This window comes from Bacillus sp. 3103sda1 (assembly GCF_024159135.1).
Classification (GTDB): Bacteria; Bacillota; Bacilli; order Bacillales; family Bacillaceae_G; genus Bacillus_A; species Bacillus_A rhizoplanae.
This window is the reverse complement of record NZ_JAMYWS010000001.1, coordinates 3451187-3566529: the sequence shown is the minus strand read 5'-3', so window position 1 is coordinate 3566529 and position 115343 is coordinate 3451187. Positions and strand designations below refer to the sequence as shown.

General features: G+C 37.0%; 133 protein-coding genes, 1 pseudogene, 2 riboswitches and 1 other annotated feature (2 of these 137 running past the window's edge). Of the genes and pseudogenes, 99 read left to right on the top strand and 35 right to left on the bottom strand.

The annotated features are described in order from the left end of the window. Positions 1-82, bottom strand: the start of a protein-coding gene (metC, locus tag NKR74_RS17905; protein ID WP_253630412.1) for a cystathionine beta-lyase. It extends 1082 nt beyond the left edge of the window; the window shows 82 of its 1164 coding nt (coding positions 1-82); the start codon lies at positions 80-82; its stop codon lies off the left edge, out of view. After that, positions 79-1191 (bottom strand): methionine biosynthesis PLP-dependent protein, encoded by a 1113-nt coding sequence (locus tag NKR74_RS17900; RefSeq protein WP_253630411.1) that lies wholly within the window; start codon positions 1189-1191, stop codon positions 79-81. Before NKR74_RS17900 ends, metC begins: the two co-directional genes overlap by 4 nt. A gap of 73 nt (positions 1192-1264) precedes the next feature. Then, positions 1265-1384: riboswitch (SAM riboswitch) on the bottom strand. Positions 1385-1585: 201 nt separating this feature from the next. Further along, positions 1586-1696, top strand: a riboswitch (SAM riboswitch). Between the two features lie 73 nt (positions 1697-1769). Between NKR74_RS17900 and NKR74_RS17895 the strand changes: the two genes are divergently transcribed. The 7 genes and pseudogenes from NKR74_RS17895 (at position 1770) to NKR74_RS17865 (ending at position 10334) form a co-directional block, all read left to right on the top strand. Next, positions 1770-3605 (top strand): bifunctional homocysteine S-methyltransferase/methylenetetrahydrofolate reductase, encoded by a 1836-nt coding sequence (locus NKR74_RS17895; RefSeq protein WP_253630410.1) that lies wholly within the window; start codon positions 1770-1772, stop codon positions 3603-3605. Continuing rightward, complete coding sequence (metH, locus tag NKR74_RS17890) at positions 3602-7003, top strand: methionine synthase (RefSeq protein ID WP_253630409.1); 3402 nt, start codon at positions 3602-3604, stop codon at positions 7001-7003. The genes NKR74_RS17895 and metH overlap by 4 nt, the downstream gene beginning before the upstream one ends. 34 nt (positions 7004-7037) lie before the next feature. Continuing rightward, complete coding sequence (locus tag NKR74_RS17885; protein WP_253630408.1) at positions 7038-8096, top strand: undecaprenyldiphospho-muramoylpentapeptide beta-N-acetylglucosaminyltransferase; 1059 nt, start codon at positions 7038-7040, stop codon at positions 8094-8096. A gap of 85 nt (positions 8097-8181) precedes the next feature. After that, positions 8182-8404 (top strand): annotated as a pseudogene (locus NKR74_RS17880) (DUF3966 domain-containing protein). A 74-nt stretch (positions 8405-8478) separates the two neighbouring features. Beyond that, positions 8479-8850 (top strand): group-specific protein, encoded by a 372-nt coding sequence (locus NKR74_RS17875; protein WP_253630407.1) that lies wholly within the window; start codon positions 8479-8481, stop codon positions 8848-8850. Beyond that, a complete protein-coding gene (locus tag NKR74_RS17870; protein WP_253631176.1) occupies positions 8850-9827 on the top strand; it encodes an HD domain-containing protein in 978 nt (325 codons plus the stop codon). The genes NKR74_RS17875 and NKR74_RS17870 overlap by 1 nt, the downstream gene beginning before the upstream one ends. Positions 9828-9842: 15 nt before the next feature. Continuing rightward, on the top strand, positions 9843-10334 hold the full coding sequence (locus tag NKR74_RS17865) for a hypothetical protein (protein WP_253630406.1): 492 nt from the start codon (positions 9843-9845) through the stop codon (positions 10332-10334). A 13-nt stretch (positions 10335-10347) separates the two neighbouring features. Here NKR74_RS17865 and NKR74_RS17860 read toward each other — a convergent pair whose 3' ends face one another. After that, positions 10348-10665, bottom strand: a complete 318-nt coding sequence (locus NKR74_RS17860) for a hypothetical protein (RefSeq protein ID WP_098307740.1) — start codon at positions 10663-10665, stop codon at positions 10348-10350. A 400-nt stretch (positions 10666-11065) separates the two neighbouring features. Between NKR74_RS17860 and NKR74_RS17855 the strand changes: the two genes are divergently transcribed. Further along, positions 11066-11281 carry a DUF3912 family protein gene (locus tag NKR74_RS17855; protein ID WP_230574934.1) on the top strand — a complete coding sequence of 72 codons (216 nt, stop codon included), beginning with the start codon at positions 11066-11068 and terminating at the stop codon, positions 11279-11281. Positions 11282-11332: 51 nt separating this feature from the next. On the opposite strand, the gene NKR74_RS17850 is transcribed toward NKR74_RS17855, so the two are convergent. From NKR74_RS17850 to NKR74_RS17840, 3 genes are all read right to left on the bottom strand, one after another. Then, a complete protein-coding gene (locus NKR74_RS17850; protein WP_098307738.1) occupies positions 11333-12727 on the bottom strand; it encodes an L-cystine transporter in 1395 nt (464 codons plus the stop codon). Between the two features lie 107 nt (positions 12728-12834). Then, positions 12835-13077: a DUF2626 domain-containing protein gene (locus NKR74_RS17845; RefSeq protein ID WP_098307736.1), complete on the bottom strand. Its 243-nt coding sequence runs from the start codon at positions 13075-13077 to the stop codon at positions 12835-12837. A 113-nt stretch (positions 13078-13190) separates the two neighbouring features. After that, the gene (locus NKR74_RS17840; RefSeq protein WP_098307734.1) at positions 13191-13889 is read right to left on the bottom strand and encodes a helix-turn-helix transcriptional regulator; all 699 of its coding nucleotides are present in this window, start codon (positions 13887-13889) and stop codon (positions 13191-13193) included. Positions 13890-14112: 223 nt separating this feature from the next. Between NKR74_RS17840 and comGA the strand changes: the two genes are divergently transcribed. The 9 genes from comGA to NKR74_RS17795 are packed head-to-tail and all read left to right on the top strand — an operon-like array spanning position 14113 to position 18782. Then, a complete protein-coding gene (comGA, locus tag NKR74_RS17835) occupies positions 14113-15156 on the top strand; it encodes a competence type IV pilus ATPase ComGA (RefSeq protein ID WP_253630405.1) in 1044 nt (347 codons plus the stop codon). Further along, on the top strand, positions 15149-16183 hold the full coding sequence (gene comGB / locus NKR74_RS17830) for a competence type IV pilus assembly protein ComGB (RefSeq protein WP_253630404.1): 1035 nt from the start codon (positions 15149-15151) through the stop codon (positions 16181-16183). The genes comGA and comGB overlap by 8 nt, the downstream gene beginning before the upstream one ends. Positions 16184-16195: 12 nt before the next feature. Beyond that, positions 16196-16501 (top strand): competence type IV pilus major pilin ComGC, encoded by a 306-nt coding sequence (gene comGC, locus NKR74_RS17825; RefSeq protein ID WP_098307728.1) that lies wholly within the window; start codon positions 16196-16198, stop codon positions 16499-16501. Next, a complete protein-coding gene (gene comGD, locus NKR74_RS17820) occupies positions 16498-16932 on the top strand; it encodes a competence type IV pilus minor pilin ComGD (RefSeq protein WP_098307726.1) in 435 nt (144 codons plus the stop codon). The genes comGC and comGD overlap by 4 nt, the downstream gene beginning before the upstream one ends. After that, the gene (comGE, locus tag NKR74_RS17815; RefSeq protein ID WP_098307724.1) at positions 16922-17239 is read left to right on the top strand and encodes a competence type IV pilus minor pilin ComGE; all 318 of its coding nucleotides are present in this window, start codon (positions 16922-16924) and stop codon (positions 17237-17239) included. Before comGD ends, comGE begins: the two co-directional genes overlap by 11 nt. Then, positions 17226-17672: a competence type IV pilus minor pilin ComGF gene (gene comGF / locus NKR74_RS17810; RefSeq protein WP_098307722.1), complete on the top strand. Its 447-nt coding sequence runs from the start codon at positions 17226-17228 to the stop codon at positions 17670-17672. Before comGE ends, comGF begins: the two co-directional genes overlap by 14 nt. Then, positions 17669-18046: a competence type IV pilus minor pilin ComGG gene (comGG, locus tag NKR74_RS17805; RefSeq protein ID WP_098307720.1), complete on the top strand. Its 378-nt coding sequence runs from the start codon at positions 17669-17671 to the stop codon at positions 18044-18046. Before comGF ends, comGG begins: the two co-directional genes overlap by 4 nt. A gap of 1 nt (position 18047) precedes the next feature. Continuing rightward, positions 18048-18545: a shikimate kinase gene (locus NKR74_RS17800; RefSeq protein ID WP_253630403.1), complete on the top strand. Its 498-nt coding sequence runs from the start codon at positions 18048-18050 to the stop codon at positions 18543-18545. A gap of 36 nt (positions 18546-18581) precedes the next feature. Beyond that, on the top strand, positions 18582-18782 hold the full coding sequence (locus tag NKR74_RS17795) for a YqzE family protein (RefSeq protein ID WP_098307716.1): 201 nt from the start codon (positions 18582-18584) through the stop codon (positions 18780-18782). A 459-nt stretch (positions 18783-19241) separates the two neighbouring features. Here NKR74_RS17795 and NKR74_RS23980 read toward each other — a convergent pair whose 3' ends face one another. Then, on the bottom strand, positions 19242-19367 hold the full coding sequence (locus NKR74_RS23980; RefSeq protein WP_268865312.1) for a hypothetical protein: 126 nt from the start codon (positions 19365-19367) through the stop codon (positions 19242-19244). A 598-nt stretch (positions 19368-19965) separates the two neighbouring features. Here NKR74_RS23980 and NKR74_RS17790 point away from each other — a divergent pair. From NKR74_RS17790 to NKR74_RS17775, 4 genes are all read left to right on the top strand, one after another. Further along, positions 19966-20508, top strand: coding sequence for a peroxiredoxin (locus NKR74_RS17790; protein WP_098307712.1), 543 nt, complete (start codon positions 19966-19968; stop codon positions 20506-20508). Between the two features lie 21 nt (positions 20509-20529). After that, positions 20530-20973, top strand: a complete 444-nt coding sequence (locus tag NKR74_RS17785) for a TlpA disulfide reductase family protein (protein WP_098307710.1) — start codon at positions 20530-20532, stop codon at positions 20971-20973. A 305-nt stretch (positions 20974-21278) separates the two neighbouring features. Next, positions 21279-21500, top strand: coding sequence for a hypothetical protein (locus NKR74_RS17780; RefSeq protein ID WP_098307708.1), 222 nt, complete (start codon positions 21279-21281; stop codon positions 21498-21500). Between the two features lie 44 nt (positions 21501-21544). Continuing rightward, complete coding sequence (locus NKR74_RS17775) at positions 21545-21739, top strand: hypothetical protein (protein ID WP_141524989.1); 195 nt, start codon at positions 21545-21547, stop codon at positions 21737-21739. Positions 21740-21915: 176 nt separating this feature from the next. On the opposite strand, the gene NKR74_RS17770 is transcribed toward NKR74_RS17775, so the two are convergent. Both NKR74_RS17770 and NKR74_RS17765 read right to left on the bottom strand, forming a co-directional pair. Continuing rightward, complete coding sequence (locus NKR74_RS17770) at positions 21916-22710, bottom strand: YqhG family protein (RefSeq protein WP_253630402.1); 795 nt, start codon at positions 22708-22710, stop codon at positions 21916-21918. Continuing rightward, on the bottom strand, positions 22697-24379 hold the full coding sequence (locus NKR74_RS17765; protein WP_098307704.1) for a DEAD/DEAH box helicase: 1683 nt from the start codon (positions 24377-24379) through the stop codon (positions 22697-22699). Before NKR74_RS17765 ends, NKR74_RS17770 begins: the two co-directional genes overlap by 14 nt. A 259-nt stretch (positions 24380-24638) precedes the next feature. Here NKR74_RS17765 and gcvT point away from each other — a divergent pair, with 259 nt between their 5' ends. The 5 genes from gcvT (at position 24639) to NKR74_RS17740 (ending at position 29322) form a co-directional block, all read left to right on the top strand. Then, entirely contained in the window at positions 24639-25739 is a 1101-nt protein-coding gene (gene gcvT, locus NKR74_RS17760) for a glycine cleavage system aminomethyltransferase GcvT (protein ID WP_098307702.1), read from the top strand. Positions 25740-25759: 20 nt separating this feature from the next. After that, positions 25760-27103 carry an aminomethyl-transferring glycine dehydrogenase subunit GcvPA gene (gcvPA, locus tag NKR74_RS17755; RefSeq protein WP_253630401.1) on the top strand — a complete coding sequence of 448 codons (1344 nt, stop codon included), beginning with the start codon at positions 25760-25762 and terminating at the stop codon, positions 27101-27103. Next, positions 27100-28575, top strand: coding sequence for an aminomethyl-transferring glycine dehydrogenase subunit 2 (gcvPB, locus tag NKR74_RS17750; RefSeq protein WP_253630400.1), 1476 nt, complete (start codon positions 27100-27102; stop codon positions 28573-28575). The genes gcvPA and gcvPB overlap by 4 nt, the downstream gene beginning before the upstream one ends. 271 nt (positions 28576-28846) lie before the next feature. Beyond that, on the top strand, positions 28847-29071 hold the full coding sequence (locus tag NKR74_RS17745) for a DUF3929 family protein (protein ID WP_098307696.1): 225 nt from the start codon (positions 28847-28849) through the stop codon (positions 29069-29071). Positions 29072-29130: 59 nt separating this feature from the next. Continuing rightward, positions 29131-29322 (top strand): hypothetical protein, encoded by a 192-nt coding sequence (locus NKR74_RS17740; protein ID WP_253630399.1) that lies wholly within the window; start codon positions 29131-29133, stop codon positions 29320-29322. 40 nt (positions 29323-29362) lie between these two features. On the opposite strand, the gene NKR74_RS17735 is transcribed toward NKR74_RS17740, so the two are convergent. From NKR74_RS17735 to NKR74_RS17710, 6 genes are all read right to left on the bottom strand, one after another. After that, positions 29363-29521, bottom strand: coding sequence for a hypothetical protein (locus NKR74_RS17735; protein ID WP_253630398.1), 159 nt, complete (start codon positions 29519-29521; stop codon positions 29363-29365). A gap of 59 nt (positions 29522-29580) precedes the next feature. Then, positions 29581-29838: a DUF3975 family protein gene (locus NKR74_RS17730; protein ID WP_098307690.1), complete on the bottom strand. Its 258-nt coding sequence runs from the start codon at positions 29836-29838 to the stop codon at positions 29581-29583. Between the two features lie 13 nt (positions 29839-29851). Beyond that, positions 29852-30166, bottom strand: coding sequence for a DMT family transporter (locus NKR74_RS17725; protein ID WP_098307688.1), 315 nt, complete (start codon positions 30164-30166; stop codon positions 29852-29854). Positions 30167-30168: 2 nt separating this feature from the next. Next, positions 30169-30501, bottom strand: a complete 333-nt coding sequence (locus NKR74_RS17720) for a DMT family transporter (RefSeq protein WP_253630397.1) — start codon at positions 30499-30501, stop codon at positions 30169-30171. A 68-nt stretch (positions 30502-30569) separates the two neighbouring features. Continuing rightward, positions 30570-31151, bottom strand: coding sequence for a TetR/AcrR family transcriptional regulator (locus NKR74_RS17715; RefSeq protein ID WP_253630396.1), 582 nt, complete (start codon positions 31149-31151; stop codon positions 30570-30572). Between the two features lie 105 nt (positions 31152-31256). Then, positions 31257-32234, bottom strand: coding sequence for a LacI family DNA-binding transcriptional regulator (locus NKR74_RS17710; protein WP_253630395.1), 978 nt, complete (start codon positions 32232-32234; stop codon positions 31257-31259). Positions 32235-32499: 265 nt separating this feature from the next. Between NKR74_RS17710 and NKR74_RS17705 the strand changes: the two genes are divergently transcribed. Then, positions 32500-33084 (top strand): DNA polymerase III subunit delta, encoded by a 585-nt coding sequence (locus NKR74_RS17705; protein ID WP_253631175.1) that lies wholly within the window; start codon positions 32500-32502, stop codon positions 33082-33084. A gap of 35 nt (positions 33085-33119) precedes the next feature. Here NKR74_RS17705 and NKR74_RS17700 read toward each other — a convergent pair whose 3' ends face one another. Then, positions 33120-33509: a rhodanese-like domain-containing protein gene (locus NKR74_RS17700; RefSeq protein WP_098307680.1), complete on the bottom strand. Its 390-nt coding sequence runs from the start codon at positions 33507-33509 to the stop codon at positions 33120-33122. A 168-nt stretch (positions 33510-33677) separates the two neighbouring features. On the opposite strand from NKR74_RS17700, the gene NKR74_RS17695 reads away from it, so the two are divergent. Then, positions 33678-34514 (top strand): lipoate--protein ligase family protein, encoded by an 837-nt coding sequence (locus NKR74_RS17695; protein WP_253630394.1) that lies wholly within the window; start codon positions 33678-33680, stop codon positions 34512-34514. 28 nt (positions 34515-34542) lie between these two features. Here the strand turns inward: NKR74_RS17695 and NKR74_RS17690 are convergent, their stop codons facing one another. Beyond that, positions 34543-35385, bottom strand: a complete 843-nt coding sequence (locus tag NKR74_RS17690) for a hypothetical protein (protein ID WP_253630393.1) — start codon at positions 35383-35385, stop codon at positions 34543-34545. 797 nt (positions 35386-36182) lie between these two features. On the opposite strand from NKR74_RS17690, the gene mntR reads away from it, so the two are divergent. Continuing rightward, a complete protein-coding gene (gene mntR, locus NKR74_RS17685) occupies positions 36183-36611 on the top strand; it encodes a transcriptional regulator MntR (RefSeq protein ID WP_098307673.1) in 429 nt (142 codons plus the stop codon). A 105-nt stretch (positions 36612-36716) separates the two neighbouring features. Further along, on the top strand, positions 36717-37373 hold the full coding sequence (locus tag NKR74_RS17680) for an HAD family hydrolase (RefSeq protein WP_098307671.1): 657 nt from the start codon (positions 36717-36719) through the stop codon (positions 37371-37373). 16 nt (positions 37374-37389) lie between these two features. Here NKR74_RS17680 and NKR74_RS17675 read toward each other — a convergent pair whose 3' ends face one another. Together NKR74_RS17675 and NKR74_RS17670 are read right to left on the bottom strand one after the other, a co-directional pair. After that, a complete protein-coding gene (locus NKR74_RS17675; protein ID WP_098307669.1) occupies positions 37390-37794 on the bottom strand; it encodes an SA1362 family protein in 405 nt (134 codons plus the stop codon). Between the two features lie 81 nt (positions 37795-37875). Beyond that, positions 37876-38799 (bottom strand): DUF1385 domain-containing protein, encoded by a 924-nt coding sequence (locus tag NKR74_RS17670; RefSeq protein WP_098307667.1) that lies wholly within the window; start codon positions 38797-38799, stop codon positions 37876-37878. Between the two features lie 239 nt (positions 38800-39038). Between NKR74_RS17670 and NKR74_RS17665 the strand changes: the two genes are divergently transcribed. Genes NKR74_RS17665 through efp form a run of 4 tightly spaced genes read left to right on the top strand, consistent with a single transcriptional unit; the run spans position 39039 to position 41660 of the window. After that, on the top strand, positions 39039-39524 hold the full coding sequence (locus tag NKR74_RS17665) for a YqhR family membrane protein (protein WP_253630392.1): 486 nt from the start codon (positions 39039-39041) through the stop codon (positions 39522-39524). Between the two features lie 52 nt (positions 39525-39576). After that, a complete protein-coding gene (aroQ, locus tag NKR74_RS17660) occupies positions 39577-40017 on the top strand; it encodes a type II 3-dehydroquinate dehydratase (RefSeq protein ID WP_098307663.1) in 441 nt (146 codons plus the stop codon). 3 nt (positions 40018-40020) lie between these two features. Then, positions 40021-41082, top strand: a complete 1062-nt coding sequence (gene pepQ / locus NKR74_RS17655; RefSeq protein ID WP_253630391.1) for a Xaa-Pro dipeptidase — start codon at positions 40021-40023, stop codon at positions 41080-41082. A gap of 20 nt (positions 41083-41102) precedes the next feature. After that, entirely contained in the window at positions 41103-41660 is a 558-nt protein-coding gene (gene efp, locus NKR74_RS17650; protein WP_253630390.1) for an elongation factor P, read from the top strand. A gap of 192 nt (positions 41661-41852) precedes the next feature. Here the strand turns inward: efp and NKR74_RS17645 are convergent, their stop codons facing one another. After that, a complete protein-coding gene (locus NKR74_RS17645) occupies positions 41853-42173 on the bottom strand; it encodes a hypothetical protein (protein ID WP_253630389.1) in 321 nt (106 codons plus the stop codon). 203 nt (positions 42174-42376) lie between these two features. Here NKR74_RS17645 and NKR74_RS17640 point away from each other — a divergent pair, with 203 nt between their 5' ends. The 9 genes from NKR74_RS17640 to NKR74_RS17600 are packed head-to-tail and all read left to right on the top strand — an operon-like array spanning position 42377 to position 47772. Continuing rightward, entirely contained in the window at positions 42377-42658 is a 282-nt protein-coding gene (locus tag NKR74_RS17640) for a YqhV family protein (RefSeq protein WP_141524987.1), read from the top strand. A 21-nt stretch (positions 42659-42679) separates the two neighbouring features. Next, a complete protein-coding gene (spoIIIAA, locus tag NKR74_RS17635; RefSeq protein WP_253630388.1) occupies positions 42680-43603 on the top strand; it encodes a stage III sporulation protein AA in 924 nt (307 codons plus the stop codon). Beyond that, the gene (gene spoIIIAB, locus NKR74_RS17630; RefSeq protein ID WP_098307651.1) at positions 43600-44115 is read left to right on the top strand and encodes a stage III sporulation protein SpoIIIAB; all 516 of its coding nucleotides are present in this window, start codon (positions 43600-43602) and stop codon (positions 44113-44115) included. Before spoIIIAA ends, spoIIIAB begins: the two co-directional genes overlap by 4 nt. 12 nt (positions 44116-44127) lie before the next feature. Further along, a complete protein-coding gene (spoIIIAC, locus tag NKR74_RS17625; protein ID WP_020061584.1) occupies positions 44128-44331 on the top strand; it encodes a stage III sporulation protein AC in 204 nt (67 codons plus the stop codon). Between the two features lie 9 nt (positions 44332-44340). After that, positions 44341-44739 (top strand): stage III sporulation protein AD, encoded by a 399-nt coding sequence (spoIIIAD, locus tag NKR74_RS17620; protein WP_253631174.1) that lies wholly within the window; start codon positions 44341-44343, stop codon positions 44737-44739. Positions 44740-44750: 11 nt separating this feature from the next. Next, on the top strand, positions 44751-45923 hold the full coding sequence (spoIIIAE, locus tag NKR74_RS17615; protein ID WP_098307647.1) for a stage III sporulation protein AE: 1173 nt from the start codon (positions 44751-44753) through the stop codon (positions 45921-45923). Positions 45924-45935: 12 nt separating this feature from the next. Next, positions 45936-46565, top strand: coding sequence for a stage III sporulation protein AF (gene spoIIIAF / locus NKR74_RS17610; protein WP_098307645.1), 630 nt, complete (start codon positions 45936-45938; stop codon positions 46563-46565). After that, on the top strand, positions 46558-47202 hold the full coding sequence (spoIIIAG, locus tag NKR74_RS17605; RefSeq protein ID WP_098307643.1) for a stage III sporulation protein AG: 645 nt from the start codon (positions 46558-46560) through the stop codon (positions 47200-47202). The genes spoIIIAF and spoIIIAG overlap by 8 nt, the downstream gene beginning before the upstream one ends. A 12-nt stretch (positions 47203-47214) precedes the next feature. Beyond that, complete coding sequence (locus NKR74_RS17600; protein ID WP_253630387.1) at positions 47215-47772, top strand: SpoIIIAH-like family protein; 558 nt, start codon at positions 47215-47217, stop codon at positions 47770-47772. Between the two features lie 42 nt (positions 47773-47814). Here the strand turns inward: NKR74_RS17600 and NKR74_RS17595 are convergent, their stop codons facing one another. Continuing rightward, positions 47815-47988, bottom strand: a complete 174-nt coding sequence (locus NKR74_RS17595) for a DNA recombination protein RecO (RefSeq protein ID WP_253630386.1) — start codon at positions 47986-47988, stop codon at positions 47815-47817. 462 nt (positions 47989-48450) lie between these two features. On the opposite strand from NKR74_RS17595, the gene accB reads away from it, so the two are divergent. From accB to spo0A, 14 genes are all read left to right on the top strand, one after another. Next, the gene (gene accB / locus NKR74_RS17590) at positions 48451-48933 is read left to right on the top strand and encodes an acetyl-CoA carboxylase biotin carboxyl carrier protein (RefSeq protein ID WP_098307637.1); all 483 of its coding nucleotides are present in this window, start codon (positions 48451-48453) and stop codon (positions 48931-48933) included. Between the two features lie 17 nt (positions 48934-48950). Next, positions 48951-50303 carry an acetyl-CoA carboxylase biotin carboxylase subunit gene (gene accC / locus NKR74_RS17585; RefSeq protein WP_098307635.1) on the top strand — a complete coding sequence of 451 codons (1353 nt, stop codon included), beginning with the start codon at positions 48951-48953 and terminating at the stop codon, positions 50301-50303. Between the two features lie 22 nt (positions 50304-50325). Then, positions 50326-50718, top strand: a complete 393-nt coding sequence (locus NKR74_RS17580; RefSeq protein ID WP_098307633.1) for an Asp23/Gls24 family envelope stress response protein — start codon at positions 50326-50328, stop codon at positions 50716-50718. Positions 50719-51065: 347 nt separating this feature from the next. Beyond that, positions 51066-51449 (top strand): transcription antitermination factor NusB, encoded by a 384-nt coding sequence (nusB, locus tag NKR74_RS17575; protein ID WP_098307631.1) that lies wholly within the window; start codon positions 51066-51068, stop codon positions 51447-51449. Between the two features lie 181 nt (positions 51450-51630). Next, positions 51631-52491, top strand: a complete 861-nt coding sequence (gene folD, locus NKR74_RS17570; protein ID WP_098307629.1) for a bifunctional methylenetetrahydrofolate dehydrogenase/methenyltetrahydrofolate cyclohydrolase FolD — start codon at positions 51631-51633, stop codon at positions 52489-52491. Positions 52492-52518: 27 nt separating this feature from the next. Further along, positions 52519-53877, top strand: a complete 1359-nt coding sequence (gene xseA, locus NKR74_RS17565) for an exodeoxyribonuclease VII large subunit (protein WP_253630385.1) — start codon at positions 52519-52521, stop codon at positions 53875-53877. After that, positions 53867-54097, top strand: coding sequence for an exodeoxyribonuclease VII small subunit (locus tag NKR74_RS17560; protein WP_098307625.1), 231 nt, complete (start codon positions 53867-53869; stop codon positions 54095-54097). Before xseA ends, NKR74_RS17560 begins: the two co-directional genes overlap by 11 nt. Beyond that, positions 54097-54990: a polyprenyl synthetase family protein gene (locus NKR74_RS17555; RefSeq protein WP_098307623.1), complete on the top strand. Its 894-nt coding sequence runs from the start codon at positions 54097-54099 to the stop codon at positions 54988-54990. Before NKR74_RS17560 ends, NKR74_RS17555 begins: the two co-directional genes overlap by 1 nt. A 262-nt stretch (positions 54991-55252) precedes the next feature. Further along, a complete protein-coding gene (gene dxs / locus NKR74_RS17550; RefSeq protein ID WP_253630384.1) occupies positions 55253-57145 on the top strand; it encodes a 1-deoxy-D-xylulose-5-phosphate synthase in 1893 nt (630 codons plus the stop codon). Positions 57146-57148: 3 nt separating this feature from the next. After that, the gene (locus tag NKR74_RS17545; RefSeq protein WP_253630383.1) at positions 57149-57988 is read left to right on the top strand and encodes a TlyA family RNA methyltransferase; all 840 of its coding nucleotides are present in this window, start codon (positions 57149-57151) and stop codon (positions 57986-57988) included. A gap of 156 nt (positions 57989-58144) precedes the next feature. After that, positions 58145-58594: an arginine repressor ArgR gene (gene argR, locus NKR74_RS17540; RefSeq protein ID WP_253630382.1), complete on the top strand. Its 450-nt coding sequence runs from the start codon at positions 58145-58147 to the stop codon at positions 58592-58594. 332 nt (positions 58595-58926) lie between these two features. Then, on the top strand, positions 58927-60666 hold the full coding sequence (gene recN, locus NKR74_RS17535) for a DNA repair protein RecN (protein WP_253630381.1): 1740 nt from the start codon (positions 58927-58929) through the stop codon (positions 60664-60666). 119 nt (positions 60667-60785) lie between these two features. After that, the gene (spoIVB, locus tag NKR74_RS17530) at positions 60786-62087 is read left to right on the top strand and encodes a SpoIVB peptidase (RefSeq protein WP_098307613.1); all 1302 of its coding nucleotides are present in this window, start codon (positions 60786-60788) and stop codon (positions 62085-62087) included. Positions 62088-62530: 443 nt separating this feature from the next. Further along, positions 62531-63325, top strand: a complete 795-nt coding sequence (gene spo0A / locus NKR74_RS17525) for a sporulation transcription factor Spo0A (protein WP_253630380.1) — start codon at positions 62531-62533, stop codon at positions 63323-63325. 532 nt (positions 63326-63857) lie between these two features. Here spo0A and NKR74_RS17520 read toward each other — a convergent pair. After that, positions 63858-64004: a YycC family protein gene (locus tag NKR74_RS17520; RefSeq protein ID WP_253630379.1), complete on the bottom strand. Its 147-nt coding sequence runs from the start codon at positions 64002-64004 to the stop codon at positions 63858-63860. 143 nt (positions 64005-64147) lie between these two features. Between NKR74_RS17520 and NKR74_RS17515 the strand changes: the two genes are divergently transcribed. Beyond that, positions 64148-64876, top strand: coding sequence for a glycerophosphodiester phosphodiesterase (locus NKR74_RS17515; protein WP_253630378.1), 729 nt, complete (start codon positions 64148-64150; stop codon positions 64874-64876). A 223-nt stretch (positions 64877-65099) separates the two neighbouring features. Here NKR74_RS17515 and NKR74_RS17510 read toward each other — a convergent pair whose 3' ends face one another. Beyond that, positions 65100-65333 carry a DUF2627 domain-containing protein gene (locus tag NKR74_RS17510; protein ID WP_253630377.1) on the bottom strand — a complete coding sequence of 78 codons (234 nt, stop codon included), beginning with the start codon at positions 65331-65333 and terminating at the stop codon, positions 65100-65102. Between the two features lie 138 nt (positions 65334-65471). Between NKR74_RS17510 and NKR74_RS17505 the strand changes: the two genes are divergently transcribed. The 17 genes from NKR74_RS17505 (at position 65472) to NKR74_RS17425 (ending at position 82174) form a co-directional block, all read left to right on the top strand. Continuing rightward, on the top strand, positions 65472-67544 hold the full coding sequence (locus NKR74_RS17505) for a sigma 54-interacting transcriptional regulator (RefSeq protein ID WP_253630376.1): 2073 nt from the start codon (positions 65472-65474) through the stop codon (positions 67542-67544). Between the two features lie 195 nt (positions 67545-67739). Continuing rightward, positions 67740-68639 carry a phosphate butyryltransferase gene (gene yqiS / locus NKR74_RS17500; RefSeq protein WP_253630375.1) on the top strand — a complete coding sequence of 300 codons (900 nt, stop codon included), beginning with the start codon at positions 67740-67742 and terminating at the stop codon, positions 68637-68639. A gap of 104 nt (positions 68640-68743) precedes the next feature. Continuing rightward, on the top strand, positions 68744-69844 hold the full coding sequence (locus NKR74_RS17495) for a leucine dehydrogenase (RefSeq protein ID WP_098310597.1): 1101 nt from the start codon (positions 68744-68746) through the stop codon (positions 69842-69844). Between the two features lie 87 nt (positions 69845-69931). Further along, positions 69932-71035 (top strand): butyrate kinase, encoded by a 1104-nt coding sequence (buk, locus tag NKR74_RS17490; RefSeq protein WP_253630374.1) that lies wholly within the window; start codon positions 69932-69934, stop codon positions 71033-71035. A gap of 5 nt (positions 71036-71040) precedes the next feature. Further along, entirely contained in the window at positions 71041-72462 is a 1422-nt protein-coding gene (lpdA, locus tag NKR74_RS17485; RefSeq protein ID WP_230575986.1) for a dihydrolipoyl dehydrogenase, read from the top strand. A gap of 81 nt (positions 72463-72543) precedes the next feature. Continuing rightward, positions 72544-73545, top strand: coding sequence for a 3-methyl-2-oxobutanoate dehydrogenase subunit alpha (bfmBAA, locus tag NKR74_RS17480; protein WP_098310600.1), 1002 nt, complete (start codon positions 72544-72546; stop codon positions 73543-73545). 13 nt (positions 73546-73558) lie between these two features. Beyond that, a complete protein-coding gene (gene bfmBAB, locus NKR74_RS17475) occupies positions 73559-74542 on the top strand; it encodes a 3-methyl-2-oxobutanoate dehydrogenase subunit beta (protein WP_098310601.1) in 984 nt (327 codons plus the stop codon). Between the two features lie 15 nt (positions 74543-74557). Continuing rightward, positions 74558-75874: a dihydrolipoamide acetyltransferase family protein gene (locus tag NKR74_RS17470; RefSeq protein ID WP_098310602.1), complete on the top strand. Its 1317-nt coding sequence runs from the start codon at positions 74558-74560 to the stop codon at positions 75872-75874. 178 nt (positions 75875-76052) lie between these two features. After that, positions 76053-76751, top strand: a complete 699-nt coding sequence (locus NKR74_RS17465; RefSeq protein WP_253630373.1) for a DUF421 domain-containing protein — start codon at positions 76053-76055, stop codon at positions 76749-76751. Positions 76752-76829: 78 nt separating this feature from the next. Next, on the top strand, positions 76830-77291 hold the full coding sequence (locus NKR74_RS17460; RefSeq protein WP_253630372.1) for an NUDIX hydrolase: 462 nt from the start codon (positions 76830-76832) through the stop codon (positions 77289-77291). A 69-nt stretch (positions 77292-77360) separates the two neighbouring features. Beyond that, positions 77361-77792: a BrxA/BrxB family bacilliredoxin gene (locus NKR74_RS17455; RefSeq protein ID WP_141525084.1), complete on the top strand. Its 432-nt coding sequence runs from the start codon at positions 77361-77363 to the stop codon at positions 77790-77792. 234 nt (positions 77793-78026) lie between these two features. After that, entirely contained in the window at positions 78027-78806 is a 780-nt protein-coding gene (locus NKR74_RS17450; RefSeq protein WP_098310607.1) for a transporter substrate-binding domain-containing protein, read from the top strand. 36 nt (positions 78807-78842) lie between these two features. Next, positions 78843-79502, top strand: coding sequence for an amino acid ABC transporter permease (locus tag NKR74_RS17445; protein ID WP_098310608.1), 660 nt, complete (start codon positions 78843-78845; stop codon positions 79500-79502). Continuing rightward, a complete protein-coding gene (locus NKR74_RS17440; protein ID WP_253630371.1) occupies positions 79495-80217 on the top strand; it encodes an amino acid ABC transporter ATP-binding protein in 723 nt (240 codons plus the stop codon). The genes NKR74_RS17445 and NKR74_RS17440 overlap by 8 nt, the downstream gene beginning before the upstream one ends. A gap of 103 nt (positions 80218-80320) precedes the next feature. After that, positions 80321-81289: an aromatic acid exporter family protein gene (locus NKR74_RS17435; RefSeq protein ID WP_253630370.1), complete on the top strand. Its 969-nt coding sequence runs from the start codon at positions 80321-80323 to the stop codon at positions 81287-81289. Between the two features lie 17 nt (positions 81290-81306). Then, complete coding sequence (locus tag NKR74_RS17430) at positions 81307-81894, top strand: L,D-transpeptidase (RefSeq protein WP_098310611.1); 588 nt, start codon at positions 81307-81309, stop codon at positions 81892-81894. A gap of 40 nt (positions 81895-81934) precedes the next feature. Further along, a complete protein-coding gene (locus NKR74_RS17425) occupies positions 81935-82174 on the top strand; it encodes a DUF3894 domain-containing protein (protein WP_253630369.1) in 240 nt (79 codons plus the stop codon). Positions 82175-82195: 21 nt separating this feature from the next. On the opposite strand, the gene prli42 is transcribed toward NKR74_RS17425, so the two are convergent. Then, positions 82196-82288 (bottom strand): stressosome-associated protein Prli42, encoded by a 93-nt coding sequence (prli42, locus tag NKR74_RS17420; protein WP_098310613.1) that lies wholly within the window; start codon positions 82286-82288, stop codon positions 82196-82198. 285 nt (positions 82289-82573) lie between these two features. Between prli42 and NKR74_RS17415 the strand changes: the two genes are divergently transcribed. After that, positions 82574-83692, top strand: coding sequence for a tripeptidase T (locus NKR74_RS17415; RefSeq protein WP_098310614.1), 1119 nt, complete (start codon positions 82574-82576; stop codon positions 83690-83692). Positions 83693-83776: 84 nt separating this feature from the next. Here NKR74_RS17415 and NKR74_RS17410 read toward each other — a convergent pair whose 3' ends face one another. Then, positions 83777-84697 (bottom strand): MBL fold metallo-hydrolase, encoded by a 921-nt coding sequence (locus NKR74_RS17410; RefSeq protein ID WP_253630368.1) that lies wholly within the window; start codon positions 84695-84697, stop codon positions 83777-83779. 358 nt (positions 84698-85055) lie between these two features. Here NKR74_RS17410 and NKR74_RS17405 point away from each other — a divergent pair, with 358 nt between their 5' ends. After that, positions 85056-86294: a DNA polymerase IV gene (locus NKR74_RS17405; RefSeq protein ID WP_098310617.1), complete on the top strand. Its 1239-nt coding sequence runs from the start codon at positions 85056-85058 to the stop codon at positions 86292-86294. A gap of 129 nt (positions 86295-86423) precedes the next feature. On the opposite strand, the gene NKR74_RS17400 is transcribed toward NKR74_RS17405, so the two are convergent. Continuing rightward, complete coding sequence (locus NKR74_RS17400) at positions 86424-86945, bottom strand: YhcN/YlaJ family sporulation lipoprotein (RefSeq protein WP_253630367.1); 522 nt, start codon at positions 86943-86945, stop codon at positions 86424-86426. Positions 86946-87265: 320 nt separating this feature from the next. Further along, positions 87266-87556 (bottom strand): hypothetical protein, encoded by a 291-nt coding sequence (locus NKR74_RS17395; protein WP_253630366.1) that lies wholly within the window; start codon positions 87554-87556, stop codon positions 87266-87268. Between the two features lie 180 nt (positions 87557-87736). Here NKR74_RS17395 and NKR74_RS17390 point away from each other — a divergent pair, with 180 nt between their 5' ends. Further along, positions 87737-88510 (top strand): alpha/beta fold hydrolase, encoded by a 774-nt coding sequence (locus tag NKR74_RS17390; protein WP_253630365.1) that lies wholly within the window; start codon positions 87737-87739, stop codon positions 88508-88510. Positions 88511-88881: 371 nt separating this feature from the next. On the opposite strand, the gene NKR74_RS17385 is transcribed toward NKR74_RS17390, so the two are convergent. After that, positions 88882-89133: a DUF3932 family protein gene (locus tag NKR74_RS17385; protein WP_098310621.1), complete on the bottom strand. Its 252-nt coding sequence runs from the start codon at positions 89131-89133 to the stop codon at positions 88882-88884. 190 nt (positions 89134-89323) lie between these two features. Here NKR74_RS17385 and rnz point away from each other — a divergent pair, with 190 nt between their 5' ends. From rnz to sdaAA, 3 genes are all read left to right on the top strand, one after another. Next, complete coding sequence (gene rnz / locus NKR74_RS17380) at positions 89324-90247, top strand: ribonuclease Z (protein ID WP_253630364.1); 924 nt, start codon at positions 89324-89326, stop codon at positions 90245-90247. A gap of 416 nt (positions 90248-90663) precedes the next feature. Continuing rightward, on the top strand, positions 90664-91323 hold the full coding sequence (gene sdaAB, locus NKR74_RS17375; protein WP_098310623.1) for an L-serine ammonia-lyase, iron-sulfur-dependent subunit beta: 660 nt from the start codon (positions 90664-90666) through the stop codon (positions 91321-91323). 18 nt (positions 91324-91341) lie between these two features. Further along, a complete protein-coding gene (gene sdaAA, locus NKR74_RS17370) occupies positions 91342-92220 on the top strand; it encodes an L-serine ammonia-lyase, iron-sulfur-dependent, subunit alpha (RefSeq protein ID WP_098310624.1) in 879 nt (292 codons plus the stop codon). 32 nt (positions 92221-92252) lie between these two features. On the opposite strand, the gene proI is transcribed toward sdaAA, so the two are convergent. Further along, a complete protein-coding gene (gene proI / locus NKR74_RS17365; RefSeq protein ID WP_098310625.1) occupies positions 92253-93092 on the bottom strand; it encodes a pyrroline-5-carboxylate reductase ProI in 840 nt (279 codons plus the stop codon). 173 nt (positions 93093-93265) lie between these two features. Between proI and NKR74_RS17360 the strand changes: the two genes are divergently transcribed. Continuing rightward, positions 93266-94216: an MBL fold metallo-hydrolase gene (locus tag NKR74_RS17360; protein ID WP_253630363.1), complete on the top strand. Its 951-nt coding sequence runs from the start codon at positions 93266-93268 to the stop codon at positions 94214-94216. Positions 94217-94225: 9 nt separating this feature from the next. After that, positions 94226-95020: an SDR family oxidoreductase gene (locus NKR74_RS17355; protein ID WP_253630362.1), complete on the top strand. Its 795-nt coding sequence runs from the start codon at positions 94226-94228 to the stop codon at positions 95018-95020. 94 nt (positions 95021-95114) lie between these two features. Here the strand turns inward: NKR74_RS17355 and NKR74_RS17350 are convergent, their stop codons facing one another. After that, positions 95115-95300 (bottom strand): YqzH family protein, encoded by a 186-nt coding sequence (locus NKR74_RS17350; protein WP_253630361.1) that lies wholly within the window; start codon positions 95298-95300, stop codon positions 95115-95117. Positions 95301-95531: 231 nt separating this feature from the next. Here NKR74_RS17350 and argC point away from each other — a divergent pair, with 231 nt between their 5' ends. The 7 genes from argC to NKR74_RS17315 all read left to right on the top strand — a co-directional run bounded on the left by argC (position 95532) and on the right by NKR74_RS17315 (position 101564). After that, complete coding sequence (gene argC, locus NKR74_RS17345; RefSeq protein WP_098310629.1) at positions 95532-96569, top strand: N-acetyl-gamma-glutamyl-phosphate reductase; 1038 nt, start codon at positions 95532-95534, stop codon at positions 96567-96569. 12 nt (positions 96570-96581) lie between these two features. After that, positions 96582-97805 carry a bifunctional glutamate N-acetyltransferase/amino-acid acetyltransferase ArgJ gene (gene argJ / locus NKR74_RS17340; RefSeq protein ID WP_253630360.1) on the top strand — a complete coding sequence of 408 codons (1224 nt, stop codon included), beginning with the start codon at positions 96582-96584 and terminating at the stop codon, positions 97803-97805. An 11-nt stretch (positions 97806-97816) separates the two neighbouring features. Further along, complete coding sequence (argB, locus tag NKR74_RS17335) at positions 97817-98611, top strand: acetylglutamate kinase (RefSeq protein WP_098310631.1); 795 nt, start codon at positions 97817-97819, stop codon at positions 98609-98611. Further along, the gene (locus tag NKR74_RS17330) at positions 98580-99734 is read left to right on the top strand and encodes an acetylornithine transaminase (RefSeq protein ID WP_098310632.1); all 1155 of its coding nucleotides are present in this window, start codon (positions 98580-98582) and stop codon (positions 99732-99734) included. The genes argB and NKR74_RS17330 overlap by 32 nt, the downstream gene beginning before the upstream one ends. A 13-nt stretch (positions 99735-99747) precedes the next feature. Next, positions 99748-100698, top strand: coding sequence for an ornithine carbamoyltransferase (gene argF / locus NKR74_RS17325; protein WP_098310633.1), 951 nt, complete (start codon positions 99748-99750; stop codon positions 100696-100698). A 104-nt stretch (positions 100699-100802) separates the two neighbouring features. Further along, positions 100803-101354: a DUF2062 domain-containing protein gene (locus NKR74_RS17320; protein WP_253630359.1), complete on the top strand. Its 552-nt coding sequence runs from the start codon at positions 100803-100805 to the stop codon at positions 101352-101354. Positions 101355-101408: 54 nt separating this feature from the next. Next, entirely contained in the window at positions 101409-101564 is a 156-nt protein-coding gene (locus NKR74_RS17315; protein ID WP_176524696.1) for a hypothetical protein, read from the top strand. 24 nt (positions 101565-101588) lie between these two features. On the opposite strand, the gene NKR74_RS17310 is transcribed toward NKR74_RS17315, so the two are convergent. Continuing rightward, entirely contained in the window at positions 101589-102035 is a 447-nt protein-coding gene (locus NKR74_RS17310) for a MarR family winged helix-turn-helix transcriptional regulator (RefSeq protein WP_098310635.1), read from the bottom strand. Between the two features lie 176 nt (positions 102036-102211). Next, complete coding sequence (locus tag NKR74_RS17305; protein WP_098310636.1) at positions 102212-102991, bottom strand: GDSL-type esterase/lipase family protein; 780 nt, start codon at positions 102989-102991, stop codon at positions 102212-102214. A gap of 305 nt (positions 102992-103296) precedes the next feature. Here NKR74_RS17305 and NKR74_RS17300 point away from each other — a divergent pair, with 305 nt between their 5' ends. Further along, on the top strand, positions 103297-105495 hold the full coding sequence (locus tag NKR74_RS17300) for a bifunctional 2',3'-cyclic-nucleotide 2'-phosphodiesterase/3'-nucleotidase (RefSeq protein ID WP_253630358.1): 2199 nt from the start codon (positions 103297-103299) through the stop codon (positions 105493-105495). Positions 105496-105512: 17 nt separating this feature from the next. On the opposite strand, the gene nhaC is transcribed toward NKR74_RS17300, so the two are convergent. Next, positions 105513-106889: a Na+/H+ antiporter NhaC gene (gene nhaC, locus NKR74_RS17295; protein WP_253630357.1), complete on the bottom strand. Its 1377-nt coding sequence runs from the start codon at positions 106887-106889 to the stop codon at positions 105513-105515. Positions 106890-107132: 243 nt separating this feature from the next. After that, positions 107133-107354 (bottom strand) — a binding site (T-box leader). 121 nt (positions 107355-107475) lie between these two features. Here nhaC and NKR74_RS17290 point away from each other — a divergent pair. The 8 genes from NKR74_RS17290 to NKR74_RS17255 all read left to right on the top strand — a co-directional run bounded on the left by NKR74_RS17290 (position 107476) and on the right by NKR74_RS17255 (position 114325). Continuing rightward, a complete protein-coding gene (locus NKR74_RS17290; RefSeq protein WP_253630356.1) occupies positions 107476-107868 on the top strand; it encodes a hypothetical protein in 393 nt (130 codons plus the stop codon). 79 nt (positions 107869-107947) lie between these two features. Beyond that, positions 107948-109372, top strand: coding sequence for an adenosylmethionine--8-amino-7-oxononanoate transaminase (gene bioA / locus NKR74_RS17285; RefSeq protein WP_253630355.1), 1425 nt, complete (start codon positions 107948-107950; stop codon positions 109370-109372). Further along, positions 109372-110100, top strand: coding sequence for a dethiobiotin synthase (gene bioD, locus NKR74_RS17280; RefSeq protein ID WP_098310641.1), 729 nt, complete (start codon positions 109372-109374; stop codon positions 110098-110100). The genes bioA and bioD overlap by 1 nt, the downstream gene beginning before the upstream one ends. Beyond that, the gene (gene bioF / locus NKR74_RS17275) at positions 110066-111253 is read left to right on the top strand and encodes an 8-amino-7-oxononanoate synthase (protein ID WP_253630354.1); all 1188 of its coding nucleotides are present in this window, start codon (positions 110066-110068) and stop codon (positions 111251-111253) included. The genes bioD and bioF overlap by 35 nt, the downstream gene beginning before the upstream one ends. Further along, entirely contained in the window at positions 111250-111999 is a 750-nt protein-coding gene (locus tag NKR74_RS17270; RefSeq protein WP_253630353.1) for an alpha/beta fold hydrolase, read from the top strand. The genes bioF and NKR74_RS17270 overlap by 4 nt, the downstream gene beginning before the upstream one ends. Beyond that, a complete protein-coding gene (gene bioC, locus NKR74_RS17265; protein WP_253630352.1) occupies positions 111965-112822 on the top strand; it encodes a malonyl-ACP O-methyltransferase BioC in 858 nt (285 codons plus the stop codon). Before NKR74_RS17270 ends, bioC begins: the two co-directional genes overlap by 35 nt. After that, the gene (bioB, locus tag NKR74_RS17260; protein WP_098310645.1) at positions 112776-113774 is read left to right on the top strand and encodes a biotin synthase BioB; all 999 of its coding nucleotides are present in this window, start codon (positions 112776-112778) and stop codon (positions 113772-113774) included. The genes bioC and bioB overlap by 47 nt, the downstream gene beginning before the upstream one ends. 269 nt (positions 113775-114043) lie before the next feature. Then, entirely contained in the window at positions 114044-114325 is a 282-nt protein-coding gene (locus tag NKR74_RS17255; protein ID WP_309247641.1) for a hypothetical protein, read from the top strand. Between the two features lie 194 nt (positions 114326-114519). On the opposite strand, the gene ribH is transcribed toward NKR74_RS17255, so the two are convergent. Both ribH and NKR74_RS17245 read right to left on the bottom strand, forming a co-directional pair. Further along, a complete protein-coding gene (ribH, locus tag NKR74_RS17250) occupies positions 114520-114981 on the bottom strand; it encodes a 6,7-dimethyl-8-ribityllumazine synthase (RefSeq protein WP_020059455.1) in 462 nt (153 codons plus the stop codon). A gap of 22 nt (positions 114982-115003) precedes the next feature. Then, positions 115004-115343 carry the end of a bifunctional 3,4-dihydroxy-2-butanone-4-phosphate synthase/GTP cyclohydrolase II gene (locus tag NKR74_RS17245; RefSeq protein WP_253630351.1) on the bottom strand. It continues 854 nt past the right edge of the window, so the window shows 340 of its 1194 coding nt (coding positions 855-1194); its start codon lies off the right edge, out of view — the gene reads right to left on this strand; the stop codon is at positions 115004-115006.

Here is a 115343-nt window from a genome sequence, read left to right as displayed (position 1 = left end):
AAACAGGAACATTGACAGCTCCAGTTTGTTTGTCATGCTTAAAACGATTATGGAGTAAAAGTGTATCTATGGAATAACTCATATTCTCACTCCTTCTTTTACTTGTTTGAGTGCTTGCTGTAAGTCTTGAATTAAATCATCTTGATTCTCAATTCCTACGGAAAAACGGAGAAGACGATTACAAACGCCGCGGGCAGTGCGAATATCTTCTGGTATATCAGCATGTGTTTGTGTTGCTGGGTATGTAATGAAGCTTTCTACGCCGCCAAGACTTTCTGCAAACGTAATAAGAGAAAGAGATTGTAAGAACGGATCAATCCATGCTTCTTTTTTCAGTTTAAAAGAGATCATACCGCCTTTTCCTGGATAAAACACATCGGTTATAGATTCTTCCCCTTGTAAATAGGCAACAATTGCTTTTGCGTTTTCTTCATGCTGCCTCATACGAAGCGCTAATGTTTTCATGCCGCGTATTAAAAGCCAAGAATCAAATGGGCTTAATACAGCTCCAGATGCATTATGATAGTGAGCGAGTTCCTGACATAACTTTGCACCTTTAGCAACGACAAGTCCGCTTAATACATCGTTATGACCACCTAAATATTTTGTAGCACTATGCAGGACAATGTCAGCTCCGGTTGTTAATGGTTGTTGTAAATACGGTGTGTAGAATGTGTTATCAACAATAAGTAGCAAGTTATGACGTTTTGCAACGGTAGCAACTGCTGCGATGTCCGTTACTTGCATAAGCGGGTTTGTTGGTGTTTCTATGAAAATTGCTTTTGTATTTGGTGAAATTGCTTTTTCAATTTCTTGTATATGCTGCGTATCTACGTATCTACATCGAACATCCCATTTTTGTTCGTGCTCTGTAAATAAACGATATGTTCCGCCGTATAAATCTTCAGATACAATAAGTTCGTCACCAGATCGGAATAGTGAAAGGACAAGAAGAACAGCAGCCATTCCTGAGCTACAGGCATAGCCTTGTTCTCCTTGCTCTAAGTCAGTGATTGCGCGCTCTAATAGAAGACGTGTTGGGTTTCCTGTTCGGGAATAATCAAACCCTGTTGACCTTCCAATTCCTTCGTGGCGGTACGCAGTGGAGAAGTAAACGGGTGGATTGACTGCTCCTGTTGTTGTTTCACTGCGATTTCCAATTTGGGCAAGCTTCGTTTCAATTGTAGACATAATAGAATTCCTCCTTATACAAAATAAAAAAGCCTTCTAAGAAGAAGGCTTATATATGACGAATATAGTCTTCTTCTTATCTATCAAATCATTTCTCAATTTGCTGGAATTAGCACCTTATTAACAAATAAAAAGCTTGTTAATGGTTGCTGAGGCGTCAATGGGCCAGTCCCTCGACCTCTCTCGATAAGAATTCGAAATATGAAGTTTTTTATTATGTTTTTTACTTTACAACAAATTTAGAAAGAAGTGCAACTATATTTTGAATAATTTTATTTTTCTTTATTTTCGTTGACTTTCTCACTTCAACATGCTAAATTAATGAAAAAATTAACAAAGATTGTTAATGAGTGAACGGATGATGTTTACTTTTAGCATTCACAATAGAATGAAACTCTTATCAAGAGTGGTGGAGGGAAAGGCCCTGTGAAACCCAGCAACCTTCAAACAACATGTTTGAGACGGTGCTAAGACCTGCAGAACAAATTGTTCTGAATGATAAGAGGAGGATGAAATACTGTCCCCCTCTTCATTGAGAAGAGGGGGGTTTTTATATTGAAAAGAAGAGAGGGAGATATGTGAAATTACTAGATTTATTGCAACGAGGAATTGTTATTGGGGACGGGGCAATGGGAACATTGTTACACTCTCATGGTTTACAAAGCTGCTTTGAAGAATTGAATTTATCTGAGCCGGATCGGATTATTTCGATTCATAAACAATATGTTGCAGCCGGAGCAGATGTTATTCAAACAAATACATACGGAGCAAATGAAGGAAAACTTCGCATGTATGGACTGGAGGATCGCGTAAGAAAAATTAATCGTGCCGCTGTAAGACATGCAAAAGCAGCTGTGACAGAAAAAAATGTAATTGTTGGAACAATCGGTGGTATGAAACACATTGGAGCAGTTACAACGACTGATATGGAACGAGAATTTATGCTCTTAGAGCAAGCAAATGCCTTACTAGAGGAAAATGTTGATGGGCTATTATTAGAAACCTTTTATGATGAATTTGAATTGCTTCATGCAGTGAAAGTATTACGAAAGCAAACAAACGTCCCTCTTATTGCACAGCTTGCTCTTCACGAAGCTGGTACAACTCAAAATGGAAATAGTGTAGATGGTGTATTGAAGCGGCTTATAGAGTATGGTGCAAATGTGGTCGGATTAAATTGTCAATTAGGGCCGCTTCATATGATCGAATCTTTTAAAACAATAGCAATTCCTGAATATGGTTATTTATCTGCATATCCAAATGCCGGTCTTCCTAAATATGTAGAAGGTCGTTATGTATATGAAGGAAGCCCTGCTTATTTTGAAGAGATGGCGCCAGAATTTATTAAGCAAGGAGTTAGGTTACTTGGTGGTTGTTGCGGTACAACCCCTGCTCATATCGAAGCAATGAAGCGGGCACTTAAAAATGAGCGTCCTGTAACAGCTAAAGAAGTTGTAAAGCGTGCAGAAGTAATAGCAACGAAGCGTGTAAATACAGTGAATCGAATTACATTAGCAGAAAAAGCGAAGAAAGAAACGACAGTGATTGTTGAGCTTGATCCGCCAAAAACTTTGGATACGCAACGGTTTTTCGAAGGAGCAAAAGCGTTGAAGCGTGCGGGAACAGATGCTATTACGTTAGCAGATAATTCCTTAGCATCACCACGTGTATCAAATATGGCGATGGGTGCGTTATTAACAAAGCATGATATTCCTGTATTGACCCATTTAACGTGCCGTGATCATAATGTGATCGGGCTGCAGTCTCATTTACTTGGATTAGCAGCGCTCGGTATGGAGGAAGTATTGGCATTAACAGGGGATCCAGCACGCGTTGGTGATTTTCCGGGTGCAACATCTGTATATGACCTTTCTTCTGTAGAGCTTATTAAAATGATTAAAGAAATGAACAATGGGCGTTCTATTTTAGGGAAATCAATTGGAGCAGCTACTCATTTTTCAGTGGGCGGAGCCTTTAATCCGAATGTAAGACATATAGAAGCAGCTGTAAAACGCATGGAGAAAAAAATTGCAGCTGGCGCTGAGTATTTTTTAACGCAGCCCATTTATGATGCGGCAGTCATTCGAAACGTATATGAAGCAACGAAGCATATCGAGCAGCCGATTTTTATTGGCATTATGCCACTTGTAAGTAAACGAAATGCAGATTTTCTACATTTTGAAGTACCAGGTATTACTCTTCCAGAAGAAGTGAGAAGGCGTATGGACGGGCATAGAACGTCAGAAGAAGCAGTGGCAGAAGGAATTCTTATATCTCAAGAGTTAATTGATGTCGCGATGGAATTATTTAACGGTATTTATTTAATTACACCATTTTTAAAGTACGAAGTGACAGAAGCACTTGTTAGGTATATTCAAGCAAAGAAAGAGCAGAAAGAAGGAATAAATGTATGAGACCAATCGAGGAAAGATTGCAGCAAGAAATTTTAATTTTAGACGGTGCAATGGGAACGATGATTCAACAAGAAGACCTTTCAGCTGCAGATTTTGGTGGTGAAGAGTATGAAGGCTGTAATGAATATTTAGTAAAAACACGCCCAGATGTTATTATACATATTCATAAAGAGTATATCGAAGCAGGAGCAGATATTATTGAAACGAATACATTTGGTGCAACGAACATTGTACTAAGTGATTATAATCTCTCTCACTTAGATGAGGAGTTAAATGAAAAAGCAGCTCAATTAGCGAAACGAGCTGTAATAGAGAGCGGCAAAGAAGTATATATAGCAGGTGCGATGGGGCCAACGACAAAAGCGATTAGTGTTACGGGTGGGGTGACGTTTGAAGGACTTATTGAAGCATATACAAGACAGGCGCGCGGGTTACTGCGTGGTGGAGTAGATTTGTTACTTGTAGAAACAAGTCAAGATATGAGAAATGTAAAAGCAGCCTGTTTAGGAATTGAAAAGGCATTTATCGAGACAGAGAAAAAAGTTCCTCTTATGATTTCCGGAACAATTGAACCGATGGGAACGACGTTAGCTGGGCAAACAATTGAGGCATTTTACTTATCGGTAGAGCATATGAATCCATTATCAGTAGGGCTAAACTGCGCAACAGGACCAGAGTTTATGAGAGAACATATTCGTTCACTTGCAGAGTTATCAGAGTGCTATATTTCTTGTTATCCAAATGCTGGGCTTCCGGATGAAGACGGTCATTATCATGAATCGCCGCATTCGCTTGCATATAAAGTGAAGCAGTTTGCAGAAGAAGGTTGGGTCAACATTGTTGGTGGGTGTTGCGGAACGACGCCAGCACATATTCGTGCGATGAAAGAGACGTTGCTATCATTTCAGCCACGTGTGAAGCAAGAAAGAAAAGGGCATGGAATTAGCGGGCTTGAAGCGTTGCAATATGAAGATGCAATGCGCCCGTTATTCGTTGGGGAGCGTACGAATGTAATTGGTTCACGGAAATTTAAACATCTTGTTGCAGAAGGGAATTTTGAAGAAGCAGCAGAAGTAGCAAGGGCACAAGTAAAGAAAAATGCCCATATTATCGATATTTGTATGGCAGATCCAGATCGTGATGAAATAGAAGATATGGAGAATTTCCTGCAAGCTGTGACGAAAGTATTAAAGGTGCCAATTATGATCGATTCGACAGACGAACAAGTTATGGCGAGAGCTCTTACTTATTTGCAAGGAAAAGGAGTGATTAACTCCATTAACTTAGAAAATGGAGAAGAGCGTTTTGAAAAGGTGATTCCGCTTATTAAACAGTACGGAGCCGCTATTGTTGTTGGAACAATTGATGAAATTGGTATGGCGGTAACGGCCAAGCGGAAGCTAGAAATTGCAAAAAGAAGTTATGAGTTATTAACAACAAAATACGGCATACGTCCATCTGATATTATTTTTGATGCACTTGTATTCCCTGTTGGAACAGGTGATGAAGAATATATCGGTTCAGCGGCGGCAACAATTGAAGGTATTCGGCTTATAAAAGAAGCGATGCCCGAGTGTTTAACGATATTAGGTGTAAGTAATATTTCGTTTGGTTTACCACCAGCAGGACGCGAAGTATTAAATTCAGTCTTTTTATATCATGCCACAAAGGCAGGCTTAGATTATGCAATTGTTAATACTGAAAAACTAGAGCGCTATGCCTCTATTTCTGAAGAAGAAAAAGCATTAGCAAACGCTCTTTTGTTTGAAACAACGAAAGAAACGTTAGAGAAGTTTACAAACTTTTATCGAAATGTGAAGCAGAAAGAAGTCGTAGCAGCTGAAACGTTAACGCTTGATGAGCGCTTATCTCATTATATTGTTGAAGGAACGAAGCAAGGATTACACGATGACTTGCAAGCTGCGCTTGATGAAGGAAGAAAGCCGCTTGACATTATTAACGGGCCGCTTATGGCAGGAATGGATGAAGTAGGACGCTTATTTAATAATAATGAGCTGATTGTTGCAGAAGTGTTGCAAAGTGCGGAAAGCATGAAAGCGGCGGTTGCTTATTTAGAGCCATATATGGAGACAAATGATAGTGCGAAGAAAGGGAAAGTATTACTTGCTACAGTAAAAGGGGATGTACATGATATCGGTAAAAATTTAGTGGAAATTATTTTATCGAATAATGGATATGATATTGTGAACCTCGGTATTAATGTACGATCTGACCGTATTATTCAAGAGGTAAAAGAACAAAATCCTGATATTATTGGATTATCAGGATTACTTGTTAAATCTGCGCAGCAGATGGTGACAACAGCGGAAGATTTAAAAGCAGCAAATATCGATGTTCCCATCGTTGTCGGCGGAGCTGCGCTGACGCGGAAATTCACAGAAACGCGCATTTCTCCTTCTTACCAAGGACTTGTCTTATACGCAAGCGATGCGATGACAGGGTTAGATCTTATCAATCGTCTGCAACACGAAGAGGAACGCGAAAAGATGCGTGAAGAAAAAGCGAAGCGCCACTTACATATTGTTGCAAAAGAAGAGAAAAAAGTAGTAGAGGTACCAGTTCAAATTGAAAAATTACCGCCAGTGCCAGTGATTGTACCAGATTCTACAAAACGTGTCGTTCTCCGCGATATTCCAGTAGCACATCTTGCTCCGTTTTTAAATCGACAAATGTTACTTGGTCATCACTTAGGTTTAAAAGGGAATGTAAAAAAGTTGCTGCAAGAAGGGGATAGAAGGGCTCATGAACTGAATGACTTAATAGATGAATTGCTTCGTGAAGGAGAATCGTGGTTGCGTCCGAGCGCTGTATATCAATTCTTTCCTGCACAAAGCGAAAACCAAGATATTTTAATTTATGACCCGAAAGACCCAACGCGTGTATTAGAGCGGTTTACATTCCCAAGACAAGGGAAGGCACCGCACCGGACGTTAGGTGATTATTTACGACCGGTTGGAGATGAAATGGATTATGTTGCTTTTTTAGCTGTAACAGTTGGAAAAGGCGTACGCGCCGTAGCAGAAAGGTGGAAAGAGCAAGGTGATTATTTGCGCAGCCATGCTATTCAATCGCTTGCCCTTGAACTTGCAGAAGGCTTAGCTGAAAAAACGCATATGCTCATACGTGATCGCTGGGGATTTCCAGATTCATCAAACATGACGATGGAAGAGCGGTTCCGCACAAAGTATCAAGGAATTCGCGTTTCTTTTGGCTACCCTGCATGTCCGGAACTTGCTGATCAAGAAAAATTATTCCGTCTCATTTATCCAGAAGAAATTGGGATTTCCTTAACTGAAGGGTTTATGATGGAACCAGAGGCTTCTGTTACAGCAATGGTGTTTGCTCATCCAGAAGCACGTTATTTCAGTGTGTTATAATCTAAAGTAAAACTTCTATAAAAGGAGACTTACTGTGAAGACGATTATATTTACAGGCGGAGGTTCTGCTGGTCATGTTACACCTAATTTAGCGCTTATACCGCATTTTCAAAAGAGTGGGTGGAACGTGTGCTATATTGGTTCGCATAATGGAATTGAAAAGACCATCATTGAAAAAGAAGGGATTCCTTATTATGGTGTAGCAAGTGGAAAACTTCGCCGTTATTTTGATTTAAAAAATATTAAAGATCCCTTTCTTGTGATGAAAGGGGTTATGGATGCGTATGTACGCATTCGGAAATTAAAACCAGATGTTATTTTTTCAAAAGGTGGTTTCGTATCTGTACCAGTTGTAATTGGCGCATGGTTAAACCGTGTTCCTGTTTTTTTACATGAATCTGATATGACACCGGGGCTTGCAAATAAAATTGCTCTTCGCTTTGCTTCAAAAATATTTGTTACGTTTGAAGAAGCGAAAAAACATCTACCAAAAGAAAAAACAGTCTATACTGGTTCACCTGTGCGAGAAGAGGTTTTGCAAGGGAGTCGTAATAAAGGACTGCAATTTTTACGGTTCACTGCATCAAAGCCAGTTATTACGGTTATGGGAGGCAGTTTAGGAGCACGACGCATTAATGAAGCAGTGCGTGGTGCATTGCCGAATCTTCTTCAAACGTATCAAATTGTTCATCTGTGCGGGAAAGGAAATCTCGACGAAAAGCTTGAAAGTATGCCAGGATACAAGCAGTTTGAATATGTTCATGGTGAACTGCCAGACATATTAGCAGCAACAGATATTGTCATTTCTCGTGCAGGGTCCAATGCGATTTTTGAATTTCTAACACTGCAAAAGCCGATGTTATTAATTCCGCTTCCGAAGTCTTCGAGCCGAGGCGATCAAATTTTAAATGCACAGTCGTTTGAAAAACAAGGATATGGACGTGTGTTATTTGAAGAAGATTTAACGGAAACGTTACTTGTTGAATATGTGGAAGAATTGTATAAACATCGTTTGCAGTATAAAAGATCTATGCAGCAGTATAACGGACAAGAAGCGTTGCAAACGATTATTGATTACGTAACGAAAGCATGATTTCATAGAGATCATGCTTTTTAAATAGAGATAACAGCATACTTTATGTTACAATAACATAGATTTGACAGGGGGATTCTAATTGTTGACGCGTGAAAATACGGATGAGATTAGGAGTGACTACGTTGGGGCTAAGTCTCTATGAAAATATTGCTCTAGTTGTTTGTTTAGTATTATATATTGGTAGTATTATAGTTTATATGGGCCGGAATTTTTCACAAGAACGAAAACTAGAAAAATCAGAAATTAAAGCTGAATTAGATATGTTAAATGATAAAAGCAATCAAAAAGTAAAAAGAGAGTTATAGTTGTAAGCGTCCTCTTTTTTCATGCGTACGAAGGATTTCCCGTCTATTTTATATATAATAAGGAGAGAAGTAGTATGAAATTTTATATTACTTCAACCTTTACAAATAAACCTCTTGTCCGCCCTAATAAACTAAAACAAGCAGGGTGGATTCATACATATGATTGGACAAAAAATGAAAAAGCGACAAGTGGATTACAATTAAGAGATATTGGAAAAGCAGAAAAACAAGCTGTGCGTGACGCTGACGTTTTTCTGCTTTTATTAGATAGAGGAAAAGAGAGTTATACAGAATTTGGAATGGCACTTGCTTGGGATGAAAAGGTATATTTGTATAGTGAAAATCATTCTTTAGATACAACGTTTTACCATTTACCAGAAGTACATATAGTTGAAGGTAGTATAGAAGAATTTATTCAACAAGTGTTAGAGGGGGCAAAAGTTTGATTACAATTAATGATACTATATATGGTGAACATCATATAGATGGCGTGCTCGCGGAACTATTGCAATCAAAAGCAGTGCAGCGTCTAAAGAAGATTCATCAAGGTGGTGCAAGCTTTCTCGTGAATCCAACGTGGAATGTAACACGTTACGAGCACTCTGTTGGCGTTATGATTCTTGTAAAAATGTTAGGTGGTAGTGTAGAAGAACAAATTGCCGCCTTGCTTCACGATATATCCCATACAGCATTTTCTCACATTGTGGACCGCGTATTAGAGGAGCAAGATGAAGATTATCATGAACAAATTTTTATGGACGTTATTGAAGCTTCAGATATTCCATCTATTTTGCAGACATATGGCTATGATTATAGAATGATTGAGAAATGGGAACAATGGACGTTATTAGAACAACCTCTGCCAAATTTATGTGCAGATCGTATGGACTATACGTTACGGGATCTATACACATATGGAATGATTTCAAAGCAAGAAGTGTGCTCTTTTTTAGAAGACGTAACAGTTCATAACGGACAAATATGTTTACAGTCTGTACAGGCAGCAGAATGGTTTACAGAAACTTATTATAAAGAAACGATTGATTTCTTTTTACATCCGTTGACGTCATACGGTTCTTATATATTAACAAAGGTATTACAAGAGGCGCTGCAAAAGAATATTTTGGATCTATCTGATTTTTCAGCCGATGATGAAACGGTATTACATATGTTGCGAAATAGTGGAGATAGTGAAATTGAGAAGATGCTTAGTTCCTTACATTCAAAAGTAGAATTAGAAGAGAACGATACAGAATACGACATTTGTTATAAGGGCGGAAAAGCACGATTAATTGATCCGTTTGTTTATAGAAATGGTAAGATGCAAAGAGCGTCTATCGTATCTCCATTTGTTAAACAGTGTAATGAGAAAGCGAAAAAGCAATTGAAAAAACGTATATATTTAAAAATAAAGAGTATATAAAAAGGAGATATAAATATGCAGTTAGAACAAGGGTGGAAAACAAACTTTCTAACAGTTGTACAGCAAAGTGAATATAAGAAAGATGCACTTTTAGCACAATTACTATTTGAAGATGGAGAAGAGGTAGAAGAACTCGTTGATGATTATGGGTATGAAGAGATTATAAATCGTGAACATGATGATGAACTGGAAGAGATCTTAGGCGAAGAGTTATTTTATGAACTTGAGCGTAACGTTTTTGTATCATCGCAGTCAAAAGAGAAGTTTATTTCCTTTATAAATGGTTTAGGATTTCATCTATTAGATTGTATTGTGTTGTTGGAATCAGAATTTAGTGTAGATAGTGCGACGTTTTCATCTGATGCAGTGAAAAAAATGGAGAAGCGTTTTCATAAGTTTCCTTATGTGGAAGGTGAACAAACGATTTTTGATATGGCATTAGAAGAAGCAGTTGAATTATTAGAGAATGCGTCAGGTCTTCAAATTAAAGAAAACATGAATGTATAAAGAAAGAACGTGCTTAGCACGTTCTTTTTTGTATACGTTCTGCGCTTTTATATTGCTTTTCAATGATTGTATTTAAATACTCAACCTTTCGTATGCAAGATTGTATATGCTTCTCGACTTCTTGCAATTCTGTAAGGTGATGTGTTTCAATAGGATGGATTTGTACGCTGAATTTTTCAAATTGAGCGCTATATGTTATTTCTGCATAACCGCTCATAATATCTGTCTCGTTGTGAAACAAATATTGTTTTGTTTTTTCACAATATGCTGCATTTTGAAATCCATATGATTTTAAGGTTTCGATGATTTTTGTAATGATTACTGTATTCATTTTTTTTCCTCTTTAAGAAATTCGATTTTATCTCGCTACTTTTGGGCAGTAAGACCCCCACTGATGGAAATTTCAATTTATCTCGCTATTTGCGGACAATAAGCCCTCTGCCTCAAGACTGTGAGAAAGTCAAAAAGGTAGTGAAGAATAAAGGCCTACAAAAAACGATGTGTGAAATTGATTATTAGTGAAGTCCCCACTAATCGGAGTTTCACTGTATTAGTATAACATGAGTATATTTTAGAAAGCGCTATCAATGTGTTTCTAATATGAATTTTTATGTATATTTTATACAATTAAAACAAATGAAAAATAATTGTAATAAAGCAAAAAGTAGGAGACTCTTTCATTGTTTCATCATATATATACAGAAATGGAGCAAATGAAAGAGGTGAAGATGTTGAACTTTGATATTACAGGACAAAAAGCATATGTAAAAGATGGGCCGTATCGGAATCAAATTGGAATCGTAAAACGAAATGATACGGAGAGCATTACAAAATATGCGATTGTAATTGACGATATGAATATTGATATTGAATTAAAAGATATTGTTTTAATTGATGTAGATGTTCGGCAATTTCATGATTGGTGTGAAGAACATGGGTATTTGTAAAAAATAGATTATACAAATAAGAAAATCCCCTGAATGTTCAGGGGGTTTTTCTTATAATGCAACTTCTTCAGTTTTATTGACTGTTTCATTGTACGTATTTACATCTAATTCTCCGAGCCATTTGCTAGAAATCAAACCAGCTGTCATAGAACCGCTCACATTTAAAGCTGTGCGTCCCATATCAATTAATGGTTCAACAGAGATTAATAGAGCGACAATTCCAATTGGTAAGTTCATTGTAGAAAGTACGATGAGTGCTGCAAATGTTGCTCCGCCTCCGACACCAGCAACGCCGAATGAACTAATCGCAACAACGGCAATTAACGTTAAGATAAATTGCGGTTGCAACGGATCGATACCAACAGTTGGTGCAACCATCATCGCAAGCATTGCAGGATAAATACCGGCACATCCGTTTTGACCAATTGATACACCAAAGGATGCCGCAAAGTTTGCAATTCCTTCTGAAACGCCTAGTTTTTCTTTTTGCGCTTCAATATTTAATGGCAGTGTACCTGCGCTTGAGCGTGAGGTAAACGCAAATGTTAAAACAGGGAATACCTTTTTCAAATATTGGATTGGATTTAAACCAGAAAGAGCGATAAGTAATAAGTGAATAATAAACATAACAATGAGTGCTACGTAAGACGCTAATACAAAATTTCCAAGCTTTAAAATGGCCTGGATATCACTACCTGAAACTGTTTTTGCCATAAGAGCAAGTACGCCATATGGAGTAAGACGTAAAATTAATGTCACCATCCGCATTACGACCGCATATACGGCATCGAGCATCTTTTTAAATTGTTCTGCCTGTTCTGGATATTTCTTTTTCACTCCTAAGAAGGCAATCCCAATAAACGCTGCAAAAATGACAACAGAAATTGTTGATGTTGGACGAGCACCTGTTAAATCTAGAAATGGATTTGCAGGGAGTAATTCTAATAATTTTTGCGGAATGGGTGTTTGTTCCATGGAAGTGAATTTTTCTTCCACTAATTTTAAGCGAGCTGTTTCTGCATCACCTTGCTGCAAGCCAGTTGCTTGCACATCAAAACCAGCGCTTGCAGCAATTCCGACTGCAGCAGCAATTGCCGTTGTAAGAAGTAAAATACCGATAATAAAACCGCTAATTTTACCAAGATTATTTGTTAGTTTTAATTTTGTAAACGCTGAAAGAATAGAAACTAAAATAAGCGGCATAACGATCATCTGTAATAACTTAACATAACCGCCTCCAATTAAGTTAAACCAATTATTAGATTGGATAATGACTTCAGAAGTTGGTTTATAAAAAAATTGTAAAATAAGTCCGAATATAATTCCGAGTCCGAGTGCGGTAAATACACGTTTATTAAAAGAAACGTGCTTACGCTGCATATAATATAACACGCTGACTAATAGGAGCATAATTACAACGTTTATGCTAACTAACAATGTATTCATACTGTTTTCCCCCTTCAAATCTGTTACATACAAATATATTCCAATAAAACCTATAAGTCAACTATGAAATGAGTTAAATATAAAAAAAAGATGGCGTATATGCCATCTTAATGTCCTATTCCTGGTGTAAGAAGGAATGTCGTATAGTATGTAAATCCAATGAAGAAAACTGTTAAATATGCGCCGAATACATAAATGTACATGCGCTCTGTTAATTTTAAATAACTTAAAAGTACAAAAAATCCTGTTTGTCCTAAAAACAATAGTGCTGCCCCATACAAATCCCCTAGATAAAACATGACTGAAAAAATACCAGTCCAAAAGCCGAGAACGCGAAACATGCGCTCCATCCCATTCCCCTCCTTCTATATGAACTTAATACTTCTTTTATTATAATGCACTTTTCTAACTATTGTAAACATTTGCAAAATAATAAGAAGCCAGTATAATCTGGCTTCTTATTTTACATATGAAGATGATAATTACAAGATTTACAACCTGTTTCTAGCATATTCTCATTGCGGGTTAATTCCATGTTCGGGAATAAAATTTCAAAGATGCCTGTCATCATATCGACGTGCATGTTGCAAATTTCTTTTGGATGGTGAATGGCAACTTCTTTAAATGGACAATTGTATACATCATAGAAAATTTTTGTTTCATCAATGCTTAATTCAAATGTCGGAGATAATCCGGCTGTTGTTAAAGCTTCTTTCGCAATTTGTATTTTTTGTTCTACTGTTAATTCATTTTCGCTAATGTTTAGCCGATGTAGATGTTGTTCCATTAATTCTTTACCAAACTTCTTACCTGTGTCATATAGTGCTTTTTCACCGATTTCACCTAAGCTAAGCAATGTATTGCATGCAATTTGTGCTAACAATTGATAATCACGAAACGGAAACTGCAGTTGAATCACATCGTCTGATAGTGCGTATAACCGGCTTGGTCTGCCACCTTTACCTGTTTTTTTTGTTTCTGATTTTAACATATTTACATCTTCTAGCTTAGAGAGGTGTAAACGCGCAACATTTGGATGAATATCAAATTCATCAGCAATTTCTTGTACAGTAACTTCATTATGTTTTTGAGAAATATATTGATAAATATAATAGCGTGTTGGATCAGATAGTACATTTGTAATTTTTAAAGCTTGTTCCATGAGGATCGCCACCTTTATTGGTTTATCTGAGATAACAACATTATAATATAGATAATGTTGTATAATAATGGGTTTTGGTAATGATTCATTAATTGTTCATAATTTCACATACTTTTTGTTATTTTTGTTTAGAAAATTGAAAAATTTCATGATAGAAATAGAAAATTCCTCATTTTTCTTTTCATGATGGCCATGATATATAAATAGTGAGGAGGGGATAACAGTGAATGCTGTCGAACAGTTTGCTGACACAATCATGAAAGAAGCATGCCGGTTGCGTGCATCAGATCTTCATATTGTGCCGCGTCATGAAGATGCTGTTGTGCAATTGCGTATTGGAAAAGATTTAGTAACAAAGCACTGTATTTCAAAAGAGTTTTGCGAACGGCTTGTATCGCACTTTAAATTTTTAGCAGCTATGGATATTGGTGAAAGGAGAAAGCCGCAAAATGGTTCATTGCAGATGAAAGTTAATGAGGAGGAAGTATACTTACGCCTTTCTACTTTACCAACTATACATCATGAAAGTTTGGTCATTCGTATGCACTTACAAACGGCGGTGCCAAACCTCTCGCATCTCTCATTATTCCCAAGTTCTGCGAAAACACTTCTATCTTTTTTACATCATTCGCATGGATTAATTATTTTTACAGGACCAACTGGGTCAGGAAAAACAACAACGATGTATGCCCTTTTAGAAGTAGCGAAGAAGGAACAGACTCGCCGCATTGTTACGCTTGAAGATCCAGTTGAAAAGAAAAAGGACGGGTTATTACAAATACAAATTAATGAAAAAGCTGGTATTACGTATGCAACTGGATTAAAAGCAATTTTACGTCATGACCCGGATATTATTTTAGTAGGAGAAATCCGAGATGAAGAAACGGCAAAGGTGGCGGTTCGAGCAAGTTTAACAGGCCATTTAGTTATGACGACATTGCATACAAATGATGCGAAGAGTGCAGTATTACGCTTAATGGATTATGGCATTACCCTTCAAGAAATTGAACAATCGTTATTAGCGGTAGCGGCACAACGATTAGTGGAATTGAAATGTCCATTTTGCAAAGGAAAATGCTCACCGTTATGTAAAAAAATGCGTCATGTACGCCGAGCAAGCATTTATGAATTATTGTACGGTTATGAGCTGAAAGAAGTCATTCGGGAAGCGAATGGAAAACAAGCAATGTATCAATATACAACGCTTCAAGATGAATTAAGAAAAGGATATGCACTAGGGTTTATTGAAGAAGATGTTTATGTTTAAACATGAGAGGTGGCGGTTACATGAACAAGCTTTATTGCTGCGAAGGCTTGGCGAGCTCTTAGAGAAAGGGTATTCTTTATTACATGCATTAGAATTTCTTCATTTCCACTTAAATCCTCATAAACAAATACAGCTTCAAGATGCTGCTGAAGAATTTAGAAAAGGAAGTAGCTTGCATGACGTGTTCTATAAACTTGCATTTCATCCAGACATTTTAAGTTATTTATTTTATGCAGAGCAGCATGGTGACATTTCCTTTGCGTTGCAACAAGGAAGCTCACTACTCAGCAGAAAAGATAAACATCAAAAAAATATGATGAAGATATTGCGTTATCCACTTTTTCTTTCCTTGTTTCTATTAGGAATCCTCTTCGTATTTAATATGGTGCTTCTTCCGCAGTTTTCAACTTTATATCGTTCACTTCGCGGGTCCTCTTCTTCATTTACAGATGATATTTTAACGTTTATTCAAGTCCTTCCGTATATAATGGGTGGAGTTGTTTTGGCAATTGGTATTGCAGTGCTTATATATATGGTGTATGTAAAGAGGTTGCACCCGGTTAGGAGAATGAATATTTTTATGCGAGTGCCTCTTATAAAACAGTTTTTTATGTTAACAAACTCACAATATTTTGCAGTCCAATTAAGCGGCCTTTTGCAAGGCGGGTTATCTATATTAGAAGCGCTCGCGTTAATGAAGGAACAAAAGCATCATCCATTCTTTCAATGCGAAGCTCTCAAAATAGAGGAATTATTAACGATAGGCGAACATCTTGATTTCATTATGATGGATCGGCCTTACTACGAACGGGAGCTTTCTTATATTATTAAACATGGACAAGCAAATGGGAATTTGGCGGCTGAGCTTGCCGATTATAGTGAAATGATAATAGAAAAGATGGAAGAGAAAATTAATCGTATTTTATTTGTTGTGCAACCTCTTTTATTTGGATGTATCGGAATGGTTGTTATTCTTATGTATTTGGCGATGATTATGCCGATGTTTCAAATGATGGATTCTATTTAGGAGGCTTGTTCTGTGAAAAATGAAAAAGGCTTTACGCTGTTAGAAATGTTGCTTGTTATGCTTGTGATTTCTGTTTTGCTGCTTCTTATTATTCCAAATGTGGTAAAACAGCGCTCTTCTGTACAAGGAAAGGGATGCGACGCCTTTGTAAAGTCTGTTGAAGCGCAAGTACAAGCGTATCAATTAGAATATAATAAAATCCCAACAGTAGACGAGTTATACGATGGTAAATATATTACATCTAAAACTTGCCCAAAAGGTGAGAGTATTACAATTAATACGACAGATGGGGAAGTTACAGTTGCAGGGAAATCGTGAAGAAAAATGGCTTTACGTTATTAGAAATGCTCATCGTATTAAGTGCTATCTCTATATTAAGTGTTGTAACATACTTTAATCTATCCTCAATATATGAAAAACAAAAAATTGCTCAGTTTATGAATCAATTTTCTCAAGACATCCTTTTTATGCAGCAAGCAGCGATAAGCCATCGTAATCGTCATACGTTACGATGGTTTCCTAATCAGGGAAAGTATAGCGTTACATCTTCAGGAGAAACAGATCCTGTTCTTGTTCGTTACTATTCATCTGACATACAGGTGAACCTAAATACGTTTCCAAATCCAATGACTTACGGTGCTGATGGAAATATTAATAGAGGCGGCACAATTATTGTTTCTTATAAAACGAAAACGTATTATATCGTATTTCAGCTTGGGAGAGGAAGATTTACGTATTATGAAGTGTGAAAAAGGTTCTGTTATGCTGGAGATCCTTGTGTCCCTTAGCTTACTAATGATGACGGTCTCACTCTTGCTTCCGCAAACGCTTCTCATTATGCAAGAACGAAAAAATATTCAACTTCGGTACAACGCACAGCTATTCTTAAAAGAAGCAGCGGCCACATATATGTATCATCATGTAATTTCACCAGTAATAGAAAAACAATATGAGAATGTGACATATAGAATTCAATGGCAGGATGAAAAGGTATGTGTACGATGGAAAGATATTAAACGACGAGAAATTGAACGGTGTCGCTATGTTAAAAAATAGCAAAAAAGAAAAGGGATTTACGTTGTTAGAAGTTATGATGTGCTTTCTATTGTTATCGGTATTCTTTCTTCTTCTGCCTCGTCTTCACGTATTATTTATAGAAACTCCTTACTCTAAACAAGTTACGAATTGGGAATGGAATATTTTTTTAGAGCAAGTACAAATTGAGTTTCGAGAAGTAGAGGAAGGAAATAATGGCGACGGAAAATTATTTTTGAAAACAAAGACAGGAGAACGTGTTACGTATGTTATGTCTGGAAATAATGTTGTTCGAAAAGTAAATGGGACGGGACATGAAGTTCTTTTGCAAAAAGTAGAGAATATTTCTTATGAATTAACAGCGCATACATTGATAATACGCGTGCAGGATATAAGTGGTAAGGTATATGATGGTGTTGTTACTCGTTATTCTGTTATTGAGGTGAATAGATGAGATCTGAAAGTGGATTTACAATGCCAGGAACGATTATTCTCATATTGTTGCTCATGTCTTTCTTTGTATATGAGACAAATATATTCTTATCAGATCAAAAGTTTTATGCAGAAGCAGAAGAATTATTTATATTAGAAGAAATAACGGATCAAGCTATTGCAGAAGTAAAACAAGAGCTAAAAACTGGAATGGAAAAAAGGACATTTTTTTATACGTATGAAAAAGGAGAAGCGAAGGGAGATTGTACAATAGTAGATGGGGATGCTTTTATTACTTTACAGTGTATAACGAAACGAAAGCTCACATATAAAGTGAGCTTTCGTTATAATACAAATAACGAAGCGATTACGAATTGGCAAGAGGAGAGGTTATAGTATGAGGGCATTATATATTACAGGTTTTATGGGAGCTGGGAAAACGACAATCGGTAAAGCATTAAGCAGTGTACTTCATATCCCGGTCATTGACACAGATCAACGCATTGAAGAAAAGACAAAGAAAATCATTCGAGATATCTTTTCTGAAGAAGGGGAGGATGTCTTTCGAAAGTATGAAAGTGAAGTGCTGCAATTACTGCCGACAAAGGATTGTATTATTACAACAGGAGGGGGAATAGTCGAAAAAGCTGAGAATCGACAATGGATGAAAGAACATGGCACTGTAATTTATTTGTACTGTGATCCATATGTAATCGCAGAGCGAATTGCCGGAGATACAACAAGACCATTATTTCAAAAAGAAAACATACCATCATTTATAGAGAAATTTGAAAAGCGTCAAGCCTATTATGAAGAAGCAGTACTGAAGATAGACACGACAAATAAAAGTATTGAAACAATTGTGCAAGAAATTCAAGCGCAGATTAAGGAATAAAAAAGTGGACATACTAATTTAGTAGGGGTGAGAGATATGTCTACAAATGATTATATAAGATATATGACACAACAATTCGTATCATATATGGATGCTCCAAAAGCTGACCGAAAACAAAAGCGGCAACAGCGCCGTGAAGAGAGAGAACCATTTTTAAATCGTTGGTTTGGTATGCTGCCGTTAAGTGCTGCATTATTTTACCGACAAGTGAAGAAAAAGCGAGAGAAATCAAGTTAATGATTTTTGGAATAATTTACAACTAGAAAAGAATTGTATGTCATAGTACAATTTCTACGGCGAGTTGTACTCGTCATCTATTCGACAATATAACCTAAACAAGTAGCTCCACTGTTTGTAAACAGTGGAGCTACTTGTTTATCCCGCATTAACGGGCAGCAAGACCCCACCTCAAGATGCAGAGAGAAGCAAAGAAGATAGGTGGGGGATAACTGCCCGTAAAAACCCGATTGGTTCAACTAACCATCAGTGGGGATGAAGAAAACCCCCTACTGATGGAAGTTTCACTTTATCCTGCTAATTTTGCTCCTTTTGTTTGTTTCTCACTTAACTAATGTACCCGTTAGTTCCATGTATTTATCTAAAATAAAAAGACCATCTTATGACGTTCTACTGTTAGTATCCCTAAAAACATCAGGTTAATTTTGAGGGACAGGTTAACTGTCCCATATTGTTTACTTATTTTGGATTTTTTTGGGCTCTTAATGCTATTTTTTCAAGTCCATTTTCTCTTGAAAATTCTACATCTGCTTTTGGCTGAGCATTTTTATTATTTTTAAATTGGTTATTCTTGTTTTTAGCCATTTTTTCACCGCCCTTGTAGTTTGATTTAGTTATTCCTTCAAGGATGCCGAATATTATGAATTACACTATATAAAGATATTAGAGTGATATTTTTCGTTATTGGCATCCACGATTTTAGTTTGCTTTCTTTTTTGTTGGCTATGCTATTTGATTTTCTTTAACAGAGCCAAAGAAAAAGAAACACTCTATTTTAAACCAATAAAAAATCCCCACTGATGGAAGTTTCACTTTATAAGTTAAATTTCTGCTTCTGTCACTTGCTTAATTTTATAACCGACCTAAAGGAAACCCAGCTCTGATGCCTACCGAAACGAACCAACAAATTCTTATTATAATTGCTTTCATTTTTCCGTATCCATCTACTGCAAACTTAGAAATCATATAAAGCCATATAGTTTTGTTTTATCAAAGTCCTCCTCGGCTTGGATTTTATGAATAAAATTCTGAACATTAAAACTTTTTTAATTGAGAAAAAAACTCAAATTAAAATAATTTTAATTTAATGTTGACTTTAATTTAATAACATATATAATATTAATTGTAATAATTATAAAGTAGAAATAAATATTAATTAGTTTTTAGGAGGAAGAATAGGGATATGACAAAACGTTTAGTAGGAAAACAAGCACCGCGTTTTGAGATGAATGCTGTGATGCCAAATAAAGAATTTAAAAAAGTTAGTTTAGAAGAAAATATGAAAAATGATAAATGGACAGTGCTATATTTCTATCCAATGGATTTCACTTTCGTTTGTCCAACTGAAATCATCGCCCTTTCTGATCGTTATGACGAATTTGAAGATTTAGACGCAGAGGTAATCGGTGTTTCTACAGATACAGTGCACACACATTTAGCTTGGATTAACACAGATCGTACGAAAAATGGATTAGGTGATTTACGCTATCCATTAGCAGCGGATACAAATCACACTGTATCAAGTGACTATGGTGTGTTATTAGAAGAAGAAGGTATTGCACTTCGTGGATTATTCATTATAAATCCAGAGGGTGAATTAATGTATCAAGTTGTACATCACAACAATATCGGACGTGAAGTAGACGAAGTATTACGTGTTCTACAAGCACTACAAACAGGTGGACTTTGTCCAGCGAACTGGAAACCAGGGCAAGAAACGTTATAATTTAAAGGGGGAATTAAAGTTATGAAATTACGCGAGCAAATGCCATCATTAGAAGGCGCAACACAAATGTTAAACGATACAATCACACGTGAAGAGTTAATTGGTGATAAACCAACACTTATTCATTTTTGGTCAGTAAGTTGTTATCTATGTAAAGAAGCAATGCCAGAAGTAAATGAATTACGTGATGAGTACGATGATCGTTTAAATGTTGTTGCAGTTCATATGCCTCGTTCAGAAGATGATTTAGATTTAGCGGTGATTGAAAAAATGGCAGAAAGTCATGATATCATTCAACCGATTTTAGTGGATAGCAAGCATGTAATTACAGATGCATTTGAAAATAAATATGTCCCTGCGTATTACGTATTTGATAAAGAAGGTAAACTGCGTCATTTCCAAGCAGGTGGCAGTGGGATGCCAATGCTTCGTAAACGTCTTGAGCGTGTATTAAACGAAGAATAGAAACAAATATCTTTTGTTTCATTGATAATTGATTGTGTATGGTTTCTGTTTCCTGTTTGTAAAGTAAGCGAGAATAAGAAACAAAAAATGATTACCTCTAGCAGGGTAATCATTTTTGTTATATAATAATTAAAACGCTTTCATTTTTTGGGATTGTTCACAAATTTGTCTAAATTACACATTAATATTGTGGCAATGTTGTTTTATAATGAAACTAATCATTAATACGTGCATACATTAATTGTGAAATAAATAACATATTGAATCTATATAAATGTAAACGTTATCAAAAAGAGGTGGTATAAATGAGTAAATTTTTCTTTGATCAAAACCCTGCAAGAGTTGAGGACGGAAAGTTGGTAGAATATGCGGAAACGATTTATGGAAAAGGTGGGCGTTCTGTATTAGAAAATTTAATTATAAAGGCATCAATTCGACTACGTGATCGTTATCCTCATAAGTCTGATGAGCAGATTTCTTTTCTTGTGAATCAAGGGCTGCATGATATGTTTCAAAAATATGTGTAAGGAGAGGCCAATGCCTCTCCTTACTTTTTTGCATAAGGAAAATTATGATTGCTAAAACTAATGGTGAAGTATATGCGAGTGGGGTGAACAAAATGAGTAACGGAGCAGGCGGTTCAAAGAAGAATAAAGAAACAGATGCAAATCATGTGAGTGCAAAACAGAGAGAATATCAAAAGCGAATGACAAAAATTCAACAACAAGAACATAACGATGGTCGAAAATATAATGGGAAAATATAAAGTGAAACTTTCATCAGTAGGGGGCTTCATCCCCCGCTGATGGTTAGTTGAATCAATTGGGCTCTTAGGAGCAGTTATCCCTCACCTATCTTCTTCGCTTTCTCTGAATCTTGAGGTGAAGGTCTTACTGCCCCTTAGTGCGGGATAAAAAAAGCACCTTCTAGAAGGTGCTTTTTTTATGTCAGAAAATGATTTGCTGTGACATAAAAGAGTCCGCCGTTTATAATTTGCATGGTAATTCGCGGTTCATATTGTTCTTGCAATGCTTGTTTTTCTATCGCGTAGCTTTCTGGTAATTCATCATTTTCCTCGTAAAAGCGATTTAATAGCTGTAAATCGTGATTCCAACGCACTTTTGCTTCTTCAGCCCATGTGTGATCGTCTGTCCCAATGACATTTTTCATTGCTTCTTCAATTCTAGATAACCCGCTTTGCGGTTTAATAATAGGTGTTAATGTAAAACAAAAATCAGGGATTTTTGGTGTTAGACGAAGTATTGCTAATGCCTCATGAAAATTTGTAATCATCGTACCAGAAATAAGATGGATACCGACGGAATATAGCATATCTTTTTTTCGATCACATTGATAGGAGACTTTTATATTGACGCCAAGCCAAGGATGAAGCGGAGTGCTTGTGTGCCCATTAGAATGAACATCTTCAAATAAGCGGATGTAAGCACCTAATTCCTTTGTAGCCTGGAAAATTTGATGTAAGCGCGGAGAACCATAGTGAATGAGCTCGCCTTCTTTCTCCTCATGTTTTGGATCAGTAATGAATGTAAGTCGCATCGGATTTGGTGTGCCGCCGGTTTTCTCAAGATAATGCCAGTAAAATGGACGGTTCATCAGCAGCTTGTCCATATCAATTGTTAATTGTACGTCTAGTAAATGCGGAAAACGCTGTAAAATTTCACAGCTATTTGCCTCGAAAAAACAACTTAAATAATTATGAATTTCATGTTGCTGCATAACCACGCACCTCAGTTTCATTTCGTTTTGCAAATTCAATAATGGACGTCAAGTTTTCCATTTTTATTCGGATTTCTCCTTCACTTTTGGAATGTGCAAAAATGTCTTGAATGTGCGCATCAATATTTTTCATATTAATTCTTGTCAAAATTTCATCTAAATCGCCAATGACACGCTCAAATAAGTTAATTTTTTCATACAGCAGTTTTAAAATATGTTCTTCTACTGTATGTTTCGTTGCCAAATTATAAATATGAACATCATGCTTTTGTCCAAGACGATGAATACGTCCGATTCTTTGTTCAAGTCGCATCGGATTCCAAGGAAGGTCATAGTTAATCATATAATTACAAAATTGTAAATTGATCCCTTCACCACCTGCTTCTGTCGCAATCAATACTTGTGCATGGTTTTGAAATAATTCTTTCATCCAATCTTTTTTACCGCGTTTAAATCCACCGCGAAATGGTACAGACGAGATGCCATGCTGCTTTAAAAACCATTGCAAATACATTTGAGAAGCACGATATTCTGTGAAGATTACAACTTTATCATTAATTTCTTTAATGATTTCTAATGTTTTATTTGCTTTTGAGTTGGAAGAAATACAATTAATTTTTTCCATCAACACATCTATGTATGGATCTGGTGTATATTGTTCATCTTCTTTTTGACGCTTTTCTACATGTTTTTTGAGTGAGAAATAAACAGCTTCACGGCTGCTGCATGCCTCACGCTTTAAGGTTAAAGCAGAAAATGCAGAAGTAAATGCATCTTGTCTTTTCCAACCTTCAATTGCATCGTATAAGGCTTTCTCTTGTTCATTGAAATCTACAAAAAGCGTATGAACGTGTCGCTTTGGCCATTCAATGCCGGTGTCATTCCGGCGGTTCCGTACCATTACTTTATTGATAAGCTCTTTTAAATGTTCATCTGTTTCAGCGTTGCGATTTTTAGAAGCATAATATTCTTCAAAGTTAGATTGATTGCCGAGATGGCCAGGTTTTAATAATGAGACAAGATTAAAGATTTCATCAATACGATTTTGAACAGGTGTTGCTGTAAGTAATAAACAAAACTTTTTCTTTAATAGTTGCGCAAATTCATAGTTTTTCGTTTTATTGTTTTTTAGTTTATGTGCTTCATCAATAATAATGAGATCGTATTCTAAATTTAAAACAATGTCACGATGCGGAGAGCGTTTTGCTGTATCGATGGAAGAAACGATAACGTCAGCTTGCTCCCAGGAGTAACTTTTTCTTTGGGCGACAGCTGGAATGAAAAATTTCGTATTCAATTCATATGCCCATTGTGAAACGAGTGAGGCAGGTACAAGAATAAGCACTTTTTTCACAAGCCCGCGCACCATATATTCTTTTAAAATAAGCCCGGCTTCAATTGTCTTTCCAAGACCAACCTCATCTGCTAAGATTGCTTTTCCATTCATTTGTTCAATGACTGTTTGTGCTACTTCTAACTGATGTGGAAGTGGCGTGAAGCTAGGTAAATGCTTGGGTGCCTGTAACCCGTCAAATGTTGGAATGAGAAGGGACTGTTCAGTTTGATATGCTAGATGAAATAGTTCCCAATTTGTCCACGGACCATCTTCTTCTATTCGTTTTAAGAAGTTTTCTTGCCAAGAACGATCTATTGAAATTTCGACATTCATGGATAAAATCTCACCTTCTATAAATTCTAAATTATTTTTTTAGCTAGAATATTGATGAAACGGCTCGAAAAATGTTAGGATAATGATGTGAAATGTGTGGAATCTTTCGTATTTTATCCAAGAAAGTACTTTTTTATTTACGCTTTCATAAAAAAAAGCGTGAGATTCCGTATATCCCATCTTTACAGAATTAAAAATGTTTAGATATGGGAAGCCAACTTTTATTGATTTGTCATAGACAGCGTAAGGGGGAGAGAACATGATTACATTACAACGTACACCGCTATTTGATGTATACGCGAAGTATGGTGGGAAGACAATTGACTTTGGTGGCTGGGAATTGCCAGTTCAATTTTCGAGCATTAAAGAAGAACACGAGGCTGTTCGTACAGCAGCAGGTCTTTTTGATGTGTCTCACATGGGAGAAGTAGAAGTAAAAGGTGCAGATAGTTTAGCATTTTTACAACGTGTAGTTACAAACGACGTTTCTATCTTAAAGGTAGGCGGAGCACAATATACGGCAATGTGTTACGAAGATGGTGGTACAGTAGATGATTTATTAATCTACAAACGCGGGGAAGAAGACTATTTATTAGTAATCAATGCATCAAATATTGAAAAAGATTACGAGTGGTTAGCGTCTCATGTAAGCGGTGATGTACAAGTAGTCAACGTTTCTAGCGAAATTGCACAACTTGCAATTCAAGGACCAAAAGCAGAGGACATTTTACAAAAAGTTGTGTCAGAAGATTTGAAAGAAATTAAGTTCTTTAAATTTAAAGACAATGTTCTTGTAGATGGTGTAGAAGCGCTTGTATCTCGTACAGGTTACACAGGTGAAGATGGCTTTGAAATTTACTGTAAGAGCGAAGATGCTGCAAAACTTTGGGAGAAACTTCTTGAAGCAGGAGCAGAAGACGGCTTAAAACCATGTGGCTTAGGAGCGCGTGATACACTTCGCTTTGAAGCAACACTTCCGCTTTATGGTCAAGAGTTATCAAAAGATATTACACCAATCGAAGCTGGAATTGGCTTTGCAGTAAAACCAAACAAAGAAGTAGATTTCTTTGGAAAAGAAACTTTAAAGGAACAAAAAGAAAACGGTGCACCTCGTAAATTAGTCGGCATCGAAGTAATTGAGCGTGGTATCCCGCGTACTCATTACCCAGTATATGTAGGCGATGAAAAAATCGGGGAAGTTACAAGTGGTACACAATCTCCAACGTTAAAGAAAAGCATCGGTTTAGCGCTAATTGATGTAAAATACGCAGCAATTGATACAGAAGTCGAAATTGAAATTCGTAACAAACGCGTCAAAGCAGTTGTCGTTCCAACACCATTTTACAAACGTTCAAAGTAACGGGGAGAGGGGTAGATTTCATGTTGCATCGTTATCTTCCAATGACAGAAGAAGACAAAAAAGAAATGTTACAAACGATTGGTGTACAATCGATTGATGAATTATTTTCTGATATTCCAACAAGCGTTCGTTTTCAAGGGGATTTAAATATCAAACAAGCAAAATCAGAACCAGAACTTTTAAAAGAACTGTCTGAGCTTGCTCGTAAAAACGCAAATTTAAAAGACTATGCTTCCTTCCTAGGAGCAGGTGTATATGATCATTATGCACCAGTAATTGTTGATCATGTTCTTTCTCGTTCAGAATTTTATACAGCTTATACACCATACCAACCGGAAATTTCACAAGGGGAATTACAGGCAATCTTTGAATTCCAAACAATGATTTGTGAATTAACGGGAATGGATGTAGCGAACTCTTCTATGTATGACGGAGGTACAGCGTTAGCAGAAGCGGCGATGCTAGCAGCAGGTCATACTCGTAAAAAGAAAATTCTTGTTTCTAAAGCAGTTCATCCAGAATCAAGAGCAGTTCTTGAAACATATGCAAAAGGTCAACATCTTCAGGTTGTTGAAATTGATTATAAAGATGGCATAACAGACTTAAACGAATTACAAAGCAAAGTAGATGATACAGTAGCTTGCGTAATCGTTCAATATCCAAACTTCTTCGGACAAGTAGAGAAACTAGCTGATATTGAGAAAATCGTTCATCAGCAAAAATCATTATTTATCGTTTCTTCTAACCCATTAGCATTAGGAGCGTTAACACCACCTGGTAAATTTGGAGTGGATGTTGTTGTAGGCGATGCACAACCATTTGGTATTCCAACACAGTTTGGTGGCCCTCACTGCGGTTATTTTGCAACAACAAAAGCGTTTATGCGTAAAATTCCAGGACGCCTTGTTGGACAAACAGTGGATTCTGAAGGACAACGCGGTTTCGTATTAACGCTGCAGGCACGTGAGCAACATATTCGCCGTGATAAAGCGACATCTAATATTTGTTCAAACCAAGCGTTAAACGCATTAGCAGCTTCTGTTGCAATGACAGCACTTGGAAAACAAGGTGTGAAGGAAATGGCGCGTCAAAATGTTTCTAAAGCACAATACGCAAAACGTCAACTTGAAGCAAAAGGATTCACAGTAACATTTGCTGGACCGTTCTTCAATGAATTTGTTGTAGATTGCAAACGTCCAGTACAAGAAGTAAACGATGCATTATTACAAAAAAATATTATCGGTGGTTACGACCTTGGCCGTGACTATGCAGAGCTTGCGAATCATATGCTTCTAGCTGTAACAGAGCTTCGCACAAAAGAAGAAATTGACACACTTGTAAACGAAATGGGGGCTATCCAATGAAGAATCAAGACCAAGCACTTATTTTTGAAATGAGTAGAGAAGGACGCGTAGGATATAGCTTACCCCAATTAGATGTAGAAGAAGTAAAATTAGAAGATGTGTTTGAGAGCGATTATATTCGTACTGAAGATGCAGAGCTTCCAGAAGTATCTGAACTTGATATTATGCGCCATTACACAGCTCTTTCAAATCGTAACCATGGTGTTGATTCTGGGTTCTATCCATTAGGATCTTGTACAATGAAGTACAATCCAAAGATCAATGAAAACGTGGCACGTTTCCCAGGCTTTGCACATATTCATCCACTTCAAGATGAAAAAACAGTGCAAGGTGCAATGGAATTAATGTACGATTTACAAGAACATTTAATCGAAATTACAGGTATGGATACTGTTACACTTCAACCAGCAGCTGGTGCGCATGGCGAATGGACAGGATTAATGTTAATCCGTGCATACCATGAAGCAAACGGTGACTATAACCGTACAAAAGTTATTGTTCCTGACTCTGCGCACGGAACAAATCCAGCATCTGCAACAGTAGCAGGATTTGAAACAATTACGGTAAAATCAAATGAAAATGGTCTTGTTGACTTAGAGGATTTAAAACGTGTTGTGAACGAAGAAACAGCAGCGCTTATGTTAACAAACCCAAATACACTTGGACTATTTGAAGAGAATATTTTAGAAATGGCACAAATCGTCCATGATGCAGGCGGTAAATTGTACTATGACGGTGCAAACTTAAATGCGGTATTAAGTCAAGCGCGCCCAGGAGATATGGGATTTGACGTTGTACATTTAAACCTTCATAAAACATTTACAGGTCCGCATGGCGGCGGTGGCCCAGGTTCTGGTCCAGTAGGTGTAAAAGCAGATTTAATTCCGTTTTTACCAAAACCAATTTTAGAGAAAACAGAAAGTGGTTACTACTTTAATTACGATCGTCCACAAGCAATTGGACGCGTAAAACCATTCTATGGTAACTTTGGCATTAATGTTCGTGCGTATACGTATATTCGTTCTATGGGCCCAGACGGACTTCGTGCAGTAACAGAATATGCAGTATTAAATGCTAACTATATGATGAGAAGATTAGCTCCATTCTATGATCTTCCATTCGATAGACATTGTAAGCATGAATTTGTTTTATCTGGTCGTCGTCAAAAGAAACTTGGCGTACGTACACTTGATATTGCAAAACGTCTGCTTGATTTCGGCTACCATCCGCCAACAATTTACTTCCCATTAAATGTGGAAGAATGTATCATGATTGAGCCGACAGAAACAGAGTCAAAAGAAACATTAGATGGATTTATTGATACGATGATTCGAATCGCAAAAGAAGCAGAAGAAAACCCAGAAGTGGTTCAAGAAGCGCCGCATACAACAGTAATTAAGCGCCTTGATGAAACAATGGCAGCGCGTAAGCCGGTTTTACGTTATCAAAAACCATCTATGGTACAAGTTTAATCATTAATAATAGGTTGGAGAGAACTCGCTATATGCGAGTTCTTTTCATATATTGCCGAAGAAAGTATCATTACCTAAAAAAGATGTTATAAAATTGCAGGTTTTATGTAAGATTGTGGAATTGTCATACTTTCTCAACATTTTTGTTGAAAAAGTCCCTTTGATAAAATTGTGTATTTTTGTTAGAATTTTAATGAAATTAAAGTAAATGAGAAGCAAAAATGTCAATTTTTCATACATATGTGAAGAAATGAACAAGGGGATGAAAAAGATGGGCTATAAGCGTTATAGGATGGTGTACCATTTAGAAAATGGTGAGATGATTAAGGATATTAAAGAATTTTATTACCAAGATACAGAAAAAATGTTAGAGAGAGTGAAACATCACGTATTAGATAATAAAAGTGTAACCGCAATCGATAGTAAAGGAACACTCATTCCAATCGCTTGTCATGATATTGTGAAAGTTGAGTTAGACCATTTACAGGAAAGTTAGTCTTGAGTCATAGGGGAGAATTCGTTACAATAAATGAGTAATTTAGAGAGGAGTTCGTTATGGGTAGTCAAAGACACTTTTACATGTTTATTGTTGCTTTTTTACTTGTTACAGTATTAACGGTATATTTAATTATTGATAGCCACTGGTACAATATAGTACATCCAGCAGTTCTTATTTTTATGTATGTCGGGATTGCTGTTGTCAGCTTTGGGATGAGAGATGAGATGTTAAATCGCTTTGAGAAGTGATACATATATGAAAGACCAACAGGGAAATGTTGGTCTTTTTTTAATGCAACAAATTATGTACAACAAATTTATAAACTGACACCATACTTGGTGAATAAGCAGGCACGTTATACGTATGTAGTACGAAACTAAAAAATACAACACATACAATAAAGGCAAAAAATAGTAGCAAAATATGTTTATGTACAGAAGTTTGCATATAATCAGCTCCTTTTTTGGTAGTATGTGCAAAGGAAGGAATTATATGAAAAAAGACAGCTACTTCTTGTCAGAAGAACTGTCTTTTAAAAAGAATTTATTCCAAAGTTTCGCGATAATCCAAATGATGATAATTCCAATTGAAGCGATAATCGACCAAGCAACGGAAGTTACTTCAAGAGCCATGTTTGGAATAAAAGAGATAATTAAAAATGCTTTATGAAATAACCATTCTGCAATATGGAATATAGATTGTAATAAGAGTGCAATTGCAAGTATGATTCCTGTCATAATTTGTTTTTCTCTTTTTTTCCACACAGCATTCACCTCATTAACTCATGAGTTTTAAACCAACCGCACCGCATAAGATGCAGCTTAAGAAAGCAAGGCGGCGCCAATCAGCAGATTCGCGGAAAATGATAATACCAAGAAGTGCGCTTCCTGCAGTTCCGATTCCCGTCCAGATTGCGTAAGCCGTTCCCATTGGCAGTGTATCCATTGCGAGAGACAGGAAAAGGAAGCTTACACCGAAGTTTGCAGCTAAAATGAGTTTTGGCATCCAACCTTTTTTTTCAGTGGCTATCTTCATAAAGATAACACCAGTAATCTCACATATACCAGCAATAATTAAAAATAACCATGCCATGTTTATGCAGCCTCCTTCTCTACTTGTTCACCTGTTACTCGTTTTAAACCAATAACACCAACAAAAATTAAACCGATAAAAAAGATTTTTACAATCGAAAATGGTTCGCCAAAAACAAAAATTTCTGTTAGCACAATACCTCCAGCTCCGATTCCTGTGAAAACAGCATACACAGTCCCTACAGGGAGTTTTGCATAAGCTTTAAATAAAAGGAAAAAGCTAAAAGCGATTGCTAGCGCTACACCGATCCATTCTAGCGGTGTTGTTGCATGCTTTAAACCAATTACCCAAATAATTTCAATGATTCCTGCTAAAATAACATAAATCCATTCCATCATTCATTCTCCTTCCTACCAGTCGTTAGGTTCGGGGCCGGAAAATGACGTATTGCATATGCAATACGTCATTTTGATAATCCGCGCCAAAACACTTTCCAAGATGCGTGTAATCGATTTTCAAAGGGTTGTACTCCAGCAAATAAAAATTCAACCATTAATCCGTCAATTAAACACAAATAAGCTGCAACAGCTTCTGCTACTTCAATGTTACAAAGTTCTTTTTTTTCTTTTGCGTGTTCAAATATAGGTACTAGAAGCTGCCCGATGTTTTCAATGTATGCATTTGCTTTTTCTACAATTTGCTCGCGAAAGGCATCGGGTGGAAAAAATGAAGTGCGAAGCCAAAACATTGTTTCAATGCCCTCTTGAAAGCGATGACCGTAATCTTTAAGAAGGCGGAATAAAAAGTCTCCAAACGGTGCATTTTCTGGATTCGTAACATACTGTTTAAAGAATTGTAGATCCTTTTGTAAGGCTTCTTCTAAGCAAATAAAATATAGCTCTTCTTTTCCTTTAAAATGTGCGTATATGGACGGCTTCTTAATACCAACATCTTGTGCAATGTTTGCTAGTGAAGTTCCTTCATAGCCATAGCGTGCAAAGTGTGAAAGTGCTACAGATTTTATGCGGTTTGCTGTCATGTTCATCCCCTACCTACCGTTCGTTAGTTAAAGTATAAGATAAAAAAAATATATAGTCAAGAAGGACAAGTATACAAAATTGAACAGTGTAAAGCTCTAATAATAGGAGCTTTACACTGTTCCTCGTTCAATTAAACGAAATGGTAATTCTTCAGAAGTCCCTATAATTTTCTCATGTTGTACTTGTTCATAAAATAGTGAAAAAGCACGGTTCCCCATTGCTAGTCCAGGATGTTCAATGGTGGTTATTTCTAGTGCCCCAGAAATGGGATGATTGTCAAATCCAAGAATTGCTAAATCTTCTGGGACTCGCAATCCTTGTTTTTTCGCTTCTGTTAATAAGCCAGCAGCCACCTGGTCGCTTGCAGCGAAAAGAGCGGTGGGGCGATTTTTCATAGTTAGTATATTTTTGATTACGTTTGCGCCGTCCTGAATGTTGTAACAATGATAAAATAGCCAGTCTGTCTGTGCGCGTTTTCCAGCTGTACGAAGCGCATCAAAGAATGCTTGCTCGCGCTGTTTTGTACTCACACTTTTTTCGCGTGCTAAACAAAATCCAATGTGTTCGTGTCCGTTTTGTAATAAATATTCTGTCCCAATACGGAAGCCGTCATAATGATTGACAAACACAGAAGATATAAGAGGATGTAGCAGTTTTTCACACGAAATGATAGGAGCGAACTTTGCATAAGGTTCAATTGCATCCCATGAGCTTGCTCGGGAACAAATAATCATTCCATCAAATTGTTTCATCTTCATCATTTCGAGGACACGTATTTCCTCAATGCTATCGTAGTTTGTTTGACAAAGATTAATGCGATATCCTGCTTCAAGCGCCTTGTTTCCAATTCCTTCAATAATTGTACTAAAGTACGGCAGATTAATAAAAGGAAGCATAACACCAATCGTATATGTTTTTCCTTTTAGAAGATGAACTGCATTTACATTTTTGGCATAATTCAATTCTTCAACAGCGTCTAGGACGCGCTTTCTTTTTTCTGCACTGACATATGGATGTTCATTTAAGACGCGTGAAACAGTCGTAATAGAGACTCCGGCCGTTTTCGCAATTTGTTTTATATTTACCATATGTTTCACCTCTATTTTCATTATACAGGAAAAGGATAAGGGAAATAGAGGTGAAACACTTGACATGAAAAGCTTTTCATACTCTATTTTGTTAATAATGCTTCTTCTATTCGCGTAACAATCATACTTGGCGTGAGAATAGGGAAGGTATTTTTGTCAAATTGTGTGAGATAAACGAGGAAAGTTTTAAGAGGTGGAACAGGAAGAAAAAGAGAATATGAACATAACATACGAAAGCTTCAATTGTATCTTGATAGAAAAGAGAATGTTGAGAAAGGGCGGATACACATTGAAAAAACGGATGATATGTTTCGTGTTTTCTAGTATGGTGCTAACTGCATGTTCTTTTCAACAAACGATGATCGAGGAAAAAAATTTTGCAGCAAGTTTAGAGGCAAGTGAAGATATGATGTCTGATCCAGTATCGGTACAAGCTGTAAAAAACGTTCTCCCGTTTTCGTTTCAAACACCATCATATTTACCGTATGAGTCAAAAGATAACCCAAAAGCAGTAGTTCGAAAAATGGGAGATAAGCGAATTGCTCTTGGTATTAAATATGAACGACGTGAAAAAAGCATGAAAGATTATATTGAATTAACAGTTGCCAACTTTTCGTATAATTTTCCTTTTATTGTAGAACAAAATCATTTTCAAGAGGAAGTAAAGCTTGCAAATGGTATAACAGCTTATTTTAAAAGTAGTGACGGAGAAATGGATGGAGAAGATATTGCAACGCTCACTTGGAAAGAGAAGGAAGTGGAATACCAGTTGCTTTACCGAAATGTTCGGGATCAAGATAGTGAAGATGTAAAGAAAAATTTAATGTATATCGCCAGTAAAATGGAATGAAATAGCTAGCTTGTGACAGACAAGCTAGCTATTTATTATGAATTTTTCTTTTTCACCTTACCAGACCAAGTTTTAAAGCCGCCTTGCAATTGATAAAATTCTTTGTAACCATGCTTCTTTAAAAACTGTGCTGCGCGGCCTGTTCGGAAACCGTTTTGGCAATACATATAAATCGGTTGATCAGTACGAAGTTCTTTGTAACGAAGACGTATTTGTGAAATCGGGATATTGCGCGCTCCTAAAATATGACCAGCATTATATTCGTCCGCCTCACGAACATCGATAAGTTGTGCTTTACGATATCCAGCGCGAAATTCTTCTTCTGGAAGTGTTTTAACTAATTTTTTCTGATAGAAATACATCCATACAGAGTAGCCGATGAATCCTACGGTTATGGCTAGTAAAATAATAACATTTGTTGACACGATTGTATCGCTCCCTTTTTTCTTATCCTACTTTCAATATTATAATGCCCATATGTATTTATGCAACAAGTTCATTTTGTATTAGAAGAAATTTCGTATTCTTTCACAAATTTTGTCGAATTTGATAGACTAGAGAATGTGAGAAAAATTAGTTATATGAGGTGTGGGATGGAAAAGGAAAAATGGTGTTATATAAATTCTGGTGAATGCTCTCCGGCGTTTAATATGGCGTTAGATGAATGTTTATTAAATTGGCAAAGTGAAAAGAAAATGCCACCAACAATTCGTTTTTATGAGTGGGAAGTTCCGACGTTAACAGTGGGATATTTCCAACGTGCTTCAAAAGAAATTGATATGGATGCAGTGAATAGAAATGGTTTTGGCTTTGTACGCCGTCAAACGGGTGGCCGAGGCGTTCTTCATGATAATGAATTAACCTATAGTGTAATTGTATCTGAAGATCATCCAAGCATGCCTAAAACAGTGACGGAAGCATATCGCGTCATTTCACAAGGTTTGTTAGATGGATTTAAAGAACTAGGTTTAGAAGCATATTTTGCAGTACCAAAAACAGCGGAGGAGCGCGATAATTTGAAAAATCCGCGTTCAGCAGTTTGTTTTGATGCTCCGTCATGGTATGAGATCGTTGTAGAAGGGCGCAAAATTGCTGGAAGTGCACAAACGCGTCAAAAGGGAGTTATTTTACAGCACGGCTCAATTCCGTTAGAAATTGACTTAGATACGCTGTATGATTTGTTTCTGTTTCCAAATGATCGTGTGAAAGAACGTATGAAAAAAATGTTCTCTTCAAAAGCAATCGCAATTAATGAATTAACAGATCGTACATTTACAATTCAACAACTTATCGATGCATTTCAGATTGGATTCGAGAAAGGGTTAAATGTTGAACTTGTTCCGTATCAGTTAACAGAAGAACAACTGCATGAAGTTGAAACATTAGCAAAAGAAAAATATGAAAGTGACGAATGGAATTATAAAAAATAAGGAGATGGGTGATCCATCTCCTTATTTTTTATAATAAGTTCAATACTTTTTCTACTTTAATGCCCTTTTGCTTTAGTGATCGTAAACGGTTTACAACATCCATAATTTCTGCATCAAATGCTACCGATATTCCTTGTTTTTGTAATTCATCTTTTAAATTTTCGATAGAATCGTCTACATCCATACCAAGTTCGTAATCCTGACATACATCCACAGCTTGTTTTACAAGACGAACATATTTTTCTTGTAATTCAGAGTTTGGTTGATTCGTTACAGGTTGTTTAACTGGAACTACTGGTTGTACTGGAGTTGACACAGTTACTTCTTTTTGCACTGTAGTTGGTACAGTTACTTCTTTTTGTACAGGCGTTGGTGCAGCTTTGACTACTGGTTCTGGACGCGCTGGCTTTGAAATTGATGTTGGAGTAGATGCAACATTTACAACTGGTTTTGTTACAGGTGTCACTTCTTTTGAAGTTTCAACTGCTGTCTTTTTGTTTGGAGTTTCGACAACTGATAGTGTATTGTCTTCTAGTTCTGCCGTTTCTTCTTTTGTTCCTTTACTCCACATGACGCGTTCGATCTGCAGTGAAACATTGTTTTTGTTCATTGCGCTTAATGTCACTTTACCAACTTCAGCATTGCCAGTAAAATCGACAATTTTATAAATAACGCTCTTGTTCCAATCTACGTTTCCGCTCAAAAATAATTCTTCGTTACATTTTGGCGTTAAGCCCTCGATTTTAATTTCTGCGTTTACACCGTTTTCACTATATACCATAATTAGCGAAGCATTTACATCTTCGTCTGCTAACATTAGTTCACGTACCATTTTGCCGGTGCGTACTTGCGTTTTCTTCTTAAGTGACATCAAATTTCCCCTCTCAAAAATTCAGTAATAATAAAAAAATCGTATAACGAAAAATAATTGCTCACGAAGAAATATGATACCGATAATAAAAGCATCACGTCAACAATTTACTTTAATTATTTTGTATTTTTCTTTTTTGTTTATGTTATTTTTCTTTTTGTAAATTTATACAAGCGAAAAACAGCCCAGAACAGAGCTGTTAAAACCTTGAGGCTTTAAATAAAAATTTATATAAAATGTAGAAGAAAAGGGCTAATACGACACCTTGCCATATCGTTAAGTGATAGGATAGATACTCTTTTTAAAAAGTGAATATTTAAGAATACAGATGAGTAAAAGTGGAAAAGTTTGAACCGAGTTTTCATCTAGTCTTTCGCTCATACTAAGAAAAGAAGGTGAAGATTACTCTGGAACCATTTATCCCGCTATTCGCGGGCAGTAAGACCCCCACCGCAAGTTTGAGAGAGAAGCGAGGAAGATGGGTGGGGGATAACTGCCCGTAAAAGCCCGATTGGTGAGAGCTTTCCATCAGTGGGAGATGAAGAAACCCCCACCTTAAACTGGGCTATGCCCTGTGCGTTTTGAAGATGGGGTTTTCTTGCCCATTTTCCGATAAATATTTTCCAAATACTGCAATGCAATATTTTCCATGATAGAACCTACGTTATGTATGTGGGTTCTTTTGTGTATTGGGAAAATAGGCCTGTTTCCACTCTTGTCACGATATCCTTTCTGTTGTATCATTTTATTGATTGCTTAGTGCGGAATATATAAAATGAATTGGATGGAGGAAACCGATGCCTACTCCTAGTATGGAAGATTATATCGAACAAATTTATTTGTTAATTGAAGAAAAGGGATATGCCCGTGTATCTGATATTGCCGAAGCGCTTAATGTACATCCATCCTCTGTAACAAAAATGGTACAAAAACTTGATAAAGATGAATATCTAATTTATGAAAAATATAGAGGGCTTGTATTAACAACAAAAGGGAAAAAGATTGGTAAGCGCCTTGTTTATCGTCATGAATTGTTAGAGCAGTTTATGCGTATTATCGGTGTAGATGAAAGTAAGATTTATAATGATGTAGAAGGAATTGAACATCATTTAAGCTGGGAAGCTATCGATCGTATTGGCGATTTAGTGCAGTACTTTGAGCAAGATGAGCTTCGCGTTGAGAAGCTTCGTGGTGTTCAAAAGGCAAATGAAGAACAGGCGCAGTAAGAGACGAGAGGGAACTGAGGATCAGTTTCCTTTTTTGTTTGTAAAAAAGGGAGATTGGTGCACAGCGTAGAATATATATGCTGATTACACACATAGGGGGAAGATATGTTGAAAGCGATTGTGTTTGACTTTGATGGACTCATTGTAGATACAGAAACGGCATGGTTTGCAGCATATCAGGAAATTGTACGTGAATACGGAGGAGAATTGCCACTTGAAGAGTTTGCAAAATGTATTGGAACGACAGATGAAGTCTTACATACATTTTTGCAAGGTGAGTTAAAAGAAAAATGGAATAAAGAGCATATAGAAGAAAAAGTAGAAATATTGCATCGTGAAAAAATGAAATTACCTGTGTCTCGTGAAGGGGTAAACGAGTATTTAGAAGAAGCAAAGAAACTCAATTTGAAAATTGGTTTGGCCTCTAGTTCCTCAAGGAAATGGGTGACGAATTTTTTGAAGGAATTGGGATTACAAAAATATTTTGAGGTTATTAAAACGAAAGAAGATGTATTACAAGTAAAACCGGACCCAGCACTATACGTGAGTGCTGTTAATGAACTTGGTGTACATCCTTCTGAAGTCATTGCTTTTGAAGATTCCGTGAATGGAGCAAGGGCTGCAGTTGCAGCCGGGTTAAAATGTGTAATTGTGCCAAATGAAGTGACGAAATCCTTGTCTTTTGAAACGCATCATTTACGTTTAAACTCTATGAAAGATAAGAATTTAGCAGAGGTTATTGAATTTATTAAGCAAAAGTAAAAAAGACCGCGCTTCTCTAAAAGGAAGCGCGGTCTTTCTTTTTGCCTTTTTTTCCTTCAATAACTGTTAAGTGAGATTGCTTTCGTTTTCGTTTTAGGAAGGAAGTATTTCCTTTTTTTCCTTTAGCATCGGAAGCATTTTTCTTTAACAAATTTTTACTTAGGGGTGTTACATTTTGTTTTCCATATTTTCGGTTCGATTGTTTCGCAGCACGTTTGTAGGAAGATTGTGAGTTATTAGCTGAACCGCTTGAACTCGTAAGCATCTTATAAAGTAAATAAAAGACACCGAAAACAATGAGCGCTATTGCAATGTTTTTTACAACTCCCATTGGATTTTCAATTGTGAATGATACAAGGCTAAATACTGCTAACCCAACAATTACAACAAATAGAGCGAACATAAATGAGCGAGCCTTCATAAGGAACACCTCCTAAAAAGAAAGATATTTTAATTAGTTTATTAACGAAAGGCGAAGGAGTTGAATAATAATATGAAAAAGTTATTGCTGTCTCTTTTCTAGACGCAATAGTTCTTCAAAAGATGCAATTGCTACTTCAACTTGATCATCTGTTGGTTCTTTCGTTGTTAACAGCTGAAGCCATAGACCGGGATATCCTAATGCGCGGAGTACTGGAACGCTTCGTAAGCTGTTTGTAAATTGCAGTACTTCAAATGAAATACCAAGCACTACAGGAATGAGCAAAATACGATTTATAAGACGAACCCAAAGAGGATCTGTTGGAACGAGAAAATATACAAACATCCCAATAATAACAGTAAATAAAATGAAGCTACTACCGCACCGATAATGGAGACGAGTTTGTTTTTGTACGTTTTCTACTGTCAATGGAAGATTATTCTCATAAGCATTAATTACTTTATGTTCCGCCCCGTGATATTGAAATACACGTTTAATAAGTGGAGTCAATGAAACAAAGTAAATGTAGCTGAGTAATAATACAAGCTTAATGATACTTTCGACAATGATTTGCCCAGTATGAGATGGGAAAACGGGTCTTGTCAGTTCTGCTAAAAGTGCAGGAACCGCAGTGAAAATCACTTTTCCGAAGATAAAGGATAAGACCCCGACTGCTGCAACGCTAAGTATCATCGTTAGCTTCGATTGTTCTTCTTTTTTGGGTACGAATTGTTCATCATCTGCAGGATGTACATCAAAGCGTTCTGAAGCGAAGTTTAAATGCTTTGCCCCGTTTGCACTTGCATCAATAATTGCTGCGATGCCGCGTAAAAATGGAATCTTTTTAAACATTGATAACACTTTATTACGAGCACGAGGTAATCGATAAAATTCGATAGATTTATCTTTGCGACGAATCGCTGTAACAGTATATTCTCTACCGCCAAACATAACTCCTTCTACTACTGCTTGACCGCCGTAGATTTGTTTTGTCTTCTCTGTCATGTCAACACCAACCTGTATTTGTTTCTCTCTTATCAGAAAAGAGGTAGCGACTCTAGGTGTTGTCATTATATTGCATGACAACACTACAGTTTCCTTTATTTTATCGACAAAAGTGTACTTCTGACAAGGAAAATCAGCAGGTTAGTCAGACATTTCCTATTCTTTTTATAGACAAATTCTGCAGTATTTAAACATGCTTTAACCAAGTTTCGGACATACTAGTAGGTGGAGGTGTGGATGTGAAACAAGAACAATCTGTCACGAAAAAAATAGCCCAAATTGGTGTGTTTGGAGGTTTGTTTTGGGGAGCTGTTTGGTACTTTCTCCATATTTTTTCCTTTACTGATGCGGGTCCAAATTATTTGTTGCTCCCGTTTGCACTTGGAAATTGGAAAGAAGGTGTATGGGGAAACGTAGCGGCAATTGTGTGTATGGGGATTCTTTCAATTGTTGTGGCGTTTGTATATAAGATAACTTTGAGTAAGTTTGAAGGTGTGATTCCAGGCATTATATACGGTCTTATATGGTGGGGAATATTATTTTTTGTAATTGGATCTGTTGCACCTGTCATAAGAAGTGCGTTAGAAATGCCTAGGACAACAATTGTAACGACAGCATGTATTTTTATTTTATATGGTGTTTTTATTGCATATTCTGTTTCGTTTGAGGTGAATAACGAAAAGGGTATAGGGAATGGGGAAAAGACAAACTATTCAAATAAGTGAGAGGTATGGTAAAATGTTATATAGACATTTTTTTTATTAAGGAGTTAGGTATATGAATAAATTGCTCCTCGTTAACGGGCCTAATTTAAACCGCCTCGGTGTGAGAGAGGTTAATGTATATGGTACGGGAACATTAGCATCGCTAGAAACAGATATGAAACAACAAGCAGAAAGTTTGGGAGTGGAGCTAGAGTGTTTCCAATCCAATCATGAAGGTGCCATTATTGATATCATTCATGAGGCTGAGGGTACATATAAAGGAATTATTCTAAATCCAGGAGCATTTACGCATTATAGCTATGCAATTCGTGATGCGATTGCGAGCGTTTCGATTCCTGTTGTTGAAGTGCATATTTCAAATATTCATCAGCGCGAATCGTTTCGTCATGTATCTGTTACGGCGCCGGTCACAGCAGGACAAATTGTGGGATTTGGTTTGTACGGCTATCACTTAGCGTTACTTGCATTATTGGAGAAAATCGGGGAGGCATAATCAATGGAGAAACTTACAAAATTAAGAAGTGCATTTGGAGAAGCTGGTATTGATGGCATTCTATTAACGAATCAACATAGCCGTAGATATATGACAAACTTTACAGGAACGGCAGGAGTTGTATTAATTTCAAATGAACGCGCTTTGTTTATTACAGATTTTCGCTATGTTGAACAAGCGCAAAAACAAACGGTGGGCTATGAGATCGTGCAGCATACAGGTGCGATTCTTGAAGAAGTTGCAAAACAAGTAAAAGACTTAGGCATCCAAAAGCTTGGTTTTGAGCAAGATACTCTTACATACAGCTCTTATACGGCATATAAAGAAGAAGTTGATGCAGAATTTGTTGCAACTTCTGGTATTGTGGAAAAGTTACGCTTGATTAAGACTGATTCAGAGATTAAGATATTAAAGGAAGCTGCACAGATTGCAGATGCTGCCTTTGAACATATTCTATCATTTATTCGCCCGGGAGTATCTGAGATTGAAGTGTCAAATGAACTTGAATTTTTCATGAGAAAGCAAGGAGCAACTTCTTCTTCGTTTGATATTATCGTTGCTTCGGGACTTCGTTCAGCATTGCCGCACGGCGTGGCATCTGAAAAATTGATAGAAAATGGAGATTTTGTTACATTAGACTTCGGTGCTTATTATAAAGGATATTGCTCTGATATTACTCGTACAATTGCAGTAGGTGAGCCGTCCGACAAATTAAAGGAAATTTATAATATCGTATTAGAAGCGCAGCTATGCGGTGTAAACGGCATTAAAGCTGGTTTAACTGGCCGTGAAGCTGATGCGTTAACGCGTGACTACATAACTGAAAAAGGATACGGTGAGTATTTTGGGCATTCTACAGGTCATGGAATTGGTCTGGAAATTCATGAGGGACCAAGTTTGGCATTCCGCTCTGAAACGGTACTTGAGCCAGGAATGATTGTGACTGTAGAACCTGGAATTTATATTCCAAATGTAGGCGGAGTTCGCATTGAGGATGATATTATAGTAACAGCTGAAGGTAATGAAGTGTTAACTAAATCTCCGAAAGAACTTATTATTTTGTAATACACAGGAGGATTTTTTGCATGATTTCAGTAAACGATTTTCGTACAGGTTTAACAATTGCGGTGGACAATAGCCTATGGCAGGTTATAGATTTCCAACACGTAAAACCAGGTAAAGGTGCAGCGTTCGTTCGTTCTAAACTACGTAACCTTCGTACAGGTTCTGTTCAAGAAAAAACATTCCGTGCTGGTGAAAAAGTAGAAAAAGCACATATCGAAAACCGTCGTATGCAATATTTATATGCAAGCGGTGAAGCTCATGTATTCATGGATAATGGAACATACGAGCAAATCGAACTTGCTGACAAGCAAATCGAACACGAATTAAAATTCTTAAAAGAAAATATGGAAGTAGCAATCATGACATATCAAGGCGAAGTACTTGGTGTAGAACTTCCAAACACTGTTGAGTTAAAAGTTGTTGAAACAGAACCAGGTATTAAAGGTGACACAGCTTCTAACGTAACAAAACCAGCTACATTAGAAACTGGTCTAGTCGTACAAGTACCAATCTTCATTAATGAAGGTGAAATGCTTATTATCAACACAGGAGAATCAAAATACGTTTCTCGTGCGTAATTGAAAGAGGCACTCGTGGGTCATCCATGAGTGCCTCTTTCAATTACGCATTAACGGGCAGTAAGACCCCCACCTCAAGATTCAGAGAGAAGCAAAGAAGATAGGTGGGGGCTAACTGCCCGTAAAAGCCCGATTGGTTCAACTAACCGTCAGTGGGGGATGAAGAAAACCCCCACTGACGGAAGTTTCACTTTATGTGAAATAAGGTATGTAGTAAATGACGGTAATAATAAAACTAATCGTAAGCAGAAGGAAGGTTCCAATCATATAGGGATTCATACGAACTTGAAAAGGTGTTACTTCCCCGGTATCAACTCCTGTCCAGCTTTTTGTGATAGCACGCTCCATATTGGCGTTGCGATTCATATTTAAAAGCAATAGCCAAGTGATACTGAAAATGGCTAAACTCCCTAAAAAGAAAATTTCTATAAATGACCAATCAATAAGTTTTGTAAATAAGAAAATAGCAACTATTTCTACTGAGATAGTAAGAGTGATTTTAGAAACTTTCATGCTTTTCTCCTTATTTGTTCCAGTATACCATAATTTAACAGAAAATTCCGACTATTTCTGTTTGATAATTAAAAAATTACTTTTCTGCTTCTGAAATAGACAACCCTTGCATATGGTTGTACAAACGTACTCTTTCATCTTGTTTCAGCAAGATATATGTGTGCTGTTAGAACGGTGTAAGGATAACGAGAGAAGGTGAGAGGATGAAGCAGTGGCTAGCGGCATTTGAAACGTCTGTGCTCGTGATGGCGCTTCTTAGAATCTTTTCGGGGAGCATGGAGATTTTCGCCGCTTTGCTTATGTTGTATTTCAATGATGTAAAAAAAGCATTGTTCGTAAATGGCATGCTTGCATTTGTTGGACCGACTGTTTTGATTGTGACGATGTCAGTTGGAATTGCGAGTGTTACGAACGAAATTTCATTTTTGAAACTATTTTTTCTGGTGCTTGGGATTGGTTGTATTTTTATTGCAGTACTGAAATAGCGATGTGATGGGGAGAGGGCTATGAAAGAAGTATTAGAGATGTTGCCAAAGCAAATCGAACGTTTTATACAAGACTGCAAAGAATATGACACATTAGAAGAAATACGGATTCGGGTTGGTCGGCCGCTTGAATGTATTGCGCGCGGGGAAGCGCATTTTTATAACTATATCGTGACGGTAGAAGACGCGGCATATTTACTGAATAAATTGAGTCAATATTCACTTTATACAATGGAAGAAGAGCTGAAGCGAGGGTATGTCACGCTGCGTGGGGGACACCGGGTTGGCCTAGCAGGAAAGGTAATTATGGAAAAGAGTGCAGTGAAAATGATTCGAGATGTGGCGTCATTTAATATTCGAATTGCTCGGCAGAAAATGGGGATTGCTGAGCCTCTCTTACCGTATTTATACGAGAAGCGTTGGCTAAATACGATGATTATTGGTCCGCCGCAAACAGGGAAAACAACATTATTGCGTGATGTAGCGCGCTGTATGAGTGCCGGTGTTCCAGGGCAACATGTTCCTTCTTGTAAAGTTGGTATCGTAGATGAAAGATCAGAAATTGCTGGATGCGTGAAAGGTGTTCCGCAATATGAGTTTGGAACAAGATTAGATGTGCTAGATGCATGTCCAAAAGCAGAAGGTATGATGATGATGATTCGTTCAATGAGTCCCGATATATTAATCGTTGACGAAATTGGCCGGCAAGAGGATAGCGAAGCGATTATGGAAGCTGTTCATGCTGGTGTTCAATTGTTTATTAGTGCACATGGATTTGGATACGAAGACATACTGAAACGACCTTCGCTGCGAAAAATCATAGAGCTGGGCGTGTTTGAACGTTTTATTGAACTTTCTAAAATAAAAGGACCAGGAACTATTATAAACATGAAAGATGGTAACGGAAGGCCAATGCGCCGAGGGGAGAAGGTGCTGAGCGTATGATTAAATTCTTTGGCGCTGCACTTATTGTTGCGGTATCAACGTTTTTTGGTTTTTCACATGCGAAAAAATATAGTGAGCGCCCTCGTCAACTGCGATTGTTAAAGGCTGCCCTGCAATCGTTAGAAGCGGAAATTATGTATGGGCATACTCCGTTATCTGAGGCAGCTGCACGCCTTGTAAAACAAATGCCAAAGCCTTTGAACTGGTTTTTTCATAGCTTTCATGAGCGATTACAAACGGGAGAGCAAACTGTACGGGAAGCGTGGATGGATAGCTTACAAGAAAATTGGAAACTCACAGCACTGAAGCAAACAGAATATGAAATTTTACAGCAATTTGGAGAAACGTTAGGACAACACGATCGTGAATCACAGCAAAAGCATATTCGTTTATGTATTACACATCTAGAGAGAGAAGAAGGCGAAGCAAAGGAAATGCAAATCCAGTACGAAAAAATGCTGAAAAGTTTAGGCGTATTAGCAGGATTACTTATCGTTATTTTATTGTTGTAAGGGGGAATGGTAATGTCGATCGATGTAGGATTAATCTTTCAAATTGCAGGTATTGGTATTATTTTAGCTTTCATTCATACTGTGCTGAAAGAACTAAAGCGAGAAGATATTGCCAATTGGGTTATTCTCGTTGGTTTTGTTGTTATTTTATTTCAGGTTGCATTTTTAATTAACAATTTGTTTGACAAGATTAAAAGCGTCTTTCTCTTTCAGTAAAGGGGGGCGATTCGAATCGAAATATTACAAATTGTAGGACTTGGGCTTGTGGCGACTTTTTTGGCGGCAGTATTGAAGCAGCATAAATCGAGTATAACTTCATTGTTTGTTGTATTTGTCAGTAGCGTTATGTTTTTACTTGTAATCGATCAAATTCACTCCATTTTAACGATGATTGAGCGTATTGCAAATGAAGCGAAAGTGAGCAATGTGTATGTGGAAACGTTGCTGAAAATTATTGGAATTGCTTATATTGCAGAATTTGGCGCACAAATTACGAAAGATGCAGGACAAGGAGCGATTGCTTCAAAAATCGAATTAGCAGGGAAAATTTTAATTTTAGTGATGGCGATTCCAATATTAACGGTTGTAATTGAAACAATTCTCGGTTTTTTGCCAACCGGATAAAGGAGGGATGAATCGTGCGATCGTTTGGAATAAAGCTTTTGTTTGCTTTTTTCCTCTTTTTTTCTTTACCAATTATTGTACAAGCTTCTCCCTTAGAACAAAATGTTGTGGATGAACAGCTAGGAAAGCTTGGAATAGAAGATGTAAAGAAATATTGGGATGACCTTGTTGTAAAGTACGGGGGATATTTGCCGGAAAGCCAAAAGGGAAGTTTTATGGAGTTTGTAAAAGGAGAAAAAAATTTTTCGATTAAAGAGTGGATGATAGGATTACTAAAATATTTATTTCATGAATTACTGGCTAATGGAAAGCTACTTGGAACACTGATTATGCTTACTATTTTTAGTGCACTTCTTCAATCGCTTCAATCTGCTTTTGAAAAAAGCAGTATTGGGAAAATAGCAGATGCTGTTGTATATATGGTACTTATCGTTTTTGCTTTAAATAGTTTTTACGTTGTAATGACATATGCAAGAGACACCATTCAAACAATGATAGATTTTATTTTAGCGCTCCTCCCTATTTTGTTGGCACTCATCGCTACTGGAGGCGGTGTTGTATCTGTTTCCTTCTTTCATCCAATTATTGTTTTTCTTATGAATACGAGCGGGATGCTCATGAATTTCATTGTTTTACCGCTTCTTCTGCTTGCAACGATTTTAAGTATTGTAAGTACAATGAGTGATCAATATAAAGTCACAAAATTGTCCAAGCTGCTTCAAAATGTTAGCGTTAGCATCATTGGCATTTTCTTAACAATCTTTCTTGGTGTGCTATCTGTACAAGGAACGGCAACAGCAGTAGCGGATGGGATTGCTGTTAAAACAGCAAAATTTGTAACCGGAAACTTTATTCCAGTTGTGGGGCGAATGTTTACCGAAGCGGCAGATACAGTACTTAGTGCATCTGCATTATTAAAAAATACAATTGGAATTGTTGGGATGGTTATTTTATTACTTATCGTTGCTTTTCCTGCTATTCAAATTTTTTGTATTGCTTTCATTTATAAATTTGCAGCAGCAGTGTTGCAGCCTGTTGGTGGAGGGGCAATTATCCAATGCTTGGATATTATCGGGAGAAGCATTATATACGTGTTTGCTTGCTTGGCTATTGTATCGTTTATGTTTTTTTTAAGTATCACTATTATTATCGCAGCTGGAAATATTACGTTAATGATGCGTTAGGGGGGGATCAGGTTGCAATTTGTAGTAGAGTGGATTCGGAATATTATTGTGTTTCTACTATTAGCGACGATGCTTCATATGTTACTTCCTAATTCAAATTTACAAAAGTATGTCAAATTTGTTGTTAGTTTGCTTCTAGTTGTTTTAATCTTAACGCCCTTGTTTAGATTGCTACAAACGGACGTTCGAGATGTAATTGCAAACGTTAGTCAAGATAAGTATGTGGCAAACGGATTAATAGAAAATCAAATTGATACAAAGAAAAAAGAAATACAAGCTTCACAACGTGCATATATTTTAGAACAGATGGCTGTCCAAATGAAAAAACAAGTTGGGAAAGAACTGGAAGAACAATATGGCATGGCCGTTATGAGTTTGCAGATAAAAGTACCAGAAGAGAAAAAGGAAGTGAAATCTCAGCAAGATATTCAGTCTGTTGTCGTAACACTTCAACAAAAGGAACGCAATCGAGAAGGGGCTATTGAAACAATTCAAAAGGTAGAAATTAATTCGAAGGAACCTCGAAAGACATCAGAACAAAACACAGCCGAAATGAAACAATTCTTCTCAAACAAATGGCAATTAGAAGAGAACAAAATTAAAGTTCAGATGGAAGGGAGGATAGGGAAAGTAAATGAATAATAAATTTCAGTTTCTTCTCAAATTTTTTAAAGGAAATGAAAAAGACGAGAAAGAGAAAAAAATAACATCCAAGTTTTTAATCATCTTACTCATACTCGGTGTGCTCCTTATGTTTTCTAGTAATCTCTTTCAAGCAAAAAAACCAGAAGTACCTGTTCTCAAATCACAAACAGGGCAAGAGCAAGTAAAAGATGTCCCGACGTTTGGACAAAAAGGCAGTGATAACAAATCTATCATTGATAAATATGAAAAAGAATATGAACAACAATTAAAAGAAGCGCTAGAAAGTATTACAGGTGTAAAAGATGTATCAATTACAGTCAATCTTGATTCATCTGAAGAAAAAATACTCGACAAAAATACGGTGAAGCGATCGCAAACGACAAATGAAACAGATAAAGAAGGTGGAACACGAAAAGTTGAAGATGAGTCTACTGATGATAAAACGGTAATTATACGTGAAGGGGATAAAGAAACTCCTATTGTACTCAAAACAGAGAAACCGAAAGTTCGCGGTGTTCTTGTTGTTGCAAAAGGAGTGGATAATATACAAGTAAAACAAATGGTGAGAGAGGCTGTTACTCGTATGCTTGATGTCCCAAGCCACCGTGTATCTGTCTTGCCAAAAAAGAATTAGGGAGGAAATAAAGTGCTAAAAAAACAAACAGTTTGGTTATTAACGATGTTAAGTTTAGTTGTTGTTCTTTCGGTATACTATGTAATGACGCCAGATAATAAAAGTAAGGTTGTTACAACATCTCTTGAAGAAGTAACGAAAGAGAAGCAAGGACCTGAAAAGGAAACAAACAAAAAAGAAACAAGTAAAAAAGAAGGTAATGTATCTAGTCATTCTGCTAGTGAGGATAGTTTCACAGCACTACGTTTGAAAATGGAGGATCAGCGCAGTGAAATGAAAGAAAAATTGCAAGATGTAATGAACTCAACAAACGCTTCTGCTGAAGAGAGAAGTAAAGCAAAAGATGAATTTAATACATTAAGTGATTTAGCAGCCAAAGAAACGTTATTAGAAACATTAATTAAAACAGAAGGTGGCTATAAAGACGCACTTGTACGTGCAGATGGAAATGACATTAAAGTGACAGTGCAAGCAGCGAAGCTCTCTGCAAAAGAAGCAAATAAAATTATGCAGCTTGTAAAAAGTGAAACGGGCTTAATGGCAGATGTTCGATTTGAAATAGCAAAGTAAAAAGCTATCGATTTTTCGATAGCTTTTTTTGTTTACTAGAAGTTAGTCTAGCAATCGTAGTTCGGTTTCTTTCACTTTTATAGGAAAAATTTGTTGTGAGTAAAAAATCATTGGCTCTTGATGAAGGTGATTACTTTGTCCGCATTTCATTTGAATAGCGAGAGCTACACCCCAAATAATAACAGTTGGTAGAAAGAGAATAAGCCAAATGTTCACGTTTCCACACCTCACTGTATATGATTCTACTTTGACGATACTCCTTTTATATGAAGGGGATATGAAGTGGAGGTAAATAAACTTTGAATATTTAGTAAAAAATATATAAATTTACATAATAAGGGAGAATAAGTTGTTTTTTTAGAAGTGGTCTTGCCAATTTTGAGTGAAACTTGGTATTATTACTAGGTGATAAAATATACCATACTGTTATTTTCACAGAAGATTTTATTTATCATAAAGAAAAATAAATTGGAATGTTGAAAATATTTATCGTAAGATGGATATATATAGTATGAAACTTCATAGTATTTTTTTATTAAGAGTATGTGAAGTAACTTATTATTGGCTGTTATAGCAGGATTTAGTGAAACTTTCATCAGTGGCGTTTATAACTGATGGTTTGTAGAAGCAGCCAAGCTGTTGCAGCAGGACAAACAAGTATATAGGAGTGGATTTTACATGTTTAAAATTCAGGAAGTTCGTGAATTGATTAAGTTGATTGATGATTCTAATATTGATGAATTTGAATACAAAAAAGATGGTACTACAATTAAGATGAAAAAGCGTGGTAATGAAGTAGTTGCTGTGCAACCTGCTCCTGCAGCGCAGAAACCTGTACAAGCTATAGCAACAGAAGTGGTTGCTGCGCCAGCTCAAGCTGAAACGCCAAAACAAGAGGAGAAACCAGCAGTACAAGAGGAGAACTTACAAAAGATTACTTCTCCAATGGTTGGAACGTTCTATGCATCTCCATCACCAGATACGCCTGCATATGTAAATGTAGGAGATCGCGTATCAGAAGGGAAAATTGTTTGTATTGTAGAGGCAATGAAACTCTTTAATGAAATTGAAGCAGAAGTAAATGGAGAAATCGTTGAAATCCTTGTGAATAACGGTCAGCTTGTTGAATATGGACAACCGCTATTTCTTGTAAAAGCATAATAAGGGAGTCTTGAGTTATGATTAAAAAAGTATTAATTGCGAACCGCGGGGAAATTGCTGTACGAATTATTCGTGCTTGTAAAGAAATGAATATTGAAACAGTTGCAATTTATTCTGAGGCAGATAAAGAAGCGCTTCATGTACAAGTGGCAGATGAAGCATACTGCGTTGGTCCAACTGTATCAAAGGAGAGCTATTTAAACTTAACGAACATTATTAGTGTTGCGAAATTAACAGGCTGTGATGCAATTCACCCTGGATATGGATTTTTAGCAGAAAATGCTGATTTTGCAGAGCTTTGTCGTGAATGTAATTTGATTTTTATCGGTCCAAGTCCAGAAGCTATTTCAAAAATGGGCACAAAAGACGTTGCACGTGATACAATGAAAGAAGCAGGGGTTCCGATTGTACCGGGTTCACAAGGAATCATTAAAAATACCGAAGAAGCTGTAGCACTCGCAGAGAAAATTGGATATCCTGTTATTATTAAAGCAACAGCGGGCGGCGGCGGCAAGGGTATTCGCGTTGCGCGCACTGAAGAAGAGCTTGTGAAAGGGATTCAAATTACACAGCAAGAGGCAAGTACCGCTTTTGGAAACCCTGGTGTATATTTAGAAAAGTACATTGAAGATTTCCGTCATGTCGAAATTCAAGTGATGGCAGATAATCATGGTAATGTCATTCATTTAGGAGAGCGTGATTGTACAATTCAGCGTCGTTTGCAAAAGCTGTTAGAAGAGTCGCCTTCTCCCGCTTTAGATGCTACCATTCGTCAACAAATGGGAGAGGCAGCAGTAAAAGCAGCGGCAGCAGTAGATTATACAGGTGCCGGTACAGTTGAATTTATTTACGAATATAAAACGAAAAGTTTCTATTTTATGGAAATGAATACGCGGATTCAAGTCGAACATCCTGTAACTGAAATGGTAACGGGAGTAGATCTTATTAAAGAGCAGATTCGTGTTGCGTCAGGAGAGCAGTTATCGCTGCAGCAAGAAGAAGTACAATTTAACGGTTGGGCAATTGAGTGCCGAATTAATGCGGAAAACCCTGCCAAAAACTTTATGCCATCTCCAGGGAAGGTAGAAATGTATTTACCGCCAGGAGGATTTGGTATTCGCGTCGATTCAGCTGTATATCCTGGGTATACGATTCCGCCTTATTACGATTCGATGGTTGCAAAGCTTATTGTTTACGGAAAAACACGTGAAGAAGCAATTGCAAAAATGAAGCGAGCGCTAAGTGAATTCGTCATTGAAGGTGTACATACGACGATTCCGTTTCATTTACAACTTCTTGACCATCCTGAGTTTGTACAAGGTGAATTTAACACTAAGTTTCTAGAACAGCATGATTTAACGGCGCACTGATACATTTAAAGGAGGTTTTTTCATGGCTGATCATATGTTAGACATGGGGCAAGACACAACTCTTGGTAAAGTAGAAATCGCACCGGAAGTAATTGAAGTAATTGCAGGTATTGCTGCTTCTGAAGTAGAAGGTGTAGCGGCAATGCGTGGTAATTTTGCAACAGATGTTGTTGAGAAGTTAGGGAAGAAAAATCACGGAAAGGGCGTAAAAGTAGAGTTAGCAAACGATGACATTATCGTTGATGTTTATGTATTAATGTATTTTGGTGTAGCAATTCCAGTTGTTGCACAAAATATTCAAGATAATATTCGTCAAGCGCTTCTTACAATGACAGGCCTTGAACCGAAAGAAGTAAACGTGCATATCGTTGGTGTAACATTTGAGACACCAAAGACAGAAATTGAGCCAGTGTAATACTAAAAAAGGTGCCTCGTTATACAGGCACCTTTTTTTATCGTTTTGTATACCTCTATTTAAGTTCCAGAAACATTATATTATTCAAAAAAATGAAAAAAATATAAGGGTAAATACGTATTTTTGAAAAAAACGTACATTGTGGTATGATATGGAACTTGGAGTTAATTTTTTTATTATTTTTCCGTTAGGGAACTCGTGTATGAAACGATAAATTGTGGTATTATCATTGTATTATAAGGTTGAAAACTCAGCGGAAATTATAAAGAGTAAGTAATTCGACGGCTTATAAATTATAATAATATAACAAAACATAAGGAAGACTTGAAGTATAAAGGAGAGTTATAATGAAACGTAGGACGGCTAGAGAAAGAGCAATGCAAGCACTCTATCAAATGGATATTACCGGAGAATATAATCCGAAAGCTGCAGTAGAAAATACACTTGAAGAAGGCGAAAGTACAAATGAATTTTTAGAAACACTTGTCTTCGGGTGTGTAGAGCATAAAGAAGTAATCGATGAGCTTATTCGTCAAAATTTAAAAAAGTGGAAATTAGAGCGCATTAGCATTGTTGATCGCAGTATTTTACGACTTGCTGTGTATGAAATGAAATATATGGAAGATATTCCGCATAGCGTATCTATTAATGAGGCAATTGAAATTGCAAAAGCATATGGGGACGACGAATCTCGTCGTTTTATTAACGGCGTTTTATCTAGTATAAAGTAAACTCTCATCTGTGGGGAGCTTCACCCCACAGATGATTAGTAAAACTAATTAAGCTTTTACGAGCAGTTAACCTTCACCTATCTTCTTTGATTTTTCAAATCTTTAAGGTGAGGGCCCTACTGCTCGTTAGAGCGGGGTAGAAGAAAAGTAGCTTTGTAATTTTTTAAGGGGGAATTTTAACATGGTAGCAGTAATCATCAAAGGAAATGAAGTTGCAGAGAAAAAGCGAGCACAGTTAAAAGAGAAAGTTGCAGAACTAAAAGAACAAGGGATTGTACCAGGACTAGCTGTGATTTTAGTTGGGGATGATCCAGCTTCTCATTCGTATGTAAAAGGGAAAGAAAAAGGATGCGAACAAGTTGGCATTTATTCTGAATTAATTACATTTCCTAATACAATTACACAAGATCGTTTATTAGCAGAAATCGAACGTTTAAATAACGATGATCGTATTCACGGTATTTTAGTGCAATTACCTTTGCCAAATCACATTGAAGAAAAAGCTATCATTGAAAAAATTTCTCCTGAGAAAGATGTGGATGGTTTCCACCCAATTAGTATCGGTCGTATGATGACAGGACAAGATACGTTCCTTCCATGTACACCGCACGGCATTTTAGAATTAGTAAAAGAAACAAACCTTGATATTACAGGGAAACACGTTGTTGTTATTGGACGAAGCAATATTGTTGGAAAACCAGTAGGACAACTGTTTTTAAATGAAAATGCGACAGTTACTTATTGTCATTCAAAAACAGCGAATATAAAAGAATTAACGAAGCTAGCTGATATTTTAATTGTTGCAGTTGGAAGAGCAAAAATGGTAACAGCTGACTATGTAAAAGAAGGCGCAGTTGTAATCGATGTCGGAGTAAACCGTTTAGACACAGGGAAGTTGTGCGGTGATGTTGACTTTGATGATGTATTAAACGTTGCAGGCTATATTACCCCAGTACCAAAAGGCGTAGGTCCAATGACAATTACAATGCTACTAGAAAATACAGTACTATCTGCAGAGCGCGCAGGTGTTGTTTGTAAGTAATTGCAAAGCGGCTATGAGGAGAGAAAGATGGAAAAGCAATATTTAACCGTTACAGCATTAACTCGTTATATGAAAACAAAAATAGAGTATGATCCTCATTTACAGTCTGTTTGGTTAAAAGGAGAAATTTCAAATTTTAAATATCATAGCCGCGGTCATATGTATTTCACATTAAAAGATGAAAATGCAAGAATTGCTGCGGTCATGTTTGCAAGTCATAATCGTAATATGAAATTTAGACCAGAAGACGGGATGACAGTGCTTGTAAAAGGGAAAATCTCTGTTTATGAAGCAAGTGGTTCATACCAAATTTATGTTCATGATATGCAGCCAGATGGAGTAGGGGATCTTCATTTAGCATATGAACAGTTAAAGGCTCGTTTAGAAGAGGAAGGGCTGTTTTCACAAGTATATAAACAACCGATTCCTGCTTATCCAACAACAATTGGTGTTATTACGTCACCAACGGGTGCGGCGATTCGGGATATTATAACGACGATTACACGTCGTTATCCTATTGGAAATGTAATTGTATTTCCAGTTCTTGTACAAGGGGAGTTCGCAGCTCCCTCGATTGTACAGGCTATTGAAAAAGCAAATGAAATGAACGATATGGATGTACTAATTGTTGGTCGCGGTGGAGGTTCAATTGAAGAACTATGGGCGTTTAATGAAGAAACAGTAGCCCGGGCAATCTTTGCGAGTCAAGTTCCGATTATTTCTGCTGTTGGTCATGAAACAGATTTTACAATTGCTGATTTTATTGCGGATTTAAGAGCGCCAACGCCAACAGCGGCAGCTGAATTGGCAGCGCCTCACATTCTCGAATTAGAAGAAAAAGTGATGCAGCGTACACTTCGGTTAACGCGAGCGATGCGTGAGATGATGAACTATAAGCAGGAGCATCTGCAAGCATTACAAAAATCATATGCGTTTCGTTATCCAAAACAACTGTATGAGCAAAAGGAAGAACAATTGGATCGTACAATTGATAAGCTGATGCAAACGAAAGAACGTTACATAGAGAAGAAGGCGAATCAGCTTCAGCAGCTGTCATTTTATTTAGGAAAGCATCATCCTTCGCAAAAAATTGAGCAAACAAAGCTTATGGTGGACGCATTGCAAAAACAACTGCAACGCGAAATGCAAACTCTTCTACAAGCGAAAGAGTTTGCTTTTACAAGAGCAGTAGAGAAGTTAGAAACGTTAAGTCCTCTTAAAGTGATGATGCGAGGCTACGGTCTTGTCTATAACAATAAAAAACAGGTGTTAAAAAGCGTGAAAGAAATTGATCTTGGAGATGCGGTTGCAGTACAGCTTCAAGATGGTGTGTTAGAATGTAATGTATGGGGAATAGAGGAGCGTGAACTAGGCGATGGAAAATAAAGTGAGCTTTGAAGAAGCGATTGCAAAGCTTGAGCAAATTGTTTCTAAGCTTGAACAAGGCGATGTTCCGCTTGAAGAAGCAATTTCGTATTTTAAAGAAGGTATGGAACTTTCTAAGCTTTGCGATGACAAATTGAAAGATGTACAAGACCAAATGGCAGTTATACTTGGTGAAAACGGTGAACTTCGTCCTTTTACTGCCCTAGGAGATGAAGCATAATGGCGTATATAGCTTTTGATGCTTTTATGAAAGAGAGCAAAGCACTTGTTGAAGAACAGCTTGTCCGTTATGCAAATACATTACAATGTCCGAATGTGCTTCGCGAAGCGATGGCATATTCATTAGAAGCGGGCGGAAAGCGTCTCCGGCCGTTACTTTTACTTGCGACGCTACAAGCGTTTGGGAAAGATAGAGATTTAGGAATAGATACAGCCTGTGCACTAGAAATGATTCATACATATTCTTTAATTCATGATGATTTGCCTTGTATGGATGATGATGACTTACGCCGTGGAAAACCGACAAATCATAAAGTATTTGGTGAAGCGATGGCTGTATTAGCTGGTGATGGATTGTTAACATATGCATTCCAAGTTGTAACAGGGCAAGAGCATAAAGACATTACTCCTGAAATAAAGATGCGCATTGCGTTAGAACTTGCAAAAGCGGCAGGACCAGAAGGAATGGTTGGAGGACAAGTTGCGGATATGGAAGCGGAAGGGAAACAGTTAACGCTTCACGAGTTAGAATATATTCATAAGCATAAAACTGGCCGTTTATTAGAATTTGCAGTATTAGCTGGTGCGCTATTATCAGGGGCTACGACTGAGCAACAAGAAAAACTACTTACATTTGCGAAGTATGTTGGACTTGCTTTTCAAATTCGTGATGATATTTTAGATGTAGAAGGAACAGAAGAAGAAATTGGGAAACCGGTCGGAAGCGATATGACAAATGAAAAAAGTACATATACAACGTTGTTTACACTAGAAGAAGCGAAACAAATTTTAGAAGAAACAATTGCAAAAGCAAAAGACGCAATTTCTTCTTTACAATTACAAGATGAATATTTGTTAACAATTTGTGATTTAATTGCAAAGCGTAATCACTAGTATCAGAACGTTTTCATTTGTTGAGCCATCGGGGATTTTGTGGTATAAATGTAGACAAAGGTTTTTCTTTTCTTGTTATTGGCAAAAATATATGTAGATTACATTGCCGTTATCACTTTGTGTTAGCGGCTCTTTTTTCATCGTATAAAAATAAAGAAGATGCTTGATTTTTGTAATACAATTAAGTACAAATATGTTTTACAGGTATTTTGTATACTAGTTGATATGATGACAGATTATGAAACGAAAGTGAGTGATCCTTGTGGATCTGACGCAAATTCAAAATCCTAGTTTTTTGAAGGATATGTCTATAAGCGAACTAGAGGCATTAAGCGAAGATATTCGAAAGTTTTTAATTGAAGAGCTTTCTCAAACAGGTGGACATATTGCTCCGAACCTAGGTGTAGTAGAACTCACAATTGCTTTGCATAAAGTATTTAATAGTCCAAGAGATAAATTCTTATGGGATGTAGGACATCAATCCTATGTACATAAAATTTTAACAGGGCGTGCAAAGGATTTTGGGACATTAAGACAATATAAAGGATTATGTGGTTTTCCAAAGCGTTGTGAAAGTGAGCATGATGTGTGGGAAACTGGGCATAGTTCTACTTCATTATCTGCCGCAATGGGAATGGCACTTGCGCGTGATTTAAAGAAAACGAAAGAGTATATTGTTCCGATTATTGGTGATGGTGCGTTAACAGGTGGAATGGCACTAGAAGCACTAAACCATATTGGACATGAGCAAACAGATATGACGGTTATCTTAAATGATAATGAAATGTCGATTGCACCGAACGTTGGTGCATTGCATAACGTACTTGGACGTTTACGTACAGCAGGGAAATATCAATGGGTAAAAGATGAACTGGAATACTTATTGAAGAAAATTCCGGCAGTAGGCGGTAAAGTAGCTGCAACAGCAGAAAAAGTAAAAGATAGTTTGAAATATTTACTCGTTTCCGGTGTGTTTTTTGAAGAATTAGGATTTACATATTTAGGCCCTGTTGATGGTCATGATTATGAAAGTTTATTTGAAAATCTTCAATATGCAAAGAAAACGAAAGGTCCTGTTCTTGTTCATGTGATTACGAAAAAAGGAAAAGGCTATAAACCGGCTGAAAGTGATGTAATTGGAACTTGGCATGGTACAGGAGCATACAAAATTGAATCTGGTGATTTTGTGAAACCGAAGGAAGTTGCGCCGGCATGGAGTTCTGTTGTTAGCGAAGCAGTTCGTAAATTAGCGAAGGATGACCCGCGTATCGTTGCTGTGACGCCAGCAATGCCGGTCGGATCAAAGCTTGAAAAATTTGCAAAAGAATTTCCGAATCGTATGTTTGATGTAGGGATTGCTGAGCAACATGCGGTAACGATGGCGGCTGGTTTAGCGACGCAAGATATGAAGCCGTTTTTAGCGATTTATTCTACGTTTTTACAACGTGGTTATGATCAAGTCGTTCACGATGTGTGCCGCCAAAATTTAAATGTCTTTTTCGGGATTGATCGAGCAGGGTTAGTAGGAGCTGATGGAGAAACGCATCAAGGTATATTTGATATTGCATTTTTACGCCATCTTCCGAATATCGTTCTCATGATGCCAAAAGATGAAAACGAAGGTCAACATATGGTATATACAGCCATCAATTACGAAGATGGGCCGATTGCGCTTCGCTATCCGCGTGGAAATGGGCTTGGTGTACCTATGGATGAGGAGTTTAAAGAAGTTCCAATCGGTACATGGGAAACACTTCGTGAAGGTTCACAAGCAGCCATTTTAACATTTGGTACGACAATTCCAATGGCTTTAGAGGCAGCGGAATCTCTTGAGAAAAAGGGGATATCTGTAAAAGTTGTGAATGCTCGCTTTATCAAACCGATGGATGAATCGTATTTACATGAGTTATTAGGAAAGAATATGCCGATTTTAACGATTGAAGAAGCGTGTTTAATCGGAGGATTTGGTTCTGGTGTGTTAGAATTTGCTAGTGAGCATGGGTACCATAATGCACTAATTGAGCGTATGGGTATTCCAGATCATTTCATCGAGCATGGCAGTGTATCTAAGCTTCTTGAAGAAATTGGCTTAACAACAGATGCAGTTGTTGAGCGCATTTGTACAATGATTCCATTAAAACAAAAAAGGGCGTAACGAATGAGCGGGAAAAAAGAAAGAGTAGATGTACTATTAGTAGAACGAGGACTTGTGGAAACAAGAGAAAAAGCAAAGCGGGCTGTTATGGCCGGTCTTGTATATGCTAATGAAATGCGTTTAGATAAGCCGGGTGAAAAAATACCGCAAGATACAGAGCTTACAGTAAAAGGACAAGTGATGCCATATGTAAGCCGTGGTGGATACAAATTAGAGAAGGCATTAGAAACATTTCAAATAAATTTGCAAGATAAGGTTATGTTAGATATCGGTTCCTCAACTGGTGGGTTTACCGATTGTGCTTTGCAAAATGGAGCGAAGTTATCATATGCGTTAGATGTAGGTTATAACCAGCTTGCATGGAAGCTGCGTCAGGACGAGCGCGTTGTGGTAATGGAACGGACGAATTTCCGTTATGTAACACCTGCTGATTTGCAGCAAGGATTACCGCAATTTGCGAGCATTGACGTATCATTCATATCTTTAAAATTAATTTTACCTGTATTGAAAACAATGTTAACTTCTGGTGGAGACGTTGCAGCGCTTATTAAGCCGCAATTTGAAGCTGGGCGAGAACAAGTGGGGAAAAAGGGAATTGTTCGCGACCGTAAAGTGCATGAAGCGGTTATAGAAATGATTGTCGATTTTGCATTAGAAGAGGGTTATGATGTTCAAAATTTAACATTCTCTCCAATTACGGGCGGAGATGGAAATATTGAATTTTTAATTCATTTAAAATGGTATGGTGAGCGTACGCAAGGGGAAAATCATTCTCCTATTCGAGTAGAGGAAGTTGTGACAGAAGCTCACGAAGCCCTGAAGCAAAAAGGAAAAGAGGAATAACAATTGTTGTTCCTTTTTTTAAACATGCAGCAAGCTAGAATTGTAAACACAATTGTAAAAACAACGGTGTACAAGTAACCAGTTATACGTTAACATAAAGAAGTGAAGTATAGCGACGTTAAAACTAAGGTAAGAGATAGTGCGAGGTGCAAAAATATGAATAAAGGGCAGCGCCATATTAAAATCCGAGAAATTATTGCGAATAGAGAAATTGAAACACAAGATGAACTAGTAGATATTTTGCGTAATGAAGGTTTTAATGTAACGCAAGCAACAGTATCACGAGACATTAAAGAATTACATTTAGTAAAGGTGCCACTTCATGACGGAAGGTATAAATATAGCTTACCAGCCGACCAACGATTTAATCCGCTTCAAAAATTAAAACGCAATCTTATCGATTCGTTTGTTAAATTAGATTCAGCTGGTCATATGCTCGTGTTAAAGACATTGCCAGGTAACGCACATGCTCTTGGTGCACTTATTGATCATTTAGAATGGGATGAAATTATTGGCACAATTTGCGGTGATGATACGTGTTTAATTATTTGCCGTACACCTGAAGATACAGGAGTTGTATCGAATCGCTTTTTAAATATGCTGTAACAAAAAGAATCTTGTTTGCTTTATTGCTCAGAAGAGTGAAAAGTAAGCAAGATATTTTTGTTATGAAGAAATATAAAGTGAAACTTCCATCAGTGGGTGGGTTTTACTGCCCGTTAATGCGGGATGAAAATCCAAAATAGCACGTAAAAATACACATTTCCATATCGAAATATCATTATTGTTACATTGACCGAAAAAACAAATGTTTGGTACAATGAAGCAGATTACATAATATATTCTTCATCAAGAAAAGAATGAATAGAAGAATGTATGTGAGAATAGTTTAAGCCTCCAGTATGGAGTGTGAATTAGATAACGAGGTGAATGAGGCATTGTTATCGGAATTATCGATTAGAAACTTTGCTATTATTGAATCATTAAATATTTCTTTTCAAAAAGGGCTGACTGTTTTAAGTGGTGAAACGGGTGCAGGGAAATCCATCATTATTGATGCGATTAGTCTTCTTGTTGGAGGACGCGGTTCTGCGGAATTTGTGCGCTATGGGACAGATAAAGCTGAGATTGAAGGATTATTTTATATTGAGGATGAAAATCATCCTTGCGTTATGAAAGCAGAAGAACTTGATATTGAAATTGAAGATGGCATGATGATTTTAAAACGGGATATTTCTGTGAACGGGAAAAGTGTATGCCGCGTAAACGGAAAACTTGTTACATTAAGTGTATTAAAGGAAATTGGGAAAACGCTTGTTGATATTCATGGGCAACATGAAACACAAGATTTAATGAATGAAGACCGTCATTTATTTATGCTTGATCATTTTGATGGGGACCATATTTTAGTTCAGTTAGAAAAGTATCAACATGTTTATAGAGAATACGAGCAATTAAAAAAACAATTGCTCTCTTTAACAGAGAACGAGCAACAAATGGCACATCGTTTAGACTTGATTCAATTTCAACATGAAGAGATTCGAAATGCAGACTTGAAAATAGATGAAGAGCAAAACTTATTAGAAGAACGATTGAAGATTTCGAACTTCGAAAAGATTTATAAGGCGTTGGGTGATTCGTATCGTTCTTTAACTGAAGACCGTTCTGGTTTAGATCATGTACGAAATGCAATGAATCAAATGGAGAGCATTACGGATTTGGATATAGCATATCAAGAAAACTATGATGCGATTGCAAATAGTTATTATTTATTAGAAGAGGTCGCTTATCAGCTGCGTGAAAAGTTAGATATGATGGAGTATGACCCTAATCGTTTAGATGAAATTGAAACGCGTTTAAATGAAATTCGTATGTTAAAGCGTAAATATGGAAATACTGTAGAAGAAATTTTAGCATATGCGGATGAAATCGAACAAGAAATATTTACCATTGAAAATAAAGATGTACACATTGAAACAACGAGAAAAAAATTAAAAGAAGTAGAACATCTTATAGTAAAAGAAGCAAAATTATTAAGTGGCATGCGTCATAATCTTGCGAACCGATTAACAACAGCAATTCATCAAGAATTAAAAGAGCTGTACATGGAAAAAACAAAATTTGAAGTAATGATAAAGAAAAAAGAAGGGACAATTGACGATCCTCTTGTCGAAGGAGCTTCTGTAAAAATGACCCAAGATGGGTATGACTATGTGGAATTTTATATTTCTACAAATCCAGGAGAACCGTTAAAGCCGCTTTCTAAAGTAGCTTCAGGAGGAGAATTATCCCGTATTATATTAGCGTTAAAGAGTATTTTCTCTAAACATCAAGGTGTTGCTTCTGTTATTTTTGATGAGGTAGACACTGGAGTAAGCGGGCGTGTTGCACAGGCAATTGCTGAAAAAATCTATCGTGTTTCCGTCAATTCACAAGTGCTATGTATTACACATTTACCACAAGTCGCGTCTATGGCAGATTCTCATTTGTTTATTCGTAAACAAATTGTCAATGAACGAACAGTTACATCTGTTACTGTACTAAGTCAGGATGAAAAGGTGACAGAAATTGCTCGCATGATTTCTGGTGTAGAAATAACTGATTTAACAACAGAGCATGCAAGAGAGTTACTCTCGCAAGCGCATCGTTTTAAACAAGCAGCAGAGGCTATCCAATAATGGATAGCTTTTTTTGTAACAACAATGATTTCTTAATTCTTCCGGTTATAAAGAAAGGGTAGCAAGGAGAGATTAAAAAGTGAAGCCGCTTGGCTGAATGTGGGTTAGGAGCGAGGAGAGTGAAAAGATTGAAATTAGAGCAATTTCGAAAAATCATAGGAATCTGTCTCCTTGTTTCGCTTGTCTTTATTGGGTGTTATAAACCGCTTCGCGAGTTTATTTCACTTCCAAAGCAACTTGTTATGTTTCAAAATCAAGATTCACAAGTATCTTCTTTACCTGTATTTCAAACAAAATCAACAGATGAAACGATTTTTACAATTGTTTCTCAACATGCTGGTGAAAAAACAATTGCAGTAAATCCGCATCAAAGCGGAGAAGCTGATATGGTTTATGAGCTTGCAGGATTGCCGGTGAAAAAAGTAAATGTAAAAGTATTAAAAGATTTTAAGGTGGTTCCAGGTGGGCAATCAATAGGAGTAAAGTTAAATGCAAAAGGGGTACTTGTTGTAGGCCATCATTTGATCCAAACAGAAAAAGGAAAAGTATCTCCGGGTGAGCTTGCAGGTGTGCAAGTAGGGGATATGATTACTGAAATAAATGGTAAGACGATTGAACGCATGAGTGATATTGCACCATTTATTCATGATAGCGGGAAAACAGGGGAATCGCTTAATCTTGTTTTATTGCGAGATGGAAAATATATTCGAACAAAATTAACTCCGCAAAAAGATGGGGGAGAACAGTCGTATCGAATTGGGTTGTATATTCGTGACTCAGCTGCAGGTATTGGAACAATGACTTTTATTCATCCAGAATCAATGAAATACGGTGCACTTGGTCATGTTATTTCTGACAATGATACGAAAAAACCAATTCAAGTTGAAGATGGACAAATTGTTCGTTCGACAGTAACATCCATTGAACGTGGTAGTAATGGTGATCCGGGTGAAAAACTAGCAAGATTTTCACCAGATCATGAAATTATTGGTAATATTACAACGAATAGTCCATTTGGTATTTTCGGTAAGTTAAATACAGGAATGAAAAATGGAATTATGGATGAAGCAATTCCAATTGCTCTTTCTTATCAAGTAAAAGAGGGACCTGCGAAAATTTTGACGGTTATTGATCAAGATAAAGTGGAAGCATTCGATATAGAAATCGTAAGTACAGTTCCGCAAAAATTCCCTGCAACAAAAGGGATGGTTGTTAAGATTACAGATAAACGTCTATTAGAAAAAACAGGTGGAATTGTACAAGGAATGAGTGGTAGTCCTATTATACAAGATGGGAAATTAGTTGGAGCTGTAACACACGTATTTGTTAATGACCCAACATCCGGATATGGAGTTCATATTGAGTGGATGCTACATGAAGCGGGTATTAATATTTATAACGATCAGAAAAAAGCAAGCTGAATTTATTCAGCTTGCTTTTTTTCGATCTATCCCGCTATTCGCGGGCAGTAAACCCCCACCTCAAGATGCAGAGAAAAGCGAAGAAGATAGGTGGGGAATAACTGTCCGTAAAAGCCCGATTGGTGAGAGCTTTCCATCAGTGGGGGATGAAGAAACCCCCGCTGATGGAAATTTCACTGTATAAAGTCGTTGAAAAGTTACAAAAGTTTCGCAATGGTTGTTTTTTGTTGTAAAATAAAAGTAGAGTATGTATATTCGGTTGTAATCATATGATGGAATATGTAAAGAAAAACTAAGAAATGAACGATAAAGATGTTTTTTTGTGATTTTTTCGGAATTTAAGAAAGTTTTAAAGGGGATTTTCACATAATTGTCGAACAATTCATGTAGTCTAGAAGCTAATACTTTATGTCGGGAGAAATCATTTGTAGGGAGGAAAAGCTGTGGAGAAAATTAAAGTGTGTCTCGTGGATGATAATAAAGAACTTATATCTATGTTAGAGAGTTATGTTGCCGCTCAAGATGATATGGAAGTGATTGGGGTAGCTTACAATGGTCAAGAGTGCTTAAATTTATTAAAAGAGAGACAACCGGATGTACTGGTCCTTGATATTATTATGCCACATTTAGATGGACTCGCAGTGTTAGAAAAAATGCGTCATATTGACCGTTTCAAACAGCCAAATGTTATTATGCTAACAGCGTTTGGACAAGAGGATGTGACAAAAAAAGCTGTTGATTTAGGTGCATCATATTTTATATTAAAACCATTTGATATGGAAAACTTAACAAGTCACATTCGTCAAGTGAGTGGAAAATCAAGCGCTACAATTAAACGTCCACTATCAGCTTTTCGTTCTGTAACAACGTCTGATGGAAAACCGAAAAATTTAGATGCGAGCATTACAAGTATCATTCATGAAATTGGTGTACCAGCTCATATTAAAGGGTATATGTATTTGCGCGAGGCGATCTCAATGGTATATAACGACATTGAGTTGCTTGGATCAATTACAAAAGTACTATATCCAGATATCGCAAAGAAATATAATACAACGGCAAGCCGTGTCGAACGTGCAATCCGTCATGCAATTGAAGTTGCATGGAGCCGAGGGAATATTGAATCCATTTCTTCTTTATTTGGTTATACTGTCTCCATGTCAAAAGCGAAACCTACGAACAGTGAATTCATCGCGATGGTTGCAGATAAATTAAGGCTTGAGCATAAGGCGAGCTGAATTAACGATATCAATAGATGAAGCGGTTTTGTTTATAAAAGTAAATTCAGCAATAAATTTCTTTTTTAATCAATAAATCATTGATATACAAATCGATGAACATTCCTTTTATGGTAGTTTTAGATAACCATCATGAAAGGAATGTTCATTTTTTATACCGCATTAACGGGCAGTAAGCGCCTCACCTCAAGATTCAGAGAAAAGCAAAGAAGATAGGTGGGGGATAACTGCTGGCATGTGCCTGATTGGTTCAACTAACCATCAGCATCAGTGGGGGATGAAGAAAGCTTCCGGTGATGGAAGTTTCACTTTATTGTTTCAACGGGAAGGTATCGGAGGTTTTCTTTTGAGAAGCAAGAATGTTTAAATGTTACATGTTGTTTTGATTATAAAGGAGAGATAGGATGAAGCGGTGATTGTTTGTTGTGTTGGGAATTTATTAGGGAATTGACAAGAAACCCCCACTTCAAGATCCGAAGGAGATAAGTGGCGGGAATTTTCATAAGAAAAGTCCTGTGCATAACAGGACTGTCTATTCTGTATCTTTATTTTGTTTTTCTAATTCAACAAGTTTTTGAATTAAAATATGCTGAGGCATATGCATAAGCTGTTCAAGTGGAACACCGAGAGCTTTAGATAACTTAATAGCTGTGTCTGGTGAAAGTTGTAATGGTTTCATAAAAGTACCTCCTTTTTGTATAGTATAACATAAAGAGAAGTCTTCATTGGCGGGAGATTCGCTAATGGTAGTAGCTCGTAAGGTTTGTAACCTGCAATGATTTCTTACTAGCCGTTAGAGCAGATGAGATTTGAGGTGAGAAGATGACGCTAATTTTTGGACATCGCGGGGCTGCGGGAACATACCCGGAAAATACAATGATTTCTTTTCAAGCGGCGGAGCAGTTCGGAGCGGATGGAATTGAATTGGATGTTCAGTTCACAAAAGATAGAAAAATTGTTGTCATTCATGATGAAACAGTAAATCGAACGACGAATGGAAAAGGTGCAGTTCGGAATTATTTATATGAAGATTTGCGTGCGTTAGATGCCAGTTATACATTTAATGATAAGGTCGGTGCGTGCCGCATTCCTTTATTAGAAGAGGTGTTAGAATGGCTAGAAACAAACAACCTTTTTCTTAATATCGAATTAAAGAATAATAAGGTGCCGTATCGAGGTTTAGAAGAAGAGGTGATTACGCTCATTCGAAAATATAATATGGAGGAGCGAATTATTCTATCTTCTTTTAATCATTATAGTATGAAAAAGTGTCATATGATGGCTCCTGATATTGAAACAGCAATTTTATATAAAGAAGGGCTGCATAGTCCGTGGGCTTATGCGAAAAAGATGGGAGCCAGTGCCATTCATCCGAACTATCGTTATATTTCGGATGGGATTATAGAATTAACGATGATAAATGGTGTAGCGGTGCGTCCATATACGATTAATGATAAAGAAGTGATGAGAAAGTTTTTGAGGATGAATGTGACTGCTATTATTACAGACTATCCAGAGCGCGTGAAAAAGCTATTGCAAGGTAAAAAATGAGACCTTTCTTCAGAGAAGGTCTCATTTTTCGTATGAACGTTTGGTATTGTGGAATATTTCAAGGTGAAGAATTCTATTCGGTTATTCGCGAGCAGTAAGACTCCCACCTCAAGATGGAGAGAGAAGTGAAGGAGAAAGGGATGGGATAACTGCCCGTAAAATCTCGATTGGTTCAACTAACTATCAGTGGGGGATGAAGAACCCCACTGATAGAAGTTTCATTTTATCTTCGAAAGCGAGCTTGTACTTTATTTCGTTTTCGGTCACGATATAAAACGAATCCGCCAAAAATATAAAAACCAATCGCAAAGCAGAGTGCTCCAATTAAAAATTGTAACCATAATACAGGGATTGGAGAGAAAAGAATACCGAAGACAGTATCTCTCATCAGTTTAATGCCTACCACAGCTAGTAAAATAGGGATAACTGCTAAAAGAAGAGCGAAGTAACGCTGCATGCGGAAAACTCCTTTTCAGACAATTTAGTATATACAAAATGATGTTATAATTTGTGTTCGTTTGTCAAGAGGTTTCGGAACAAGTAAGATAGAGGTGTGAAAAATTTTGCAGAGGTGCTGCGGAAGGATTGGTGGCATATGAGACAAAGAGCATTAATTATTGGAGCGGGTGCTGGGGGTAGTGCGATTCTAGGTCTGCTGCAAAAATCGAATATATTTGAAGTGGTTGCGATTGTGGATATTGATGAAAAGGCAAAAGGTATACAACTTGCAAAGGGTCTTTATATTTCTACAGGAAGTGATTGGGAAGCGTTTATACGAGAGGATATTGATGTCATCTTTGATATGACAGGTGACTACAGTGTGTATGAAAAGGTTTTAGTAAAGAAAAAAGAAGATGCACTGCTTGTCCCGGGTGACGTTGCGAATATTGTTGTTAAGCTTGCGCATGAAAAAGAAATGTTAATTGGACAGTTAAAAGAACAAACGCAGCAGCGTGACCTGATTTTAAATTCAACGCACGATGGTATGATTGTTGTTAATAAAGATGGGAATGTACTATTATTCAATAAAAGTGCGGAACGAATGATAGGCTATAAAAGCGAAGATGTTGTTAATAAGTACATTTTAGAAGTAATTCCAACAAGTAAGTTACTTCGTATTGTTCGTACGAAACAAATTGAGATTAATCAAGAATTAACATTACATAATGGAAAGAAAATTATTTCAACACGCATTCCGATTTTAAATGAAATTGGGGAAGTGCAAGGGGCGTTTGCGGTTTTTAAAGATATTACCGAAATTGTAAATTTGGCTGAAGAAGTGACGAATTTAAAAGAAATTCAAACGCTGCTAGAAGCAATTATTCATTCTTCTGAAGAAGCGATTTCCGTTGTTGATGAACAAGGACGAGGGCTTGTTATTAATCCAGCCTATACAAAATTAACAGGTCTTTCTGAAGAAGATATTATTGGTAAACCGGCGACAACGGATATTGTAGAAGGAGAAAGTATGCATATGAAAGTGCTCCGGACACGCAGAGCAGTGCGTGGTATTCATATGAAGATTGGTCAAAAAAAGAGAGATGTTATTGTAAACGTAGCCCCGGTTATTGTTGATGGGATTTTAAAGGGAAGTGTTGGTGTAATTCGTGATGTATCCGAAATTCAAAAGTTAACAAATGAATTAAATAGGGCAAGACAAATTATTCGTACGTTGGAGGCGAAATATTCATTCGATGATATTGTTGGAACGTCAGAAGAGATTATAGCGGCAATTGAACAAGCGAAACTAGGAGCGAATACACCAGCGACGGTACTACTGCGCGGAGAGTCAGGAACTGGAAAAGAATTATTTGCGCATGCCATTCATAATGGCAGCAATCGGAAGTACAATAAGTTTGTTCGGGTGAATTGTGCAGCAATTTCCGAATCGCTATTAGAAAGTGAACTATTTGGTTACGAAGAAGGAGCATTTTCCGGCGCGCGACGTGGAGGGAAGCGTGGTTTTTTTGAGGAAGCAAATAATGGAAGTATTTTCTTAGATGAAATAGGAGAACTGTCTGCGAATACACAGGCGAAATTACTCCGTGTTTTGCAAGAGAAAGAAATTGTGAGGGTCGGAGGTACGAAGCCGATTCCTATTAATGTTCGAGTTATTGCCGCAACGCATGTGAACTTAGAAAAAGCGATTTTAGATGGTGATTTTCGGGAAGATTTATATTATCGCTTAAATAAAATTCCAATTCATATTCCATCGCTCGGTCAACGTAAAGAAGATATTGCTGAAATTGCTGATCGGTTAATTCAAAAAATTAATCAAGACTATGGACGCAATGTCGAAGGATTAACGGAATCAGCGGTGCAGTATTTGCAGTCGTATGATTGGCCTGGAAATGTTCGAGAGCTTGAAAATATTTTAGGGCGAGCAATTATTTTTATGAATTATAATGAAATGTATATTGATGTACATCATTTACCTCCGTTACATCAAGATGACCAATCTGAATTGAAAGGGAGTAATTTACTTCCTGACTTAGAAGAAAAGCCTCTTGATGATTTAGTAGCTGAATTTGAAGGGAATATTATTCATGAGTACTTATCTAGATTTGATGGGAATAAAACGAAAACGGCCCAAGCATTAGGGGTCTCGGTTCGGAATTTATATTATAAACTAGAAAAATACGAACGTGCAAAAAATGGCATGCAATAAATTTCATACCGTGCAAGAAATTGCACGGTAAATAGAATGCGACAAAAGTAGACGGAATTTTTTGTTTAGTTACAAAATGTTGATTTTTCTACGTTTTGAATGCGTTTTCAAAAATATTTAAAGGGGATTTAAAAGTTGGCACGATATTTGCTTTAATATAAGCGAGGGACGACGAGGAAGGGTTGATTACAAAATATGAAGTTACAAACTTTAATTGATCAGGCAGCAGAGCAGCCGAAAAAAACAGTTGCCGTTGCAGTAGCTGAAGATCATGAAGTAATTGAAGCGGTTGCAAAGGCTGTTCAATTACAGTTAGCTCAATTTCGTCTATATGGAAATCAAGAAACGATTATGAATATGTTACAAGGACATGGATTACAGCCTTCAGAACATATTGAAGTAATCTCTGCTACATCTAATGCAGAAGCTGCTGAATTAGCAGTAAAAGCTGTAAGAGGCGGAGAAGCAGATGTACTTATGAAGGGGAATATTCCAACCGCTAGCATTTTGAAAGCAGTATTAAATAAAGAATGGGGTCTTCGTAAAGGCGGTGTGTTATCACACGTTGCAGCTTTTGAAGTACCCAATTATGATCGCTTTATCATTGTAACAGATGCAGCGATGAATATTGCTCCAGATGCGCAGCAAAAAGCGGCTATTGCACAAAATGCGGTTGAAGTTGCCCGGGCAATAGGAGTGGAAGTACCGAAAGTAGCTCCGATTGCTGCTGTGGAAGTTGTAAATCCAGTAATGCAAGCAACGATTGATGCAGCAATGTTAACGCAAATGAATCGTCGAGGACAAATTAAAGATTGTATCATTGATGGACCACTTGCTTTAGATATTGCCGTTTCACAAATTGCAGCAGAGCATAAAGGAATTCAAAGTGATGTAGCTGGCAAAGCAGATATTTTACTCGTCCCAACAATTGAAGCTGGAAATGTATTATATAAATCGCTTGTATACTTTGCAAATGCAAAAGTAGGAGCGATTATCGCCGGAGCAAAAGCACCGATTGTGTTAACATCTCGCGCAGATTCAGCAGAAACAAAAGTGTATTCATTAGCATTGGCAGTTACGACTGCTTCTAAATAAACTTTCTTGCAGTACATGTTTTATTTTCATTAATGATTAAGGAAATGAGTCCAGTATAATGGGCTAAAATCGAAAATGTTAAACATATCAAGGGGGAAATTACAATGACATTAGAAATTTTCAAATACTTAGAAACTTACGATTACGAGCAAGTAGTATTCTGTCAAGATAAAGAATCAGGATTAAAAGCAATTATTGCAATTCATGATACAACTCTTGGACCAGCTCTTGGCGGAACAAGAATGTGGACATACGATTCTGAAGAAGCTGCAATTGAAGATGCTCTTCGTCTTGCAAAAGGAATGACATATAAAAACGCAGCTGCTGGTTTAAACTTAGGCGGTGCAAAAACAGTTATTATCGGCGATCCACGTAAAGATAAGAGCGAAGCAATGTTCCGTGCATTAGGCCGTTACATTCAAGGTTTAAATGGCCGTTACATTACAGCAGAAGATGTTGGTACAACTGTAGATGATATGGATATTATTCATGAAGAGACAGATTTCGTAACAGGTATTTCACCTTCATTCGGTTCTTCTGGTAACCCATCTCCAGTAACTGCTTACGGTGTATATGTTGGTATGAAAGCAGCTGCAAAAGAAGCGTTCGGTACAGATAGCTTAGAAGGTAAGGTAATTGCTGTTCAAGGTGTAGGAAATGTAGCTTATCACCTATGTAAACACCTACATGCAGAAGGTGCAAAATTAATCGTTACAGATATTAATAAAGAAGCTGTACAACGTGCTGTAGATGAATTTGGTGCAACTGCTGTTGAACCTAACGAAATTTACGGTGTAGAATGTGATATCTATGCACCATGTGCATTAGGAGCAACAGTAAATGATGAAACAATTCCACAATTAAAAGCGAAAGTAATTGCTGGTTCTGCAAATAACCAATTAAAAGAAGATCGTCATGGCGATATCGTTCATGAAATGGGTATCGTATATGCACCAGACTATGTTATTAACGCAGGTGGCGTAATTAACGTAGCGGATGAGTTATACGGATACAATAGAGAGCGTGCATTAAAACGTGTAGAAGCAATTTATGACACGATTGCAAAAGTAATCGAAATTTCAAAACGTGATGGCGTGCCAACATATGTAGCGGCAGATCGTCTTGCTGAAGAGCGCATCGCAAGCTTAAAAAATACACGCAGCACATTTTTAAGTAACGGCCACAACATTTTAAGCCGTCGCTAATTAATAGAAAAAGTAAATATGAAAGCAGTAGCGGCTTCATTTAGAAGTTGCTACTGTCTTTCTAAATAAATGGTGGAGGGAGCAGCCTTGTCCGTGAATCGAATTCTTGTCATTAATCCTGGTAGTACATCTACGAAGATTGGTGTTTTTGATAATGAAAGACCTGTTTTAGAAGAAACAATTCGTCATGACGAAGAACAGATTGGGAAATATAAGCGTATTATTGATCAATATGAATTTCGCAAGCAAACTATTTTAGAGGTGCTTCATTCCCATGGCATTAATATTTCTAAGTTAAATGCTGTATGCGGACGCGGCGGATTACTTCGCCCGATTGAAGGCGGTACGTATACAGTAAATGAAGCTATGCTAGAAGATTTAAAAAATGGTTATAGTGGCCATCATGCTTCCAATTTGGGAGGTATTTTAGCATATGAAATCGCTTCTGGACTTAACATTCCAGCGTTTATTGTTGATCCAGTAGTTGTAGATGAAATGGATGATATTGCCCGTATTAGCGGAATAGCTGGCATGGAGCGAAGAAGTATTTTTCATGCGCTAAACCAAAAAGCAGTAGCTCGTAAAGTTGCAAAAGAACTTGATCGTAAATATGAAGATTTAAACTTATTAATTGCACATATGGGCGGCGGTATTTCAGTTGGTGCTCATAAAAAAGGAAAAGTTATTGATGTAAATAACGGTTTAAATGGAGAAGGACCATTCAGCCCAGAACGTGCAGGAACAGTTCCGGTAGGTCAGCTTGTAGAAATGTGCTTCTCTGGTGACTATTACCGTGATGAAATGATGAAAAAAATCGTTGGACAAGGAGGCTTAGTCAGCTTACTTGGTACAAATGATGCAATTAAAGTAGAAAAGATGGTAGAACAAGGTGATTCAGAAGCAACACTTGTTTATACAGCGATGGCATATCAAGTTGCAAAAGAAATTGGCGGATCAAGTGCAGTTCTTCATGGGAAAGTAGATGCAATTGTTTTAACTGGTGGACTTGCATATAGCAAAATCCTTGTTGATGAAATTAAAGAGCGCGTTCATTGGATTGCCGATGTAATTGTACATCCAGGAGAAGATGAACTACAAGCATTAGCAGAAGGTGCGCTTCGTGTACTTCGTGAAGAAGAAGTTGCAAAAGAGTATGTTGTAAGGGAAAAAGAAACCGTAGCTAGGGGTTGAAAAATATGGCAAAAGAGTACGATTTAGTTATTGTTGGTGGCGGTACAGGCGGATATGTTGCTGCTATTCGTGCATCACAATTAGGACTAACAACAGCGCTTGTTGAAAAAGAGAATCTTGGTGGCACATGTTTACACAAAGGTTGTATCCCAAGTAAAGCGTTGCTTCGTAGTGCGGAAGTATACGCAACGGCGAAAAAAGGGGAAGAATTTGGTGTTGTTACAAGCGATGTTTCATTAAACTTTGCAAAAGTACAAGAACGTAAAGAAAAAATCGTTAGCCAACTTCATAAAGGTGTTCAGCATTTAATGAAGCAAGGGAAAATCGATGTATATGAAGGAATTGGTCGTATCCTTGGCCCATCTATTTTCTCACCGATGCCGGGAACGATTTCTGTTGAATTAGCAAGTGGTGAAGAGAATGAAATGCTTATTCCGAAAAACGTAATCGTTGCAACAGGATCACGTCCAAATTCTTTACCAGGACTTGAGCTTGATGGTGAATATGTTATGTCATCTGACCACGCTTTAAAAATGGAAGCGCTTCCTGAGTCTGTTATTATTGTTGGTGGCGGTGTAATCGGTATTGAGTGGGCGTCTATGCTTGCTGATTTCGGTGTCGAAGTAACTGTACTTGAATATGCAAAACATGTTCTTCCACTTGAAGATCAAGACGTTTCTAAAGAAATGCAGCGTTTGCTTAAGAAAAAAGGTATTAAGATTGTAACTGGTGCAAAAGTATTACCAGAAACTTTAGTAAAAGATAATGGTGTTACAATTCAAGCGGAACTTAACGGTGAAAATAAAGAATTTAAAGCTGAAAAAATGCTTGTATCTGTTGGAAGACAAGCAAACACACAAAATATCGGCTTAGAAAATACAGATATCGTTGTTGAAAAAGGTTATATTCAAACAAATGAATATTATCAAACGAAAGAATCACACATTTATGCGATTGGCGATGTAATTGGCGGCTTGCAACTTGCACACGTTGCTTCTCATGAAGGAATTGTAGCAGTTGAACATATTGCTAGAAAAGAGCCGATGCCAATTGATTACTCTATGGTATCTAAATGTGTATATAGTAGCCCAGAAGTTGCTTCTGTCGGTTTAACAGAGCAAGAAGCAAAAGAAAAAGGCTATAAATTAAAAGTAGGTAAATTCTCATTCCGTGCAATCGGTAAAGCGCTTGTATATGGAGAATCTGATGGTTTTGTGAAACTTGTTGTTGATGAAGAAACAAATGATATTCTTGGTGTTCATATGATTGGACCGCACGTAACAGATATGATCTCAGAAGCAGGTCTTGCAAGAGTATTAGATGCAACGCCTTGGGAAGTTGCACATACAATTCATCCGCATCCATCATTATCAGAAGCAATTGGTGAAGCTGCGTTAGCAGTTGATGGAAAAGCGTTACACGGATAAAAGTGAACCATTGGGAATGGATAGTGTATCGTTCTTGCTTTATAATAGAGCGGGGTAAAAAGGATTTAGGAGGGTGTTAAAATGGCTGAAGTAAAAGCAAAGCGCCATGAAGAGCTTGGCTTAAGCGATGAGCAAGTATTAGAAATGTATCGCACGATGTTACTCGCACGTAAAATTGACGAGCGTATGTGGTTATTAAACCGTGCAGGGAAAATTCCTTTTGTAATTTCTTGTCAAGGACAAGAAGCTGCACAAGTAGGCGCAGCATTTGCACTTGATCGCGAAAAGGACTACGCATTACCATATTACCGTGATATGGGTGTCGTGTTAGCATTTGGTATGACAGCAAAAGAGCTTATGCTATCTGGATTTGCAAAAGCAGAAGATCCAAACTCTGGCGGACGTCAAATGCCTGGACACTTTGGACAAAAGAAAAATCGCATCGTAACAGGTTCTTCACCAGTTACAACGCAAGTACCGCACGCAGTAGGTATTGCATTAGCGGGACAGATGGAAGGAAAAGATTTAGTAACGTTTGTTACATTTGGAGAAGGTTCTTCTAACCAAGGTGACTTCCATGAAGGTGCAAACTTTGCAGGAGTACACAAATTACCAGTTATTTTCATGTGCGAAAATAACAAATATGCAATTTCTATCCCAGTTGAAAAACAATTAGCTTGTAAAAATGTATCTGATCGTGCAATCGGTTACGGTATGCCAGGATACACAGTAGACGGAAATGATCCGCTTGAAGTATATAAAGCTGTAAAAGAAGCGGCAGATCGTGGTCGCCGTGGTGAAGGTCCAACATTAATTGAAACGGTATCTTATCGTTTAACAGCTCACTCTAGTGACGATGATGATCGTGTGTACCGTGACAGAGAAGAAGTAGAAGAAGCAAAGAAAAAAGATCCAATCTATACATTTGCAAACTACTTAAAAGAAGTAGGTATTTTAACAGAGGAATCTGAAAAACAAATGTTAGATGACGTGATGCATATCGTAAACGAAGCAACAGAATATGCAGAGAATGCTCCGTATGCAGATCCAGAATCTGCATTAAAGCACGTATACGCGGAATAAGGGGGAACGTTTCATGGCTGTAATGTCTTATATTGACGCGATTACATTAGCAATGCGCGAGGAAATGGAACGCGATGAGAAAGTATTTGTATTAGGAGAAGACGTTGGTAAAAAAGGTGGCGTATTTAAAGCGACAACTGGATTATATGATCAATTTGGTGAAATGCGCGCGCTTGATACACCACTTGCAGAATCGGCAATTGCTGGGGTAGCAATCGGTGCAGCGATGTATGGAATGCGCCCAATTGCAGAAATGCAATTTGCAGACTTCATTATGCCAGCGGTAAACCAAATTGTTTCTGAAGCAGCAAAAATTCGTTACCGTTCTAACAATGACTGGACTTGTCCAATCACGATCCGCGCACCATTTGGCGGCGGTGTTCACGGTGCATTGTATCATTCTCAATCTGTAGAAGCACTTTTTGCAAATCAACCTGGTTTAAAAATTGTCATTCCTTCTACACCGTATGATGCAAAAGGTTTATTAAAAGCAGCAATTCGTGATGAAGATCCAGTACTATTCTTTGAACATAAACGTGCATATCGCTTAATTAAGGGTGAAGTGCCGGAAGATGATTATGTATTACCAATCGGAAAAGCAGACGTAAAACGTGAGGGTGATGATATTACTGTTATCACATACGGATTATGTGTTCACTTTGCTCTTCAAGCTGCTGAAAAATTAGCACAAGATGGCATTTCTGCTCACATTCTTGATTTACGTACTGTATATCCGTTAGATAAGGAAGCAATTATTGAAGCAGCTTCAAAAACAGGTAAAGTTCTTCTTGTAACGGAAGATAATAAAGAAGGAAGCATTATGAGTGAAGTAGCAGCAATTATCGCAGAAAATTGCTTATTCGACCTTGATGCACCAATTGCTCGTCTTGCAGGTCCAGACGTTCCAGCAATGCCATATGCACCAACAATGGAAAAATTCTTTATGGTAAATCCAGATAAAGTTGAAAAAGCAATGCGCGAACTTGCGGAATTTTAATCGGGGGGACTATACATGGCTGTAGAAAAAATTACGATGCCTCAGCTTGGGGAGAGTGTAACGGAAGGTACAATTAGTAAATGGCTTGTTTCTGTTGGTGATCATGTAAATAAATATGATCCGCTTGCAGAAGTAATGACAGATAAAGTAAACGCAGAAGTACCATCTTCTTTCACTGGGGTTGTTACAGAGTTAATCGCTGGCGAAGGTGATACATTAGCTGTTGGTGAAGTGATTTGTATGATTCAAGTTGAAGGTGCAAATGAAGTAGCTGCAACAGCTGTAGAAGAAAAAACAGAAGAGGCGCCAAAAGCAGAGACAGCTGCATCAGCACCAGCAGCGCCAAAAGCGAAGCAACCAACTGATGGTAAGCCACGCTTTTCACCAGCTGTATTAAAACTTGCAGGTGAACATAATATTGATTTAGATGTAGTAGAAGGTACGGGAACAAATGGCCGTATTACGCGCAAAGATATTTTAAAATTAGTGGAATCTGGAAATATTCCACAAGCAGGTGCGAAGAAAGAAGCAGCAGCTGCACCAATTACGCAAGAAGCACCAAAGGCTGCGCCAGCACCAGCAGCTCCAAAAACAGAAGCGGCAAAACCAGTATCTGTACCAACAATGCCTGGAGATATTGAAATCCCAGTGACTGGTGTGCGTAAAGCGATTGCTGCAAACATGCTGCGCAGTAAGCATGAAGCACCGCATGCTTGGATGATGATTGAAGTGGATGTAACAGACCTTGTTTCATACCGTAATTCAATTAAAGGTGAATTTAAAAAGCGTGAAGGCTTCAACTTAACATTCTTTGCATTCTTTGTAAAAGCTGTTGCACAAGCATTAAAAGAATACCCACAAATTAATTCTATGTGGGCTGGCGATAAAATTGTTCAGAAGAAAGATATCAATCTTTCTATCGCAGTTGCAACTGACGATGAACTATTCGTTCCAGTTATTAAGCATGCTGATGAGAAAACAATTAAAGGTATCGCTCGTGAAATTACTGAGCTTGCAACGAAAGTACGTACGAAGTCATTAAAAGCTGACGAAATGCAAGGTGGAACATTTACAATCAATAATACAGGATCGTTTGGTTCTGTTCAGTCTATGGGTATTATTAATTATCCACAGGCGGCAATTTTACAAGTGGAATCTATCGTGAAACGTCCAGTGATTATGGATAATGGTATGTTCGGTGCACGTGATATGGTTAACTTATGTCTATCCCTTGACCATCGCGTACTGGACGGATTCATTTGCGGTAAGTTCTTAGGCCGTGTGAAAGAAATTCTTGAGAATACGTCTGCAGATAACACTTCTGTATATTAATCATAGGAAGGCCCGCCAATTGGCGGGCTTTTTTTACGTATATGAATGAGAAGTTTTTAAGTGGAAGCATATTTCCTATGTAAATTTGCAACTTAGCTGAAGATTTACATTGTTTTTTACATAGACAATACGGATAAACATAAACTAAAAGGAGGAATTTTGTTAAGGGGTGCCATTTATGCATATATTTGAAGGAGCAAAGCATCTTTCGAATTTCGAATGGGTGATCCGTGCCATATTGGCATATATGTTTTTAATTATTGTTGCAAAAGCAATGGGACAACGCTCTATTGCTCAGCTTCGTTTTTTAGATCTTGTGCTAGTACTATTATTAGGCGGAAATATATCGAACGCATTATCTGATGAAAGAGTAGGCCTTCTCGGTTCTCTGATTACAACATTTGTTCTCGTAGTACTTCATATAGTAAGTTCCGTTTTGACATTAAAGGTGGATTGGTGGAGACGTTTTTTAGAGCCTGCACCGATTATTCTGATACATAATGGTTCTGTTCAGTTTAATAATCTAAAGAAGGCACGGATTACAGTAGAGTATTTATTTTCTGAGCTGAGATTGCAAGGTATTACAGATATTCAAACAGTAAAACTAGCCTTATGGGAAGCAAGTGGAGTTGTTTCTGTATTTCAATATGCAGCATATGAAAAAGTGTCTCGAAAAGATATGAAAATATATGCAGAGCAATCACCTATTACATTTATCTTGATAAAGAATGGGGATATCCAAAAGGATGTTCTCGCTTTAATAGAAAAAACAGAAGAGTGGGTAAAAGATGAGTTAAAGCAGAAAGTACCAATTCAATTGATTCAATTAGCAACGATAGATGAAAAGGGACAAATAAACATTTTGCTTAAAAAGTAAAAAAATTACGCATTTTTCCATTTTATACATATGATACAATGGTGTGGACAAGGAAATAAAAAAGAAAGGTTTGTTGGAATGGGATATGTGGAGGAATTACGAAAAATAGTTGGTCACTACCCTTTAATTTTAGTCGGTTCGGTTGTTCTTGTATTGAATAAAGATGGGGAAGTATTATTACAACAAAGACAAGAACCGTATGGGAAATGGGGACTTCTTGGTGGATTAATGGAGCTGCGGGAATCACCAGAAGAAACTGCATACCGTGAAGTGTATGAAGAAGCCGGCATTCGTGTGAAGAATTTGCAGCTCATTAATGTGTTCTCAGGTGCAAAACATTTTGTGAAACTTGCAAACGGTGACGAGTTCCAAGCAGTAACCACTGCATATTATACTCATGATTATGAAGGAGAACTTACTGTAAACAAAAAAGAAGCAATACAATTAAAGTTTTTTTCGGTTACAGAATTACCAGAGTATATTGTAGGATCGCATAAAAGAATGATTGAAGTATATGTAGAAATGATACAAAGCAAGTAAGTTTACTTGTATTTTAGAAATAGTTATTGGTAAGATACAGATAGGTATATGTGAGGAGGGAAAACTTTGATGAATTTCAACTTTTTTATGAATGATGTTGTCCGTCAAGCACGCGAAGAAATCGTGGCAGCTGGCTATACAGAATTAACAACAACAGAAGCCGTAGAGGAAGCATTACAAAAGAAAGGCACAACGCTTGTAATGGTAAACTCTGTGTGTGGCTGTGCAGGTGGTATTGCACGTCCAGCAGCAGCACATTCGGTTCATTATGATAAACGCCCAGACAATCTTGTTACTGTATTTGCAGGTCAAGATAAAGAAGCAACGGCACGTGCTCGTGAATATTTTGAAGGATATCCACCGTCTTCTCCGTCGTTTGCATTATTAAAAGACGGTAAGATTGTGACAATGGTTGAGCGTCATGAAATTGAAGGCCATGAACCAATGCAGGTAATTGCTAAATTACAATCGTACTTTGAAGAACATTGTGATGAAATGTAATATACCTTTTTAGAACCGTTAAGAATAGAATCTTAACGGTTCTTTTTTTACATAAAATCAGCTGTTTATGCATAAAATTATACAGTGTACAAACTGTTAATAATGTTGTGGAAAGAAAAAATAAATTAATTTTTATTTTATTTATTGCATAAAAATTAATTTATTGCTACAATACATTAAACGAATAAAAATTCTATAAAATCTTTAAATATACATTAACTAGGAGGAGAAGTAATGAAGAAATTTTTATCCATTTCATTTGCACTTATTTTAATCGTAAGTATATTCGGAGCTTGCAGTAAGCGTGAAGAAGCAGGAAGTACTGATAAAAATAAAGTTTTAGTTATGGGAACTTCTGCAGATTACAAACCATTTGAATATGTCGATGCGAAAAAGAGTGAAGATATTATCGGTTTTGATATCGATGTTATGAACTATATCAGTAAAGAATTAGGCTATAAAGTTAAAATCAAAGATATGGATTTTAGCGGACTGTTAGCATCATTAGAAGCTGGAAAAGTTGACTTTGTAATGGCTGGACTGACACCGACAGCAGAACGTAAGAAAAACGCTGATTTTACAGATATTTATTTCACGTCAAAAAATGTGATTATTTCTAAAGAAGGTTCAAATATTAAAACATTGCAAGACTTGCAAGGGAAAAAAGTAGGGGTACAAACAGGATCAATTCAAGAAGAAAAGGCAAAGGATCTACAGAAACAAGTATCGTTCCAGTCTGAAGGACGCGATCGTATACCAGAACTAATTCAAGAAATTCAAGCAGGTCGTTTTGATGCAATTATTTTAGAAGATACAGTAGCAAAAGGATATTTAGAAAAAAATAAAGAGTTAAAGAGTGTAGAAATTCCGGAAGCTGCGGATGAAGCTGGTTCAGCAATTGCACTTCCGAAAAATAGTGATAAGACAGCGGAGTTTAATAAAGTGATTAAGAAAATGAAAGAAAATGGAGAAATGGATAAATTAGTGAAGAAATGGTTTGGCGGCGAGCAATAAGCCGCCTTTCCATATTATGGAGAGGAATGACCTAGGATGAACTTGGATTTTTCGCAAATTACGCCGTCAATACCATATATGTTAAAGGGCTTAGAAGTAACATTGAAAATTGTTTTTGTATCTTCTTTGCTCGGCTTTGCGCTAGGTGCGTTATTAGCGCTTTGTAAAATTGCCAGAATTAGAGTTTTAAGTATTATTGCTGATTTTTATACATCTATTTTTCGTGGTACACCGCTTGTACTACAATTAATGCTTATTTATTACGGTCTCCCTCAAATTACAGGATATGATATTTCAGCATTTTTAGCAGCAGTTTTAGCATTTAGCTTAAACTCAGGTGCATATATGTCAGAAGTTATTCGCGCTGGAATTCAGGCAGTTGATAAAGGACAAACAGAAGCAGCGATGGCTCTAGGTATTCCATATGGAAAAATGATGCGAAATATTATTTTTCCGCAAGCATTAAAAAATATTTTACCTGCATTAGTAAATGAGTTTGTTACATTAACGAAAGAGTCGGCAGTTGTTACTGTGATAGGCGCAACAGATTTAATGCGCCGCGCATATATTGTTGGCGGAGAGACATTGTCATATTTTGAACCACTTTTATTTGTCGGTATGATTTATTACATCCTTGTTATTATTCTTACATTCATCGGCAAAGCGGTTGAAGGGAGAATGAAGAAAAGTGATTAAAATTACAAACCTTCATAAATCATTTGGAAATAACGAAGTATTAAAAGATATTACAACAACAATTGGACAGGGCGAAGTAGTAGCGATTATTGGACCGTCTGGTTCAGGAAAATCAACGTTTTTACGTTGCATGAATTTATTAGAAGTACCATCGGACGGACAAATTTGGATTGGCAATCAAGAGGTAACAAATCCAAATACAAATATTATGGAAGTTCGTCAGCATGTTGGGATGGTATTTCAGCATTTTCACTTATTCCCTCATATGACAGTGTTAGAAAATATTACGTATGCTCCTCTTACGGTAAAAGGTGTCTCAAAGGACGATGCAGTGAAAAAGGCTGAAGAATTATTAGAAAAAGTGGGATTACTTGAGAAAAAGGAGGCATATCCAAATCGCCTTTCTGGTGGACAAAAACAGCGTGTTGCAATTGCAAGAGCCTTGGCAATGGAACCAGACGTTATGCTTTTTGATGAACCGACTTCAGCACTGGACCCAGAGATGGTAAAAGAAGTACTGGAAGTTATGAAATCTCTTGCAACGACAGGAATGACGATGGCAATTGTTACGCACGAAATGGGCTTCGCAAAAGAAGTAGCAAATCGTGTTCTGTTTTTGGATGGTGGAAAACTTGTAGAAGACGCGAACCCAGAGCAATTTTTTACAGCACCGGAAAGCAAACGTGCACAAGAATTTTTACAAAAAATGTTGTAACATGTAAAAATTGCGTGAATAATAATGGAAAAAGGATGACATTGTGTCATCCTTTTCTTTATACTTATTTTGAAAGAAGTTCGTACATAATAGGAGCGTTAATATGTTTAAAATTGGATATCGAACAGTGAAAACAGCAGCTGGAACTGCCTTGGCTGTGTGGATTGCTCAATTATTTCATTTGGAGTTTTATAGCACAGCCGGTATTCTTGTTATTCTATGTGTGCAAAATACAAAAAGAAAATCATTAGAAGTATCTATTCATCGCTTTTTAGCTTGTTTACTTTCTATGGTGTTTGCATTTTTTATTTTTGAATCGATAGGGTATACATCGCTAGCACTTGGATTTCTATTACTTCTGTTTATTCCAACTGCAGTTATGCTTAAGATTCAAGAGGGGATTGTTACAAGCTCTGTTATTGTTATGCATTTATTTTCATTGCAAAAAATTACGTGGTCAATTGTTGGAAATGAGATTGCAATTTTAACGGTTGGAATTAGCGTTGCTTTGTTAATTAATTTGTACATGCCAAGTGTTGAAAGTGAGTTAAAAGATTATCAACAAAAAGTAGAATCTAATTTTAAAACGATTCTTTTTGAAATGGCTGCATATTTAAGAAATCGTGATAGTGTGTGGAATGGAAAAGAGCTAATTGAAACGGAAACATTACTTGAGAAGGCAAAAGAATTGTCTTTTAAAAAGCTGGAAAATCAGTTTATGCGTGAAGATGATTATTACTATCGTTATTTTCAAATGCGTCAGCAACAGTATGAAATTTTAGAAAGAGTTATGCCGCTAGCCGCTTCGTTATCTTGGTCGTATGAACAAGCGGGGATGGTGGCGGATGTAATTGAAAATGTTGGGAATGCAATTCGCCCAGAAAGTACGGGGGTTATTTCATTAAGGCAACTTCAGGAGATGCGAGAAATCTTTCGAGAAATGCGGCTTCCAGAAACACGAGAAGAATTTGAAATGCGGGCCAAGCTCGTTCAGCTCGTGTATGAAATAGAACAATATTTACTTATTAAAAGTCGATTCAAAGGGAAATATAACATCAAAGAATTAATATAAGAAGGAAGGAATGAGGTATGCCATATCTTCTTTCATTCATATTATTTGTTTCCCTATCGCCGCTTTGGCCGCTCGGTGATAATCCACGTGTTGGCGATCCGCTTATTATTGTCAATAAACAAACGAACCAGCTTGCATATATTCATGATGGAAAGATACAAAACACATTTCCAGTTGGGACAGGTAAAACGAATGATTTAACGCCAGAAGGTACATTTGATGTTGTGATGAAAGTGAAAAATCCATATTATATTGCAAAGAACATCCCAGGTGGTTCCCCGAAAAATCCGCTCGGTTCTAGATGGATTGGGTTTAATGCCCGAGGTACAGATGGTAGTAAATATGGAATACACGGAACAAATCAGCCAAGCTCGATTGGCAAATATATTTCGCAAGGTTGTATTCGCATGTATAAAAAAGATGTAGAGTATTTATACGATCAGGTTCCAATTGGAACAAAAGTATGGATTGTTAAGTCGAAAAAGTCATTTGAGCAGCTTGCGAAAGAAAAGGGTGCGATTGCTTACGAAAAAAGCCAACAGTATATGTTGGCTTTTTGTCATATCACATCTTGTCTTGACATGTGTATATATAACATGCGTTAATGAGAGATATATAAAGATTTGGTGAAAAGGGGTTACTGTTGTGTATATAAATCAGAGCTTACCATACATCCAATTTTTTGTAGGTTTTCTTTCCGTTATTGCTTTTATATTGGCTATTTTTAATATCTTTCCACTCACTATAGCTATCTTCTTTATTTCTCTTCTCAATTTTACTTTTGCAATAGGTGCTTTTTATCAGCAACATTACAGCAGCTTCATACTAGCACTGGCGATGGGATTTGCATTTAGTATCGCTGGCGTTGTGATTATAATAAAATAACAAGGACAAAGTAGCCCTTGTTTACCAAAACATGCTTATCCCAGTAAGTAGTGTTGTTACAAGCATTGCAATTAACATAACATAAACCATAATTTTTTGAGTTTTTTTATTCATGTTGATCCTCCTTGCGAATCTCTTCTATCTATTGTAACGAGAAATAAAAAAGGAGACAAGGGATTTACTTAGACAAAATTGAAAGTAGATAAGTTGCTATATTTCTAAAAATCTGAATAAAAAGAAGGCATTTTAGTGATGGATATTGTTGAACGAATGATAATAAGAGAAGCAATTTAGTAAAGAGATATAATGTAAATAACCTCTTGTACCATCTCTTTCGAAAATTTTACGAAATTCTGTTATAATAGTCATTGTTACATACATAACAGGAGGCGCATTCTCATGATTAATCAAGAACGTTTAGTGAATGAATTTATGGAACTTGTGCAAGTAGACTCTGAAACAAAATACGAAGCTGAAATTTGCAAAGTATTAAAAGAAAAATTCTCTTCTTTAGGCGTTGAAGTATTTGAAGACGATACAATGGGTGAGACTGGTCATGGTGCTGGTAACTTAGTTTGTACATTACCTGCAACAAAAGAAGGAGTAGATACAATCTACTTTACTTCTCATATGGATACAGTTGTTCCTGGTAAAGGAATTAAGCCTTCTATTCAAGATGGTTATATCGTATCAGACGGCACAACGATTTTAGGTGCTGATGATAAAGCTGGACTTGCATCAATGTTTGAAGCAATTCGCGTGTTAAAAGAGAAAAATATTGCGCACGGAAAAATCGAATTCATCATTACAGTTGGTGAAGAATCTGGTCTTGTTGGTGCAAAAGCATTGGATCGTGAACGTATTACAGCGAAATATGGCTATGCATTAGATAGCGATGGAAAGGTTGGAGAAATCGTTGTTGCAGCGCCAACACAAGCAAAAGTAAACGCAATTATTCGCGGTAAAACAGCTCATGCAGGTGTAGCACCAGAAAAAGGTGTATCTGCGATTACAATTGCCGCAAAATCCATTGCAAAAATGCCGCTTGGCCGCATTGATTCTGAAACAACTGCAAATATCGGTCGTTTTGAAGGCGGTACACAAACAAATATCGTTTGTGACTATGTAGAAATTTTTGCTGAAGCACGTTCCTTAGTAGACGAAAAAATGCAAGAGCAAGTTCGCAAAATGAAAGAAGCATTTGAATCTACAGCTAAAGAAATGGGCGGACAAGCAGAAGTAGAAGTAAAAGTAATGTACCCAGGATTCAAATTTGCTGATGGCGATCACGTTGTAGAAGTTGCTAAACGTGCTGCTGAAAAAATCGGTCGTACACCATCCCTTCACCAAAGCGGTGGTGGTAGTGATGCAAACGTAATTGCAGGTCACGGTATTCCAACAGTAAACTTAGCAGTTGGTTACGAAGAAATTCATACAACAAACGAAAAAATACCTGTTGAAGAATTAGTAAAAACAGCAGAAATGGTTGTTGCGATTATTGAGGAAGTAGCGAAGTAATCAAAGAATCGGCTAAGTTGAAACGCATGGGTGAAATTACCCATGCGTTTTCTTATTACTTAACGTAAATGTTCTTCAACTAGCTTAACAATGTAATAGTTCTTTTAGTGTTTTTACATTTTGATGATATATTTGTGGAGAAGGCCAATTTTTGTAGTCGTTAGGTAATGGAATAGTTTCGATCTCGTTGTTTTTTTGTGCAATTGCAGTTAAGTTATGTATATAATCGATTACTTGTAAGAAATTGATCTTTGTACCAATCGAACCATGCCCTGATATGGCTATATCAATATCCATACTTTCAACCTCTTTTAAAATATGAATCCAACTTTGTGGATTTGATTCTTCGAAAAATGTGGGATGGCAATCAACAAATAATAAATCACCCATGAATATTATTTTATCTTCTGGAATATAAAGCATAGCATCGCAAAGGGAATGCCCGCCGCCTAATGTGAAAAGCTTTGCACTACGTTTCGTTCCACGGAAAATGACTTCATCTTTAAATGATTGTTGTGGTAGTACTAACTCTAGTGTAGGTAATGAGATTTCTAACTCACTTAAAAAATTGATTTGATGTTCTAAGTTAATATCATAAGTTTGAGTTACTTGGTCCTTTAAAGAGCGAATATAATTTCTTAGACCATGAATATCATTTTTTTGTTTATTGATCCGTGATGGATGAATAGTCTTCATTTTGTCATATGTAATTTGGCTTGAAATAATAGTGCTATCCTTAAACGTTTGGTTACCTCGAATGTGGTCTCCGTGCCAATGACTGTTTATCACCCATGTAACGGGCTGATTTGTTATAGTTTCTGCTGCATATTTTAAATCTTCGGCAGCTTGTTGTGTATTAAATGTATCAAAAACAATGGTTGTATCCCCTAAATCAATAAAACCAGCATTTGCTGCAGCACCGCCACCTTCTTTTGCAATTGCCGCATATATCCCGTTACGAATTTTTTCGAGTCTAAAGTGTTTGCTATCAAATTCTTCATTCATTTTCTTCTCTCCTTAAGAGTGTTAGTTATTTGGATTCTACTGCCTTTACAAGGCGGATAAACCAGTACAAAAAAATCCATGGAAGAATGTACAAAGTTGAAAATGACAATAGAGACGAAAGAAACCCGTGAGCATCAACGCCTATGATTGGAAGTAGGGAATAGATGAGCAACAAAAAGAAAACAGATAGTAAAATTAGATAAAGGGGTTTTGGATATGTAGTCATTTCTTTTTTAACCTCCTTAAAATTCCCGTGTGGACGTACTTCTATATATTAACAATTTCCTCCTCTCTAATATTGATTTTTTTATAATGTTTTTGATAAAATAAGAACGAATGTTCTTGTGAGGTGAGAAAGATGCGCGAAATGTATCCGAAAAATGGCCGCGTCATTTTGCATGTTGATATGAATTGTTTTTATGCATCTGTTGAAATCGCACATGATGCATCGTTGCAAGGTAAAGCGTTAGCGATAGCTGGGGATGCGAAGGAACGGAAAGGAATTATTGTAACGTGCAGTTATGAAGCAAGGGCGAAGGGAATTCGTGCGACAATGCCTGTTTGGGAAGCAAAACGATTATGTCCGGAACTTGTTATAAAACATCCAAACTTTGAATTATACAGAGAGGCTTCTTTTGCTTTGTTTCAAATTCTTGCGCGGTTTACAGAAAAAATCCAACCTGTTTCAATCGATGAAGGGTATTTAGATATTACAGATTGCTATGGGCTCGGTTCACCGTTAGAAATTGCTCAAATGATTCAACAAACATTACTAACAGAATTACAGCTTCCATGCAGCATTGGGATTGCTCCAAACTTATTTCTAGCCAAAACAGCCTCTGATATGAAAAAGCCGCTAGGTATTACAGTGCTTCGTAAACGTGATGTACAAGAGCTTCTTTGGCCGCTTCCCGTTGAAAAGATGCATGGGATTGGGAAGAAAACAGCAGAAAAATTAAAAGATGTACATATACATACGATTGGTGACTTAGCCGTTGGAAAAGCTCATATTATTCGTTCTGTGATTGGAAATCATGGGCTGGATTTGCAAAAACGTGCAAATGGCATAGACAATAGAGATGTTGATCCAAGTCAAATGGGACAATACAAAACGATCGGAAATTCTATAACGTTGCCAAAAGATGTGGACGAAGAGAAGGAATTGCTAGATATGTTAGAGCGCTTGTCTCAATCTGTGAGCCGAAGATTACAAAAACGTGCTCTCGTTACATATAATATTCAAATTATGATTAAATACTATAATCGCCGAACGATTACGCGCAGTAAAATGTTAGAAAATGCAATTTGGGAATCACCAGATATTTTTCAAGCAACAATAAGGCTATGGAAAAAACATTGGGATGGTGACCCTGTGAGATTACTTGGCATTACTGCCTGTGAATTAGAATGGAAAACAGAAGCGATTAAGCAGCTTGATTTATTTTCTTTTGAAGAAGATGCGAAGGCAGAACCGCTTTTGACAGTGATGGAACAACTAAATAGTAAATATGGTACGAAGGTTATTCAGCACGGCAGTCAAGTGTTTCGACAACAAGAGAGAACATTTCAGCAGAATTTAGAGAATAAATTTATATGAAACATTAATATGTAATAGCATTTGCTATAGAAAAATCTCGCAGGAGGTATCTTCTGCGAGATTTTAGAGACAATAAAATTTTTCTTAAGAAACATGATAAGTTGTTGTTAATACTTTTTAAATTCACTTTTAACGAGCGGTAGGGAATACTCTCTTAACGGCTTCATTAAATTCTTCAACTAACCCTTCTACTGGCTCGCCTCGCTTGATTTTTTCTGCATAGTCCCTCATCCGATTGGCAAAATCAGGGTTTGACGATACAAATACATTTCGAATATCTGGATCTGTAGCTCTTACTTGATCGGCAATTTTCTTTTCTAGCTGATCTGTTATGTTTCCTTGTACTCCATTTTTTAAGACAACTGCAACATAGGCATTGTTGTTTGTAACGATGACATTTGCCTGGTCGACTTCATCTAATTCAGCAATTCGGTCAGCGGCCTTATTAGCCACTTCTAGTCGTGTTTGGTTGTTATCATTTATAGGATTATTTCTATCGTTTTGAATACCAGCATTGTTGCCTTCGTATCGAACATTTTGCATTGCATTATCTTTACGATTGTTCAAAGCTTTTTCTTTTTGATTTCCTGCGCATCCAAACAATGAAATAATTGATAGAAAAAATACAACAAGGATGTTTATTTTTTTCATATATACTCCTCCTTACTCAATTTTATATTTTAAAATGACCAATTCTTTGGTTTTTATGCGTAAATCATGGAAGAATCATATGAAAATAAAGTGAAACTTCCATCAGTGGGGGGGCATACTGACCGTTAATGCGGGATAATTTAAAGGTACTATTATGTGGAAGAGATTGAATACTTTGAAGTGCACTGAGAAAGGCTGGCAAAATGCCAGCCTTTCATATTTAAAATTAAGCTAAGAGCTTGTATATAAAGTCTTCTCTTCAGCGTACAATACATTTTTAAGCTTTACTTAATCCACAATCGTTATTAATTTTGATTCCATTACTTCTTTTGTTTATTTGGAGTTATTTCATTACCAAATTCCACATTTGCCAAATTTAAATTGTTTGGCATAACTGTTCTTGTTGTATTTTGAAGGCCTCGAAAGAAACGTTGAGCCGGCCGCATCATATTGAAGTTTCGGCGTGCTGCTAAACCAAAAACTGTTCCTATACCTAGTAAAGAAATCCAAATCCAATTTCGAGTGTTTCGTCTATTTCTAAACAATTGGAACACTTGCTGAGTTCCTCTTCTAAAAGCGAATAATGATATGAACCATCTTAGAATATTCATGTTCGACTCCTTGTAGAAAAATTTATGAATAGATATTAAGCTCCATTCTACATGATTTATATTGCGAAATTTATGGAGATTTATGATGGCAACTTATGCTAATGTATTTTCCGGAATATAAAAAGAAAAGCTTCGTATAATAACAGAAGCTAATGTAAAGACAATGAGGTGATTACATACATGCCAATGTTGGATGTGGACGGTAGCAGCCTATACTATACGGTAAAGGGACAAGGGATTCCTATTGTTTTTATTCATCCTCCTGTACTTACTTCTGTAAATTTTGAGTACCAAGTAGAAGAATTATCTCAAAAGTTTCAAGTTGTTACTTTTGATATTAGAGGTCATGGAAGAAGTCAGTATTCAAAACAATCGATAACTTATCCATTGATCGTTGAAGATATTAGATGTTTATTGGATCATTTGAACATCAAAAGAGCATTTATATGCGGGTATTCAATTGGAGGTTCTGTCGTATTGGAATTTTTGTTGCATTATACGGATAGGGCCTTAGGGGGTATTGTAATCGGAGGGATATCAGAAGTAAAGGATAACTATCTAAGGAATAAAATTTCTTTAGGTATAACACTTGCAAAAGCACGAGCTATTCATGTTCTAACATTGTCCATTGCATGGAGCAATTCGAATACACAGAAATTATTCGTAAAGATGTTTAAAGAAGCGCGAAAAGGAAATGCGAAAAATATCGAACAATATTATCGTTATAGTTTGCATTATAATTGTACAAGTCAACTTAGAAAGATTAAGCTTCCTGTTTTGTTAGTTTATGGTAAGGAAAATAAACCATTTTACAGTTATGCGAAGCTACTGTATGAAAAATTGCCATGTAATAAATTAAATTTTATTGATAATGTAAAGCATCAGATTCCCACAAAAGCAGCGAAGGATTTAAATGAAATGATTAAGCAATTTGTAACAATACATAACAATTGATAGGAATTTTGTATTTATCCCGCATTAACGGGCAGTAAGACCCCCACCTCAAGATGCAGAGAAAAGCAAAGAAGATAGGTGGGGGATGAAGAAAACCCCCACTGATGGAAGTTTTACTTTATCACTCATATGCTCCTTATCTTCTATATTAATTAACATATTTATGTAATATATAAGTATAACGTTTGTGGAAGATTAACTTTTACGGATTTTTCAAGATGATAAATCCGTGATTTATATGCATCATAATTCAAAACCGGCGCCTGTCTATGTACCTCATTTTGTATTTAAACAAGTCATTTTGCTTATTCATCCCAACATAAAAAGGTATCGGAAGCCGATACCTTTTTATGTTTTAATACGTAAACATATTATGACATAGAAGGACTTTCGTAAATCACAATGTCTGTATTAGTTGGCGTAGAAATACGCTGTGCATAATATGTGATGGAAGAAGAGATGTATTCTGGTACCGCTTGAACTGTATGCAATGCTATATACTCATGAATTAATTCTTTTAATGTAGACCATTGTAATTCTGCTGGTGTTTCAGAGATAAATGAACTTACCCAGCGATCAAAAGAAGAAGAAAAGTCAGTTTGTAAACGAAATAATTCTTTCATTGTTTCAGCCACCTTGTATAAATAATAGTATTATTTTACTACAAAAAACGAACGAGTGTGAATTTTTTTGTAATGAATGTTCGTATTATATAGTTGTCTAGATAAGTGGTTTATACAAAGTTTATTTGCCATTTTTGTTTATATTCCGTAAGATAGCGATAGATATTATGAAATGCTTGGAGGATGCAACGTGGAATTTGTATTTTTAGGAACGGGAGCTGGTGTTCCTTCAAAGGGAAGAAATGTATCAGCGATAGCTTTGCAATTATTAGAAGAACGAGGTGCAACGTGGCTATTTGACTGCGGTGAGGCAACGCAGCATCAAATTTTACATACATCAGTGCGTCCGCGTCGCATTGAGAAAATATTTATTACGCATTTACATGGGGATCATATTTTTGGATTGCCAGGTTTGTTAGGCAGCCGTTCTTTTCAGGGAGGAACAACTCCGTTAACTGTATATGGCCCAAAAGGGATTAAACAGTTTGTTGAAGTAGCGTTGGCAGTGAGTACAACACATGTAAAATACCCGATAGAGATTATAGAAATTACCGAAGAAGGTATTGTATATGAAGATAAGCAATTTCTTGTGGGAACGAAACGATTGTCACACGGCATTGAATGTTTTGGCTATCGTATTGTAGAAAAGGATATTCCAGGGCATCTTCTTGTAGATAAACTATTAGAGGAAGGAATTAAACCGGGACCAATCTTTAAGCGGTTAAAGGATGGAGAAACAGTAGAGATTGAGGATGGGCGTATACTTTGCGGAAAGGATTTCATTGGACCACCTCAAAAGGGACGAATTATTACAATTTTAGGAGATACACGTTATTGTGAAGCGAGTATTGAATTAGCACAAGATGCTGATGTACTTATACATGAAGCGACGTTCGGTGCCGAAGATTCACAGCAAGCTTATGATTATTACCATTCTACAACACAACAAGCGGCAAATATTGCGCTGCAGGCAAATGTAAAACAAATGATTTTAACTCATATTAGCTCTCGTTATCAAGGTGAAGCATGTAAAATGCTCGTCGAAGAAGCGAAACAAGTATTTCCAAACACGGAAATCGCAGCGGATTTGAAAAGTTTTCCTGTATCAAGATAATGAAAAAACCATGACAGAGATAACGGATGTATCTGTCATGGTTTTTTCATTGTATCGTTTTCGTAAAATAGAGAAGAACTATTAACGGTAAAATACTATCGAACTGAATGTATGAAAAGTTTGTGCTTAATCTGAAATATTAAAAAGTTTAAATTCCGTAAAAAAAGAGATATAATGAAAGCGTATTCAATATATTTGTACGTTATAAATTTAGGTTTTGTTTGTTTTTGTAAAAAAATGAAATAAATCAAGAAGTGACAAGATGATTCTTATATATTATGATAGCTGATGGTGTGTATCAGTTTATTGAATTGATTCTATAAATTTATTAGTACAAATAGAAAAACAAAAAAGCAACAGATTAATAGATTATTAGTAAATAACTTTTTCATAATGAAGATTTAGGGGGAACTATTATGAAATATCGCTCAGTTTTTGATATTATTGGTCCAGTTATGATTGGTCCATCTAGTTCGCATACTGCAGGTGCAGCAAGAATGGGGCAAGTTACTCGTCAGCTGTTCCGTCATGAACCTGAGAAAATTATCATTTCTTTATACGGTTCGTTTGCGAAAACGTATCGAGGTCACGGTACGGATGTAGCGCTTGTTGGAGGAATACTAGGATTTGAAACGGATGATCCTCGTATTCCACAAGCACTTGAAATTGCAAAAGCAAGTGGAATTGACGTTACATTTATTGAAGAAGAAGCACAAGCAGTGCATCCAAATACAGCGAAAATTCGTTTGTACAAAGATGAGGATGAAATTGAAGTGGTTGCTTGCTCAATCGGCGGTGGGAAAATTGAAGTTGTGGAGCTAAATGGATTTGATTTGCAATTAACAGGCACAAGTCCGGCGCTCCTTATCGTAAATAATGACCGTTTCGGAGCAATTGCTTCTGTTACATCTATTCTTGCAAAGCACGAAATCAATATTAGCATGATGAGTGTTTCACGTAAGGAAAAAGGAAGAAAAGCATTAATGGTTATTGAAACGGATGAATTGTTAGCAAATGAAATAATCGAGGAAATTAAAGCGCAGTCAAATATTTGTCAAGTAACAATTATGGATTAATAGCAGGGGGGACACAACATGTTTCGGAACGTAGCGGAACTGGTTGCACAAGCAGAAGAGAAAAATGTAAAAATCGCAGAGATTATGATTCAATGTGAAATGGAAACAAGAAACCTTTCTCGTGAAGAAGTAATCGCTGGTATGGAAAAAAATTTAGTTGTAATGGAAAAAGCAGTTGAGCGCGGAATTCAAGGCGTAAAATCTCCGACTGGACTGACTGGTGGAGACGCAGTGAAAGTACAAGCGTACATGAAAAGCGGAAAAGGGTTGTCTGGGGATACAATTTTAGATGCGGTAAGTAAAGCTGTCGCAACGAATGAAGTAAACGCTGCTATGGGTATTATTTGTGCGACGCCAACAGCTGGTTCAGCTGGGACAGTACCAGGTGTGTTATTTGCGCTAAAAGAAAAATTAAACCCAACACGTGAAGAAATGATTGAATTTCTATTTACAGCTGGTGCGTTTGGTATGGTTGTAGCTAACAATGCTTGTATTGCTGGAGCAGCTGGTGGGTGCCAAGCGGAAGTTGGTTCAGCAAGTGGTATGGCAGCGGCAGCAGCTGTTGAAATGGCTGGAGGTACACCACAGCAGGCGGCAACAGCGATGAGTATTGCGCTTAAGAACATGCTCGGTTTAGTATGTGATCCTGTTGCAGGACTTGTAGAGGTACCGTGTGTAAAACGTAACGCAGCTGGTGCATCAAATGCGATGATTGCAGCTGATTTATCATTAGCTGGTGTAACGAGTGCCATTCCATGTGATGAAGTAATTGAAGCAATGTACCGCATCGGGCAATCGATGCCAAGTGCGCTTCGTGAAACAGCAGAAGGCGGTCTTGCAGCAACGCCAACGGGGCGTCGTATACAGGAAGAAATTTTTGGGAAGAAAAGTGAATAAGAGAAAAACCTTGCTTACTCAGCGAGGTTTTTTTATTTTTCATTTACAAATTTCTCTAACGTTTCACCAAGCTCGTGAGAACGTTTTGTTGCTTCTGTAATACATTGAATAAGTGCTTCTTGAAATTGAAAGCTTTTCAATACTTCAATGCCAGCTTCCGTCGTTCCTCCTGGTGATGTAATTTCTTTTCGTAATATAGAAGGGTGCTTTGTATTTGTTTTTAACATCTCTGCGGCACCAATCATTGTTTGGAGAATAAGTGATTTTGCAACAGTTTCCTCTAGGCCGATTTGTTTTGCGGCATTTTCCATCGCTTCGACAACGTAATAAATATAAGCTGGTCCACTTCCTGACAAAGCGGTGACAGCGTGCATGTGCTTTTCTTCTACAACAGAAACAAGACCAATTGTTTCAAAAAGCGTTTTTGCAAGCATAATATGTTCTTCTTTTGCGTGAACAGAAGGAGAAATAGCAGTAGCGGATTTTAAAATCGTCGATGATGTATTTGGCATTGCCCGGATGATAGGAACATTTTTTTGTAATAAATTAGTAATGGATGTCGTAGATACACCTGCTAATAATGAAATGATTAATTGATTCTCTGTAATGTAATCTTGTAATGGAGTAAGAGCCTCCACAACATCTTTTGGTTTCATTGCTAAAAATATGATATCGGCATGAGCAAGCAGCTCTTTTTTATCATGTGTACCATGTACTCCGTAGCGATGATGTAACTCTTGCAGTCTTCTTTCATTAGAGCGGTTACTGACAGTAATTTGTTCCCCTTTTACAACGTGAGCTTGTAATAAGCCGGCAAGGGTAGCTTCGGCAATTGAACCTGCACCGATAAAAGCGATTTTTTGTAGTGACATGATGAGTCCTCCTTTTACTATGTATATGAGAATAACTTATAAATTTACATACATTCGGTTCTTTATAGAAAATCCCTCCTTTTTATCTGAAAATAATGACAAATATTTATGTAAGATGTAAACTGAAGGAAGATTCATTTTTTGAAACGGAAAGAAAGAGGGGGCGAATATGTATGACAGTCATTCATCGAATGGAAATTCCTGTTCCATTTGCAGTTGAAGTAGTCAATGTTTTTTTAGTAGAGGGAGAGACACTCACATTAATTGATACAGGAACAAATACAGAAGAAGCGAGACTTGCACTGGAGAAGCAACTAGGTGCGTTAGGATATCAGATAGAAGATATTGAAACGGTTGTTCTTACACACCATCATGCAGATCATTGCGGATTATTGGATATATTTTCTGAACGAACAAATATTGTTGGACATCCGTGGAATGAACCGTGGATTACACAAGATCCGCAATTTCTAAAGCGTTATCAACAGTTCTTTTTAGAAGCATCTGTGCAATTTGGGGTTCCAGAAGTCTTGTTACCACAAGGTGCATTGTTAACGAAAACACTGATTTATTCTTGTAAACGTTCGCTTACACATACTGTACGAGAAGGAGATCGTATTGCTTCTTTACCGGAGTTTACGGTGATTGAAACACCGGGGCATGCCTCTACTCATATTTCTTTATACCGTGAAAGAGATGGGTTGTTAATTGGCGGGGATGCGCTGATTGGACATATTTCTTCTAATCCAATTCTAGAGCCGCCATATGAGGGAGAAACAGAACGAGCACAACCGATGCTGCAGTACAATGAAACATTAAAGCGTTTAGCTCGTATGAATATTTCACGTGTTTTATCAGGGCATGGAGAAGATGTTCTTGATGTAAAAGGGCTGGTAAATGAGCGATTACAAAAACAAGGGGCAAGAGCTTTTAAAGTATTAAATTTATTAAAAGAACAACCGATGACGGCATTCGAGGTGTGTGTCAAACTATTTCCTACGTTATATGAAAAGCAGTTGCCGCTTACAATCTCTGAAACAGTTGGACAATTAGACTTTTTAGCATATAATCAACAAGTGATGATTGATAAGTCATCAGAACAATGGATTTACTATGCAAAGTAGGTGACAGCCATGAGCCGACGTTTACAAGACAAAGTAATCGTCATCACAGGAGCTTCAAGTGGAATTGGAGAAGAGCTAGCGATGCAAGTAGCGGAGCAAGGTGCAATCACTGTACTAATTGCTCGTACAGAAGAAAAACTGCGAGCGCTCAAGCAAAAAATTGAAACAGCATATCGTACTTCTTGTCATTACTATGTTTTGGATGTTAGTAATGAAGAAGAAGTGGAGTTTGTTTTCACACAAATACTTCATGATATAGGACGTATTGATATATTAGTCAATAATGCTGGTTTTGGCGTTTTTAAAACATTCGTTGATGCATCGGTACAAGAAGTAAAGGATATGTTCGATGTAAATGTATTCGGTTTAGTAGCATGTACGAAGGCAGTTTTGCCTTATATGTTGAAACGAAATAGCGGGCATATTGTGAATATTGCTTCACTAGCAGGGAAAATTGCAACGCCAAAATCAAGTGCATATGCAGCAACAAAGCATGCAGTATTAGGGTTTACAAATAGTTTGCGCATGGAACTTGCAAATACAAACATTACTGTAACAGCAATTAATCCAGGTCCAATTGATACAAACTTCCATACGATAGCAGATCAATCTGGTACATACGTAAAAAGTGTCGGACATTACATATTAAAACCAAACTATGTAGCGCAGCAAATTGTAAAAGCAATCGAAATGAAAAAGCGTGAAGTGAATTTACCCAAGTGGATGAATTTAGGGCCGATTATTTTTTCATTGTTTCCAGGGTTATTCGAGCGTGTAGCTGGAAAATCATTAAGTAAAAAATAGGAGATTCTCTTTTGAGAATCTCCTATTTTTTTACTTAATTAAATTGTCTATTGCTGATTTTAGTTCAATATTTTCTTTGTAATAATATCTCTCTTTAAGATAACGTAATATATTCGTATACGACATCCTCTATCGCCTCATACAAATCAATCTCTGTATTACTAGAAAGTATGTTTTGAATACGTTTTATAAGCATTTTATAGTCTTCTTGTGAAGTTGGCATACATTGATATTGTTGAAAACTTTTTGTAATCATTTTTTGGATTAGTTTTTCATTCATGATTTTTCCCACCTACATGTATATATGTATTGTTTTTATTGTACTTGAATTAGAAAAGAAAGTCTCTATTTTGTTCGTTTGCATAAAAATTCATATACTTTGAAAGTTTTATTAGTAAAATGACTTTTAATATAGGTTTTTATTATTTAAAAATTTATAAATATTTAATTGACTCTATAAATATACAATATTATAATCATAATTAAATCTAAAAGGTAATGAGGAGGAATTATGAAAGCGGCAATTATTGGGGCAACTGGATACGGAGGACTTGAGCTTTTACGGTTATTAACACATCATCCAAGTTTTACAGTGACATCGGTACATTCTTTTTCGCAAATTGGAGACGTCATGACAACACCTTATCCCCATTTATCTACTTTTGTTTCTCACACATTAGCAGAAGTAGATGTTGAAGGAATTGCAAAAGAAGCAGATATTGTATTTTTAGCAACTCCGGCTGGGGTGTCAGCAAATTTGACTCCAAGTTTACTAGAAGCGGGTATGAGAGTTATTGATTTATCAGGAGATTTTCGAATTCGAAAGCCGTTTATATATGAAGAGTGGTATAAAAAAGAAGCTGCGAAAGAAGAAGTGTTACAACAAGCTGTGTATGGATTAACGGAGTGGAAAAAAGGTGAGATCGCAACAGCAAACTTAATTGCGAATCCAGGATGTTATGCAACAGCAACATTACTGGCGGCAGCTCCTTTAGTAAAAAACGGAATAATTGAAGTGGATTCACTTATTATTGATGCAAAATCAGGGGTTTCTGGAGCTGGAAAGACACCAACAAGTATGACGCATTTCCCAGAAATTCACGATAATTTATACATTTATAAAGTAAATGAACATCAGCATGTTCCGGAAATTGAGCAAATGCTACAAGAGTGGGATGAGAGCATGAAACCAATCACATTTAGTACACACCTTATTCCGATTACAAGGGGAATTATGGTAACACTCTATGCAAAGGTAAAGCAAGAGATAACAGATGTTACACTTCAGCAAATTTATGAAGAGAGTTATTGTCACTCACCGTTTGTAAGAATACGAGAAAAGGGAGTTTTTCCAAGCCCGAAAGAAGTAAGGGGATCTAACTTTTGTGATATCGGAACAGCTTACGATAAGCGGACGGGACGAATTACGATTGTAGCAGTCATTGATAATGTAATGAAGGGTGCAGCTGGGCAGGCTGTACAAAATGCAAATATATTGGCAGGAGTGAAAGAAACGGAGAATTTACACTTTATGCCGCTATATCCGTAAGGGGGAAGAATCATGATTGAAACAGTATTATGCACGAAGATAGAAAACGGTTCGATTGTAACACCAAAAGGATTTGCAGCAATTGGAATTCATGCGGGGTTAAGAAAAGAGAGAAAAGATATAGGGGCAATTGTGTGTGAAGTGCCAGCTAGCTGTGCGGCTGTTTATACACAAAATCAATTTCAAGCAGCTCCTCTTATTGTTACGAAAGAAAGTATTGCTGCCAAGGAAAAATTACAAGCTATTGTTGTCAATAGTGCAAATGCAAATTCTTGTACAGGCGAACAAGGACTACAAGATGCATATGAAATGCGTGCATTAGCAGCTAAGCAGTTTCATGTAGAGGAGCATTATGTTGCGGTAGCGTCTACAGGAGTTATTGGAGAGCCTCTACCGATGGAAAAAGTGCGAAGCGGTATTTCTTTTTTACAACCATCAAAAGAATTAGAGATTGCGGCATCATTTTATGAAGCGATTTTGACAACAGATTTAGTTGCGAAACAATCGTGCTATAAGCTCTCTATTGAAGGAAAAGAGGTTGCAATTGCCGGGGCTGCAAAAGGTTCAGGAATGATTCACCCGAATATGGCAACGATGCTTGGGTTTATTACGACTGATGTAAATATAGAAAGTGAAGCGTTGCAAAGAGCATTGTCACAAATTACGAATCATACATTTAATCAAATTACGGTCGATGGAGATACGTCTACGAATGATATGGTACTTGTTATGGCAAGCGGCCTATCAAACACAACCGCAATATGTGAAGAACATCCAGAATGGGAGAAGTTTTTGATGGCACTTGAAAAGGTGTGTGAAGATTTAGCAAAGCAAATTGCGAAAGATGGAGAAGGGGCGACAAAGTTAATTGAAGTAAATGTGCATGGCACACGCACTGTAGAAGAAGCAAATATGATTGCGAAGAAAATTGTCGGTTCCAATCTTGTAAAAGTAGCTGTATACGGCGAAGATGCAAACTGGGGACGTATTATTAGCGCAATTGGACAAAGCGGCATTGTAATTGAAACGAGTACGGTGGATATTAATGTTCAGTCGATTGCAGTATTAAAAGGTAGTGAACCGCAACATTTTTCAGAAGAAGAGATGAAACAACTGTTGCAGCAATCAGAGATTGTTATAGATGTATATGTACATCTTGGCAAAGCCAGTGGAAGAGCATGGGGATGCGATTTAAGTTATGAATATGTGAAAATTAATGCTTGTTATCGCACATAAGGAGAGAAGAAATGAGAGAGCGTATTGTAATAAAGTGTGGCGGTAGTATGTTAGCTCGTTTAGGTGAAACATTTTTTCAATGTATGAAACAAATGGCACAAATATATGACGTGATTGTTGTTCATGGCGGTGGGCCTGAAATTGATGCGATGCTTAATAAATTAAGTATCCCAATTGAAAAGAAAGATGGACTGCGTGTAACAACAGCAGAGGTAATGGAAGTTGTGCAGATGGTTTTATGCGGTAGTACAAATAAGACATTTGTTTCAAAGTTAAATGAACAAGAACTTGGAGCAATTGGATTATCCGGCTGTGATGGAAAGTTATTGCAAGTTGTTCCGTTAGAAGAGAAGTTTGGCTTTGTCGGTGAAGTGCAATATGTTCAAACGATGTTACTAGAACATTTGTTAGTAAATCAGTTTATTCCTGTTGTTGCACCAGTTGGAGTCATGGCTGGACAGGTATACAACGTCAATGCAGATACAGCGGCAGCAGCAATTGCGACAGCGATGAATGCGAAAAATTTAATTTTTATTACAGATGTAGATGGTGTCATATATAAGGAGGAGCTCCTTGAGCAAGCAGAGGAAAAGCAGCTTCTAGATCTTATAGACAATGGAATTATTACTGGTGGAATGATTCCGAAAGTGAAAGCAGCACTGAAGTCACTAGAACTAGGTGTAAAGGATGTTGTAATTGTAAACGGTACACAACGTTTTCTGACAAATAAAGGAGAGTGGATTGGTACAACAATAAAAAAAGGGGGGATCTATAATGGGACAGCATGTTTTTCCAACATACAGTAGACGAAACATTGAAATTGTGAAAGGCAGCGGCACAAAGGTTACAGATAAACAAGGAAAGCAATATTTAGATTTCACTTCTGGAATTGCGGTATGCAATTTAGGACATTGTCATCCAGCGGTGGTAAATGCTGTGGAAGAACAGTTAAAGACAATATGGCATATTTCAAATTTATTTCCCCATACAGTGCAAGAAGAAGTCGCTGCGCTATTAACGAAAGATCGAGGATTAGACTATGCATTTTTTTGTAATAGCGGAGCCGAAGCGAATGAAGCAGCGCTGAAGTTAGCGCGTAAGCATACAGGGAAATCAGTCGTGATTACGTGTAAACAATCGTTTCACGGACGAACGTTTGGAACAATGAGTGCAACAGGGCAATCTAAAATCCATGATGGATTCGGCCCGCTCCTCCCGAGTTTCCTGCATCTTCCTTTTAATGATATTGCTGCGTTTCAAGAAGCGATGAATGAAGAAGTCGCAGCTGTTATGGTGGAAGTTGTGCAGGGAGAAGGTGGCGTTCTTCCTGCAGATATCACATTTTTACGTGAAATCGAGAAGTTGTGTCATGCACACGATGCACTTTTTATCGTAGATGAAGTGCAGACCGGAATTGGAAGAACAGGGACGTTATTTGCATACGAACAAATGGGGATTTCCCCTGATATTGTCACAGTTGCAAAAGCGCTTGGAAATGGTATTCCAGTTGGAGCGATGCTTGGGAAAAAGGAATTAGGATCTGTTTTTTCCCCTGGGACACATGGTTCGACGTTTGGCGGGAATTTTATCGCGATGACAGCTGCAAAAGAAGTATTACAAATTATTTCACAACCTTCTTTTTTGCAAGAAGTACAAGAAAAGGGAGCATATTTTTTACGAAAATTACAAGAAGAATTACAGGATATGAATTGGATTATTGATATTCGCGGGAAAGGACTTATGATTGGGGTTGTTTGTAAAGGAGAAGTTAGTCCTATGATAACGGCGTTAGAGGAAGAAGGGCTTCTTGTTTTGCAAGCCGGGTCAAATGTGCTGCGTATATTACCGCCACTTATCGTAACGAAAGAAGAAATCGATGAAGCAGTACATATGATAAATCGTGTATGCAAACAAGTATTGATTAAATAGAGGAGGAATTCATATGAAAACAATGTCTGTACCTAAACTTCAAACAAAGGATATTTTAACATTAGAAGAATTAACGAAAGAAGAAATCATTGCAATTATTGAGTTTGCGATGTATGTAAAAAAAGAAAAAACATTGCCCTTATTAAATGGTAAAATTTTAGGATTAATCTTTGATAAGCATTCTACTCGTACACGTGTATCATTTGAAGCTGGTATGATTCAGCTTGGAGGACACGGTATGTTTTTAAGCGGTAAAGAATTGCAGCTCGGTAGAGGAGAAAGCATTGCAGATACGGCCAAAGTGCTGTCACAATATATTGACGGAATTATGATACGAACATTTTCACATGCGGAAGTAGAAGAATTAGCAAAAGAAGCGACAATTCCAATTATTAATGGATTAACAGATGATCACCATCCATGTCAAGCGCTGGCAGATTTAATGACGATTTATGAAGAAGTGAATACATTCCAAGATATCAAACTTGCTTACGTTGGAGATGGAAATAATGTTTGTCATTCATTGCTGCTTGCAAGTGCAAAAGTGGGAATGAATATTACAGTTGCAACGCCTCCAGGATATGAAGCGGATGAAGAGATTGTAAAACGTGCAATAGAAATTGCAAAGGGAACAGGAGCTAAAATTGAAGTTACGCATAATCCAAAAGAAGCTGTTAAAGAAGCAGATTTTATTTATACAGACGTTTGGATGAGCATGGGCCAAGAAAATAGTAAGGAGAAATATGAATTATTTCAGCCATATCAAGTAAACGGGCAGCTCACTCAGTATGCAAAATCAACTTATCGTTTCTTACATTGTTTGCCTGCTCATCGTGAAGAAGAAGTAACCGCAGCAATTATTGATGGGCCACAATCAATTGTATTTCAGCAAGCCGGCAATCGTTTGCATGTGCAAAAGGCATTATTAGTCAGTTTATTACAAGAAAAACAACCTTCTTCATAATGGAAGGTTGTTTTTTATTTAAAATGTCTTATTGAGATTTCGCATTTTCTCTTTGTATACTTTATAATAGTAAATAACAGAAAAATATAAGAGAGATGATTCAGATGCGAGTAAATAAGAAAACGTATCCATTCTTTCAGCGTATTTGGCGAGGAATGAAATTAAATTATTATAAATTATTGCGTGCACCAGAGGGTGCGAAAATTGTATCAAGAGGATTTGCTGTTGGTTTTGGAATAGAAATGCTAGTTATTCATACAGCTTCTCTCATATATCTTATTTTTTATCCACTCGTTCGATTATTGAACGGTTCGTTTCCTGCAGCTATTATCGGTAATCTTATTGGAAAAGCATCATTTTTACCTGTTATTCTAATTCCGTTCGCACATGCACTTGGAAAACTTATTTATCCATTTGAAGTAAAAACAATGCCGTATCACCACTATACAATAAAAGACTTTTTTTCAAGTAATGGGCTAACGATGTTAAAAAACCTGTTACAAAACGAAGTGTATGTAATAATCGGAATGACAATTATAGGAATTGTATTCGGCATAATTGCCTATTTTGTTATGTACTATTTATACGAGAAAAACCGCAAACTGAGATTGACAAGAAGAAAGAAACAAATAAAAAGACCCATTACACAAATATAATGAATGCACATCAAATTTCCTTTTTGAATATGCTTCTAAAAAGGGGGGAATTTGATGTTTTTTTCTTATTATGCTCCTAGGTACTATCCGCATATTGTATATTATCCTGTCCCATATGTAAGACAGATGCAACCATCACAAGAAACGAAACCGTATTTAACTACTTGGCCGTATTCCAATGTATATTATGGAAATTATTATGAAGCATAAAGCTGCCTCCGTTTAGAAGCAGCTTTATATATTTGCTTTCATAATTAAGTTTTGAATTGTTTGTAGCGAATGGGTAAGTTGTTCCCGGTCGCTTGCTGATAACGTTTGTAAATTTTCTTTCAGTTTTTCTAAAAGGAATTGTTTGTATTGGTTTACCAATAATTTCCCTTCAGCTGTAAGAGACATTAAAATAACACGCCGATCTTTTTCGCTATAATGGCGCTCTACAAGTTCTTCTTGAATGAGTTTGTTTAGCAATGGTGTCATATTCGGTCTCGAAATAGCTAGACGTTTTCCGATTTCTGAAACTGCTAATGTATCTCGTTCATGCAATAACAATAACACCTGTGTATGTGATGGTGGCATATGTCGACGAGAAGAGAACTCTCCAGGAAGCATAAACTTGCGATAAAAAAGAGGCACTAACGAAAGAAGATGATCAACGATACGCTCCCACTCACGTGACTCCATATAACAGGCCCCCTTCTATTCTTATTGTAACAAAAAATCACGATGTATAAAAATAGAATTATTTGCTTTTATATTGATTCCACCCAAACAAGCGGTATGTGTGAGTGGTACAAGATGGAAGCCCGTCTGTAACGGCCCGATTGGTTCAACTAACCGTAAGTAGGAAAATCGCCTACTTACGGAAGTTTCACTTTATATGATAACACTTGCTGTACAAAGGATTCTGCAATTTTTTCATATCCTTTATCATTCGGATGAACTTGGTCGTATAGTAAGTCTTTTTGATCAGTTGGTAATAATTTACGAATCGGTAATACGAGCGAAGGTTGATTTTCTTTTGAAATCGAATATATTGTTTTGTTCCAGCTATCTAAGAAAACATTTGCGTAAGAAGCAATAGGATCTTCGAGTTTTAATGGGTTATAGAGCTCAGATAAAATGATGAGTGCATTCGGATTAGACATACGAATGGTCTTTACGATGTTTTGTAAATCGCGTTCAAAACGATCTTGCTCTTCATTTAATAATTTCATTCCTTCCGTAATACCGACATTTTTGTTTATGTGTAAAATGTTATTCCCACCAATACTAATTGTAATAATGTGGGCATCTTTTATTTTTTGTTTTACTTCTTCTGTTTGTACCATTTGAAGTAAACCATCTGTTGTTAAGCCGTTTACAGCAAGGTTATCGACAGTAATTTGTTTGTGCAATTGCTCTTCTAATTCCTGAGAAGCAATTTGTGTATAGCCACCTTGTGTAGACCCGTAGCCTTTTGCAAGAGAATCACCTAAGACAAGATGATGTAGTGTTGCATCTGTTTGTGAATCAATCCAATGCGGAGCAGTTGCTGTTGGAGATTCCTTTTGAACATTTGTCTCATGATTCTTTTCATAATCCAAGAATATAATGATAAGAAGGAGGAGACAAAGTGCAGATAAAATGATTTTTTTCATCGTTATACCCTCCTTATAGATGGTTATTGTACCATATTCATTAGGAGAAGTAATGGAGTAGGCATTATGTTATGACTTCAAAAAACTTTTACATTATTTTTACAGAAAATTTGTGGAAGTCTGTCAAAATTTGTTGACGATATAAATTACTGTTCGTTATGATAAATATCAGACGGGTAGATTTATTATTATGTTCTCAAAAGAGGTAAGACAACTAACTTCTTTAAGAATCTGATTGTGTGAAGGGATACACACCTAATATTCTACTTTGTCGCAGGGGATTATTTTATAAGGGGGATTTTTTTGTGAAAAAATCAACAAAAATGTTGGCTGGTGCTGCGCTTGTATTAGGAGTTATTGCTCCGCAAATATGGCCTACACCTGTACATGCAGAGGAAGAGGGAAGTACTGTAAAACTAAGAATATTAGAAACATCTGATATTCATGTGAACTTAATGAATTATGATTATTATCAAACAAAAACAGATAATAAAGTAGGATTAGTTCAAACAGCGACTCTTGTTAATCAAGCGAGAGAAGAGTCGAAAAACTCTGTTTTATTTGATGATGGGGACGCGCTGCAAGGAACACCGCTTGGCGATTATGTAGCAAAAGTAAAAGGGTTAGATGGAAATTATGTGCATCCATTATATCGTTTAATGAATATGATGAAGTATGACGTTATTTCACTTGGAAACCACGAGTTTAACTATGGTTTAGACTTCTTAAACAAAGCGATTAGCAAAACAGAGTTCCCTGTGATTAACTCTAATGTATATAAGGATGATAAAGATAGTAATGAAGAAAATGATCAAAATTACTTCAAACCGTATCATATATTTGAAAAAGAAGTAGAAGATGAATCTGGTCAGAAACATAAAGTGAAAATTGGCGTAATGGGCTTTGTTCCACCGCAAATTATGAGCTGGGATAAAGCGAATTTAGAAGGAAAAGTAAAAGCGAAAGATATTGTAGAAACAGCGAAGAAATTAGTACCTCAAATGAAGGCAGAAGGTGCAGATATTATTGTTGCATTGGCGCACTCTGGCATTGATAAGAGTGGATACAATATTGGAATGGAGAATGCTTCTTTTTATTTAACGAATATTGATGGTGTCGATGCGGTATTAACAGGACATTCCCATGCGGTTGTAACCGATACATTTAATGGCGTTCCGGTTGTAATGCCTGGTGCATTTGGAAGTAACTTAGGAATTATTGATATGGAATTGAAACAAGTTAATGGAGAATGGAAAGTACAAAAAGATAAATCTAAACCTTCTGTTCGTCCAATTGCAGACAGTAAGGGAAATGCTTTAGTAGAATCGGATCCATCTTTAGTAGCAGCAATAAAGGATGATCATGAAGCGACAATTAAATATGTAAATACACCAGTTGGTGAAACGACAGCACCAATTAACAGCTATTTTGCGCTTGTACAAGATGATCCATCTGTTCAAATTGTAACGAATGCGCAAAAGTGGTATACAGAGCAGAAGATGAAGGGCACAAAATTTGAAGGTTTGCCAATTTTATCAGCAGGTGCACCGTTTAAAGCGGGTGGACGTAACGGATCTACATATTATACAGATATTCCAGCTGGAACGCTTGCAATTAAAAACGTTTCGGATTTATACGTATATCCAAATACATTATATGCAGTGAAAATAAATGGCGCTCAGTTGAAAGATTGGTTGGAGATGTCTGCTGGTCAATTTAACCAAATTGATTCAAGTAAAACAGATGAGCAAAAATTAGTGAATATAAATTACCCAACATATAACTTCGATGTGTTAGATGGAGTTAAATATGAAATTGATGTAACACAGCCAGCTAAGTTTGACAAAGATGGAAAAGTTGTAAATGAAGCTGCAAATCGTATTGTGAACTTAATGTATGATGGAAAACCGGTAACTGACAATCAAGAGTTTGTTGTAGCAACGAATAATTACCGTGGTAGCAGTCAAACATTCCCAGGTGTAAGTAAAGGAGAAGTGATTTTGCAATCTCCTGATGAAACGCGTCAAATTATTGTAGAATATATGAAACAAATGAAAACAATTAACCCGACAGCAGATAAAAACTGGACGTTTAAACCAATTGCTGGTGAGAAATTGAATATAACATTTGATTCTTCACAGAACGCCCAAAAATATATAGAAAAAGACGGGAATATTTCTTATGTTGGTCCATCAGAAAATGAATTTGCGAAATATGCGATTGATTTAACGAAAAAGAATGAATCAACTGGTGGAGATAACGAGACTAATCAACCAACGACGCCACCTGATAATAATAACGGTGGAGATCAACCGAAAACACCAGAAGATAATAATAACGGGAAAGAGACGCCGACAACTGCAGATTCGGTTCAAGATCAACCGCAAACAGATAATAGCTTGCCGAAAACAGGGGCGAATGTGTTTACGACATTAGCAGCAGGACTTGCATGTATTGGTGCAGGTGCGCTAGTGCTATTTAGAAGAAAGAAATTAAATAAATAATAAAGAAAAGTCCACTGCTATGCAGCGGACTTTTTTTTATGTTCTTTATCCCATGAAAGGCCGAAGCCTGTGAATCCCACGAGTAAAGTGATAATTGGGCAAAGTAAGCAGAAAACTGTGTATGGAAGGTAGCTCACCGTTGGTACGTTTAGGACACTTGTGAGAAACACACCACTAACTCCCCATGGTACAAGTGGATTAATAACTGTACCTGCATCTTCTAATACACGTGATAGATTGCGGCGTTTTAATCCCATCTCATCGTATTTTTCTGCAAATGCTTGACCTGGTAAGATGATTGATAAGTATTGTTCGCCAAGTAAAAAGTTAACACCGATTGCAGTAATTGCTGTAGAGAAGATTAAACGTCCGCTCGTTTTGACAAAGCTTGAAATTGCTGCCATAAGTTGCTTAATAATTCCCATTTCTTGTAGCAATCCTCCCATGCCAAGAGAAAGGAAAATAAGGGCAACAGACATTAACATACTTTGTAATCCACCGCGTGTTAATAAACTATCAATATCTTTTACACCTGTATGCGATACATATCCGTTTTGCATAATATTAATTAAATTTGTAAGAGATGTATTTGGAGTAAAAATAAATAGAATGATAATGCCTGAGATAATACCAGCAAGTAAAGTTGGAACTGCTGGTACTTTTTTTACAGCTAATACAAATAGCACAAGAACTGGCAGTAAAGTAATTACAGAAATTGTTGTATGTTCTTGTAATGTTTCTGTGAAAGATCCAAACTGAAGTTTTCCAGAAGTTCCTTTCCCAAGAATGAAGAAAATAACGAGTGAAATAATAAATGCCGGTACAGTCGTCCAAAGCATATTTCGAATATGGTCAAACATGTCAACTTTAGAGACAGCAGGTGCTAAGTTTGTTGTATCAGAAAGAGGTGACATTTTGTCTCCAAAGAAGGATCCGGAAATAACAGCACCAGCAACTAAAGCAGCGTCGTAGCCAAGAGCACCTCCCATTCCCATGAAAGCAATTCCAACTGTAGCAGCTGTTGTAAAGGCACTGCCAATACTAGTGCCGATAATAGAGCATACGATAAAGACTGTTGGTAAGAAGATTTTCGGTGAAACAATTTGAAAACCGTACACCATTAATGTTGGAATTGTCCCTGCAGCAATCCAAACGCTAATTAATACACCGACAAGTAAAAAGATAAAAATAGATGGCAGACCAGCTGAAATTCCATTCCTCATTCCTGTTTCCATAACAGACCATGGAATTTTTTTTGCGAATCCAAACGCTAATAATATGACAATCCCAAATAAAATAGGAATATGAGGCATAACTTGTAATTGAATGACGCTAAAACCGATACAGAAAAAGATAAGAGCTGTTAGTATAATAGATGCTCGTTTTGAAATCATGATAATAAATCCTCCCTAGATGTTATGTTTTACTATGATTTGAAAAAATACGCCAATATCGAATAATTCCCCCGGCCGTTGAAAATCGCATACTACTTCTCTCCTTTTTTAAAAATAAAAAACGCCCCTGCAATATATGCAGGGACGAAAATGATCGCGGTACCACCCTAGCTTGTGAAATGTACGTATGACAATTAAAGGTATACACCGATTAATCAAAATAAAAAACGCCCCTGCAGTATATGCAGGGACGAAAATATCGCGGTACCACCCTAAATTGTGAAACAAAAAACATTTCACCACTTTGCAGAAATAACGGTCTGTAACCGTCTTTCACTACTCCAACTGTTTCGTAAAAGAAGCTTAAGGGGGTAATTCATACTCCGTTCTGTACTGATTCGCACCAACCATCAGCTCTCTGAAAGCATGAAACGAAATACTACTAAATCCTATCATTGCCGATTCATATCGTGTTAGTAAATTTTTATCATAAAAAAGAGAAGGATGTCAATAGTTATTTTTGAATTTATACGATAGGAATAATGTAAAGAAAATTATGAAAAAAATATCAATATTGTACGTTATAATGAACAAGAAAGGAGGGGAAAACATGAAGATGAAAATTATAATTGTTTCTATGGTGTTCACAGTCGTCGGCGGTGCTGGAGTTTATACAGCGTTTGCGGCATCTCCTAATTTAATAAAGACAAGTGCTGAAAAACCACAAGAAACGGTACAACAAAATAAAGAAGAAAAGAACGTAGGTGAAGAAGAGAAAATACAGAAAACAGCCAATAAATTAGGAGTTTCTACAGAAGGAAAAACAAAAGAACAGATCCAAAAAGAAATAGATGCAGTGCGTTATGAAAAGCGACAAGAGCTTCTTCGAGAGCATGAAAAAGAGCTGGGAATTGAAATAGAAGGCAAAACAGATGAACAATTGATTCAGGAGATTGGTAAAATTCAGCACGGTAAATAGGACGACTTATCATAGGATAAGTCGTTCTTTTTTAAGAATATTATTACATTGAAAAAGAATTGACAGTGTTTGTTTTATAATGTTAACCTTAAATAAAAATAAGTTAACATTAGAGGTGACAATCGTGACTGTAAGAAGTACTGATCAAACTTTTACATATGAGGAACTAGCTCAAAAAAATAAAGACTATGTGTGGCATCCATTTACCCAAATGAAAGATTTCTTGGAGGATGATCCAGTCATTATTGAAAGAGGAGAAGGAAGAAAATTATACGATGTGAATGGAAAAGGATATTGGGACGGTGTATCATCCATTTGGCTTAATGTTCACGGCCACCATGTACAAGAGCTGGATGATGCTATTCGTGAGCAACTAAATAAAATAGCGCACTCTACATTGCTAGGTATTGCGAATGTGCCAAGTATTTTGTTGGCCGAAAAAATTATTGAAATTGTACCAAATGGACTGAAGAAAGTTTTTTATTCTGACTCCGGTGCCACATCGGTTGAGATTGCAATTAAAATGGCATTTCAATATTGGCAGCATAAAGGAAAACCTGAAAAGAAAAGGTTTATTACGATGAAAGAAGCGTATCATGGTGACACAATTGGAGCGGTATCTGTTGGAGCTATTGATATGTTTCACCAAGTGTATAGTACGCTTCTATTTGATACGTTAAAAGTACCATATCCGTATACATATCGTTCTCCTTATGGGGAAAATCACCAAGTTATTGTGAAAAAACATTTAGAAGAAATGGAAGAGATGTTGCGACAAAATCACGAAGAAGTAGCAGCTGTTATTGTAGAGCCTCTTGTGCAAGGAGCGAGCGGCATTATTACAATGCCAGAGGGCTATTTAAAAGGATTGCGAGAACTTTGTACAGCTTACAATGTTCTTCTTATTACAGATGAAGTAGCCACAGGATTTGGCAGAACAGGTAAAATGTTTGCATGTGAACATGAGGGCGTTACTCCGGATATTTTAACGGCTGGAAAAGGGTTAACAGGAGGATATTTACCAGTTGCAATTACAGTAACAACCGATGAAATTTATAATGCTTTTTTAGGTGACTATGAGGAGCAAAAAACATTTTTCCATGGTCATAGTTATACAGGGAATCCACTAGGTTGTGCAGTAGCACTTGCGAATTTGAAATTATTTGAAACTACAAACCTTATAGAAGCTGTTGCTCATAAAGCGGAATATATTGCAAAACGGTTAGAAGTTTTTCATGAATTTAAACATGTGGGAGATATTCGTCAGCGTGGTTTTATGATTGGTCTTGAGCTCGTAGAAAACAAAGAAACGAAAGAAGGGTATTCTTGGCAGGAACAAATGGGTGTGAAGGTTTGTAGAAGAGCACGTGATTTAGGTATGATTCTTCGTCCATTAGGAAATGTTGTTGTATTTATGCCGCCGCTCGCTTCTACAATAGAAGAACTTGATGATATGATTACGATTTTACATCAAGCAATTCAAGAAGTAATGGAGGGATACTGATGAGAGGTTTCTTTGTGACAGCAACTGATACTGAAGTAGGCAAAACGGTTGTAACAGGTGCATTAGCAGGTGTACTTCGTCAGCGCGGTCATAATATCGGTGTGTATAAACCACTGCAAAGCGGTCATCTTTCCTCTCATCCAGAAGGTGATGCTGCCCGCTTGAAAGCAGCGGCAAGTGTGATGACATCATGCGAAGAGATTTGTCCTTATTCAGTTGAAGAACCGCTTGCACCGCGTTTAGCTATGAAACGAGCAGGAAGACAAGTACTATTATCAGATATTACAAAGCATTACAAAGAATTATCAAAACAATTTGATTCTTTATTTGTGGAAGGGGCTGGTGGGCTTGTAGTTCCTTACACAGAAGATGCTCTCGTTGTCGATTTTGCGAAACAGTTACAATTACCGTTACTTATTGTAGCACGTCCAACACTTGGTACAGTGAATCATACTGTTTTAACTATTTCTTATGCAAAAGCACAAGGACTATCAGTCGCAGGTGTCATTTTTTCTGGGTGCCAACAATATGAAAAAGAGAGAGTGCTAGAAAATAAAAAAATGATTGAAGAGTTAAGTGACGTACCGGTTATTGGATTATTACCAGCGCTTCGTGAAGGATTTACACGAAATGAACTATTACAAGCAGCAGAAGAGAGCATTGCTATCTCAAAATTAGAGGAGTTTTTGCGTCATGAATCCAGCGTGGGAAGCACATTTTCAGTCTAAATTAACGAGTCTTACAGAAACATCACAGCACCGAACATTATTCGTGACGGAACATGCAGAAAAAACGTGGCTCGTTCGAAATGGAAAGAGGCTGCTAAATCTAGCCTCAAATAATTACTTAGGATTAGCTGGAGATGGACGGTTAAAAGAAGCTGCAATGGAAGCAACAAAAAGGTATGGGACAGGAGCAACAGCATCCCGTTTGGTTGTAGGTAACTATCCGTTATATGAAGAAATTGAACAACGTATATGCGCATGGAAAGAAACTGAAAAAGCACTAATTGTGAATAGCGGCTACACAGCAAATGTTGGAGCGATTTCTTCACTTGTAGGCCGGCATGACATTGTGTTTAGCGATAAGCTCAATCATGCAAGTATCGTAGATGGCATCGTATTAAGCGGTGCAGAGCATAAGCGCTATCGTCATAATGATATGGAACATTTAGAGAGATTGCTGAAATCTGCTCCAGCAGAAAAACGAAAGCTGATCGTCACAGATACTATTTTTAGCATGGATGGAGATAGGGCTCATCTAGAGGATTTAGTAATGCTGAAAGAAAAGTACGGAGCGCTTCTTATGGTTGATGAGGCGCATGCTGGCGGAGTTTACGGCAAGAATGGAGCAGGCCTTGCTCATAAGCATCCAGAATTGGCAAAGTGTGTAGATATTCATATGGGTACGTTTAGTAAAGCGCTAGGTTGTTATGGTGCTTACATTACCGGACGAGCTGTTTGTATTGATTATATGATCAATACTATGCGCAGTTTAATTTTTACAACTGCTTTACCTCCAGGAATGCTTGGAGCAATCGGGGAAGCAATTGAAATTGTAAGCAAAAATGAAGTGTATCGTCAAAGGTTAATAGAAAATGGCCAATATTTCCGCACCACTCTGCAAGAAGCTGGTTTTCAGATTGGAGAAAGCACCACGCATATTGTTCCTGTTATTGTGGGTTCTAATGAAGCAGTGCTTCGTTTTAGTATAAAATTGCAAGAGGCAGGAATAGCGGCAATTGCCATTCGTCCCCCTACTGTTCCACAGCATAGTTCACGCATTCGGTTTGCTGTAACAGCACAGCATGCGAATGATGATTTACAGTGGGCAGCCCAGCAGATTGTACAAATTGGAAAGGAGGAAGGGGTGATTTCATGAAGCAATTTAGCCTTGTGCTTATTCCTGGATGGGGCATGGAGGAACAAATTTGGGAGTCGTTTCTTCCATATGTACATGATTTTCCAGTACACGTTGTTCATTGGCGGAATGTTGAAGAGCAACAGGATTTTGAACGACGAATCATAGAGGTAGCTAAAGATAAAGAAGTGATTTTAATTGGCTGGTCACTTGGTGCATTGGCAACCCTTCAAGTTTATAATTCATTGCAAACGAAAGGGATCGTTTTATTAGGAGGAACAGCGAAATTTACAATGGACTCTGATTATGTACATGGATGGAAAGGGTCTTTTGTCGAAAGACTGAAACGAAGTCTTCTCAAACAAAAAGATGCTACGTTGAAAAAATTTTATGTAAGCATGTTTTCAAAGACGGAGCAGGAAATGGGAGAGGAGCAGGCATTTCTAAAAATAGCTGAGGAGTTTCAAGGTGATTCGATTGACTCTTTGCAATGTGGACTTGATTACTTAATAAAAACAGATGCCAGAGAACAGCTGCAGCAAATAGATGTTCCGTTATTACTTCTTCATGGAAAAGCTGATGCCATTTGTCCTCCTTCTGCGGCGCAGTATATACGCGAAAAAACAAATGCATCGCTAACGATTATAGAGGAAGCTGGACATGCACTTTGTTTTACACATGCAGAACGATGTGCTAAAGAAATTCTACAGTTTGTAAAGGAGATACAACAAAATGATCAACAAGCCGTTGTTACAAAAACGATTTAATCAAGCTGCTGTATCTTATGATCAATATGCAAATGTACAAAAAAAGATGGCAAACCAGCTGCTTGTTTATATGAAAGAACATTACGATGCAGCGGCGCAAATCCGTATTTTAGAGCTTGGATGCGGCACAGGTTATGTAACAGAGAAACTAGCGAAATCTTTTCCAAATGCGACGATTACAGCTGTGGATTTTGCAGAAAGTATGATTGCAAAAGCAAAAACGCAGTGCAATATGGAGTCTGTTACATTTCGATGTGAAGACATTGAACATATTAAACTTTATGAACAATATGATGTGATGATATCCAATGCAACGTTTCAATGGCTAAACGATTTATCGGCTACGTTAGCGAATTTATATAATCATTTACATGAAGATGGTGTGCTACTATTTTCGACGTTTGGAAATAAAACATTTCATGAGCTTCATACATCATTTCAGCGTGCAAAAACAACGTGTGCAATAGCTGATGCAACAACTGTTGGTCAAACTTTTTTAACAGGACTACAGTTGCAAGAATTATGTAAAAGAATAACAGGGGATATACATGTTGCTGAAACATGTTACATAGAAATTTTTACTACAGTTCGTGAATTTTTACAATCCATTCGTAAAGTTGGGGCTACGAACAGTAATGAAGGATCATATTGCCAAAGTCCTTCTATCTTTCGCAATATGCTTCGCATATATGAACAAGATTTTATGGAAGATGGAAGAATTGCAGCAACATATCATGCTTTATTTTCTTATATGAAAAAAGAGGGGAAGAGAATAAATGAAACATGTACAAACGAAAACAAATTGGAAACAAATCGCATCTGAGGTCGTGCAAGGAAGAGCTGTAACGAAAGAAGAAGCATTCAATATTCTACAAGCAGATGATACAGAAATTTTAGAGATTATGAATGCTGCATACGTGATTCGTAATCATTATTTTGGAAAAAAAGTAAAACTAAATATGATTATTAATACGAAATCTGGTCTATGCCCGGAGGATTGTGGGTATTGTTCCCAATCAATCGTATCAGAGGCTCCCATTGATAAGTATGCCTGGTTAACGCAAGAAAAGATTGTAGAAGGTGCACATGAAGCGATTCGACGCAAGGCAGGTACATATTGTATTGTTGCTTCCGGCCGCCGTCCAACTAATAAAGAAGTAGAACATGTCATTGGAGCGGTAAAAGAAATCCGTGATACGACTGATTTGAAGATTTGTTGTTGTTTAGGATTTTTAAATGAAGATCAAGCGCAGCGTCTTGCAGAAGCTGGTGTGCATCGTTACAATCATAATTTAAATACGCATGTAGATAATTATGAAAGTATTTGCTCAACTCATACGTACGACGATCGTGTTGATACAGTTGAAAAAGCGAAGCATGCGGGTATATCACCATGTTCGGGTGCTATTTTCGGAATGGGAGAAACGAAGGAGCAACGTGTAGAAATTGCATTTGAATTAAAACGCATAGATGCGGATTCTATCCCATGTAATTTCCTTGTTGCTGTAAATGGAACACCGTTAGAAGGGCAAAAAGAATTAACACCAGTAGAGTGCTTAAAAGTATTAGCAATGATGCGCTTTGTGAATCCGTCAAAAGAAATTCGGATTTCTGGCGGACGTGAAATTAATTTACGCTCTGTTCAACCACTTGGTTTATTTGCTGCAAACTCAATCTTTGTTGGTGATTATTTAACGACAGATGGCCAAGAGCCAACAGCAGACTGGGGAATGATTGAAGATTTAGGATTTGAAATTGAGGAATGTGCGTTGTAATAAAATGAAGCTTTCATCAGTGGGGGTCTTACTGCCCGCGAATAGCGGGATAAAGTTACATGGATTTTAGTTGCGAGAAATCAATAAAGATTAGGGAAGAAAGCTCTTGATATAGGAGCTTTCTTTTTTGTAAATAAAATGTAATAAAACGTATATAACCCCTGTGGCCATTCAACTTGTAAGGCGATGAACATGATATGCAGCCGAATTTCCCGCTCCGCAATTGTACATAGTAAGAGAGATATCAACAACAGTTTGGAGAGGTTTGTATGCATAAATATATATTAGCAATTATGAGCTTTCTTATTTTGTTAAAAGCAATTAGTGCAGACCCAGTGAAAGCAATTGAAAATCCTGAACAGAAAGATATGCAAGCGAGAATTGAGCAGCATTTTCGGCATCAAGCTGAGTATTTTGGAATTGAAACAGAAGGAAAAGATTTAAAAGAAGTGGGCAGAGAGCTTCATATTGCGCAAGAGGAACAGAGAAGAGAAAAAATGAGAAAGCAAAAAGAGGCCGAAGCCTCTTTTGGTTGTTTGCTCGAAACCTAACCAGCCATAAGAGCCCGATTGGTTCAACTAACCTCTTGTGAGGAAAAGCACCTCACAAGAGGAAGTTTCACTTTATCCCGCTCAAACGGCTGGTAAGAAGTAAGAGCAGGAAGAAAATCTAACCAGCCATAAGAGCCCGATTGGTTCAACTAACCTTTTGTGAGGAAAAGCACCTCACAAAAGGAAGTTTCACTTTATGCCCATTGGCGGGATAGGTTTGCCATTTCAATGGCTGCAACAGCAGATTCCCAGCCTTTATTTCCAGCTTTTGTACCAGCACGTTCAATTGCCTGTTCAATTGTTTCTGTTGTTAGTACGCCAAAGATAACTGGGATTTCTGTTTGTAGCGAAAGAGAAGCCACGCCTTTTGCAACTTCATTACAAACATAATCATAATGCGTTGTTGCACCGCGGATTACTGTTCCAAGTGTAATAACTGCATCATATTTTCCGCTGTTTGCCATTTTCTTCGCGATTAATGGAATTTCAAATGCGCCAGGAACCCAAGCGACATCAATGTTGTTTTCTTCTACTCCGTGACGTTTTAAACCGTCTAATGCCCCGCCTAATAGCTTGCTTGTAATAAATTCGTTAAAACGACCAACGACAATCCCTACTTTTAATCCTGTACCAACTAAATGACCTTCAAATACCATAATGTATCTCTCCCTTAATCTATTATAAATTTAATAAATGACCTAATTTTGTTGATTTGGTTTGTAAATATGCCTTATTTTCTTCTTTTGCCGGCATTTGCAACGGCACGCGTTCAACAACTTCTAAATCATAACCTTGTAAGCCTGCGATTTTACGCGGGTTATTTGTCAAAAGGCGAAGTTGTTGTAACCCTAAATCTTTTAAAACTTGTGCGCCAATACCATAGTCGCGAAGATCAGCTGCAAAGCCAAGCTTTTCATTTGCCTCTACAGTATCGTAACCTTCTTCTTGTAGCTTATATGCGCGTAGTTTATTAAGCAGTCCAATGCCTCGTCCTTCTTGACGCATGTATAGAAGAACT

Coding starts and splice junctions, on each gene's coding strand:
- comGF (WP_098307722.1), top strand. CDS start 17,226: ATGTTAAAAAATAGCAAAAAAGAAAAGGGATTTACGTTGTTAGAAGTT.
- NKR74_RS17320 (WP_253630359.1), top strand. CDS start 100,803: ATGCGAGTAAATAAGAAAACGTATCCATTCTTTCAGCGTATTTGGCGA.
- NKR74_RS17255 (WP_309247641.1), top strand. CDS start 114,044: ATGCATAAATATATATTAGCAATTATGAGCTTTCTTATTTTGTTAAAA.
- NKR74_RS17435 (WP_253630370.1), top strand. CDS start 80,321: ATGTTTAAAATTGGATATCGAACAGTGAAAACAGCAGCTGGAACTGCC.
- prli42 (WP_098310613.1), bottom strand. CDS start 82,288: ATGAATAAAAAAACTCAAAAAATTATGGTTTATGTTATGTTAATTGCA.
- NKR74_RS17305 (WP_098310636.1), bottom strand. CDS start 102,991: ATGAAAAAAATCATTTTATCTGCACTTTGTCTCCTCCTTCTTATCATT.
- NKR74_RS17400 (WP_253630367.1), bottom strand. CDS start 86,945: ATGAAAAAAATAAACATCCTTGTTGTATTTTTTCTATCAATTATTTCA.
- gcvT (WP_098307702.1), top strand. CDS start 24,639: ATGATTACATTACAACGTACACCGCTATTTGATGTATACGCGAAGTAT.
- NKR74_RS17270 (WP_253630353.1), top strand. CDS start 111,250: ATGAAGCAATTTAGCCTTGTGCTTATTCCTGGATGGGGCATGGAGGAA.
- NKR74_RS17385 (WP_098310621.1), bottom strand. CDS start 89,133: ATGAAAGAATTATTTCGTTTACAAACTGACTTTTCTTCTTCTTTTGAT.
- gcvPB (WP_253630400.1), top strand. CDS start 27,100: ATGAAGAATCAAGACCAAGCACTTATTTTTGAAATGAGTAGAGAAGGA.
- NKR74_RS17865 (WP_253630406.1), top strand. CDS start 9,843: ATGCAGTTAGAACAAGGGTGGAAAACAAACTTTCTAACAGTTGTACAG.
- bioF (WP_253630354.1), top strand. CDS start 110,066: ATGAATCCAGCGTGGGAAGCACATTTTCAGTCTAAATTAACGAGTCTT.
- argF (WP_098310633.1), top strand. CDS start 99,748: ATGAAAACAATGTCTGTACCTAAACTTCAAACAAAGGATATTTTAACA.
- NKR74_RS17390 (WP_253630365.1), top strand. CDS start 87,737: ATGCCAATGTTGGATGTGGACGGTAGCAGCCTATACTATACGGTAAAG.
- folD (WP_098307629.1), top strand. CDS start 51,631: ATGGTAGCAGTAATCATCAAAGGAAATGAAGTTGCAGAGAAAAAGCGA.
- NKR74_RS17790 (WP_098307712.1), top strand. CDS start 19,966: ATGACAAAACGTTTAGTAGGAAAACAAGCACCGCGTTTTGAGATGAAT.
- NKR74_RS17510 (WP_253630377.1), bottom strand. CDS start 65,333: ATGCAGCGTTACTTCGCTCTTCTTTTAGCAGTTATCCCTATTTTACTA.
- argC (WP_098310629.1), top strand. CDS start 95,532: ATGAAAGCGGCAATTATTGGGGCAACTGGATACGGAGGACTTGAGCTT.
- spoIIIAA (WP_253630388.1), top strand. CDS start 42,680: ATGAAAGAAGTATTAGAGATGTTGCCAAAGCAAATCGAACGTTTTATA.
- NKR74_RS17780 (WP_098307708.1), top strand. CDS start 21,279: ATGAGTAAATTTTTCTTTGATCAAAACCCTGCAAGAGTTGAGGACGGA.
- NKR74_RS17520 (WP_253630379.1), bottom strand. CDS start 64,004: ATGAAACCATTACAACTTTCACCAGACACAGCTATTAAGTTATCTAAA.
- NKR74_RS23980 (WP_268865312.1), bottom strand. CDS start 19,367: ATGGCTAAAAACAAGAATAACCAATTTAAAAATAATAAAAATGCTCAG.
- NKR74_RS17705 (WP_253631175.1), top strand. CDS start 32,500: ATGTTGAGAAAGGGCGGATACACATTGAAAAAACGGATGATATGTTTC.
- NKR74_RS17715 (WP_253630396.1), bottom strand. CDS start 31,151: ATGAACATGACAGCAAACCGCATAAAATCTGTAGCACTTTCACACTTT.
- NKR74_RS17330 (WP_098310632.1), top strand. CDS start 98,580: ATGGGACAGCATGTTTTTCCAACATACAGTAGACGAAACATTGAAATT.
- NKR74_RS17710 (WP_253630395.1), bottom strand. CDS start 32,234: ATGGTAAATATAAAACAAATTGCGAAAACGGCCGGAGTCTCTATTACG.
- NKR74_RS17875 (WP_253630407.1), top strand. CDS start 8,479: ATGAAATTTTATATTACTTCAACCTTTACAAATAAACCTCTTGTCCGC.
- NKR74_RS17545 (WP_253630383.1), top strand. CDS start 57,149: ATGAGCGGGAAAAAAGAAAGAGTAGATGTACTATTAGTAGAACGAGGA.
- NKR74_RS17720 (WP_253630397.1), bottom strand. CDS start 30,501: ATGGAATGGATTTATGTTATTTTAGCAGGAATCATTGAAATTATTTGG.
- NKR74_RS17515 (WP_253630378.1), top strand. CDS start 64,148: ATGACGCTAATTTTTGGACATCGCGGGGCTGCGGGAACATACCCGGAA.
- comGG (WP_098307720.1), top strand. CDS start 17,669: ATGAGATCTGAAAGTGGATTTACAATGCCAGGAACGATTATTCTCATA.
- NKR74_RS17415 (WP_098310614.1), top strand. CDS start 82,574: ATGATTAATCAAGAACGTTTAGTGAATGAATTTATGGAACTTGTGCAA.
- NKR74_RS17455 (WP_141525084.1), top strand. CDS start 77,361: ATGAATTTCAACTTTTTTATGAATGATGTTGTCCGTCAAGCACGCGAA.
- argJ (WP_253630360.1), top strand. CDS start 96,582: ATGATTGAAACAGTATTATGCACGAAGATAGAAAACGGTTCGATTGTA.
- NKR74_RS17850 (WP_098307738.1), bottom strand. CDS start 12,727: ATGAATACATTGTTAGTTAGCATAAACGTTGTAATTATGCTCCTATTA.
- mntR (WP_098307673.1), top strand. CDS start 36,183: ATGCCTACTCCTAGTATGGAAGATTATATCGAACAAATTTATTTGTTA.
- NKR74_RS17395 (WP_253630366.1), bottom strand. CDS start 87,556: ATGAATATTCTAAGATGGTTCATATCATTATTCGCTTTTAGAAGAGGA.
- NKR74_RS17785 (WP_098307710.1), top strand. CDS start 20,530: ATGAAATTACGCGAGCAAATGCCATCATTAGAAGGCGCAACACAAATG.
- NKR74_RS17670 (WP_098307667.1), bottom strand. CDS start 38,799: ATGACAGAGAAGACAAAACAAATCTACGGCGGTCAAGCAGTAGTAGAA.
- nusB (WP_098307631.1), top strand. CDS start 51,066: ATGAAACGTAGGACGGCTAGAGAAAGAGCAATGCAAGCACTCTATCAA.
- NKR74_RS17840 (WP_098307734.1), bottom strand. CDS start 13,889: ATGGAACAAGCTTTAAAAATTACAAATGTACTATCTGATCCAACACGC.
- NKR74_RS17470 (WP_098310602.1), top strand. CDS start 74,558: ATGGCTGTAGAAAAAATTACGATGCCTCAGCTTGGGGAGAGTGTAACG.
- comGE (WP_098307724.1), top strand. CDS start 16,922: ATGAAGTGTGAAAAAGGTTCTGTTATGCTGGAGATCCTTGTGTCCCTT.
- NKR74_RS17505 (WP_253630376.1), top strand. CDS start 65,472: ATGAGACAAAGAGCATTAATTATTGGAGCGGGTGCTGGGGGTAGTGCG.
- sdaAA (WP_098310624.1), top strand. CDS start 91,342: ATGTTTCGGAACGTAGCGGAACTGGTTGCACAAGCAGAAGAGAAAAAT.
- NKR74_RS17795 (WP_098307716.1), top strand. CDS start 18,582: ATGTCTACAAATGATTATATAAGATATATGACACAACAATTCGTATCA.
- NKR74_RS17360 (WP_253630363.1), top strand. CDS start 93,266: ATGACAGTCATTCATCGAATGGAAATTCCTGTTCCATTTGCAGTTGAA.
- NKR74_RS17355 (WP_253630362.1), top strand. CDS start 94,226: ATGAGCCGACGTTTACAAGACAAAGTAATCGTCATCACAGGAGCTTCA.
- NKR74_RS17465 (WP_253630373.1), top strand. CDS start 76,053: ATGCATATATTTGAAGGAGCAAAGCATCTTTCGAATTTCGAATGGGTG.
- NKR74_RS17580 (WP_098307633.1), top strand. CDS start 50,326: ATGGCTGATCATATGTTAGACATGGGGCAAGACACAACTCTTGGTAAA.
- bfmBAB (WP_098310601.1), top strand. CDS start 73,559: ATGGCTGTAATGTCTTATATTGACGCGATTACATTAGCAATGCGCGAG.
- NKR74_RS17560 (WP_098307625.1), top strand. CDS start 53,867: ATGGAAAATAAAGTGAGCTTTGAAGAAGCGATTGCAAAGCTTGAGCAA.
- yqiS (WP_253630375.1), top strand. CDS start 67,740: ATGAAGTTACAAACTTTAATTGATCAGGCAGCAGAGCAGCCGAAAAAA.
- NKR74_RS17695 (WP_253630394.1), top strand. CDS start 33,678: ATGGAAAAGGAAAAATGGTGTTATATAAATTCTGGTGAATGCTCTCCG.
- NKR74_RS17745 (WP_098307696.1), top strand. CDS start 28,847: ATGGGCTATAAGCGTTATAGGATGGTGTACCATTTAGAAAATGGTGAG.
- NKR74_RS17350 (WP_253630361.1), bottom strand. CDS start 95,300: ATGAATGAAAAACTAATCCAAAAAATGATTACAAAAAGTTTTCAACAA.
- metH (WP_253630409.1), top strand. CDS start 3,602: ATGAGACCAATCGAGGAAAGATTGCAGCAAGAAATTTTAATTTTAGAC.
- pepQ (WP_253630391.1), top strand. CDS start 40,021: ATGGAGAAACTTACAAAATTAAGAAGTGCATTTGGAGAAGCTGGTATT.
- NKR74_RS17290 (WP_253630356.1), top strand. CDS start 107,476: ATGAACAAGAAAGGAGGGGAAAACATGAAGATGAAAATTATAATTGTT.
- accC (WP_098307635.1), top strand. CDS start 48,951: ATGATTAAAAAAGTATTAATTGCGAACCGCGGGGAAATTGCTGTACGA.
- NKR74_RS17900 (WP_253630411.1), bottom strand. CDS start 1,191: ATGTCTACAATTGAAACGAAGCTTGCCCAAATTGGAAATCGCAGTGAA.
- bfmBAA (WP_098310600.1), top strand. CDS start 72,544: ATGGCTGAAGTAAAAGCAAAGCGCCATGAAGAGCTTGGCTTAAGCGAT.
- bioC (WP_253630352.1), top strand. CDS start 111,965: ATGATCAACAAGCCGTTGTTACAAAAACGATTTAATCAAGCTGCTGTA.
- NKR74_RS17495 (WP_098310597.1), top strand. CDS start 68,744: ATGACATTAGAAATTTTCAAATACTTAGAAACTTACGATTACGAGCAA.
- NKR74_RS17450 (WP_098310607.1), top strand. CDS start 78,027: ATGAAGAAATTTTTATCCATTTCATTTGCACTTATTTTAATCGTAAGT.
- NKR74_RS17800 (WP_253630403.1), top strand. CDS start 18,048: ATGAGGGCATTATATATTACAGGTTTTATGGGAGCTGGGAAAACGACA.
- NKR74_RS17640 (WP_141524987.1), top strand. CDS start 42,377: ATGAAGCAGTGGCTAGCGGCATTTGAAACGTCTGTGCTCGTGATGGCG.
- NKR74_RS17430 (WP_098310611.1), top strand. CDS start 81,307: ATGCCATATCTTCTTTCATTCATATTATTTGTTTCCCTATCGCCGCTT.
- bioA (WP_253630355.1), top strand. CDS start 107,948: ATGTTAACCTTAAATAAAAATAAGTTAACATTAGAGGTGACAATCGTG.
- aroQ (WP_098307663.1), top strand. CDS start 39,577: ATGAATAAATTGCTCCTCGTTAACGGGCCTAATTTAAACCGCCTCGGT.
- spoIIIAG (WP_098307643.1), top strand. CDS start 46,558: ATGAATAATAAATTTCAGTTTCTTCTCAAATTTTTTAAAGGAAATGAA.
- proI (WP_098310625.1), bottom strand. CDS start 93,092: ATGTCACTACAAAAAATCGCTTTTATCGGTGCAGGTTCAATTGCCGAA.
- nhaC (WP_253630357.1), bottom strand. CDS start 106,889: ATGATTTCAAAACGAGCATCTATTATACTAACAGCTCTTATCTTTTTC.
- NKR74_RS17315 (WP_176524696.1), top strand. CDS start 101,409: ATGTTTTTTTCTTATTATGCTCCTAGGTACTATCCGCATATTGTATAT.
- NKR74_RS17740 (WP_253630399.1), top strand. CDS start 29,131: ATGGGTAGTCAAAGACACTTTTACATGTTTATTGTTGCTTTTTTACTT.
- sdaAB (WP_098310623.1), top strand. CDS start 90,664: ATGAAATATCGCTCAGTTTTTGATATTATTGGTCCAGTTATGATTGGT.
- efp (WP_253630390.1), top strand. CDS start 41,103: ATGATTTCAGTAAACGATTTTCGTACAGGTTTAACAATTGCGGTGGAC.
- xseA (WP_253630385.1), top strand. CDS start 52,519: ATGGAAAAGCAATATTTAACCGTTACAGCATTAACTCGTTATATGAAA.
- NKR74_RS17645 (WP_253630389.1), bottom strand. CDS start 42,173: ATGAAAGTTTCTAAAATCACTCTTACTATCTCAGTAGAAATAGTTGCT.
- bioD (WP_098310641.1), top strand. CDS start 109,372: ATGAGAGGTTTCTTTGTGACAGCAACTGATACTGAAGTAGGCAAAACG.
- NKR74_RS17310 (WP_098310635.1), bottom strand. CDS start 102,035: ATGGAGTCACGTGAGTGGGAGCGTATCGTTGATCATCTTCTTTCGTTA.
- NKR74_RS17845 (WP_098307736.1), bottom strand. CDS start 13,077: ATGGAGCGCATGTTTCGCGTTCTCGGCTTTTGGACTGGTATTTTTTCA.
- NKR74_RS17675 (WP_098307669.1), bottom strand. CDS start 37,794: ATGAAGGCTCGCTCATTTATGTTCGCTCTATTTGTTGTAATTGTTGGG.
- spoIIIAB (WP_098307651.1), top strand. CDS start 43,600: ATGATTAAATTCTTTGGCGCTGCACTTATTGTTGCGGTATCAACGTTT.
- NKR74_RS17445 (WP_098310608.1), top strand. CDS start 78,843: ATGAACTTGGATTTTTCGCAAATTACGCCGTCAATACCATATATGTTA.
- NKR74_RS17405 (WP_098310617.1), top strand. CDS start 85,056: ATGCGCGAAATGTATCCGAAAAATGGCCGCGTCATTTTGCATGTTGAT.
- NKR74_RS17725 (WP_098307688.1), bottom strand. CDS start 30,166: ATGGCATGGTTATTTTTAATTATTGCTGGTATATGTGAGATTACTGGT.
- argB (WP_098310631.1), top strand. CDS start 97,817: ATGAGAGAGCGTATTGTAATAAAGTGTGGCGGTAGTATGTTAGCTCGT.
- NKR74_RS17735 (WP_253630398.1), bottom strand. CDS start 29,521: ATGCAAACTTCTGTACATAAACATATTTTGCTACTATTTTTTGCCTTT.
- accB (WP_098307637.1), top strand. CDS start 48,451: ATGTTTAAAATTCAGGAAGTTCGTGAATTGATTAAGTTGATTGATGAT.
- NKR74_RS17775 (WP_141524989.1), top strand. CDS start 21,545: ATGATTGCTAAAACTAATGGTGAAGTATATGCGAGTGGGGTGAACAAA.
- gcvPA (WP_253630401.1), top strand. CDS start 25,760: ATGTTGCATCGTTATCTTCCAATGACAGAAGAAGACAAAAAAGAAATG.
- NKR74_RS17770 (WP_253630402.1), bottom strand. CDS start 22,710: ATGCAGCAACATGAAATTCATAATTATTTAAGTTGTTTTTTCGAGGCA.
- comGB (WP_253630404.1), top strand. CDS start 15,149: ATGTTTAAACATGAGAGGTGGCGGTTACATGAACAAGCTTTATTGCTG.
- NKR74_RS17765 (WP_098307704.1), bottom strand. CDS start 24,379: ATGAATGTCGAAATTTCAATAGATCGTTCTTGGCAAGAAAACTTCTTA.
- ribH (WP_020059455.1), bottom strand. CDS start 114,981: ATGGTATTTGAAGGTCATTTAGTTGGTACAGGATTAAAAGTAGGGATT.
- NKR74_RS17555 (WP_098307623.1), top strand. CDS start 54,097: ATGGCGTATATAGCTTTTGATGCTTTTATGAAAGAGAGCAAAGCACTT.
- NKR74_RS17690 (WP_253630393.1), bottom strand. CDS start 35,385: ATGTCACTTAAGAAGAAAACGCAAGTACGCACCGGCAAAATGGTACGT.
- NKR74_RS17460 (WP_253630372.1), top strand. CDS start 76,830: ATGGGATATGTGGAGGAATTACGAAAAATAGTTGGTCACTACCCTTTA.
- NKR74_RS17860 (WP_098307740.1), bottom strand. CDS start 10,665: ATGAATACAGTAATCATTACAAAAATCATCGAAACCTTAAAATCATAT.
- spoIIIAC (WP_020061584.1), top strand. CDS start 44,128: ATGTCGATCGATGTAGGATTAATCTTTCAAATTGCAGGTATTGGTATT.
- bioB (WP_098310645.1), top strand. CDS start 112,776: ATGAAACATGTACAAACGAAAACAAATTGGAAACAAATCGCATCTGAG.
- NKR74_RS17410 (WP_253630368.1), bottom strand. CDS start 84,697: ATGAATGAAGAATTTGATAGCAAACACTTTAGACTCGAAAAAATTCGT.
- NKR74_RS17680 (WP_098307671.1), top strand. CDS start 36,717: ATGTTGAAAGCGATTGTGTTTGACTTTGATGGACTCATTGTAGATACA.
- lpdA (WP_230575986.1), top strand. CDS start 71,041: ATGGCAAAAGAGTACGATTTAGTTATTGTTGGTGGCGGTACAGGCGGA.
- argR (WP_253630382.1), top strand. CDS start 58,145: ATGAATAAAGGGCAGCGCCATATTAAAATCCGAGAAATTATTGCGAAT.